The following is a 115,343-nucleotide window of genomic DNA, read 5'->3' on the forward strand; positions in this document are numbered from 1 at the left end:
CTATTAATTTTTCATTAAGAGCATGTAATATTACAACACCGTGATCATATTTACTATCGTTATTATAGTAATCTGCATGTGCGTCAAAGTGTATTATTGCTATTTTTTCAAAAAATTTTGCATACGCACGTAATATAGGCAATGTGATATAATGGTCCCCTCCAAATGATAACATTTTTTTTCCAGACATTAGTAAATTTTCAGCATGGTTTTGTAGAGAACTGGTGAAATCTTGTATGTCTCCAGATTTGTATATTAAATCTCCGCAGTCAACTACGTGTAAATTCTCGCGTATATTCACGCTCCAAGGCCAACGAAAATGTTCCCAGGCTAAATTAATAGATGCTTGTCTAATAGCGGTTGGTCCAAATCTACTGCCTGAGCGACCAGAAGTAGCCATATCAAAAGGAACCCCAGTAATTACCCAATCACTATTACTATTATAAGGATCAAATTCTAATGGAAATCGTAAAAATCCAAAGGAATTCGAAAATAAGGAGTTATCATTTTTATAATTCAAAGTATTCATGCATTTCCTTTGTTTAATTAATTTTATAAACAGTCTATTATATATAAAATATAGTTTGAGTACAATTAAATAGAATATTTGTATAAATTGATATTTCTAAAAATTTTTATATAGTCTGTCGACACAGTTGCAGTCAAACAAGTTTCTCAAATTTAAAAAATTTCTAGAAATATGTTCAAATAAACCTGTACTCAAATGTATGATGATGTCTATATAGTAAATAAATTACAAACAAGACTTATTTTTATTTATTTTTTAATTTAATTATTTTCTATAACACAAGACGCAAATATTTTATTATAAAAATGATTAAAATAAGATATTTGGTTTATATAAGTATTGAATATCGTCAGAATTTTTAAATTTATATACACAATGATATTGAATAAGATAACTTTACTTGTTAATAAATTAATTAAAAATATGATTCAATAATATAAATGAATAAGTGCATAAAAAATTTAATTAATAATGATACTTATATAAGTATCAGATGAACAGTATTAGAAACAGACATATTTTCAGAAAATTTTGATCACAATCTATTAATAGTTCATATAGCTACTTTATCAATATTTGATATGTAAATTTAATAATATTAAATTACTATTAAATACGAAAAGGAAGTATAATATGTTGGTAATTTATGTCAAATAATTTTATGCATATGATTAACTCAAATAAATTTACTATACCTATATTGGATCATACTCATATAAGTCGCGAAATTTATACTAAAAAGGATATAAAAAATGTCGCAATATTCGTTTACATCTGAGTCCGTATCAGAAGGACATCCAGATAAAATTGCAGATCAGATTTCTGATGCTATACTGGATTCTATCTTAGCGCAGGATCCAAGAGCTCGTGTTGCGTGTGAAACTTATGTTAAGACAGGTATAGTAATAATGGGTGGGGAAATTACTACCACTGCTTGGGTAAATATGGAAGAAATCGCTAGAAACACCATTCGCGATATTGGTTATGTTCATTCAGATATGGGGTTTGATGCAAATTCTTGCGTAATATTGAGTGTAATTAATAAACAATCTTCAGATATTCAATATAGTATTGATCAAGGCAATACAAGTACATTACAACGAGGAGCAGGTGATCAGGGATTAATGTTTGGATATGCTACTAATGAAACTAATGTTTTAATGCCTGCTCCGATAACATATGCGCATCGTTTGATTAGAAGAAAATCTCAAGTGAGAAAAAGTGGAGTGTTACCTTGGTTGGGATTAGATGCCAAAAGCCAAGTAACTGTTGCTTATGAGAATGGCAAGATCATTGGTATCACCGCTGTTGTCTTGTCTATTCAACATGCTTATGATATAAAGTTAACAGATTTGAAAGAAGCTGCTATGGAAGAAATTATTAAACCAGTGCTACCCAACAAATGGTTGTCTAATAGCACCACATTTCTTATCAATCCTGGTGGGCGTTTTGTTATCGGAGGTCCTATTAGTGATTGTGGTTTAACTGGAAGAAAAATCATCGTAGATACCTATGGAGGTGTAGCTCGGCATGGTGGCGGATCTTTTTCTGGAAAAGATCCATCAAAAGTAGATCGTTCGGCTGCTTACGGAGCGAGATATGTAGCTAAAAATATTGTAGCGGCTGGATTAGCGGATCGTTGTGAGCTTCAAGTGTCCTATGCAATTGGTGTTCCGCATCCAATTTCTATGAGCATTGAAACTTTTGGAACAGAAAAAATATCACATGACATTTTAATGAAATTAATAAAAAATTTTTTTGATTTTCGTCCTTATGGTTTAATTGCTATGTTAGATTTATTAAAACCAATTTACAAAAAAACAGCTGTTTATGGACATTTTGGTCGTGAATGTTTTCCTTGGGAAAAAATTGATAAGGCTGAACTTCTTCGGGATGCAGCTGGTTTGAAATGTACACCTTAATAATATTTACATATTTATTTTTAAGTTGATTTATAATGATTTTATTAATATAGAATATATAATGTGTTAAAACAATGATTATACAATAAGAAGATTGATATTGTTCGTGTATGTAATATGTATATGTTTATATAAAAATTAAAATTATAGCATGTGTTATTTGAGAATCTACATGTTGATATGTTGTGTAATTAATCGTTGATTTTTTAAATTTAAAATTTTTTTTAGTTTAATTAAAATTTTATTTAAATATTCTCATTATAAATATTGTGTTAACAAAGAACACAAAGTCATGTGTTAATAATAATTAAAAAATTTTAATACTTAAATTGAATTGTGGTTTGCATAAAAATAAATCAATTATAATTGATAACAAAGATGTGAATTATTTAAGAAAAAATAATTAATTTAAATTTTTAAACTTTGTATTTTTAACAAATAAATTTATAAGTAATTTATGTTAACACCACATAAGATAATAAATTTACAAAATCATTTTTTAATAGCTATGCCTGCACTGCAAGATCCATTATTTAAACAATCAGTGGTATATATTTGTGAACATAATGATACAGGTGCTATGGGCATTGTCATTAATAAACTAGTGACACGATGTACGGTAGAAACTATATTAAACAACCTAAAGATTGTATCCCCCACGCGCGATCCGTCTATTCGATTAGATAATCCAGTGTTTTCTGGAGGGCCCTTATTAGATGATCGAGGTTTCATTTTACATACTCCTATAAAGGGTTTTGGTTCTAGTGTTAACATTTCTTCAAAAGCTATGATTACTACTTCTAGAGATATTTTAGAAACTTTAGGAACCCCTAATCAGCCAAAGGATGTATTGGTGGCACTTGGGTATTCTGGATGGGATAAAGGTCAATTAGAACATGAATTAATGGAAAATACTTGGCTTACTGCTCCGGCTAATGAAACAATTTTATTTCATACTCCTATTATTGATCGTTGGCGCGCAGCTGCAAAAATATTAGGAATTAATATTTATAATATTGCTGATCAGACAGGTCATGCATGATGTCAAATGTTGGCATAGTTATGGGTTTCGATTTTGGTACTAAGCACATAGGAGTGGCTATTGGTCAAAAATTGACTTATACTGCACAACCTCTGACTGTATTACAGTCGCAATCTGGTGTTCCTAATTGGAAACGTATCAAAGATATTTATAATACGTGGAAACCCATTATTTTAGTAGTAGGATTACCTTTAAAAATAGATGGCAGTGAACAACCTATTACGATTTTAGCAAAGATATTTGCCATACAACTCAAAGAACTGTTTCCTGTTACGGTCAAAATGCACGATGAGCGTTTTAGTACAAGTGAAGCACGTTTAAACTATCTTGAATATTATCATGATGATTCACGTGCTAGACCGAATATTAAAATCAATGCAATTGCAGCTGGAGTAATTTTAAAAAGTTGGTTGAACAAATCTTAAGTACAAAAAATAATGTTTCCTATATAAATAGGATAAAAAAATAATAATTAAATATTAGAAATAATATTAATTATGGTAATAATGTTCAATTTTAATAATTGTTTTTTATTATTTGTTATTTTAAAAATTTTTTTAATAATGTAAAAAATGATAATGTGTTCAATGTTTAAATATATCATATTCATTTAAATATATAAATTTTATTTTATAGGTAAGAAGAGATATTAATTTTTTAATAAAAAATATTGACTGATTTTTTTAACATATTGATGTTTTTAGTTCACGCATCAACTATCATGATTGGAAATATATTTCCAGGTGGTACTAAAATATAGGTTTAAAAAATATATTGATTTGCAATGAAAATAATAATGAGAAATTTACTCAATTTTATTAGTTTTGTATAATTTGATTACAATTAAAAGGTAATTTTAAATTTTGATAGATGATTGTAGTTATAAATATTTTATAAATTTTAAATTTCAATTGAATAAGAGTATTTAAAATATTTTGTTTGTTTTTTATTTATATTTTTTGAGATAGGGTATCAGTATGAATGAAATAAATTAGAAATTGTAATAATGGATAAAAAATCGGTTGTATTAATTGAGACAAATCAGCAGCACAGTGTCACATCAAATAATGTTTGTGATATCATTTTTTATTTCTAATAAAAATTAGATGATAAAAATCTATAACTTTTAATAAAAATGTGCACATGCGTTTATTGCGAATAAATGCATGTGCGCTGACATATGAACACTGTTTTCTAATAATAATTAGAAATATGATTGTTAGATCACTTTCCTCAAAAAAGTTTATTGTATAGTGACATTACTGTGTTTAAAAATAAATAACTACAAATTATATCACTAATTATTGAAATTAAATTTTATATTTTATTAGTTAACTGAAATATCTATAATTACTTTAACAACACATTAATCAGGCATTGCTATTTAGCAAAATTGTTTTGAATTTTTAAAAGTACCTTTCAATAAAAATTGAAGTTGATTACGTAAGCATGCGATTACATTTGATTTTTATATAGTATAAAAAAATATGGCTCAAGATATTATTTTTTCAAAAAAAATATTACTTTGGTATCAAAAATATAGAACGCAGGATTTACCATGGCAATTGAATAAAACAATGTATAAGACTTGGTTATCTGAAATCATGCTGCAACAAACACAGGTGAAAACTGTAATTTTTTATTATGAACGATTTATTTCAAAATTTCCAACCATTAAACAATTGGCGATAGCAGAATTAGATGAAGTATTATTTTTATGGAGCGGATTGGGGTATTATGTGCGAGCTAGGAATTTACACAAAACAGCTAAAATTATTGTTAATCATTATCACGGTAATTTTCCAAAAGATTTCGACACGCTTGTTTCTTTTCCTGGTATCGGAAAATCTACCGCAGGGGCTATATTATCGTTAACATTAGATCAACATTATCCTATTCTTGATAGTAATGTAAAACGAATACTAATTAGATATTATGCTCTCGATTATTATTTATCAAGAAATAGCTCTGAAGTAAATAATAAACTATGGTTGTTAATCAAGCAATTACTTCCTAATATAGGGGTTTCAGCTTTTAATCAAGCTATGATGGATCTCGGAAGATTAATATGTACTAGTACGTATCCACTTTGCAATGATTGCCCTCTTCGAGAAGATTGTCGATCTTTTCTAAATCACTGTGTTGATCAATATCCCAGAAAGAAGCTTAAAAAAAAATTAATTAAGAAAACTATCTGGTTTTTATTGTTGTTGTCACAACAATATCAAATGAAAATGATATGGCTCGAAAAGCGATCATATCAAGGAATATGGGGAGGATTATTTTGTTTTCCTGAATTTTCCAACCTTAAAATATTAAATACGTGGTTGTTACACTATAATCTTCATAATAATCAACGTATAAATCTATCTATTTTAAAACACAAATTAAGCAATATTGATTTAGAAATTAAACCAATATTGCTTAATACACATAAAAAATTAAATTATAAAAAAGATGGGATTTGGTATGATTTGATGCATCCTCCAATCATTGGATTACCTAAACCAATTTCTATAATACTACAGAAATTATAATCATAACGTAGTAAAGATATTGAATTTCCAATTCTCATAAAAATGATTGTTGCAATGTGAGACTTCTAATAATGTCTAAAATAATTTATTGTGTTTTTTTAAAAAAATATGCTGCAGGACTAGACGCTCCGTGTTATCCGGGAGCATTAGGCAGATATATTTATGAACATATTTCTAAAATTGCATGGATGCAGTGGCAAAATAAACAAACTATTTTAATCAATGAAAATAAACTCAATATGATGAATATTTCAGATCGTACAATACTTGAAAAAGAAATGAAAATTTTCCTATTCGGAAAAAATTTTTCAATAAAAAACAATTAATTACTAGAGTTTTTCTCTTTCAATTATAATATACATTGTACGTAAATTTTTTCGAACTTTGTGTTTAAAATAGAGCGATGATTATATCATAATAAAAAAATTTTTTATTATCAATTTACGACAATATCACATGTAGCTATTATTCAACGAAAGTTCACTTACGTTTGGTTAGTTTTATGGTTACTGTAGATTAACAATGGTTTTGAGTGCCCAAATACTACTGATTCGTCAATTATTATTTTATCTATATTATTTTGTGAAGGTAATTCATACATTACATCTAGCAATATGTTCTCTAAAATAGCTCTAAGTCCACGAGCACCAATTTTTTTTTTCATAGCATTTTTAGCAATAGCAGTCAATGATGTTTCGGAAAATTCCAATTTTACTCCATCAATATGAAATAGTATTTCGTATTGTTTTATTAAAGCGTTCTTTGGTTCTTTTAAGATTTTAATTAATTCTTTTTCTTTCAGTTCATCTAAAGTAGAAACTATTGGAAGTCGACCAACAAATTCTGGAATCAATCCAAATTTAATTAAATCTTCTGGCTCAATTTGTGTTAATAATGAATGCTCAATGTTTTTTGTTGTATCGTTATTGTTTAAAACTCGAAATCCAATTGTACGTTTGTTAGTAGTGCGTTGCTGGATAATTTGATTCAAACCAAAAAAAGCACCACCGCAAATAAAAAGAATATTAGTAGTATCCACTTGTATAAATTCTTGCTGAGGATGTTTACGACCTCCTTGTGGTGGTACTGCAGCTGTAGTCCCTTCAATCAACTTTAATAAAGCCTGTTGTACTCCTTCTCCGGAAACATCTCGAGTAATAGAAGGATTTTCTGATTTTCTAGAAATTTTGTCTATTTCATCTATATAAATGATTCCTTGTTGCGCTTTATTCACATCATAATTACATCGTTGTAGCAATTTTTGTACAACGTTTTCTACATCCTCACCTACATACCCCGCTTCTGTCAAAGTAGTAGCATCTGATATAGAAAATGGTACATTAAGAAACCGAGCTAATGTTTCTGCTAATAATGTTTTACCACTTCCTGTGGGGCCGATTAATAAAATGTTACTTTTAGATAATTTTGTACTATTGCTGTTTATACATATCTTTTCATTACGTAAACGTTTGTAATGATTATATACTGCTACTGCAAGTACTTTTTTAGTGTATTCTTGTCCAATCACATAATCGTCCAAATGATTCTTAATTTCACAAGGGGTGGGATATTTGGTCAATTTTTCGTTAACTATTTTACCTTTATTTTCTTGGCTAATTATGTCTTTACATAAACCAACACATGTATCGCAAATATGCGCTGATAATCCAGTAATTAATTTTAATACTTGATTTTGATCTTTCCCACAAAACGAACAACACAATGTACTATTTTTTGAATGATTTTGATGATCATCGCTCACAGTCTGATATCCCTCCGTTTACGTTTAATTCATTTAAAATAATCTATAAATTACTTGAAACATAAATAACAACAAATTCAGACATAAATTTTATTACAGATCATAATGATAATGAAACGCAAATTAAGCAGCAATCTAAATTTATATTCGTTGAGATAACACACAATCTACCAATCCATACTTCATTGCTTCATCAGCAGATAAAAAACAATCTCGTTCTGTATCTCTATTGATGATATCAATAGATTGTCCGGTATGTTTTGCCATAAGCTCGTTGATATTATTTTTAATTTTCAATATTTCTCTGGTATGAATAGCAATATCAGTAGCTTGTCCTTGGAAAGATCCTAATGGTTGGTGAATCATTATTCGAGCATTCGGTAAACAAAATCGTTTACCTTTGGTACCAGAAGCTAATAGAAAAGCGCTCATGGATGCAGCTTGTCCCATGCAAAACGTACTAACATCAGGTTTTACAAATTGTATAGTATCGTATATCGACATTCCTGCAGTTATCACTCCTCCTGGAGAATTAATATACAAATGGATGTCTTTTTCTGAATTTTCTGATTCTAAGAACATCATCTGAGCAACAATCAAATTAGCTACACTATCTTCGATTGTTCCTGTCATAAAAATAATTCTTTCTTTTAGTAATAAAGAAAATATATCGTATACACGATCTCCTCGAATAGTATGCTCTATTACTGTTGGAACTACTACCATACGATGACAATAAGGCGTTTTAAAATTATGTGAGCATTGCATAGCATGTATTATAATCCTCTTGTATTGTATTATTATATAAAAGTTTTATGTAAACCTTGATATAATACAATTTATGAAAAATTTCAAACTAAATTTAATAATCATATTTTATTAAGAAGTAATTATTGAGCATATAGTTTTCTGTTAATTTATTATTAATCAAATGTTTAAGGATTATAATAGAAAATATTTATATATTCACATATATATTATTTGTTCTTATCGTATTTTATACGTAAGATTACGGTAGTATGTAATAAATAGTTAAAGAATATTTTACATTGATGAAAATTGATTGTTTCTGATCTAATCAACTAATTAAAATAAAAGCATTTATTATTTAAGGTAATATTTCTTATAGTCTAACGTTTCTAATGATCAAACAATTTGATTATAACTTATTAAATCGTTATATGTAATTTTTTGTAATAATTTTGTCTGATTAAGAATAAAATTAATTACTATTCTCTATAAAAGAGAGCGCGAATATATTGCTACCGTTGTCGTATTGTTGTTCCATGATCACATTTTTTGAAACATCGAATGTATCTAATACATTATTAATAATGTTGTGAATTAGAAGTATAGTCAACGTCAATTTTTTGGGTCACATCATTACCGGGCAATGCAATTTTATGCGACGTTTATATTGATCTTTGAAGTTAAATTTTCCTAACAATAAAATATGTAATTGTTTTATTTTTTAATTTGCATTGACATAAATATACTGACTTACTTTATTGCGTGAACTATTAGTACATATGCTATTGAGTATGGAAAGAAATTCAATATCATTATATATGAACATATATTTTTAATATTTAATTTTTTATTTTATTCTAATAACATAGTTTAAATAAAATTTAATATATTCCTGATTTTTTATATACATTTATTTTTGCGGTGTTTATTATGTGAAATAAGCCAGTTTATGTCATTTTGATTTGATTTTAAAAAAAATTTAGAATTTTTTTAAAAAATGACAATAAATTCATGCATCTTTCCTTGAAGATTATTTGAAATGATATCCATGTTGAATATTAATTTTTATATTGAAAACATCTTTTATATTATGATCAAACATCTTATCTTTATAAGTTAAACAAAATTAATTATTTTTATTAACTATCATAACAACATCTCCAATGTTGTCGTTTTTATATTTTACCATAAGATAGTATGATAATGTTAAAAGTAACTCGATCCCAATACTAATTTTCTTATCACTACATTTCTATGTACATGTATTTTTATATTTTTAAAACTCCAATCAATATCCATTTTTATAATTTCTGATAAAAATTGGTTTTTCATTTCAGTACTAATGAATCCTTTCCAGTTCTATATGTGGATATATTTCTACTGTGACAGTGCGCACAAAATTTTTACTATTATTACAAAAGTGTATAAATTATTGCATGTAGGTTCACCAATTAAATTGATTTTGTTTTGATGATAAGATCAATAAAATTTTTATTACATTAATAATATCACGATTTTATGAAAAATAATTATTCCATAATTTTTCTTAACAAGTAAATAGGTACTTTCCCAACACGAAATCTATGATATATATATTTTTAGAAAAATATGTCGATCTTTCATAATATTCTTTATTCGCAATATTTATAGAATAAATTAACAGTAATGTGTTTCCATAAATATTTAATATTTTCAATCATTACACATATCTAATTGATTCCTTTTGATTTTATGAATCAAAAACAACAATAAAAGTATACGATGCTACATAATATCATATAACATACAAATTATGAATGTAACAGATCTTTAATTTATATTTGTACCTAATAAATAATTACTATATAACTCATATTCTTAAAATTATCAATGCACTAAGTTTTTAATAATGTTATAAGTATTAATATTACGATGATATTAATAATTGAAGAGATATATAAAATATATAATTAAATTAGTTTACATTAAGTTATTTAGTCAAAAAAAATTAATTCAATTATACTTAGCAATACTTGTATTGCTGTAAATTATTAATTGATAATAGATTATTTGGTGTTATCTTTACATCATAAAATGAAGTTAATTTCAAATAAATATACTGACTATATTTAAATTTTTTTAATAAATGGTAATTACAAAAATTTTTAGATATATGTAATTATTTACATTAATGCAGGTTTGTGGTAAGTTGTTTAACTCAAAGACTTAAAATATATATTCGTATTAGAATTGTTGAATGAAATTCAGCGTATGCAAACATAGAAAGATATGTATTTCATTGTTACTGTATAGTTTGATAACGGTATTAAATGGATGCAGCAATTTGGTTTTATTACATCCTAAAGGCCAAATTGGGATAGAAGAACGTTCACTGATATTGACCGCATTCGGATTAATGCTTAGTATAGTTGTCCCGGTAATCGTGATGACAATTCTTTTCACTATAAAATATAGAGCATCTAATCTCAGAAATACGCAATATAGTCCTAATTGGGTAAATTCTAAAAAAATAGAATTTGTAATTTGGGCTGTGCCAATTTTAATTATTATTTTTTTAGGGGCTGTAACTTGGAAATCTACTCATAAATTAGATCCTAAAAACCCTATTGTATCATCTGTTGAGCAACCAATTATTATTAATGTTATATCATTAGATTGGAAGTGGCTTTTTATTTATCCAAAACAAAATATAGCAGTTGTTAATGAGCTTGTTTTTCCGGCACATATACCAATAAAATTCAATGTTACTTCTAATTCGGTTATGAATTCTTTTTTTATTCCTCAATTAGGAGGACAAATTTATGCAATGGCTGGAATGCGTACGGAACTATATTTAATAGCTAATACAGCGGGGCGATATAAAGGTATTTCATCAAATTTTAGTGGTCAAGGATTTTCTGGTATGAAATTTACTGTTATTGCTACACAAACTAAACAAGAATTTGAACAATGGATACAAAAAGCTCAAAAATCATCTCATCAAATTAATAATATGTCAATTTATGAAGAATTAGCTAAACCCAGTGAATATCATCCGATAATTTATTTCTCCAATGTACAACCCAACTTGTTTTATAATGTAATCAATAAATTTACACATCAAAAGAAAGAATATTTTTAGCTATAATTCATGTTTCCTTAATATAAGGCATGATTGTTTTGAGAAATGTTGTAAATATATAAGGATAATTAAAATAATGTTTGGAAAATTAACAACAGATTCTATTCCGTATGAAGATCCAGTTATTATGTCGACAGTCATTATCATTCTTTTCATTGGAGTAATGCTTTCCGGTATCATTACATATTACAATAAATGGCGATATCTTTGGAATGAATGGTTTACTTCTGTAGATCATAAAAAAATTGGGATTATGTATATTATAGTCTCATGTATTATGTTTTTACGTGGTTTTGCCGATGCCATCATGATGAGAGCGCAACAAGCTTTATCCTCTTCTGGATCGTATGAATTTCTTTCATCCCATCACTACAACCAAGTAATTACCGCTCATGGAGTAATCATGATCATATTTATGGCTACTCCTTTCGTAATAGGATTAATGAACTTGGTAGTTCCATTACAAATTGGAGCACGAGATGTTGCTTTTCCTTTTTTAAATTCTTTGAGTTTTTGGTTATTTATGGTAGGTGTAATTTTGATGAATCTTTCCTTAGGAATAGGAGAATTTGCTCAAACAGGATGGTCAGGTTACCCACCATTATCAAGTAAAGAATACAGTCCTGGTGTTGGTGTCGATTATTGGATATGGAGTATACAAATTTCTGGAATAGGAACTACTTTGACTGGTATAAATTTTTTTACTACAATTTTATATATGCGAGCTCCAGGATTGTCGATGATGAAAATGCCAGTTTTTACTTGGACTGCTTTATGTACAAATACATTAATCATTGCAGCTTTTCCAATTTTGACTATTACTATCGCTTTATTAACACTAGACCGTTATCTGGGAACCCATTTTTTTACTAACGATTTAGGCGGAAATATGATGATGTATATCAATTTATTTTGGGCTTGGGGTCATCCAGAAGTATATATTTTAGTGTTGCCCGTATTTGGTGTATTTTCGGAAATTGTTTCCACTTTTTCACAAAAGAAGTTGTTTGGATATACTTCATTAATATGGGCTACTATAGCTATTACTGTGTTATCTTTTTGTGTATGGTTACATCATTTTTTTACTATGGGTGCAGGTGCTAACGTTAATGCATTTTTCGGTATTATGACTATGATAATTGCCATTCCAACTGGAGTAAAGGTATTTAACTGGTTATTCACTATGTATCGAGGGAAAATTGTTTTTGCTTCCCCAATGATGTGGACTATTGGATTTATTATTACATTTTCCATAGGAGGAATGACTGGGGTATTATTATCTGTGCCAGGAGCTGATTTTGTATTGCATAACAGTTTATTTTTAATTGCACATTTTCATAATGTTATTATTGGAGGAGTATTGTTCGGTTGTTTTGCCGGAGCTACCTATTGGTTTCCTAAGGCTTTTGGTTATGTTTTAAATGAAAAATGGGGGAAACGAGCTTTTTGGTTTTGGATGATTGGATTTTATATGGCGTTTATGCCGTTATATATTTTAGGGTTTATGGGTATGACTCGTCGATTAAGCCAACACATTGATCCAATATTTTCATCGATGTTAATAACCGCATCAATGGGTACTATATTGATTGGATTGGGTATTATGTGCCAATGTATCCAAATAATAGTCAGTATTGTAAATCGTGATAAATATAAAGATATAAATGGAAATCCATGGAATGGATCTACTTTAGAATGGGCTGTTTCCTCTCCCCCGCCATTTTATAATTTTGCAATTATTCCTATAATAAATAGTGATCGTGATGTTTTTTGGTATGTACAAAATAATAGAAACGTATATTCTTGTCCTGATCAATTTAAATCCATACATATGCCTAAAAATACGTATTCTGGCATTGTTATATCTTTTTTCGGTTTAACATTTGGATTTGGTATGATTTGGTATATATGGTGGCTCGTTATTTTCAGTATGGTGGGAATCATAACAACTTGGATTCTTCATACATTTAATGATGATACAGAATATTACGTACCAGTAGAGAAAGTTAAAGAAATTGAATGTGTTAATAATGTATAAACATAATAATTTAAATATAAAGACAATATTTGGTTTCTGGTTATACATAATGAGTGATTGTATTCTATTTGCAAGTTTATTTGCAATATACTCTGTGTTATGTAATAACACAGTAGATTGTTCTTCAGGTAAAGATATATTTTCATTGCCTTTTGTGTTTGTAGAAACTTGTTGTTTATTATTGAGTAGCCTTACTCATGGCAAAGTTATGATATATGTAGAAAAATCATATACGAAACAAGTAAATATTTGGATGGGAATAACTTTTTTATTAGGACTATGTTTTATTAGTATGGAGATCTATGAATTTTATCATTTAATTAAATTAGGAAACAATCCATGTCGTAGTGCGTTTCTTTCTTCTTTTTTTACTTTAGTGGGGACTCATGGTCTACATGTGATAGCGGGTCTTATTTGGATCGCGGTAATGATTATGCATATTGTGCGTCAAGGATTAACATACACCAACTATATACGAATGCAATGTTTAAGTTTATTTTGGCATTTTCTTGATATTATATGGATATGTGTATTTACTGAGGTGTATTTACTGGGAGTACTATGATTAATGAAGAATGGTTATACACAGAAGTCATATTTAATTGGGTTTGCATTATCTGTTGTTTTGACAATCGTTCCATTTGTTATGGTTACACATGACGCAATAAATAAAAAAATATTAATAAATATTATTGTATTTTGCTCAATAATGCAGATTATTGTTCATTTAATTTTCTTTTTGCATTTGGGAAATGTATCTAATCAAGCATGGAATTTAATATCTTTAATATTCACAATATTTATTGTTTTTATCCTTGTGCTAGGAAGTGTATGGATTATGACACATTTGCATCATAATTTGATGATTTAAATAAGATAGTTTAATTGTTATGATTAAATATTATTTACACTTAACGAAACCAGGAATTGTTTTAGGTAATTTAATGTCGTCTACAGGGGGATTTTTAATAGCATCGCGAGATGCTATATCTTGTTCTTTATTTATCACAATGACTGTAGGAACGACCTTAGTGATAGCTGCTGGCTGTGTGTTAAATAACATTATTGATCGAGATATTGATGCAGTTATGGAACGAACTAAAAATAGAGTCTTGGTGCAACACAGTCAAATTTTTCTAAATCAAAGTATATTGTATGCAGTAATCTTAAGTATATTTGGATTTTTGTTTTTGAGTTTTACTAAAAATTTTTTGACAATATATTTATCGGCAATAGGTTTATTTATATACGTCGGTGTGTATAGTTTATGGATGAAACGTAGATCTATTTATAGTATAATGGTGGGTAGTATATCAGGAGCAATGCCGCCAGTCATTGGATATTGTACCGCTGCAAATCAATTTGATGTAGGAGCTTTGATATTATTAATAATTTTTAGTTTGTGGCAAATCCCACATTCTCATTCCATTGCTATTTTACGATTAAATGATTATAAAATAGCTTGTATTCCAACTTTCCCTATTAAAAAGGGAGTGGAGTCAACTAAGAATCATATGGTTGTTTATATAATTGGGTTTATTATAGCAACTATATTATTTACTGTTATGGGGTACACTAGTTATATATTTTTAATAATAATTAGCGTTATAAATTTATGGTGGTTATATATGGGATTTTATGGTTATAGAATAATTAATCATGATAGTTTGTGGGCAAAGCAAATGTTTGTATTATCTCTTATCATTATAGTATCATTAAATTTGCTTTTATCCTTAGATCATATTTTATTTTCTACAAAAAATATATTACTGTAAATATGACATACGCGAAATACTATTAGTTTAAATGAATAAATAATATGATATTTCTTAGTATTTATAAAATTTTTATTTTAAACATTTTATATATATCGATATTTTTAAAATATATAAATTTAAGATATTCCGATATCTATCTATTGTTAACACTATAATGACTAAAAAAGAATTTTACATTATATTAGGATTGAGCACGATATTTGCATTACGCATGGCAGGAGTATTTATGATTCTGCCCGTTTTAACTATTCATGCTGTTTCCTTGCAAGGAGCGAATGGAAGTTCGCTAGGTGTAGCTATTGGAGTATATGGTTTAATGCAAATAATCTTTCAATTACCTTTTGGATTAATGTCTGACAAAATTGGACGTAAGTCTGTTATTATCGGGGGATTAGTGTTATTTATTTTTGGTAGTGAAATAGCAGCAACTACTAATAATATTTGGGGGCTTATTATTGGACGAGCACTACAAGGATCAGGAGCTATTGGCAGCTCACTTATAGCGTTGTTATTAGACTCAGTACAAGAACAACATCGCATAAAAGCTATGGCGTCAGTTGGCATGAGTATTGGTATAGCTTTTGCTGCTTCTATGGTTTTTGGACCAATTATTACTAATAGGTTTGGATTGAATGGATTATTTCATAGTATTGCTATATTAATTATAGTAGCCATTGTTCTAATTTGTATTATAAAACCACCTATTTCTTCTCACCCCGTAAAAAATGATGAAAATTTATTTATTATGTTTAGTAAAATTAAACATATATTAACGCATTCACAATTAATGAAATTAAATGTCAGCATATTTTTTACACATACTATTTTAATGTTAAACTTTATTGTTTTACCCAAAACAATGATAAATTTAGGATTTCCTCTTAGTATACATTGGAAAATTTATAGTATTATTATGATAATATCTGCGATCGTAGTATTGACATGTATTTTCTATTTTGAAGGTAAAAATTGTACAAAAAAGATATTAATTGCTTGTATGAATATTTTATTTTTATCTGAACTAATTATGTCAATGAATACGTTATATAGTAAAATGTTTTTATTTGGAATGCAGCTATTTTTTATAGCATTTAGTTTAATAGAGACAATATTACCTGCTTTGATAAATAAAGAAGCACAAAAAAAATATAAAGTAACTACTATTAGTATTTATTCCATTGGTCAATTTTTAGGAATAGGATTCGGTGGGATTTTAGGTGGATTTTTATTAGAAATGAAAGGAGTATGGTTGGTATTGTTTTTTTCATTAATTATATCCTTATTATGCGTTATAGTAATTAACACACTACATTAATTATTTGTAATACGGTGAAATTTTACAGTTAATAGTGCAATGAAATATATAAATCCCATTACTTCATTAAAACGCAAAATATTTCAATAAACACTAAAAAAAAATTATGTTTTTTATAATCTATAAAACCGTAATTACAGGTAGTATGATTACTGTAATTTATCAATAAAAGTTAATTGTAATTCAGTAATACTTAAACCAACACAGTGACGTTTTCTATAAAACAATTTTTAATATACTTAATTACTAATTAAGTAAGGACCTCATTATTAATCAAAATTTTTAATTGAAGTATTTGTTCGTGCGTGACGTGTTTTCTAATACATTATCTAGGCGGTCTGTATATCTTTACATTGCGAAATCCCTGTCTATGCAAATACATTACTTGCAATTGACTCATTATACCATGATCACAATATAATAAATATACTTTATTGGGATCTAATTTAGAAAATTGATCAATTAGACTATAAAAAGGTATTTTTTTTATTTCTATATTATTTAAATAAAGAGGATTTTTTTCTTGTTCAATTTCTGTTCGTATATCCAATACTACATCAGTAGAATCCAATATTTTTTTAGTTTCTACTTGAAATACATGTTGATTAATGATTTTATCAGGAATATTTTGTACGTCTATTACATAAGATTGAGACACTGCACGATCTAATATGGTGAAATCAAAATTATTTTCTTCAAATTCGATCAGTTGTTTTGTTGTTTTTGCAGTTGATTTTTTTGATATTATTCCGCAATATTCTGGAACAGATTTTGAAAGTATCTCTGTGCCTATTTTTCGAGCTAAATTGATAATTTTTTCCTTGTCATAAGCAATTAAAGGACGAAATATTACATGATTAGAAACACTGTCAATAAGTGTTAGGTTACTTAAAGTTTGGCTTGATACTTGTCCTAACACTTCTCCTGTTATTAACGCGGTAATTTTAAAACGATTAGCTACCAACGATGCAGAACGTATCATCATGCGTTTTAACACTACTCCTATTTGGTTGTCTTTTATTTTAGCAACAATTTCCTTAATGACTTCTGAAAAATCAATAGAAATAAATTTTATTTTATGAGAACTACTAAATTTGTTCCATAAAAAATGTATTACCCTACATACTTCAACAGTATGCATAGCTCCGCCTAAATTAAAAAAACAATAATTCACTTTACATCCTCGCCGAATTAACATATAGCTAGCAACAGCTGAATCAAATCCTCCTGAAATTAATGATAACATTTCTTGTTGCGTACCTATCGGAAAACCTCCTAATCCTTCGTAACGCTTGATAATTATAAAAAGTTGATTATCTTTAATTTCCAAATATATAGTTTTTTCAGGTTTTGTTAAGTTAACTCTAATATTAGCTATGTTTTGACACAGTTTATTCCCTAAATAATGTTCAACTTCTTGAGAAGTGAAATTATGTTTGCCACAACGTTTCACTCGAACACAAAAACTTTTGCCTGATAATTTAATCTCATCATTCAGACTGAATATAATTTTTTCATAAATATCTTGTAAAGAATGAAACACATGTTTTTTAATTAATAATAAATGGTGAATTCCAGGAATATTCACTAAAATAGCGCATATTTTTTGGTACTTTTTATTATTACATATTACCTCAAGATAATCCCAATTACGTATAATTGATGCTGATTCATTATTTTTTTTTAAAATAGTTTTAATATTTGTAATGAGGATTTTTATAAAAAAAACTCGTATAGCACGGCTTTTTATTGTAATTTCTGGTGATAATTTAATAATTATTTTCATATAAATATTTTAAGCATTAAAATACATAAGCATAAGAATAATATATTAGATATAGTAATCTTATACTATATAAATTATTATTATTTATATAATAATGTGCTCTTCTTTTGGATTATCGCATCAAAAATGATAATAGGCTATTATCTATTATATACGTAATCAGTATATGAATTTATAAAAATAATTATACTAACATATAGATATTTTTATTATGTAATATTATTATATACCGTGTGTGTTATTTAAATACACATACTAATAGTGTTTATTTTATGGTGTTAGTACAAGACTATGCTTATGATTGATTTTGTTAATGAGTTACGTGACAGCCATCAACGAGTAGACGAAGCCATTAGTCGTTATTTACTTATGTTTCTTAAACAAGATGTATCTCTCCTTATGCAAGCAATACGTTATAGTGTTCTGTTGGGAGGAAAACGGCTACGTCCTTTTTTGGTTTATCAAACAGGGAAATTGTTTGGTATTAGATCGTCAAATCTCAATGCCCCAGCAGCAGCCATTGAATGCATACATGCTTATTCTTTAATTCATGATGATTTACCTATTATGGATAATGATAAACTGCGTAGAGGACATCCAACATGTCATGTCAAATTTGGAGAGTCCATTGCTGTTTTAGCAGGCGATGCTCTACATACATTGGCTTTTACCATTCTTTCAGAAGCACATATGCCAACTGTCACAGATCAAGATCGTTTAAAAATGATTGCTACATTAGCTTCTGCCAGCGGAGCTAATGGAATGTGCTTAGGTCAGTCTTTAGATTTAATTAGTAAAAATAATAAAAATATATCAGCCACACAGTTAGAAACCATATATCAGTACAAAACAGGATCATTAATTCGAGCTGCAGTTCGCATTGGAGCTTTAGCAGCAGGAAACAAAAGCAAAAGCTGCGACGACGTATTGTCATTTCTAGACCACTATGCTACAACTATAGGTTTAGCTTTTCAAATACAAGACGACATTATAGATATTTCACATGCATATGATCAGAAAAAAAAACACAGTATGCAATCGAAACATAATGATGTCAACAACACTTATCCAAAAATATTAGGATTAAACACGGCTCGCACTAAAGCTCAAGATTTATATTGTGAGTCATTAACATCTTTAAAATACATTGCGAAATTAGGCTACAACGTTAATATTTTATCTGCATTTTCGCGTTATATCATTAAACGTAACAACTAAAATTACGTAAATAAATAATATTAAATGAACTGTAATTCAAATAAATACCCCATATTAAGTTTAATCAATACTCCTAACGAATTGAGACAATTATCTGAAGATCATTTAACAAAGTTGTGTAATGAGTTACGTCAATTTCTTTTAACTAGTGTTAGTAGATCTAGCGGACATTTTGCATCTGGATTAGGGACTATTGAGCTTACCGTAGCACTACATTACGTATATAATACTCCATTTGATTATTTAATTTGGGATGTAGGGCATCAAGCATACCCGCATAAAATTCTTACGGGGCGACGCGAACGTATTTTTAGTATTAGAAGGAGGAACGGATTACATCCATTTCCTTGTCGTGACGAAAGCGAATATGATGTTTTATCAGTAGGACATTCTTCTACTTCAATTAGCGCGGGATTAGGTCTATCAATAGCGGCGGAACGAGAAATGCTAGGACGTCGTACAGTATGCGTGATAGGAGACGGAGCAATAACTGCTGGGATGGCCTTTGAAGCAATGAACCATGCTGGATCTACAAACTCTGATTTATTGATTATTTTAAATGATAATGAAATGTCTATTTCAGAAAACGTAGGAGCATTAAACAATCATCATACTCATATTTTATCAAAAAAAGTATATTCCAATTTAAAAGTAGACAACAATAAAATATTGTCTGACATGTTTTTAACTAATACATTGATTAAACATACTGGTAACCAAATCAAAAATTGTAATGGCACATCAAATTCATTATTTTCACAACTTGGTTTTAATTATATTGGCCCCATTAATGGACACGATGTATTAGAATTAGTATATATTTTGAGAAATATACGTGATATGAAAGGTCCACAATTCTTACATGTTATTACCAAAAAAGGTTGTGGATATGAACCTGCAGAAAAAGATCCTATTAAATGGCACGCAGTACCAAAATTTGATCCTAAAATTGGATCGTTACCTACTACTACAAAGCATTCTAAAAATATAACTTATTCTGCAATTTTTGGTGATTGGTTATGCCAAGTTGCGGCTCGAGATAATAAGATTATAGGAATTACGCCCGCGATGAGAGAAGGTTCTGGAATGAGTACCTTCTCTCAGAAATATCCAAAACAATATTTTGATGTTGCAATTGCTGAACAACATGCTGTGACATTTGCTGCTGGATTAGCTATAGCGGGTTATAAACCTATTGTCGCTATTTATTCAACATTTTTACAACGCGCATATGATCAAGTAATCCATGACGTAGCAATTCAGAATTTGCCTGTGTTATTTGCTGTCGATCGAGGAGGTATTGTCGGAGCAGATGGACAAACTCACCAAGGCGCTTTTGATTTATCGTATTTACGTTGTATTCCGAATATGATAATAATGACCCCTAGTGATGCGTGTGAATGTAAGTTGATGCTATATACAGGATATCGCTATCGATATGGACCTAGTGTTGTACGTTATCCTAAGGGATATGCTGTACCCGGTAATTTAGTAGATACAACAAAATTGTATACTTTACCATTAAGTAAAGGTGTAATACGTCGTCAAGGAAATTGCATTGCAATTCTTAATTTCGGAACTTTATTGCAATCAGCCTATAATGTTGCATCTGAATTAAATGCGACTCTAGTAGATATGAGATTTGTTAAACCATTAGATGGAAACTTAATAAAAAATCTTGCTAAAAATCACCAAGTTTTAATAACATTAGAGGAAAATACAATAATGGGTGGAGCCGGAAGCGGGGTGAATGAATTTATTATGCAGAATAAGTTATCAATTCCAGTTTTAAATATTGGTTTGCCTGATTTTTTTATTTCTCAAGGTTCACAATCAGAGATACTTTCTGAATTGGGATTAGATAGTATAGGTATTTATAAAAAAATTATAAAATGGATACATTAACAGGATTGTATTCAATGTAGTATGACGTTTAAATAATTTAACGCATATAAAGCTAACCTTCAATATTATCGATATATATACATTTTGTAAAAAATTTTAATGATATAAATTCATTAGTAATAAAATGATACAAACTGATATAATGCTCGCTAATATATCATCAATAATTATTCCAAATCCTCCTTTTATTTCACGATCACACCATGAAATTGGCCAAGGTTTTACTATATCAAATATTCTAAATAATAAAAATGCGATAATCGTCCACAACCAACTGTGTATTGGTACTATAATTAATGTCATCCACATACCAACAAATTCATCCCAAACGATTGATTTAGGGTCATGAACACCAATTATTTTAGTAGTATGATCGCAAAAATATATACCCACTCCTGTTCCAATAATCAAGAACAAAAAATAAAACTGAAACGGAAATAAATAATTCAAAACCCACCATATTGGTATTGCTAATAATGACGCCGCAGTTCCTACTGGTAGCCAAGAAATTGTACCTAAACCAAAACCAGTGGCAAATAAACACCATATTTTAGACAATTTCAAATCACTAATCATATTTAAAAAACATATCAGTAGCACACATCTATTCAGTTTAGGATTAATAAAAGCAATTATTGTTCTTTCAAATTTATTTTTCATTATAAAAACGATCATATCATTATTATTTAATAATATGATCGTTTTTACTAACACAAAGCTGATTGACTATTTTATCTAATACTCCATTAACAAATTTATGACTTTTTTCAGCTCCAAAATTTTTTACAAGCTCAATTGCTTCATTAATGGCAACTTTATATGGTATATCATTACATTTGGTAAGCTCAAACAATGCAATACGTAGCACTGAGTGTTCAATATAACCTAATTTCTCTAAATTGCGGGATAAATGCGGTATCATTAATTTATCCAATTCTTCAGCACAACTTATTACTCCAATATATAATTCATGAAAATAAGAGATATTACAATCTTGAATATCTTGCTCTTTTACAACATAATGCTCTATTTCTTTAACATCATTTTTAGATACTTGCCAGGAATACAACGCCTGCAATGTACATTCACGAGCACGCCTTCTGCTAATTGCTTTCACATAATTCCTTTTATATATTTTTATATGTATATTAAGAGCTATTTTTAATTATTTTTAGTATATTAATCATTTCTAAAACAGCCAAAGCAGCTTCTGATCCTTTGTTATTAGATTTAATGCCTGAACGTTCTATAGCTTGACTAATATTATCCGTAGTAAGTAATCCAAATCCAATAGGCAATGTGTTTTCCATGGAAATTCTGGATAATCCAGAGCTACATTCTTTTGCAACAAATTCAAAATGTACAGTAAATCCACGAATTACTGTGCCCAAAGCTATTATTCCATCATATTTGTGACTAATAGCCAATGCTTTTGCGATTAACGGTAATTCATAAGAACCTGGAACCCAAATTATGGTTATATTTTCATCTTTCACGTGCCCAATTCTTTTTAAAACATCTAAAGCTCCTTCGAGTAAATTATTATTAACGAAACGATTAAACCGAACAACCGCGATAGCAATCTTAGATTTATTTGCCATAGTATCGCTTTCAATAATATTCATAATAATCCTTATTATCAGACTACTAAAATCATTACTTGTTCTTATTTACAAATAAACACGTTACAGTATAGCATAATTGGTATAACTAAAAAAAATATATTACATCCCCTTTGGGATTAATCTTAAACGAAGATCTGGTCCTACATTTTTTATGTCAAGTAATTTAAAAGTTTTAATGTCATTGAGACATTTGATGTTTGGTAATAAACATAAAGGTCGCGCGTCAGATCCTAAAAATTTTGTAGCTTGATACAAAATAAGTTCGTCTACCAATCCAATATCTAATAATACCCCTGAAAAAGTAGCTCCTGCTTCTACCCAAATATTATTAATTTCACGATATCCAAGGTGTTGCATTAATTCTTTTAGGTTTATTCGATGATGGCCATGACAATTAATTGATGATAATAATAGTTGTTCTACTGATGAGGGCCAATTTCGATGATCTTTTTTTAAACGCACGAGTAGAATTTTTCCCTTATATCGTATAATACGATGTGTTGGAAGTACTCTATTTGTGCTATCAATAATGACTCTCAGTGGTTGCCTAATTTGATTGTTGGCATAAATACGTTTCATTTCATCTGAAAAGCATGCCCAACGTACATTTAATTTTGGATCATCTGCTAAAACAGTGCCAGCAGTAGAAAGAATGACATCACTTTCTGCGCGGAAACGTTGTACATCTTGGCGCGCCTGAATAGATGTAATCCATTTACTTTCTCCAGAAGACATAGCGGTCCTGCCATCTAGAGATGCAGCTAATTTTAATTTAACCCATGGAAATCCGGTACGTATACGTTTGAGAAATCCTCGATTTATTGATTCAGCTTCAGGTAACATCAGACTATGTTGTACTTCAATACCTGCTTGCTGTAACAAATTCAAACCACGTCCTCTTGCGTAAAAATGAGGATCTAACATAGCTACAACAACGCGTTTAATTCCTGCATTAATTAATGCAGTAGTACAAGGAGGAGTACGTCCGTAATGACTACATGGTTCCAGAGTGATATAAGCAGTTGCTCCTTGTGCTAAATTTCCAGCAATACGTAACGCATGTATTTCAGCATGTGCTTCTCCTGCTCGTATGTGATATCCCTCTCCTATAATTTTATTGTTGCGAACGATAACACACCCTACATTAGGATTAGGCATTGTAGTAAAGCGTCCTTTCCATGCCAATTGGAGCGCTCTTGTTAAAAATCTTTTGTCATGTAGTATAATATTATCTGTCATAGTATCATGAGATCGTGAAACTAAATATATTTTTATATGATCAATTTTTATTAATAAAAAAATAATTTAAATCCGATATTACGAGAGTGCTATTGTTTTGGATCTCTCGATCATGTCATGATATTAGTAAATTATTCAGTAAATGTTGAAGTCATAATCAGACATGCGATACAAGTATCACAGCTAATATTTTATTACATAATAATGTATTAGATTTCATTTGTTTATATATTAATTGTAGTAATGTTTATTGATGATTAAATACGTATGCGTTAATATATAACGCATACTGTAGTGTTGTTACAAATTTAATTTTGTTAAAATATAAATAAAATCATACATCATATATAGACTGTATTCCAAAACACTTATATCAACAGTAATATCAATCAGTGTTGCTATAGTAGTAAAAATACTATTATATTTTTGATGTTTGTTAAGCAAATATATAAAATCAAATAGTGAAAAATTTTATTCTTTATTAATTTTTATAAAATGATCACGTGCAGTACCAAATTTGAATGCTAACGCTGAAGCTATATATATAGATGATACTGTGCCAATAATAGTTCCAAGTAATAAAGTAACTGCAAATCCATGTAATATATCTCCCCCCCAAACTAGTAGTATCAGTAGTACCATAATAGTTGTAACTGAAGTTATAATAGTTCTACTTAATACTTGACTCAATGAGATATTAAATATGTCTATAGATTTTGATACAGGTGTATAATAAAAATTTTCTCTAATTCTATCAAAAATAACAATTTTATCATTAATAGAGTAACCAATTGCTGACATTAGGGCAGCAATAATGGTGGAATCTATTTTAATAGCAAATAAAGATAATATACCTAAAATAACTATCATATCATATGTTAAAGATATGACTACCCCAGTTGCCAGTCTCCATTCAAAACGAAAAGTTATATATACTAAGATACATATTAATGCGACTAATAAAGCTATTATTCCTGTATTTATCAGTTGACTATGAACACTGGGGCCAATCCAATTTACTTGTTTAACTGAAAAATTGTGAACAATACCTTGTCGTAAAGTATATAGTACTATACTTATAGTATGTTGATTAATCTTATTTTCATTAGGATCCAATGGTAATCGTATCATGATATCTTTCGGGGAACCAAAATGTTGCACGATAGGGTTTTTGAATCCTGATTCAATTAAAATATTTTGAATATTAATGAGATTTACATCTTTTTCTGAAGTAATTTCAACTGACATACCTCCAGTAAAATCTAGTCCCCAGTTAAAACCGCGCGTTATCATAGTACAGCATGAAATAAAGAATAAAAATATCGATAAAAAAAATATTAAACGTTTCCATGCAAGAAAATCGTAAATTTTATAATAACTTTCACTCATTTTAAAGAAATTCAATTAAAATGTATAAAATTGGTATATATGATTTAAAAACTTAAAAAGTTAAATGGATAGCTTATTAATACGTCGTTTCCCATAGATTAAATTAACAATAGCACGAGTACCGACAATAGATGTAAACATTGATGTGCCTACTCCAATAACAGTAGTAATAGCGAATCCTTTGATTGGTCCTGTACCAATTAAATATAGTATAATAGAAGTAATAATAGTTGTAATATTTGCATCTACAATACTAGTAAACGCTTTACGATATCCTGTGTATATAGCGTATTGTACTGGTTTACCTTGTTTTATTTCTTCTTTGATTCGTTCGTTAATTAATACATTTGCATCTACAGCTACGGATAAAGTCAATATTATTCCTACTATACTTGGCATAGTTAACACTATTCCTGGGATTATAGACATCGTACTTATCATAAGTATTAAATTAGCAATTAAAGCAACACTAGCGATTAATCCAAAGTAACGATACCATAAAATCATAAAGCATATAGAAATTAATAATCCTAAAGCACATGCGGTAAATCCCCGTACAATGTTTTGTTTACCAAGTGTAGGACCAATCATGCGTTCTTCTTCAATATGAATAGGTGCTGCTAAATTCCCCATACGTAATAATAACGAAAGATGACGTGCTTCATTTAAATTGTTGATTCCGGAGATACGGAAATTATCACTTAATTGAGATTGAATAGTAGCAATGTTAATAACTTTTTCATGTTTAATTAAAATAGCGTGATCTTTAGAATCTTTTTTTCCGTTATCTTTGTATTCTACGAATAAAGTAGCTATTGCTTTGCCAATATTATTTTTGGTAAAATTAGAAATTAAAATACTACCTGTTTTATCTAAAGAAATATTTACTTGAGGTCGATTATATTCATCTAAACTAACATTAGAATTAATAATATTGTCTCCAGATAACACTATTTTTTTATATAACGGTATTAAATAACCATTATTGCTTAATTTTATCTCAGAATCTTCTGGAATTAAATTATTATTTATTTCAAATTCACTTATTGCTGAATTAACCAGTCGAAACTCCAGGCTTGCTGTAGTGCCAAGCATCTCTCTGATCTTTTCAATATCTTGAAAACCGGGTAATTCTATAATAATATGATCACTTCCATGACGTTGTACTAATGGCTCAGTAATACCTAACTGATGGATACGATGATGTAAAATAGTACAATTTTTATGTATTATGTTCTCACGAATTGCATTTTTTTTTCTTTCAGAAAAAATCACATGTAATTTGTTGGTTCCCATTGCATGCAATATTAGGTCATTATCTACTTCAGATAAAGGTAAAATTGCTTGATTTCTATAATTAGAATTTTGAAAATTAATTTCAATATCATGATTTCTAATTTTGTATATTTTTAAATAGGGAATGTTTTTTTCAAATAAGATAGCTCTTAAAGAAGACATATATTGTTCTTGAAATTTATCTAGTACAGTTTTCGTATTTGCATGTATTACAAAATACATTCCACCACATAAATCTAATCCTAATTTTATAGGCTTAGCTTTTATTGCAGATAACCAATGTGGTATGTTTGGAGTACTACAAAGTAATATCTGATACTTCTTCGAAAAAATAGTTGATAGTTTTTGGTAAGCTTGCAGTTGATCCTGTTCATGAAAAAATTGTATTCGAATTTTATTTGCTTGCAATACAATAGATTTATTAATTATTTCTTCGTATGTTAGTATTTTTTTTATTTGACATAATAAAATATCATCTATTTCTTGATAGTTTTGTTCTAGAGCACACGGAACAATATATATTGTAGGATGATCCCTATATAAACTCGGTAATGTGTAGATTATGCTAGTAACAAATACTAAGATAACCGCAAGATACTTCCATAACGGATAATTATTTAACACAAAATCTTATCTCAATCTATATTGAAATTGTAAATTATAATGCTTTCATAGTGCCTTTAGGCAAAATAGCAGTAACACAGTCACGCTTAATCAATATTTCATTACCATCAGTGTTATTTTTGTCATTGAGAATAACAAAGATATAACCTGTTTCTGTAACTTTGACTACACGCCCGACTAACCCCCCATTAGTTAGGATTTCATCTCCTTTAGAGATGGAGCTTAATAATTCTTTATGAATTTTATTACGTTTTTGTTGGGGTCTAAAGATCATAAAATAAAAAATTCCAGCAAATACTGTTAACATGATCACTAAGGAATACGGATTACCCTGAGAATTAGCATTGACACTTGCCCAAGCAGAATGAGTAAATATGTTCATGTATATTTCCTGTTTTATAAATAGTTTGAATCATTGGGTCTAATTAAAAAAAATACTGAATGTAAATTCAGTATTAAATACGATTAACACGCTTATAAAAAATATCGATAAAGTTTTTCAATGATTTTGTTTTTATAGCTTGACGTAATTCCTCCATTAAACGCTGGTAATATCTTAAATTATGAATGGTATTTAAACGCACACCAAGAATTTCTTTACAACAATCTAAATGATGCAAATATGAACGACTGTAATGTTGACAAGTATAACAATCGCAGTTTCCATCTAAAGGAGAAGTATCCTTTTTGTATTGCGTATTACGAATTTTAATTGTTCCATCAGAAACAAATAGGCATCCATTACGAGCGTTACGTGTTGGTATAACGCAATCAAACATATCAATACCTTTTTGCACAGCCTCCAGCAAATCCTCTGGCTTACCAGCACCCATTAAATAGCGTGGTTTATTTGTAGGAATTAATTTGCATATATGAGATAAAATACGATACATTTCCTTTTTTGGCTCACCTACTGATAAACCTCCTATTGCATATCCATCAAAACCAATATTTATTAATTCTTTTGCTGACACATCTCTTAAATTTTTATACATACCCCCTTGAATAATAGCAAACAACATATTTGAGTTACGTAATGTATCGAAATGTAAACGGCTGCGTTCAGCCCAATTTAAAGATATGTTTACTGATTTTTTTACATAATCCCAAGTGTTGGGATAAGATATGCATTCATCAAATATCATAACTATATCGGATTGCAAATCATTCTGAATTTCTATAGATTTTTCTGGAGTTAAAAACACAAGATGACCGTCGATAGGGCTTTTAAAGCATACTCCTTCTTTTGTAATTGTACGCATTTTACTTAGACTAAATACTTGGAATCCTCCAGAATCTGTAATTATAGGGCCATTCCAACTCATGAATTTATGTAAGCTACCGTGTAGTTTTATAATGTCTAAACCAGGACGCAACCATAAATGAAAAGTATTGCTTAAAATAATTTGTGTTCCACTGGTTTCAATTTCCTTTGAAGTTAATGTTTTTATGGATCCATAGGTCCCTACTGGCATAAAGGCAGGCGTATCTACTATTCCGCGGTTACAAATAAGTCTACCAAGACGTGCGCAGCCATCTGTTTGTAATAATTGAAATGGCATAGATGTTATCCTAATTAAAGAAATGTTTATTAATCAATATATAAATATAGTCAGTACTGATTATAAACTGTATTTAATATATATTATGCACAATAAACGTAATATATTTATAACTTACAAAGTTATATGATATGCCATAATTTATAATCCTTAATAAATATGATAACAATTTTTTTATATTTTTTCTGACTTAATTAATATTGATTTTAAAAAAAATATAAATTAAATAATAATATCGTTTAAGATCTATCAAATAAAATTGATAGAACACAAGATTTGTTGCATATATAAAAATATTCAATAGTTATAGCTATATTTGACACATATTAATATGATGGTCAATAGTTTATGGTGATTATTATCATCAATTATTTAATAGCTATTTTTTGAATTTTAATATAGATTTTTATTTAGATAAGTTGTATTAATTAAAATTAATTGATTTCATACCTAAAATTACTAAAATCGTTACTATATATAGTATACAATTTTGTTAACAAAGTATTTTCAAAGAAATATTATGTCTACTGTTAAAAATAATTTATTATTGTAATATTAATTACTTGATATATTATTTGGATCGATTTTTTATTTACGAGTGAAAATATGGTGAAAAATTTTACAATTAATATTATCTAATATTATTCACACGATTATTTAATCGTTATCGATTACATTTTTATATCATCCTATATGTTCTTATTATTTACCAATTATTAAATTAAATATTAATTTTATTGAGTCAGAGATTACACATGAGTGTTTATGTAATAGCTAGAATATGTAGATATTGGTCATGAAAATCTCAATGACATCATTGAATTTGTATGTTGCAAATCATTATTATTAGTGATAATATCAAGTATCATAGATTTCCTGAATTTAATTTTTTTAAGAAGATCTCAAATAATCTGATTGAATTGATCAAGTTATTTTCAATTAAGTGGTCATGATTGACCCTAAATTTTTAAATTTAGATACAAGGATTTGGTTTTTAAGAAAAATAAATAAAAAATCTCCAAGTTTTTATAATTTTTTTATGAAATACTAGTTTTTAATTGACAAATACTACTATATATACAATATAGAGTAATTATTGTGGTTCTCTATATTTATTATCACGAAATATTAAATTTTAATTAATGGTTTAATTCTGAAAATAAGGATTTAAGATAAATTATACAGTAATAATCGATTATAATTATTGTTAATAATAAACAATAAATTTTTTCCGAATCATATTATTGTAAATATAGCATCTACATGAAATAATACTAAATAATCAGATTAGTAACTCATAAGAAAGAATGAGATTCTACAAAAAATATGTAAATAGATAAGGAATTTTTTTTATTTTTAACAATTTTTTATACAGTATTGTTTGTATAAAGATAGTTTAAACAGCAGACTGAGTATTGATTGTCAGTATCAATATTCGTTTATTTAATGTCGTCAACATTTTAAATAAATTACAACAAAGATTATAAGGAATCAAAATGGTATTAGTTAGTCATTGTGCTCCAGACTTTACTTCTTCCGCAGTATTAGGAAACGGTGAAATTGTAGATAATTTTAATTTATTAAATTATATTAATAAAAAAGAAGCAATAGTGTTTTTTTGGCCTATGGATTTCACTTTTGTGTGTCCATCGGAATTGATTGCTTGCAACAAACGTTATGTTGAGTTTCAGAAACGAAATGTGGAAGTTATTGGAGTTTCTATAGATTCAGTTTTTGTGCACAACGCTTGGAGACAAATTCCTGTAAGTCAGGGCGGAATTGGATTATTGAAATATGCTATGGTTTCTGATATAAAACGTGAAATTATTAAAAAATATGGTATTGAACACTCAAATAAAGGCGTGGCTTTACGCGCTTCTTTCTTAATAGACAAATCAGGAGTGATACGGCATCAAGTAGTTAATGATTTACCTTTTGGTAGAAATTTTGATGAAATGATTCGCATGGTAGATGCCTTGAAGTTTCATGAGGTTCATGGCTTGCTATGTCCCGCTCAATGGAACAAAAATAAAAAGGGACTAGAAGCATCACAGAAAGGGGTAGTTGATTATCTTTCTGAAAATTTCTCTCAGTTGTAAATATCTCTTGCATTGTATAGCGAATAAGATAATAGGTTGCTGTTGCTTGATAGATGCAGATGTATGATTATAAGTAAAAATTTATTTAAGTCAGTAAAATGTTAATATTATATTATGCCGATAATAGGATTTGAACCTATATCCTTCGCATTACGAATGCGCTGCTCTGCCTATCTGAGCTATATCGGCATTTGCTTACCAAAACTCTTTTAGCCGCACAATATAACATCTCCTACTTTTTTTCGTAGGCACAAACATCTAATTCTTCGAAACACATCCAGATCTGAGTGTATCAAGTTTGTACAAAAAAAACAAGTAAATACATTTTTGTGTTTCTATTTATATAGATATCCTTATGCATGGGTTGTAGTACATTGACATCAATTTTCATCATTTCTCATGAAATAAACACCATTTCTTTTTCTATAAGCAGGATAAGTAAATGGATTATTTTAATATGAATTTCTTGAATATAATCAAGATAACTTGCATATGGCGCACAAATTTCTATATCTATATAATTAGATAATTTGTTTTCTTTTTTTTCTCCGGTCAAGAAAATTATTTTCATACTTTGTTTGTACGCTGCTTCTATAGCATATAGAATATTGGTTGATTCTCCAGAAGTAGAGATAGCAAATAGTACGTCTTTCTCATTTCCAATAGATTCAATATAACGGGAAAAAACATATTTGTACCCAAAATCATTACTAACACACGATAAATATGAGGGATCAGAAATAGCTATTGCTGCATAACCTGCGCGATTGCTCCTATAACGTCCGGTCAGTTCTTCTGAAAAGTGCATAGCATTACAGTGTGAACCACCATTTCCACAGGACAATATTTTTCCTCCTTTTTTAAAAGTATTAGCAATAAGTTTTGCAGATGATTCTATTGCTTGAATGTTATGTTTTTTACCAGAAAATATCTGCATCATTTTTATAGTTTCATTAAATTCGTTATAAATTATATCATGATACATGATGACTCCTTTAAAAATAATAATATTATGATATTATGTATTATGCCTAACCAACAAATTAGAAACGTGAATTTTTTAATAAACATTCATAAAAAATATATTTATTTCAATTTAAAACTTATCTGTAAGATAGAGTATATTTATGCTACTTACAAACGTATCTATTGTTTTATTTTATTATAAAAAATAATCTGAAAATTATTATTTTGTTACATCATTATTATTGTCGCCATATACAATATTTATTTAACCGCTGTATGCTATTTAAATATTCTTCGTGAGCTAATTTTTCTTGTTCGTTAGCATAAATGATTTTTAATGATGTTTTATTTGTACATTTTGTATTGTTTGGTCCTATTATATTATTGATTTTATTATTCGATATATTTGTATTCGTTATTTCCATAAATTTCATTTTTATTTGACCTCCACTCATAGACAAAAATACATTAGCTAGAAGTCGCGCATCAAGTAATGCGCTATGTAAATTTCGTCGATTACCATTATTAATGAAATAACGCTCGCATAATGCATCTAAACTGTTACGTTGCCCTGGAAATTTTTTTCGAGCTAATTTTAAGCTATCAATTATAGTGCAGTAAGATTCTATTTTTTTTGAGTTTGACTTGCAAATTCGTAATTCTTGATTAAGAAATCCTAGATCAAAAGGAGCATTATGAATAATTAATTCACTCCCGCGAATGAATGTTAAAAATTCATTTATTATTTCTGAAAAAGTTGGTTTATTTTTTAAAAATTGATCGCTAATTCCATGTACCTGAATGGCCTCAATATCAATCATACGATTTGGTTGCAGATAAACATGGAATGTGTTATCAGTTAGATGACGGTTTATTATCTCTACTGCGCCTATTTCAATAATCCTATGTCCTTCATAATGTGGTCCAAACTTGTTCATGCCAGTGGTTTCGGTATCTAAAACAATTTGTCGTATAATATTAGTGCTCATAGCTTTTCATTTGTGTCACACTAGTTATTTGAATTGAAATGATAATATATCCTATAATATGTATAAAAAAATAGAAATTTTTACGGATGGGTCATGTCTTGGTAATCCGGGTCCAGGTGGTTGTGCTGCGATATTACGGTATAAACAACATAAGAAAGAATTTAGTGTTGGGTACCGCTTAACAACCAATAATCGTATGGAATTAATGGCAGCTATTATCGCATTAGAATCGCTTAAAAATCCCTGTCAAATTATTTTAAATACTGACAGCCAATATTTATTACATGGCATTACTCAATGGATTCATATATGGAAAAAACATCACTGGAAAACTTCTGAAGAAAAATTAGTAAAAAATATTGATTTATGGCAACGTCTAGATGTAGCGATACAAATTCATAGCATTATACATTGGAATTGGTTAAAAAGCCATACTGGACATCCAGATAATGAACGATGCGATCAATTAGCTCGATTAGCTGCTAAATGCCCTCTAAATGAAGATTTTTATTAATGATAATATAATAATATTATCGAAATCAGTATTATTATATAATTAATCATATAATTGTAATAATTATTATATATATGTGCATATATATTATTTTTATAGAATATATAATTTTAACATATAAAGTTCTTATGTATCGAAATTCTTATGAATTAAACTTATATATCTTCTGATTTAACGACGGCACAACACTATTTACTCGTAATTTACGAAATTTCTATTGCACTTATATTTTTTATATTTAAAACAATTAATCTAAGTACTAAAAATAATATTTTTACCCATTGAATATTTCTGAAAATATTTTAAAATATTTATTTTAAATTTGTATCACTCGCGATTAACGATGAATATCATTAGAGTCCCGGTATTAAGCACTAATTATATTTGGCTTTTATATAATTATAAAAATGAATGCATAATTATTGATCCTGGAGAAGCAATAAAGGTACTAGGTATTTTAAAAAAATTCCAATTCAGATTACGAGCAATTTTATTGACTCATAATCATGTTGATCATGTTAATGGGGTAGCCCCATTAATTCAACATTTTCCAAAAACAATTGTTTATGGTCCCACGGAAACTAAAAATAATGGTTCTCACTTCTTGGTATCAGAAGGAGACGATTTTGTATTATTACAGAAAAAATTTAAAGTTCTCAATTTACCTGGGCATACATTGGGGCATATTGGGTTTTATAGCGCACCCTGGTTATTTTGCGGAGATACTGTATTCTCTGTGGGTTGTGGTAAAATCTGCATAGGATTCGCTCAACATATGTATGAATCTTTTTTAAAAATTAAACACCTTCCTCGTAATACCTTAATTTTCAGCGGACACGAATATACTTTATCTAATGTTAACTTCGCTATTTCTATTTTACCTCAAGATCAATCCATTATTAACTATCGCAATAAGATTGTTAAATTGTATAAAAACAAACAACCTACCGTGCCAACAACGTTAAATTTAGAACTAAAGGTTAATCCTTTTTTTCGTTGCGGTAATTCAGATATAAAAAAATCATTAAATTTACCTTGTAACCTTAAAGAAGAATGGAAAGTTTTTTCTGAATTACGTAAGAAAAAAGATTCTTTTTAGTCTTTATTGTAATATAGTTACTGAATTTCAGTCATTGCTTCTTATTATAATTTTTATTTTAAAAATTAATTACATTTCCAATTAAAACTTTTTTTAAATTTTTATCTTTTTTATTTTACCACACATTAGTCCTAATTATGGTTTACAATTGCCTTTTAATCCTATAAATATATATGTAACACATAATAAAATATTTGAAAAATAAAATTTGTAATATTTATATTAATGTTTAATATGTTTTTTATTTTCTATAAACAGATAAAAACTCATTAATCATTATCATAATTTATTTATCAGATAAACATAAAAAAATTAATTCATCTGTATTGTTTTTAACTGTTTTATAGCTTCGATGATTAGATTTCCATTAAATTTTAACACTTACTTGGCAGCCCCCTACTCTCGCATGAGGATACCTCACACTACCATTGGTACTACGACATTTCACTTCTGAGTTCGAAATGGGATCAGGTGGTACTATCGCGCTAATGCCGCCAAGTATGATTTTTTAATAATAAAGACAATATCAGTAAATCAACTCAATATTTCATATTATATATGATTTTTTTTAAAATAAAAATAAATTCTAAAAATTATAGATTTTATCTGCACAATATACTTTTTAAGAATAGTAAATCTTTTATGAAAGAATCGTACCCTATATTTATTTCATTATCAAATTAATACGATTTTACATATAAAATACAGATCTTAAATGATTTATCACAGGATCAATAGTAGGAAATGTATTATGCCATAAAAAAAATGAATGAGCCGCTTGTCCTACTAACATACCTAATCCATCTGAACAATAATTTGACCCATTTTTTTTACACCATGTTATGAACAACGTATCTTGTTTTGTGTAAAATAAATCATAACATTTAGTGTCAGGAGTAATAAGAAAATATGGTATTTTTGGAATAGTATTGTGTATATTGCTGGTTGTAGCATTAATAATTAAACTATATTTATTGGTGTCATAACGTAATTTGTATAAAGGTAGGCATGATATATTTTTATATCCTATTTCCTGATAATAAGATGTCAATTCCTGTGCCCTAGAAAACGTTCTATTTACTATATTTATGTGACATGTTGTTATAGTCGTTAATAATATAGGCAGAATTCCTTTTGCAGCGCCCCCAGCGCCAATTAACAGAATATTCGTTATAGGTTCTTCTTCATGAGAAGTGATTTGATTATTATTATCTAACCAATTAATCCGTTTTAAATCGCTAATAAATCCTATACCATCAGTATTATCTCCTAGCAAAGTACCGTTTTTTAATTTTTTTATCGTATTAACTGAACGAGCTTTTTCAGCTCGTTCAGTTAATTGATTACACAAAAAATATGCATTTTCTTTAAATGGAGAAGTAATATTTGCTCCTAATCCACCTAAATTAAAAAAATTATGTAATAAATAATTGAAATTATCTTGTACTGCCAATTTAAGATTATATTTTTTTGATATTCCAATTTCATGTGCAAATAATGCGTAAATTTCTGCTGATTTGCTATGTTTAATCGGATTACCAAAAACAGAAAAAGAATCCATTTATTTATCTCCTTGAATAATAAAAATTATTCACGAATTAGTTTACCAGTCATAACATCTCTAATTGTTGAAGGATTGGGTCTTCCAAGTATATCTTCATGCATGATAGATATGTTATACCCGAGTTGATCGTGTACTTCTTCAATAGTACGTGCCGGAGGCTGTCCAGATAAATTCGCACTAGTGGATACCAAGGGTTTTCCAAAAGCTAAGCAAAGACGTTGAATTGGTTCAAAATGACTGACTCGTACTGCTAAAGAAGAAAATTGACCTGTTAACCAATATGATCTATTAAATTGCGCCGGAAATACCCACGTCATCGGTCCAGGCCAAGTAGAAAAAACTCGTGATCTTTGGGTTTCATTTAAGCAACTATCATCAATATACCTAAGTAATTGTGTATAATTAGCAGCAATTAAAATTAAACCTTTTTTCCAAGATCTATTTTTTATTTTTAGTAAAGTAGATATTGCGTTTTTATTATCAGGATCACATCCTAAACCAAACACTGATTCTGTTGGATAAATAATTACTTGCCCTTGACTTAGCTGTATAAGTAAATCTTTCATATTTGATGAAGAAAATATCCTTATTGTAGATTATGATTCCAATTAATTATTTGTTATAAATAGCATATAATATTCTTTTATTTAAGTCGATATTAAAAAAATAATAAATTTTCAAGTATTAATTGGGTAACTTTTAATTTATATGTAATATCTATAATAATTTAAGATTCTTATATATCAATGATTTTTTTATTAATAAAATATATAAGTATATTCTATTAAATATTTTGCGGTACAGCGTACTCTGTTTCTATATGTATTTAGTACACGTCGAATATTTATTTAATTATTTAATTAAATAATAAATTCTAGGTATCAAGAACGATTCCAAATGTCATTGACCGTTAATAAATTTTAATTCCATATATTATCATTATGAGTATAAAATACTTGTATCATATCTTGATTATATTCGTAAGTCACTAGATAATATATGGAATTAAAAATTTAATGTAATAATTTTTTATTTTATGTCGATATTAGAAATACTGTATTATCCGGATAAACGCCTTAGAACAATCGCTGATCCTGTTGTTGCGGTATCTGATGATACTAATCAAATTATAAATGATATGTTTGATACTATGTATTTTAAAAAAGGCATTGGGTTAGCTGCAACACAAGTTAATATTCACCAGCAAATTATTGTTATTGATCTTTATAAAAAAAATAAACAACGTTTAGTTTTTATTAATCCTGCTATTACAAAAAAAACAGGTGTTATTGGTATTCCTGAAAGTTGTTTATCTATTCCTCAAATACACGAAATTGTTCCGCGTTCAGAAAAAATAACCATTCAATCATTAGATCAATATGGTAATGAATTTGAGATGGAAGCTAATAATTTATTAGCAATTTGCATTCAACACGAAGTAGATCATTTGTTTGGAAAACTTTTTATCGATCATTTGTCTCCATTAAAAATTAAAAAAATTCATAAAAAAATAAAAAAATTATCTAAAACATTTAATAAAAAGAATCAGTTTCCTCTTTGATATATATTATGGTACACTTAAGACCTTTGCGTATTGCTTTTTTTGGAACTACAAGTTTTGCGGCATGGCATTTATATACACTGGCTCATCTGTCTATGCATCAGATAATAGCAGTGTTTACTCAAGAGACACAAGTATCTACATGTAAATCCTTTTTATCTTTATATAAAATAGCAAAAAAATATAATATATCGTTATTCCAGTCTCGTACTTTATCTATTGCTGATATTATTTATATTATTAAAAAAATTGATGTGGATTTGATAGTAGTTGTGTCTTATGGATTAATTTTACCGCAAGAAATATTAAATATACCACGACTAGGCTGTATTAATGTACATGGTTCATTATTACCTCGTTGGCGTGGACCAGCACCAATTCAACGTGCATTAGAATATGGCGATTCCATTACAGGAATAACCATTATGCAAATGGATTTGGGAATAGATACTGGAGATATTTTGCATATTATGCCTTGCAAAATTTTTCCAAAAGACACTAGTCATACTCTTTCTAATAGATTAATGAATATTGGATCTGCCATGTTATTCCAAGTACTGGATCAGTTTATATTAGGTACATCTACTTTGATGCCTCAAGACTCAACTTATGCTACATATGCGCATAAATTAAATAAACAAGAAGCACGCATCAATTGGAATTTATCAGCAATCCAATTGGAACGATGCATCCGAGCTTTTAATCCATGGCCAATTAGTTATTTTCAAATAAAAAATGATCGCATTAGAGTATGGGATGCCGAAGTAAGCAATCAAAACATCAATAACTACTCGTCGTCGGCATCTATATTACCTGGTACCATATTAGCAACTAATCCAAATGGTATTCATGTTGGTACTGGTTCTGGAGTATTAATACTTACTATGTTACAAATTTCAGGGAAAAAAATAACATCTGCGCGCGATATTCTCAATGCATACAAAGAATGGTTCAAACCTAACTCTGTATTAGAATAAAATGATCAAGATATGTTTACGTTCATTACTAGACTTAATTATATACCTCTATATTATTTTTTATATTTTTTGTCTTATTTTAGATCGTTCCACTAGTTCTATGTATGCCATTGGAGCATTATCTCCCTTACGTAATCCACATTTTAGTATACGAGTATACCCTCCAGGTCGATTATAAAAATGCGGACTAATTTGTGTGAACAATTTTGTAACAACATCATTATTTCTAGTTTTAGAAAAAACTAGACGACGATTTGCGATCGTATCCACTTTGCTACGCGTAATCAACGGTTCAATAATACGACGCAATGCCTTAGCTTTAGATAAAGTAGTTTTTATTATTTTATGCATTACCAATGAAACAACCATGTTTTTAAACATAGCTTTACGATGAGCACTAGTTCTGTTTAGCTTAGAACCGCTTTTTCGATGACGCATAATAAATTACCTTTTTTTAAATATTAAATTATCCATGATTAATTATCTAAAATATTCGTAGGAGGCCAATTTTCTAAACGTGTTCCTAAAGACAATCCACGAGATGCTAATACATCTTTTATCTCTGTCAATGATTTTTTTCCCAAATTAGGGGTTTTTAATAATTCTACTTCTGTTCGTTGTACTAAATCTCCAATATAGTGAATAGATTCTGCTTTTAGACAATTAGCAGAACGTACAGTCAGTTCTAAGTCATCAACAAGGCGTAATAAGACTGGATCAAATTCTGGTTTTTCTTCTTTATGTTCTGGTTGATGTATATCCCTTAAATCAATAAATGCTTCAAGTTGTTCAGATAAAATTGTTGCTGCACGCCTAATCGCTTCTTCCGGTTCTATAGTTCCATTCGTTTCCATATCAATAATGAGTTTATCTAAATCTGTACGTTGCTCAACGCGAGCAGCTTCTACATTATAAGAAATCCTTTCTACCGGGCTATAGCATGCATCTAATAATAATCGACCGATTGGTAAGATATCTGATTCAGAATTAAACCTGGAAGAAGCTGGAACGTAACCTCGTCCGCGTTGCACTTTAATACGCATGCTAATAGATGTATTCTTGTCAGTTATATGACATATAATATGATTAGGGGTAACAATTTTTACGCTATTGCTATCATATAAAATATCCTTTGCGATTACAGGTCCAATACCGGATTTTTTTAAAGTTAAAGTAACGCTATCTTTTCCTTCAATTCTAATAGCTAATTTCTTTAAGTTAAGTAAAATCTCTAAAACATCTTCTTGTATACCTTCTTTTGTACTATATTCATGTAATACCCCATCAATTTCAACCTCTGTTATAGCATATCCAGGCATTGAAGAAAGTAAGATACGACGTAGGGCGTTTCCTAAAGTATGACCAAATCCTCGTTCCAACGGCTCCAGAGTAACTTTAGAGCGTGTTTCAGTAATTTGTTCAATATCTACTAAACGTGGCTTTAAAAATTCTATTACAGAATTCTGCATGTTTCCTCTCTTTTTACTATTTCACAAATTTTACTTATTTTGAATATAATTCGATAATCAAATGTTCATCGATATTTGCAGATAATTCGCTACGCTCTGGATAACGTTTAAATAGACCTTGTAGTTTAATGGGATCTACTTCAATCCATGCTAATTTTTCTCTTTGCTGCTCAGAAAGTTCTAAAGAAGCACGAATCCTAGATTGCTTATGTGATTTTTCATGTATTTTAATAACAGTATTGGGAACAACTTGATATGAAGCTATATTAACAATACGGTTTTCAACCATAATGGATTTATGACTTACTAATTGACGGGCTTCAGCACGTGTTGCTCCAAATCCCATACGATACACAGTATTATCTAATCTGCTTTCTAATAATTTTAATAAATTTTCACCAGTGTTGCCTTTAATACGTGCAGCTCTCTTATAATAATTAGAGAACTGACGCTCTAAGATGCCATATATACGTCTAACTTTTTGTTTTTCTCTTAGCTGTATTCCATAATCTGAAAAACGAGATTTACGCATATTATGTTGCCCTGGAGGTTGCTCGAGTTTACATTTAGAATCAATAGTACGAATTCCAGATTTTAAAAAAAGATCTGTACCCTCACGACGACTTAACTTAAGTTTAGGTCCTAAATATTTAGCCATATTTTTTATTCCTTGAAAATAAACTAATGAATCTTCTTTAGACACGGCGTTTTTTAGAAGGACGGCAACCATTATGAGGAATTGGGGTGACATCAGTAATGCTGGTAATATGAAATCCTGCTGCATTTAACGCTCGTACCGCAGATTCACGTCCTGGTCCTGGCCCTTTAACCATAACTTCTAAATTTTTTACCCCATATTCTTGAACTATTTCAGCGCAACGCTCTGCTGCTATTTGCGCAGCAAAAGGTGTAGATTTTCGAGATCCTCTAAATCCAGAGCCCCCAGCTGTAGCCCATCCTAAAGTATTACCTTGCTTATCACTAATAGTGATAATAGTATTATTAAAAGATGCATGTATATGGGCTACGCCATCTAAAATTTGTTTTTTGATCCGCTTGCGCGCTCGAAGATTGGATGATTTAATCATTTTATATTTGTGCTTTTTTATTTATTAATTACTTATTTAAATTATTTGTTCATTAACTTACGAGGACCTTTACGAGTTCTAGCATTTGTTCTAGTTCTTTGTCCCCGTACTGGTAAATTACGACGATGACGTAATCCTCGGTAAGTACCAAGATCAATTAAACGTTTGATATTTAGAGTTACTTCTCGGCGTAAATCCCCTTCTACGATATATTCATCAACCGCATCACGTAATTTATCTATATGAATTTCAGACAATTTACAAAGTTGTACATGTTCATCTATACCTGTATTCAGACAAATTGAACGAGCACGGGATTTTCCGATTCCATAAATAGACATTAAAGCAACAACAGCATGTTTTCTATCAGGAATATTGACACCTGCTATACGTACCACTATTTTATACTCCTAAAAGTTAATTATTCTATACTGAATAACCATTATCCTTGTCGTTGTTTATGCTTTGGATCCACGCGACAAACTACACGAATAACGTTATGTCTCTTCACAATTTCACAATAACGACATAATTTTTTCACTGACGTACGTACTTTCATAATGTTTCCTATAATCATATGTATATGATTTATTGATCAATGATTAAAATGTTTCAGGTTTGCTTTTTTAAGCACAGATTCATATTGACTAGACATCATTAAAGTTTGTATTTGGGCCATAAAATCCATAATTACCACAACTACAATAAGTAAAGATGTTCCTCCAAAATAGAAAGGAACTTTCATAGCAATTCTCATAAACTCTGGTACTAAACAAATAAATGTAACATACATTGCACCAATGAAAGTCAAACGAATCATAATTTTATTAATATATTTTGCAGTTTGTTCTCCCGGTCTAATTCCAGGAACAAATGCTCCCGATTTTTTTAAATTTTCAGCTGTTTCACGGGGATTAAAAACTAAAGATGTGTAAAAAAAACAAAAAAACATAATAGCTGCCGCATAAAGTAAGATGTATAATGGTTGACCTGGTTGTAGATATAAAGAAATAATAGTTAACCATTGCCAATTAGTACTACTTCCGAACCAAGAAATTACAGTACCCGGGAACAAGATGACACTAGAAGCAAAAATAGCAGGAATGACACCAGCCATATTTACTTTAAGTGGTAAATGTGTACTTTGAGCAGCATAAACACGACGGCCTTGTTGACGTTGAGCATAATGTACTAAAATACGACGTTGTCCCCGTTCCATAAATACAACGAAAAAAGTAACACTCAATACCAAGCAAATAATTAAAATTAATATAAAAAAATGTAACTCATCTTGTCTCACTTGTTCTATGGTATGCCCTATAGCCAGTGGTAATCCAGCAATTATCCCTGAGAAAATAATAATTGAAACACCATTTCCTATACCTCTGCTAGTGATTTGATCACCTAGCCACATTAGAAAAACAGTACCACAAACAAGACTAATAATTGCTATACAATAAAAGGAAAATCCTGGATTAATCACTAATCCCGATACATTAGGCAAACTAGTGACAATGCCTACTGATTGTAGTATTCCAAGTATTAAAGTTCCATAACGAATATACTGGTTAATTACTCTCCTACCACTTTCTCCTTCTTTTTTAATTTCTATTAAAGTAGGGTGTACCGTAGTTAATAGCTGAACAATAATTGAAGCTGAAATATATGGCATAATCCCTAAACTAAAGATAGAAGCACGACTTAAAGAGCCTCCAGAAAACATATTAAACATTTCGATAATAGTACCGTGTTGTTGTTCAATAATTTGTGCCAAAACAATCAAATCTACTCCTGGAATTGGAATAAATGATCCCATGCGAAAAATGATTAAAGCGCCAATTACAAACATAATTCTACGTTTCAAGTCGCCTAACCCGCCTTTGATACTTTGAAAAGTAGATCTAGACTGTTGTTTATTAGTAACTGTCATCATTTTAGTTCAATTACTCCTCTATTTGACCGCCTATAGATTGAATTGCAGTACGCGCCCCTTTACTAACGCGTAATTTACGTATCGTAACAGGACGTTTAATTTCTCCAGACATTATAATTTTAACAAACTTAATTTTTCGTCTAATAATATTATAGGTTTTTAAAACATTTAAATCTATTACTTTGTCTGAAATACAAGATAAATCAGATAACCTAATTTCTTGGGTCACCGTAGCCTTGCGAGATGTAAACCCAAACTTTGGTAATCTACGATATAAAGGAGTCTGTCCTCCCTCAAATCCAAGACGCACCTTACCTCCAGAACGAGATTTTTGTCCTTTATGTCCACGACCCCCTGTTTTACCTAATCCAGATCCTATTCCTCTACCTACTCGTTTACTTAAATGTTTAGCTCCTCTGGACGGAGAAATAGTATTAAGATACATGATTTACTACTCCATTTTGATCGCATACTTAATTTAAGTTAATCATACCACGGATGGCAGGTGCATCAATTATTTCAACAGTATTTTTGATATGGCGCAATCCCTGCTCAACCCACCATACAAAGTTCTTATGTTTGGGGTATAAATTTTCTGATAAAGCTCTAATCTGAATAAGATTAATAATGTTTAACATAATTATAATAACCTAAAATTTCTCTAATAGATTTACCTCGTTTTTCTGCAATCATTTCAGGAGATTTCATGCTTTGTAACGCATTTATAGTCGCACGCACTATATTAATAGGATTTGTAGATCCATAAGCCTTTGCTAATACATTATGTATTCCAACCACTTCTAGTATAGCACGCATTGTAGTACCAGCAATAATTCCAGTTCCTTCAGCAGCAGGTTGCATATAAATACGAGAACCTGTGTATACTCCCTTAACTGCGTGTTGTAAAGTGCCTTTGTATAAGGAAATAATTACCATGTTACGACGAGCTTTTTCCATTGACTTTTGAATTGCTGACGGAACTTCACGAGCTTTACCGTAACCAAATCCTACCCGACCATTTACATCTCCTACCACAGTTAGAGCTGTAAAACTAAATACACGACCACCTTTAACCGTTTTGGATACTCGATTTACTGTAATTAATTTTTCTTGCAATTCACCAGGCTGTTTATCAGTATATTTCATATTATTTACCTTGTTTTAAAAAATTAACCCAGTTTTCCTAGCGCAATCAGCCAACATTTTCACTCTACCATGATATTTAAATCCAGAACGATCGAAAGATACATTTATAATACCTTTTTTTATTGCCCGTTCCGCAATAATTTTTCCTACTATAGCTGCAGCTTTTTTATTACTGGTTGTTGTTAATTGATTAGAAATTAATTTTTCCGCAGTAGAAGCTGCAACTAAGACGTTAGAATTATCTTTTGCAATTATTTGTGCATAAATATGCCGACAAGTTCGATGTATCACTAATCTTATAGCATCTAATTTATACAACTTTTTTCGTGTTCTCGTAGCTCTTTTGATACGAGCATCTTTTTTATTCATGTTACATGATTCTCTATATAATTGATAATAATTATTTTTTCTTAGTATCTTTGTTATGCACTATTTCATCGATATAACGAATACCTTTTCCTTTAAAAGGTTCAGGAGGACGAAGTGCTCTCAGGTCTGCAGCAACTTGACCGATAAGTTGCTTATTCATCCCTGTTAAAATAATTTCGGTTTGACTTGGACACGTTGCTGTGATTTCAGTAGGTAATATATAGTCAATGGAATGAGATAAACCTATGATTAGGTTGATGATATTATCTTGAATAGATACACGATAACCTATTCCTACTAGTTGCAGTGTCTTAGTGAACCCTGTTGTAACTCCAGTAATCATTCCATTAATTAATGCACAGGTTGTTCCTATCAAAGCTTTATTTTTGATATCAAAATTATTGCTATAGATCATCAGTTTTGATGTATCATGCAATTGTACATCAACCGATTTGTGTAATATACGAGTTAATGCACCAAGCGTACCTGTAATAGAAATGCTATGGTTTGCTACTATTATATCTATAGTTATTGTTTTAGGAATAGAAATTATCGTTTTACATATATGGTGCGGAAATATCTTGGTATTAAGACACATAACATATAATCTCCCCACCAACATTAAGCTGACGAGCTCTATTATCTGTGATTACACCTTTAGAAGTAGAAATTATAACAATACCCATACCAGACATTACCTGAGGTAGTTCCTTTCTCTTTTTATAGATACGTAATCCAGGTCGACTAATACGTTTTATGATATCTATGACGGGTTTTCTTTTTTGATAATATTTTAAAAATACTTCTAAAGTTGGTTTGATGCTGTCTTTAATATTATATTTCTGTATAAATCCTTCTTCTACTAATACATGAACAATTGCTACTTTCATTGCAGAAGATGGAGTGCAAACTTTATCTTTTTTAGAAATTTGCCCGTTACGTATAGTAGTTAACATATCCGCGATTGAATCTTGCATACTCATTATAGCTCCAAGCAGTAAAATATTGTTACAATTACCAACTAGCTTTCCTTAAACCAGGTATTTCGCCGCGCATAGCAGCTTCGCGTACCTTCATACGGCTCAATCCAAATTTTCTTAAAAACGCGTGAGGACGTCCAGTATGGCGGCAACGATTACGTCGTCTAGATGGGCTAGAATCACGTGGTAAAGTCTGTAATTTTAAAACCGCATTCCAACGTTCCTCATTAGGAATGCGTTGATCAATAATAATTTTTTTTAGAGAAATACGTTGTGTATAATATTTATTAACTAATTTTAAACGCTTTATTTCGCGTGCCTTTATAGATTCCTTGGTCATAATTAACGCTCCTTTTATTTGAAGTAATACGATTATTTTCTAAATGGAAATCGAAATGCAGTTAGTAAAGCATACGCTTCATTATCAGAAATGGAGCTAGTAGTAATAGTAATATCCATTCCTCGCATATCATCCACGGTATCATAATCAATTTCTGGAAAGATAATTTGCTCGCGGATTCCAATACTATAATTACCATGCCCATCAAAAGATTTAACAGATAACCCGCGAAAATCACGAATACGAGGCATGGCAATAAAAATAAATCTTTCCAGAAATTCCCACATACGCGAACCTCGTAAAGTTACCTTACAGCCAATTGGTTGACCTTGACGAATTTTGAAACTAGAGATAGATTTTCGTGCTGTAGTGATTACTGGTTTTTGTCCTGAAATTACCATTAAATCTTCTACTGCTTTTTCCAAAAGCTTTTTATTAGTAACAGATTTACCTACTCCCATATTAATAGTAATTTTTTTAATTTTAGGCACTTGCATAATAGATCGATAATTAAATTTATGCATTAAATTTTGTATTATATTATTTTTATAATAATCATATAATTTAGTCATATATTATTCCAATCATTTAACTATATCCCTATTAGACTTAAATATACGTATTTTTTTACCATTTTGTATTGTAAAACCTACACGATCTGCTTTATTTAAAGTAGGGTTAAATATCGCAATATTAGATAAATCAAGGGATGCTTCTTTTTCAATAATGCCTCCTGGTTGATTTTTATTAGGGATAGGCTTTTGATGTTTTTTTACTAAATTTATTCCTGTTACTATAGCCCTGCCTTTATCATAAAAAACACACTTTACTTTCCCCTTTTTTCCTTTATCCTTTCCACTTAATACAATAACTTCATCGTTACGTTTAATTTTAGCTGCTGCCATATATAATACTCTCCATCAAAGTACCTCGGGGGCTAAAGAAATAATCTTCATAAATTTTTCGTTGCGTAATTCGCGAGTTACTGGACCAAAAATACGAGTACCTATAGGTTGGATGTTGGTGTCATTTAATAATACACAAGCATTATTATCAAATCTAATAATAGATCCATCTAGACGACGTACACCTTTTTTCGTACGTACTACAACAGCTTTTAATACATCGCCCTTTTTCACTTTAGCGCGTGGTACTGCTTCTTTAATAGCAACTTTAATAACGTCCCCTATATTAGCATAACGACGACCAGAGCCACCTAGCACTTTAATGCACATTGCATATCGTGCGCCAGAATTATCGGCAACATTTAAAATAGTGCGTTCTTGAATCACACAATTACTCCATAGTAATGATTGAATTTAAATTTTTAAAAGATATACACGTTCATATATTTTGATTTACTAGTGCTAATTAAATAGTTTATCACTAATTCATATGATTATTATCTTTTTAAAAATTAGATTTTTTGATAATAGAAGTTAATATCCAAGATTTTTTTTTAGAAATAGGACGGCATTCTTGTACTTCAACAAGATCTCCAACATTAGTCTCGTTATTAGGATCATGTACATGCAGTTTAGTGGTACGTTTAATAAATTTTTCATATGTTGAATGCTTAATTAATCTCTCTATAGAAACAACAACAGATTTATTCATTTTTTTGTTACATACACGACCTAGTAGGATACGAATCCTATCACTCATGGAATATTCTCCTTTTATACTTTTTTATTATTAGATAAATAATTTTTAATAGATGCTATATTGCGACGTACTTTTTTTAATAAATGCAATTGTTTTAATTGACCTGATTTTGCTTGTATACGTAAATTAAAATACTCACGTAATACCTTTACTAACTCTGATTGAAGCGATACTGTAGTAATAGTGTCATTTTTTTTTTGATTTAATAATTTGATGATGTTATTCATTATCTTCCTATTAAAATGGTTTTAACGGGTAATTTTGATGCGCCTAATTTAAAAGCATTATACGCTAGTTCTTTTGGTACTCCATTTATTTCATATAATATTTTTCCTGGTTGTATTAATGCTACCCAATATTCTACATTACCTTTTCCTTTCCCCATGCGTACTTCGAGAGGTTTTTTAGTAATAGGTTTGTCTGGAAACACACGAATCCAGATTTTTCCTTGACGTTTTATAGCACGGCTTATGGCGCGTCGTGCTGCTTCAATTTGACAAGATTTTAATCGCCCGCGGCTAGTAGCTTTTAAAGCAAATTGCCCAAAACTGATATTGTCGTTTACTTTTGTTCCCCGGTTACGCCCTTTATGCATTTTACGAAATTTTGTGCGCTTTGGTTGCAGAAGCATCATATTATCCTTTATATGCGAGTTTTATGTTTTTTCTTGCTAGAATTACTAATCGTTTGATCTGATGAATATCCTGTATTCAGCAACACATCTCCTAAAATTTCCCCTTTAAAAACCCATACCTTAATCCCGATTATACCATACGTAGTACGTGCTTCTGAAAGACTATAATCAATATCGGCACGTAAAGTATGTAATGGAACTCGTCCCTCTCTGTACCATTCAGTACGAGCAATCTCAGCTCCGCTTAGTCTCCCACTTACTTCTACTTTAATCCCTTTAGCTCCTAAACGCATAGCGTTTTGTACCACACGTTTCATTGCCCTCCTAAATACTACTCTACGTTCTAATTGGGATGCGATATTATCAGCTAACAGCTTGGCATCTAATTCTGGTTTACGAACTTCAGCAATATTGAGTTGCGTTGGAACACCAGAAATGCGTGCTATGTTTTTACGTAATTTTTCAATATCCTCCCCCTTTTTTCCAATTATAAGACCAGGTCTAGCTGTATAAACAGTTACTCTTATGCTCTTAGCAGGACGCTCAATAATTATACGGGATACTAAAGCTTTTGAAAGTTTTTGCATCAAAAACTGACGTACTTTAAAATCATTCCCTAAATTGTCAGAAAAATCTTTGTTATTTGCGTACCAGGTAGAATGCCACGTCTTGGTAATACCCAAACGCACACCATTCGGATGTACCTTTTGACCCATTTTTAAATGCTCCGTCCGTTTAAATATAATTTTTTAATTAGACACTACTATAGTAAGATGACTTGTTCGTTTCATAATTTTATCTGATCGCCCTTTAGCACGCGGCATAATTCTTTTAATAATAGGACCGTTATCGACAAAAACTTTAATAATTTTTAAATTATTAATATCTGAACTGTCGTTATGTTCCGCATTAGCAATAGCAGATTCTAAGGTCTTTTTTACTAATTTGGCAGATTTTTTGTTGGTATACTTTAAGATATCAAGCGCCTGAGATACTTTTTTTCCTCGTACTGTATTAACTACTAAACGAAGTTTTTGAGCAGAAGAACGAATATAACGGCATCTAGCAATTGTTTCCATACCAAAATACCCTCTATAGCACATCTTATTTTAAGATCATAATCATACCTTTAATAATGTTTTTTTATTTTCTTATCAACTGAATGACCACGATACGTACGAGTTGGAGCAAATTCACCTAATTTATGCCCAACCATTTCATCTGATATGAATATGGGTATATGTTGACGTCCGTTATGCACTGCTACAGTTAAACCAATCATTCTTGGAAATATTGTTGATCGTCGTGACCAAGTCCTAATAGGTTTTTTATCACCTGTTTCTATTGCTTTTTCCACTTTTTTTAGAAGATGCAAGTCAATAAATGGCCCTTTCTTAATAGAACGCGACATATACTGTATTCCTAATCCTTCAAATTTTATTTATTACGATGAGACAATATAAACTTATTAGTACGTTTATTACTACGGGTTTTTTTTCCTTTGGTTTGTATTCCCCAAGGAGACACGGGATGTTTTCCAAAATTTTTTCCTTCTCCACCTCCGTGAGGATGATCAATCGGATTCATAGCTGTTCCACGTACAGTAGGACGATTTCCACGCCATCTATTGGCTCCAGCTTTACCTAACATACGTAACATATGTTCAGAATTACCAACTTCTCCTACGGTTGCTCGGCACTCACAGCGAATCTTTCGTATTTCACCAGACCGCAAACGAAGTATCATATACTCCCCATCACGAGCTACAATTTGTATATAAGATCCTGCAGACCGGGCTAATTGCCCACCTTTTCCTGGTTTCATTTCTACATTATGAATAGTAGATCCTATTGGAATATTACTCATAGGCAAAGCATTGCCTGGTTTTATTGGAACATTTACTCCAGAACTTATAAAATCTCCTATTTTTACATCTTTTGGAGCTAAAATATAACGATACTCCCCATCTCTATATGAAAGCAATGCTATATTTGCTGAACGATTTGGATCATATTCTAAGCGTTTGATTACAGCAGAAATCCCATCCTTATTACGCTTAAAATCAATGATTCTATAACGTTTTTTATGCCCCCCTCCTATATGTCGCACAGTAATACGACCATAATTATTACGTCCTCCTGATCTATTATTAATTTTATTGGATAATAATGAAGAAAAAGGATTCCCTTTATATAAATCATGGTTCACTAGCTTAGTTACATGTCGTCTACCCGGGGAGGTTGGATTGCACTTAATAATAGGCATCTCTTTTGATCTTCCGTATTTATTTATTCTACTGTATTGATAAAATCAATTTTTTGTCCTTTTTCTAAAACAACATATGCTTTTTTCCAGTTGCTACAGCGACCAATTTTGTTAGCCTTTCTTTTAGATTTTCCTGCTACTATTATAGTGTTTATAGTATTTACTTTCACAGAAAATAACATATTGATAGCATTTTTAATATCTGTTTTAGTTGCATATTTTGCTACTTTAAAAGAAAAAGCATTATGGCGTTCCAATGTAATGGACGTTTTTTCAGAAACGTGTACAGATCTCAGTATTTTTAATAAACGTTCTTGATAAATCATACTAATTGTTTCTCAATTTTCTTAATCGCGCTATCAGCAATTAAAGTAACGTTAAAATTTATTAAACTTACTGGATCTATATGCGTTGCGGTACGCACCTCTATTTTATGAACGTTACGTGATGCTAAAAGCAAATTTTTATCCAAAAAATCGGTAAAAATCAATATACTTTTTTTTGAAGTTATTGTTCTTAATTTTTCTAATAATAATTTAGTTTTTGGTTCTTTTATAAACAAATTTCTTACTAAAAATAAACGATTATCGCAAACTAATTTAGATAAAATGCTTCTTATTGCCCCTCTGTACATTTTTTTATTTATTTTTTGGGCATATAGTTTAGGTTTAGCCGCAAAGGTTACTCCGCCAGAACGCCAAATAGGACTTTTTACCGATCCAGAACGCGCGCGACCGGTACCTTTTTGACGCCACGGTTTTTTATTAGAACCCGAAACTTCTGATCGACTCTTTTGAGATCGAGTACCTTGACGAGAATTAGTTAAGTAAGTAGAAATTACTTGATGTATTAATGCCTGATTAAAAGGACATTTAAAAATTTCATCAGATACAAAAAATTTCTCTGAATCTAGAATACTGACTTCTGCTGTAAAATCCCTGACTTCTAATTCCATTTATATTTTCTCTCTAATATTTATTTTAACAGATTTTTTAATAGATAAATTACCACCAATTATTCCAGGAACAGCACCTTTAACTAACAATAAATTAAGTTTTACATCAACATTAACAACATCTAAATTTTGTACCGTAACTTTATAATTTCCTAATTGCCCTGCCATTTTTTTACCCTTAAATACTCTACCAGGAGTTTGATTTTGACCGATAGATCCAGGAGCTCTGTGTGACAGTGAATTACCATGACTTGCATCTTGCATATGAAAATTCCAACGTTTTATTGTACCTGCAAAACCTTTACCTTTCGAAATTCCTGTAATGTCAACTTTTTTAACATTTGTAAAAATCTGTATAGTGATAATATCTCCTAATGATAGCTGTGGCATCCCTTTTTCTTCACAACGAAACTCCCATACACCACGACCAGCATCAACGCCTGACTTTATCATATGCCCTGTTTCTGGTCTATTAATATGTTTAAAGTTTTTAATACCAGTAGTTACTTGAACTGCGCAATACCCATCGTTTTCAATATTTTTTATTTGCGTCACACGATGCGGTGTTATTCTGATCATAGTTACAGGGATAGATACTCCATCTTTATCAAACAAACGAGTCATACCCAATTTTTGACCAATTAGACCTTGCATGATTGTGGATATAACCCCTCTATTACTTTTAGTACAAAAGTATTATTTGTATTTTACACATAATACACCAATGAATGCTGAATGCCTATTACGATGCATCTTCTATACGCTAACCGAGACTAATTTGTACATCTACTCCTGCCGCTAAATCTAAACGCATTAAAGCATCTACCGTTTTATCAGTAGGTTCAACAATATCAATCAAACGTTTGTGAGTTCGTATTTCATACTGATCCCGCGCGTCTTTATTTACATGTGGAGAAATTAAAACAGTGAATCGTTCTTTTCTAGTAGGCAAGGGAATAGGGCCGCGTACTTGAGCGCCAGTACGTTTAGCAGTTTCTACAATTTCTACGGTCGACTTATCTATTAACCGGTGATCAAATGCTTTCAAACGAATGCGGATCCTTTGATTTTGCATAGCTAAATATAGATCCCAAAAATTAGTTATTCATAAACAACTCTACACAAACCCTTTTTCATGTTTCACCCGAAATCTTTAAACGAACATCTAAAACATCTTCGTATCACATATCCAAAATGTAAAACTGTCTTTATTCCTATCGAACATACCAATTAATTTTTTTATTATTTTCTGCAATAAAACATCACATCAACTTAGTGTACCAGTAAACAAATAAAAAACAAGGTTAATCAGAATAAAATTCAAAATATTACTAGAAAATTTTAATATTAAAAATATTATAAACAATTTATGTCATTTTGATAAGTATGAAATTATTTTTTCAACTGTGATTGTATATAATTATGCATACCAATTTTTATCATGAGATTTAGCTCTGTTTCTAAAAAATCAATGTGTTTTTCTTCATCTTTAAGAATTTGTATCATTATATCCCTAGATACATAATCTTGTATTGAACCAGCGTATTTGATGCCTTTGCGTAAATTTTCAATACTATGAAATTCTAAACTAAGATCAGCACGTAAAATATCTTCAATATTTTTTTTAATGTTTAATGGATCAAATTTCCTTAAGGTGGGCATACTTTCTAAAAATAAAATACGTTTTGCATAAAGATCCGCATGATCTAACTCATCTACGCATTCTTGATATTCTATCTTGTTAAGGCGTTCTAATCCCCAGTTTTTAAAAATTTTAGAATGTAAAAAGTATTGGTTTACAGCAACCAATTCATCGCTCAACAAATTATTAAGATGGGCAATAATGTGATCATCTCCTTTCATAATATCTCCTTAGATGTATATCCACATACATTGTATTGTTTAATTTTGAATTATGAATTAAATATTTAAAAAAAAAATCATAACTAGTATCGTTACTGACTATACCTATCTTCTTATTCTTAATAAAAAGAAGTTATATGATGGACGTTGGTGCTGATAAGCAGATTCGAACTGCTGACCTCACCCTTACCAAGGGTGTGCTCTACCTTCTGAGCTATATCAGCATAATTCAGTTATGTTATATAAGCGGACAGTGGGAATTGAACCCACATCATCAACTTGGAAGGTTGAGGTAATAACCATTATACGATGCCCACTATTACATAATAAAAAAATCTGTATTCTTGATATTACAAGAATATATTTGTATTTGTTGTTTATGTATAATCAAAATGATGGGGGAAGGATTTGAACCTTCGAAGTCTACGACGACAGATTTACAGTCTGCTCCCTTTAGCCACTCGGGAACCCCATCAAAATATTGTAGATGCCGGTAAAAGGATTCGAACCTTTGATCTACTGATTACAAATCAGTTGCTCTTCCTATTGAGCTACACCGGCATCATTTTTAATGTCATTAAAAATAAAATTTGATTCTGTTTTTAGAAACACACGTTTTGAACAAACTTCATTAAACTATTGTATTTGAGATAATAAAATTATTCAAAACATTTGTAAAAAATAAATCTATTTTAATAAAACTAAAATTATTAGTTATTTCGTGAGCTTTCATTATAATACATAATTATAATTAAATATTTTATTTTGATCAAGTATTTACATGAAATTTCATTCTATAAGATAAGCATTTATCTATGATAATAGAAATAATATGCTACATGTTTCGTCTGTTCCATTTTTAACTTTCAATCGCAAGGAATGGTCATCTCTTCGAGAGGAGATACCATCAACATTATCTCCAAGAGAAATCCTAAATGTAAGAGGAATCAATGATAATCTTTCTATGAATGAAGTAATAGAAATTTATTTACCATTATCTAGATTACTTAATCTATATATTTGTTCACATATAAAACGACAAAATATTTTAGAGCAATTTTTAAGTATTCAAAGCCAACATATACCATATATTATTGGTATCGTTGGTGGTGTTGCTGCGGGGAAAAGCACTACAGCTAGAGTTTTACAAGCACTGCTTAGTAGATGGACTGAACACCGTGTGGTGGAATTAGTAACAACCGATGGATTTTTGTATTCTAATAAAATATTAAAAAAACGACATTTAATGAAAAAAAAAGGTTTTCCGCAATCTTATGATATGACTAGTTTAATAAATTTTGTTTCCAAAGTTAAATCTGGAGTTCAATCAATAACAATTCCTGTATATTCTCACATAATATATGACATTATTCCTAATGCTCAACAGGTAATTTATAAACCAGATGTTCTTATTTTGGAAGGATTAAACGTTTTACAAACTAATCAGGATTATCATTATAATTTACCTTGTGTTTTTGTATCTGATTTTATTGACTTTTCTATTTATGTTGATGCTCCAGAATATTTACTGCAAGAATGGTATATCGATAGATTTTTGAAATTTTGTTACACTACTTTTTCCTATCCTAATTCTTATTTTTATCGTTATACTCAATTATCTAAAAAAAATATAATCTCTATTGCTTCGCAATTATGGACTAAAATAAATAGACTGAATTTGCAAGAAAATATTTTACCTACTCGGGAACGCGCAAATTTAATTTTAAGAAAAGACGTGAATCATATAATAAACAATGTTCAACTAAGAAAATAACAACGATTATAAAAATAATAATTTTTACTCTTTATAGTTATCATGAGTATCCATTTTTTATTACTGAAACATTTGGACTTAATCATATTGTATTACAATAACTATGGGATTTATATTAATCAAACGATTATTGTTATAGTTAATATTGTATAGATTCAAAAGTATTTTAATATTAAAATATTTTGAATAAAAATTATATTTTTAAGATGCATAAACAGAAATATTATTTCCCGAGTAATAACATACTGAACTTGTTTGATCCACTATTAAGGCTCCATGTATATTTATTCCAAGAGCTGTGCCGCATATTGTACGATCCCCAACTAATAATGTGACTGGTTTATTATATAAGCAATCAAAAACTTTCCAATATGTAATAAATGGAGTAAACCCAAAAAGCATAAAATCCTTTAATTTTTTACGTAATACATTAATAAGCGTGGCGACTAAAATATTGCGATCAATCATGATGCCAATATCCGTTAAATTAATCCAATTTTTACCAATTTTAGTATTTAATGTTGCATGCGTGCGTATAGACAAATTAATACCAATACCTATTATTATATGAGTAATATTATCAGTTCTTGTTATAATTTCGATTAAAATTCCCGCTAATTTTCGTCCATGAATGTACAAATCATTAGGCCATTTAATTTTAATCTGGGACACGCCTAAATTCTTTAATATTTTTGCCACAACAATACTTATCATTAAACTAAATTCAATCATCGTTGGAGGAATCTTATTCAATTTCCAATAAATAGATAAGCAAATACCTTCTCCAACAGGCGCCACCCAAATTTTATCGCGTCTTCCTCTTCCTTGTGTTTGGTGTTCTGTAACACAAGCATCACCCGATTTTATATATGGAATGTTGTCTATTATATATTGGTTGGTTGAATTAACTCTATTTAACACAATTACCCTGCCTTCGGGTAATTGTGTTAAAATCTTAGATTCGTTTAAGAAAGGATGAAATACGGGAAAACCACAATTTTCATTATACCTTAACAAGGTTTTCAAATCTCCAAAAAAAAAATAAATTGATATTTATAGTTAATTCCATTAAATTCTACTACGCGAATGCATTTTTAATTCTATTTAAAGACAAAAATTACTAGAAATATATCTAATTTCAAATTTTTTAAATAAAATACATATATCAATGATTTACTACATGAATAATTTTTTTGGATTTATTTCTCCATAATTACCAATTAATCTAACTTCAGGTTGTAAATAAATATTAAATTTATCTGCAACCTTATTATATATGTAAAGAGCTAATGCTGCAATTTCAGTACCAGTAGCTATTTTTTTTCTATTAATTAATACTAATGCCTGTTTAGGATATATTGCTGCTTCCCCAAAAACATAACCTTTTAGTTGACAATGTTCTATTAACCATCCTGCTGATAATTTTATTCTACCATCTTTTTGATAATAATAAGGCATATTTGGATAAATTTGAAATAAGCAGCGTGCTGTTTTAATATCTATTATTGGATTTTTGAAAAAACTACCAGCATTTCCTACTAAAACAGGATCTGGTAATTTTTTATGTCTAATTATGTAAATAAAGTTAAAAACTTGACGGGGTGTAATACGAAATTTGTCTAAATGAGCTAATTCATGATAATCTAATATAGGTTTCCACCTTTTACGTAATCTTAATCCTACAGACACAATAGCATATTTCTCCAAACAATTTCTAAAAATACTATCTCTATATTTGAAATTGCATTCAGAACAAGTGAAACGAATTTTTTTTCCACTACATAAGTCTATAGCATCTACGTACTCACATATTTGAGATAACTCAACTCCGTAAGCCCCAATATTTTGAATTGGAGCAGCCCCTACATACCCTGGAATACATGCTAAATTTTCTAGCCCCGGTATGTTTTTTTTGATAGTATGAACTACTAATTCGTCCCATTTTTCTCCAGCTCCAACATGTAGTTGCCATTCCGTTTTATTCTCTGTAATAAAAATGCCCTTTATCCTATTTAATAATATTGTTCCAGAATAGTTTTCTAAAAATAAAATATTACTACCGCCTCCTAAAATAAGAACAGGTTTTCCTTTGCTATAAGCTTTCCTCCAAAACTTTAACAATGTATGTTCATGATGTGCTGTTACTATACTTTTAGAAAATGCGTTAACTGAAAAGGTATTTAATGATTTTAATTGAAAACGACGCTCCATACATTTATTTATTTTAAACAAAGATATTAAATATATTATTTTTTATAATAATTATTGAATTTTATTCACACATCGATCCATAATTCCAATGATACATAGAATATAATTGTATTATTTTAATTTTTGAGTTGCTATATAATCTTAGTTCTTATCTTTTTATGATTATAAAATAATTATTTAATTTATAGTTTGCAACATAAATTATAAATAAAGATATATACTATCTTATACGAAAACATGAAAAAACATTATATATCAATAAATAATGTAGTTGCTTTATTAAAATTATTTAAAATTTCTTAAATAATTTCATGTTAGAAATTTTTAAAATTTCATTGGATAAAGATAATTGTATTATTTACGACATCTAAAGTAATTTTTTTACCTGGCAGCAATTGCCCAGATATTATCTTTTGAGATAATGAATTTTCAATGTGTTGTTGTATAGCGCGTTTTAATGGGCGTGCACCGTATACCGGATCAAATCCAATTTTTGATAAAAATACTAAGACTGCGTTAGTAATATTAGTATTCGGATATCCTTTTTCTTCTAAGCGATCACATAAGTGCTGTAGTTGAATACTAGCAATTTTCATAAGATGTTCAGTGCTAAGCGGATGAAACACTACTATTTCATCTACCCTATTAACAAATTCTGGACGAAAATGTTGATTAACTATGTTTAATACTGTAACTTTAACTTCTTGATAATCTACAATGCCAAAATTTTTTTGAATGAAATCTGACCCCAAATTGGATGTCATAATGATGACAGTGTTATTAAAATGTACCGTACGTCCATGCCCATCTGTTAAGCGTCCATCGTCTAAGACCTGTAATAATACATTAAAAATTTCTGAATGCGCTTTTTCTATTTCATCTAACAAAATAATAGAATATGGTCTACGACGTATTGATTCAGTCAAATATCCCCCTGATTCATACCCAATATAACCAGGAGGAGCTCCTAACAATTTTGATACAGAATGTTTTTCCATAAATTCAGACATATCAATACGCACCATTGCATTATTGGTATTGAAAAGAAAGATAGACAATGCCTTACACAATTCAGTTTTTCCTACTCCAGTAGGCCCCAAAAACATAAATGAACCAATTGGACGTTTAAGATCTGATAATCCAGAACGACTCCGACGAATAGCATGAGATATTGCCTTTACTGCTTCGTGTTGCCCAACAACTAATTGATGCAAAGCATGTTCCATATCTAATAATTTATCTTTTTCACTTGCTAACATGCGAGACACAGGAATACCAGTCCAACGAGATAATACTGCGGCAATTTCTATATCAGTAACACAATTTCGTAAAAGACGTATTTTTTTATTATTAGATTGCAAGATTGTAGATAATTTTTTTTCTAATTCTGGAATCTTCCCATATTGTAATTCAGACATACGAGCTAAATCACCAATACGGCGTGCTTGGTCAATAGCAATTTTTGCTTGTTCTAAATCAGATTTAATACTTTGAGTGTTAGATAAAGAAACTTTTTCTTTTTTCCATTCTTTTTCAAGATTAATATAATCTTGTTCTTTCTGAATTAATTCAGTAGTTAAGAGATTTAATCTTTTCATGCTAGCATCATCTGATTCTTTTTTTAATGCTTGTTGTTCTAATTTCAATTGTATAATACGCCGTTCTAATCTATCTAATTCTTCTGGTTTAGAATCTATTTGTATGCGAATGCTAGAAGCAGCTTCATCAATCAAATCAATGGCTTTATCAGGTAACTGACGATCAGAAATATATCGATGTGACAAAATTGCAGCAGCCACTATTGCTGGATCAGTAATATGAACATTGTGATGTAATTCATAACGTTCTTTTAACCCACGAAGAATAGCTATAGTATCTTCAACGCTAGGCTCAGAAACGAATATTTTTTGAAAACGTCTTTCTAAAGCTGCATCTTTTTCAATATATTTACTATATTCATCAAGTGTAGTTGCTCCTACGCAATGTAACTCACCTCTAGCTAGTCTTGGTTTCAGCATATTACTTGCATCCATTGCTCCATCAGTTTTACCCGCTCCAACCATAGTATGTAATTCATCAATGAATAAAATGATATTACTATCTTCTTTAGATACATCATTTAATACGCTTTTTAAACGCTCTTCAAACTCTCCTCTATACTTTGTTCCCGCTAATAGTCCTCCCATATCTAAAGCTAATATGCGACTATGTTTCAGCCCTTCCGGAACTTCACCATTAATAATACGTTGCGCTAATCCTTCCACAATAGCAGTCTTTCCTACTCCAGGTTGTCCGATAAGAACAGGATTATTTTTGGTACGTCTCTGTAACACCTGAATAGTACGACGAATTTCTTCATCTCGACCAATAACAGGATCAAGATTACCTTGTTCTGCAAATTTAGTTATATCTACAGTAAATTTTTGCAACGATTGACGTTGAGATTCTGCTTGTTGATTATCAACTGAGTGATTATCGCGTATATAGTTTGTTGATTTTTTTATATTTTCTGGAGATACCCCAGATTTTTTTAATAAATTATTTAATGTTCCATGAGATTCAATGGCTGCTAAAACGAACATTTCTGATGCAATAAAAGTATCATTGCGTTTTTGTGCTAATTTATCACATAAATTTAATATTCTAATTAAATCATGAGAACATTGAATATCTCCACCAATACCTTCTACCTTTGGCATACGATCGCATGTCTCTTCAACTAATATAGTGAACTGAGACATATTAAATCCAGCACGCTCCAGTATTTGATATACTGATCCATTTTTTTCTTTTAAGAAAGCGAGCATCACATGAATGGGTTCAACAAACTGATTATCTTTTCTAAGTGCTATAGATTGAGCATCAGAAATAGCTAATTGAAAGTCATGAGTAAAACGATCCAACCGCATAATATTCATTTTCCTCTTGTAATGATATAAAAACAACTAAATACCTGTAGTCGAATATATATCTATTGATATGGCGATTAAGTACTTAAAATTCAAGCATCTAAACTATTGGAATAAAAGTATATTTTTATTCGCCTAAAAATCAATACAACCATAAATTTGTAAATATATATATTTCATTACAGTGAGCTTATGATGTAATTTTCACGTGAAAAATTATAAGTTCGTGACTATATTCAGTAACGATTGTACACAAAAAATCCCCCATCATCAGCATAAATAATGCTATTTAACATGTCTTTCATTTTTTCTTAATATATTTATTAATTTTATAATATCCTTCGGTAAAGGTACATCCCATTTCATTTTTATTCTAGTAATAGGATGACATAATTGCAATGTAGTTGCGTGTAATGCTTGGCGATTTAAAACATGTAAACAGTCATTGACTGCATCAGATACACCTTTAATGAAATAAGTTGATTTTCCGTATTTATGATCTCCTAACAATGGATGATTAATGTAAGCCATATGTACACGAATTTGATGAGTTCTTCCAGTTTCAAGACGTACACGAATTCTAGTGTACATACTAAATGATTCTGTGATAGAATAATGGGTTATGGCCGGTTTTCCCATAGGATTAACTGTCATGCGAGTACGATGAACAGCATGTCTTCGAATGGGTTGATTGATTGTCCCTTCATTATGTAAAAAATTCCCGAGAACTACCGCGTCATATTCCCTAATAATTTTTCTTTTTTTGAACAATCGTAACAAACTATGATATGCAATCATGTTTTTAGCGACGACCATTAAACCAGTAGTATCCTTATCTAACCGTTGAACAATACCTGATTGAAATACTTCTGTAATAGCTGGATATTTATATAACAAAGCATTTAGTATAGTACCTGAATGGTTGCCGGCGCCAGGATGAACTACCATATTTTTTGCTTTATTTATTACTACAATATCATCGTCTTCATATACAATATCAAGAGGGATATCTTGAGGAACTATACTATTATTATCGATATTAACAATATCTTTTATTTCAACGAATTCACCGCCCATCATTTTTTTTTTAGGTATAATAACCGTTTGATTATTAACATTTACTTTTTTAGAAAGGATCCAACATTTTATTTTAGAACGTGAATAATTTGGCAATAATTCAGAAAGAACACAATCTAATCGTTTTCCAGATTGAGATGCCTGCACAATCATAGGTTTTATAATATAAGATTCAGGTGTTATCATATTGATATGCGGTTGAATACTAAATTCAACCAAACTGTTGTATGGGTACATTCATTTAAATAAACGTACATGCATATTGTTTTCTAATGTTTATGTACTACTAGGGAGTATTAATTAAAAAGTTTTATGAAACGTATTCAATACTATATAACGACAATATTAATTATTAGTATCATTATGATTTCTTATACCTCTGCTTCTGTTAACATTTTAAATGATGCTACTTATAATCTTTACAAATCCGCTCAAAACAAATTATATAACGCTGATTATAAAGAAGCTACACAGGATTTGATAAATTTACTAAATTTATATTTATTAGACCCTTGTCCGCAACAAATTTATTTAGACTTAATTTATGCTTATTACAAATTAAACGATTTAAAATCCGCAAATAATTATATAAAACATTTTTTTAAATTATACCCTAATCATAAACATTTTGATTATGTATTATACATGCATGGCGTAATCAACATGTGCTTAGATGAAGATAATAAAAAATTAATAAAACATTTAAATATAAATTGGTTTGATCGTAATCCCATGTATGCATGCATAGCATTCCATACCTTTGTAAAACTTATACGCCAATATCCAGATAGTCAATATTCTGTAGATGCTTACAAACGTTTAATTTTTTTAAAAAATAGAATAGCTGAATATGAACTTTCTATTGTGAAATTTTATTCTAAAAAACATGCTTATATATCAGTAATAGCTCGTGCAAAAAAAATGTTATATCACTTTCCAGATACTCAAGCAACCCGTAAAGCACTGTATTATATGCAGCAAGCATATCAAAATATACATTTGCCAGATCAAGCTAACAAAGTAGCAAAAATCATTGCTGCTAATCCAGTATATTAAATATATACTTTTATAAGTATAATATCTATATCTATATCTATTTTTGTAGATACCATATGATTGATACAATGTTTAAAATATGTATTAATTAAATTAATAATATAATATAAATAAGGAATATGATATTCATTTATATAAATAAATATCAATTTATAATGATACTGCTGATACTACGGCAACCGCAATTATCTAAAAATATTAGATTTGAATATTAAATATTACGGTAATAATTTTTGTTATGATTTACAAATCTATAGTGCATATAGCATTTTTGGGTCCTAAGGGATCATATTCTCACATTGCCGCTATGCAATATGCTAGTAGCCGTCATTTTAATCAAATAGTAGAGCATAGCTGTCGAAGATTTGATGATATTTTTAATTTAGTAGAATGTGATCATGCAGAATATGGTGTAGTTCCCATTGAAAATTCTAATTCTGGATTAATTGATGAAGTAGGTGATTTATTACTAAAAACCCGATTGTTGTTAGTAGATGAAATTACTATTCCTATAAAACATTGTATTTTAGTTAATAATCATACTAATATAAATCAAATTCAAATTATATACAGTCATCCTCAACCCGTTCAACAATGCAGTGAATTTTTAAAACATTTCTCGGCATGGAAAATTGTATTCTGTGAAAGTAGCGCAGTTGCCATGGAAACAGTATCTAAATTAAATCAATCTAATTTAGGAGCTTTAGGCAATAAGCAAGGAGGCCAATTTTATGGATTGCATTCACTATTAACATATAATCTTTCTAATTCTCATAAAAATACAACCAGATTTATTGTTTTAAAAAATACAAATATTGCAGTTTTTAATCATTCTATAGCCACAAAAACCATTCTTATTATCTCTATTAAAGGGCAATCAGAGAAATTATGCGAAATATTAAAAGTATTACAATTTTACAATACTAAAATAACTTATTTAAGACCACGTCTTTTATCATACGAAAGACTGAGAAACATAGTGATTATTGAAATGATGGCACACATAAATAATGTATACATACAACATATTCTTATAGAATTACAAAAAATTGCCTATTCATTAAAAATATTAGGTTGTTATCAAGTGACGCCGCCTACTGATGTAATTTTCCATTATCATGGAAAATTGTTATAATTATATGTTATATAACTATATTATTTGAAAGATAAATACAAAAAATAATAGATATGTAATCGTATAATGCCATTTCAAAAATATTAAAAAACAAATACACACATTAGTATACGAAATAAATATTCAAATTAAAAATTATCTTATATAGAAAACTTTTGGATCTAAATAAATATAATTTAATCAAAAAATTTATTAAATATTATTACAATAATTATTAAAATTATTATTTGCGTTATACATTATCTTTATAATTATTAATTTGACGTAATATTTTACGACTTTCTTCCAAAAAAAGATCAGTATATGAACCAAACCAATTTTGAATTTTTTTAAATTGATCAATAAATTCTTGTTTTTTATTCCGTTCTAATAATATCAAAATCCTACCTAATCTTCTATAATAACGTTTAATTAATATAAGATTGTTTTCTGAATTCATGATGATGTCCGCATATAACTGAGGATCTTGAGCAAATAATCTCCCTATTGTTATTAGTTTTAATCGAAATGTTGGCGAAGAAATAGACAGCATTTGTTTTAAATTAACGTTTTCTTTTGAAAAATAATATCCAGTTACAAAAGTAATAAAATGACATAATCCTTGCATAATACTCATATATTGATCATGTTCTGTTGTATTGCAGAAATGTAACCTTGCACCCCACAATTGTATTTGATCTAGTACCCATTGATACGATTCTGGATAACGTCCTTCGCAGTAAATTACTACTTGTTTTACCATACTTCCATGGTCTGGGTTGAACATAGGATGTAATCCTAATACTGGACCACTATGTATGGCTAATATAGCGTTTAAGGATATTTTTTTTACAGATGATAAATCTACTATAATACAGTTTGGAGATAAATATGATAATTTACTAACTACATCAATAACTGAATGAACAGGAACGCTGATTATCACCATACCGGCATCTGTCAGAATTGATTTTGCATGTACCCAATCATCTTTATCTAAAATTCTTACTTTATATCCAGATAAAGTCAACATTTTAGAAAAAAATTGCCCCATTCGCCCTTTTCCACCAATTATAACAACTGGGCCTAAATTTGGATGTAACGTTTTAAATCCTTTTTCATTCTCATTATAATAAGATTCACTTATAATACGACGCAATATATCTTCTACTAAATCTGGAGAAATACCTAATTTTAATGCTTCTCGCCTCCGACAGGCAACCAGCATTTCTTCTCTATCTGGTGAATAAATAAACAATCCGTAACGACTTTTTATTTCTCCTACTTCAGAGACTAAAGAAAGTCGTTTAGATAATAACTTTAATAAATTCTGATCTATTTTATCGATGCTGTTTCGCAAAATATTTAGTTCCTTTGTCATACCATTCCAGCTCCTGATATACGATTGATAAGAAATGGTTTTAATTCTTTATGCAAATCATACAGTAAGTGTTTGGTTGTTTTCCAATCTATACACGCATCGGTAACTGATACTCCGTATTGCGTTATAGAAGATGATAAATTTATAGATTGATTACCAGAATAAATATAACTTTCAATCATCAATCCAATAATAGAACGGTTTCCATATTTAATTTGATGTGAAACGGACCGTGCTACATCAATTTGGCGACGATAATCTTTGTTAGAATTACCATGACTGCAATCTACCATTAATGCTAAAGGCAATCCTGCTTCTGTTATTTTTGTTTCACAACCAATAATATCTTCCGGATAATAATTAGGATTTTCTCCTCCTCGTAAAATTATATGAGCATTAAGATTACCTTTAGTATGCAGTGAACATACCTGACCAGATTGATTGATGCTAATGTAACGATGAGGCATCATTGCAGCATGTATCGCGTTAACTGCATTATTAAAATTTCCGCTAGTGCTATTTTTAAATCCTACAGGCGTACACAATCCAGAAGCTATTTCTCGATGTATTTGAGACTCCGTAGTACGCGCTCCAATAGATGACCAACTGAAGAGCTCTCCAATGTATTGTGGAATATATGGATTTAATACTTCAGTAGCAAGTGGTAACCCAATTTTTATTAATTTCACCAACATATGTCGAGCAGTCTTTAAACCTAATTCAATATCGTTGGAGCCATTCATATTCGGATCGTTAATTAATCCTTTCCAACCAATACTAGTACGAGGTTTTTCTAAATATACACGCATAACGATATATAATTGATCCTGCAATTCTGTTGATAAAGTTTTTAATTTATCAGCGTAATCAAAAGTAGCATTGACATCATGAATAGAACAAGGACCACATATCACCAGTAGGCGCGGATCGCGTCTATGAATAATATTCATAATTATATTTTGAGAATCCGCAATGGTTTTCTGTTCCAAATCTGTTACAGGAAATTGAGTTTTTAATTGCTCAGGAGTAATTATTGAATATGTGTTATTGACATAAATACTATTACGTTCTTTTTTCTGCATATTATTATCCTTAATATAATTAAGTATTATATAATAAATTCATGAAACTAAAATGATCATTAAAAAAAATAATTATATATATATCATATTATGATATATATATAAAACTAATGTAAATATAGTTTTATATTATTATTGTCAATAAATTATTATAAGTTGATTAACTGAGTTACATTTAATTTTTGAATTTATATGAGATTCTGTTAACAATATAAACACACGTATCTGTGTAAATGTATTATTACTCATCCACTACATAGTATGGAATGTAGTTTTTAAAATTTTAATACATAATATTATACTATTTTAATGATGCATGACTTTTTAAAAATTTAAATATTAAAATATTTTAAATTAATTAATTATATTATGAAAAATAAATATATTAAATGATTATGAAAATCGCTTACAATCAACAAAATGATTATAAAATTCTAAAAGATTAATATATGTATTAAGCTTATATTAAATTACTTTTAACAAAAAATGTATCATGGATTCATACGTACTTTGATTCGCGCTGATTTTCCGCTAAGATTACGTAAATAATATAACTTAGCACGACGAACGATACCAAATCGTTTAATTTTAATCTCTTCAATCACAGGAGAATGTGATTGAAATACTCGTTCTACGCCCTCTCCACTAGAAATTTTCCTTACAGTAAACGCAGAATGTAATCCACGGTTTTTAATAGAAATAACTACGCCTTCAAAAATTTGTAGGCGTTTTTTGCTACCTTCAATGACCCATGTTTTCACTTCCACTGTATCACCTGGATGTAAGTGCGGTATGTTTTTTTTCATTTGTTTTTTTTCGAAATTATTTATTGATTCGTACATATATATTATTTCCTAGTTTTTTTATTTAATGATAACAAGTATTCATTTTTAAATTCAGAAAGTAAATTTTTTTCCTCATCAGTTAATTGTGTATCATTAAGTAAATCCGGTCTTTTAATCCAAGTGCAACCCAAAGCTTGTTTTTGTTTCCAACGATGAATTTCATCATGATTTCCTGATAATAATACCGACGGTACTTTCATACCATCAAAAGTTCCTGGTCGTGTATAATGTGGACAATCTAATCTTCCTTTGGAGAAAGAATCTGATTCTTTTGAATCTTGATTTCCTAATACGCCAGGCAGAACTCTAGATATCGTATCTATTAATACCATTGCGGCTAACTCTCCTCCGCTAAGTATATAATCTCCTATAGACCACTCTTCGTCAATTTCCGTTTGAATTAATCTTTCATCAATGCCTTGATATCTACCACAAACTAAAATTAATTTTTGATGATCATATGCTAACTTATATACATATTTCTGCTTTAGCTTTTTTCCTTGAGGAGAAAGATAAATTACTTTAATATTATTTCCTAATTCATCTTTTGCTTGATTGATTGCATTTCTCAATGGTTCAATCATCATTAACATGCCCGGTCCTCCTCCATAGGGACGGGCATCTACGCTGTGGTGTCGATCATATGTAAATACGCGTGGATTCCACAATTTTATGGAAAGAATACCCCTTCGAATTGATCGACCTACTATTCCATAACGAACAATAGACTGAAACATATCTGGGAATAAAGTAATCACACCTAATAACATATTTTTTTATACTTTATTTTAAAAAGTTAAAAATTAGGATCCCAATCTACGGTAACAATACGTGCAACAAGATTAATATTTTTAATGACTCTCTTGATAAGAAAAGGAATAAGGCAATTTTTGATTTTACAAAGATTATATTGACACATTTTTACTACCAAAACATCATTTGCTGTAGTTTCTATTATACTGATAATATCTCCTAAAAGAACGCCCTGTACAGTGATTACTACACATCCTATTAAATCTTTCCAATAATATTCATCATCATTGATACATGGAAATTGTGTTTCATCAATAATAATATTGCAACGACTTAATGACCGAGCAGAATCTCTATTTGAGATTCCTCGTATTTTAACAATATAATGTTTTCCAATTAGTTTCCATTTATCTAAAAAAATTTCTTTCCATGTAGACTGAACTATAGTAAAATACGGACTATAATAAAACATATTATCATTGTTTTCGGTAAATGATATCACCCGTACCCACCCTAATATGCCATATGCACCTATTATTCTTCCTATTACTACGGGAAGAAGGGGCGGGGTCATAACAGCTTCTTTATCTATTGAATACTCATCATGTTTCATAAATTCTTTATTAATTTTAAAACACGATCAGATGGACTCGCTCCTTTGTGCAACCAATATTTTACACGTTCTGTATTTACACGTAATCCTGTGCGATTCCCAAATGTAATTGGGTTGAAAAATCCAACACGTTCAATAAAACGACCATCGCGTGCATTTCTACTGTCAGTAATAACTATGTGATAAAAAGGAGTTTTTTTATGACCTCCCCGTGCTAATCTAATTCTTACCATAAGTATGTAACCTTAAATTAATAACCAAAAAACCAATAGACTCATAATCAAGACTATGTATATATCTACCGATTTCAACAATAAAATATTTTTTAATTAATTGTAAATTTAGATGATATTTTATTTTTTAATGTACGTATCATGCGAAATATTTCATTTTTATTTATTTTTTGTATTGTAATACGTATATGATTAAACGTATTCAGTAACTTTGTGACATCCTGTACATGTACTCCAGAGCCATTAGCAATACGCTTCTTTCTAGATCCAGTAATTATTTTTGGATTCACACGTTCTTTCACAGTCATAGAGTTAATTATGGCTTCCATACGTACGAATGTATTGTCATGAGTATATGATTGAATACTCTCTAAGTTCACTCCTAGATTAAGAGGTAATTTACTTATTATTTTATTAATTCCTCCCATGCTACGTATTTGTTTTATATAACCTAAAAAATCATATAAATTAAAGTCTACACTGTTTTTATTAATATATTTTTTTTCTTTAACCCATTTTGATTGGTTATCAATATCTTCGATTAATGAAAGTATATCTCCCATTCCAAGTATGCGTCCAGCTATTCTGTATGAATTGAAAGGTTCTAATGCATCAATTCTTTCTCCTGTTCCTATGAATTTTATGGGTTTTCCGGTAAGATATTTAATAGATAAAGCCACGCCTCCACGTGAATCCCCATCTAATTTAGTTAAAATAATCCCGGTTAATGGCAAAGTTTTACTGAACACATTTATACTATTAATAGCTACTTGTCCAATCATAGAATCTACAATGAATAAAGTTTCTATTGGATTAACCAAGCTATGCATTTCAGATAGTTCTGAAAGTAAATAATCATCTGTATCTAAGCAACCAGCAGTATCTATTAACAAAACATCATAAGATAATGATCTTGACATAATGGATGCTGCTTTCAGTATATCAATTGGTTTATTTTGAACATTACAATCTTCAAAAAAAATTATATCTTCAGATTTTATCAATGATTTTAATTGTTGCACGCCTGCCGGTCTGTACACATCAGTTGATGCCACTAATATTTTTTTATTTTTTTTTATTTTTAAAAATTTCGCAAGTTTTCCGGTAGTAGTAGTTTTTCCAGACCCTTGCGCACCTACCATTAATATTATTGATGGTATTTGAGTGTTTAAATTTAAATCATTTGATCCTTCTCCCATAATTTTTACTAAAGAGGCATGCATAATTTTAATAAATTCTTGACCTGGAGTTAAATGTTTGTTTATATTGCTTCCTATTATACCTTCTTTAACTGTATTAACAAAACCATGTACTACGGGTAATGCTACATCTCCTTCTAATAAGGCAATCTTAACCATATTTAAAGTTTCTTTAATATTGTTTTCTGTTAAACGCCCAGAACCAACAATATTACGTATTGATTGTGATATTTTATTGGATAAGTTTTTAAACATCTCTATGACTCAAAATCAAAGCAAACACACGAATAAATTTATTATATATTCACACTGAATCAGAATAAACACAATCTTTAATATTCCTATTTTTTCATTGCAATGAAAAAAATTGTTTTTACAATTAATTAATTAAATTTTTTACTATTCAATAATTTTAAATAACACACAATACACCCGAGAGGATTCGAACCTCCGATCGCTCGGTTCGTAGCCGAGTGCTCTGTCCAATTGAGCTACGGGTGCATCGTCAGCTACTAACATAACAGTGAGGGAGGGATTTGAACCCTCGACACAGTGTTAAGAACCATATACTCCCTTAGCAGGGGAGTGCCTTCAGCCACTCGGCCACCTCACTGAATTCCTATTCAGTCCAATTATTGGCTATTTTGTTCTTTCTTATGATCAAAAACTCTTTGTTACATTACGTTGTTTTTATGTAATTTACAACTAAATTTTTTAATCATAAAATTACTATGTTTAGAAATTTATTTCAAAAAAAATAATAAATTTAGCACAAATTCTGTTCTAATTTTTCAGCTTTGATACGTTGATAAATTTCTTCTCGGTGTATAGATATCTCCTTGGGAGCATTTACACCAATACGGACTTGGTTCCCTTTAATACCTAATACAGTTACTGTAACCTCATCTCCAATGACGAGAGTTTCACCAACTCGTCGAGTCAGAATAAGCATTCTTTACTCCTTGAAAAATTCAAATAACCGAACTTCTTAAATTTTACTGTTTTTAAAATTTCCTAACAACATGAAATAAACATCTGCATATGATATTTATGCTTTTGTAAAATTTTAGCGCACCACTTTAAGAACGCATTAATAACTTTTTATTTTAAAACAACTTTTAATATAATTGTGCAATTATTTACAATATATTATGTAATAAGGAATTTACTTCAATAGATATTTTGGATGCAGTTGCCATATTGTTAATACCGGCTTGAGCAAAATCAGGTCTACCTCCACCTTTTCCACCAAGGATATTGATGATACACTGAACTAAAGATAAAGCATTTATACGATTACGTTCTATTAAATCTTTAGTTACAGCTGCTACTAAATTAATTTTGTTGTTTGTATTGAGATTAATAAGAACAATCACTCCTGATTTTAACTGATGTTTAATACAATCTGTCATATTAAATAATGTTTTTGGCGACATGTTGACAACCTGCTTAATTAAGATTCGTACATCTTTAATATAATAGATATCCTTAATGAACGATAAACTTTGTTGTATAATTTGTTGATTTCTTAAAGAATCTATTTCTTTTTCTAATTTTTGATAACGACATTTAAATTCATATATTTTACTTAATATATTCTTATCATCACTTTGAGTCGATTGAAAAATATTTCTAAGTAACATTTTATATTGATGTATTACAGATAATGCTACGTTATTAGTTACTGCTTCAACACGTCTAATACCAGCAGCAATACTACATTCTTTGGTAATTACAAATATACCAATTTCTCCAGTATGCTCAGCATGAGTTCCTCCGCATAATTCAGTAGAAAAATTTCCTATTTTTAGAACACGAACTTCTTTATCATATTGTTTATTTATCAATATTACAGCTTCACTATTTCTAGCTGCTTCTATTGGCATAATGTCAACTGTAATAGGAGTATTCTTCCAAATTTGTTCATTTACAATATTTTCTACTGTATTCATTTGTGTTGTCGTCATCGTTGCATGATGATAAAAATCAAACCGTAAGTATCGATCGTTTACCAAGGATCCTTTTTGCGTAACGTGAGATCCGAGAACTTGAGACAACGCAGCATGTAGCAAATGCGTAGCGGAGTGATTTAAAGAAATACATTTCCTTTTATGTTGATCTACTTGAGCGACTATTTCCTCCCCCACGCTAATAGTCCCTCTATTAACTATCCCTAAATGACCTATTGTTTGTCCATATTTTTTTGTATTAATAACCTGAAAAAATCCGGACATAGTATTTAATTGACCACAATCTCCAATTTGGCCCCCAGATTCTCCATAAAAAGGAGTATTATTCAGAATCACTATTCCTTCTTCTTTTGTATAAATTTTATTTATTGATTTATTGTTTTGGAACAATGCTATTACTCGGGATTTACAAATCAGTTGATCGTATCCAACAAATATGCTTGATATATTACAAAATGATAATTTTTCATAATTTATATCACATTTATTTAATTCTTTCGTATATTTTTTTTGTGTCAACATAGCTTGATCAAATCCTGCTTGATCTACGTGTATGCCACGTTTTAAACAGACGTCTTGAGTTAATTCCAATGGAAATCCATAAGTATCATATAAATTAAATGCTATTTCACCATTTAGACAATTTCCTTTTAATCGTATTAATTGTTTTTCCAATAATTCTAAACCTCTTTTTAAAGTATCTTGAAATAATTTTTCTTCACTAAGTAAAATTTCTGCTATAAAATCTTTCTTTTCATGTAAAGTATCGGCTATATGCTGCATATATTTAATAAGAGGAGAAACTAATTTGTAAAAAAAAATATCATTTACACCTAATCTTTTTCCATGAAGAATAGCTCTACGAATAATACGGCGTAATACATAACCACGTCCTTCATTAGCAGGAAGGACTCCGTCTTGGATTAAAAATGAACATGTACGAATATGATCAGCAATCACATACACAGATCTATTTATATAGATATCATTAATTTTCATGATTCGAGATATAGAAGATATTAATTTCCTAAATACATCAATAGAAAAATTACTATTTACTCCCTGCAATATTGAAGTAATACGTTCCAAACCCATTCCAGTATCTACTGATAACATAGGGAGCGATAAAAGATGACCACTTTCTTGACGATCAAACTGCATAAATACTAAATTCCAAATTTCAACATATCTTTCCCCAAATTCTTCTAAACTGCCAGGAGGCCCCCCTTGAAATCGATCACCACGATCATAAAATATTTCTGAACAAGGTCCACAAGGCCCGATATTTCCCATTTGCCAAAAATTATCAGAATCACAAAAATCATTTGTATTGTTACCAATTCTAACAATATGTTCATTAGGAATATCTATTTTCTTTGACCAAATATTATAAGATTCACCATCGCAATTATGCACTGTTACCCATAATTTATTTTTAGATAAATTGAACCAATTAACGTCAGTCAATAACTCCCAAGCAAACTGAATAGCCTCATTTTTAAAATAATCTCCAAAACTAAAATTACCTAACATCTCAAAAAATGTTAAATGTCTCTCAGTATATCCAACATTATTTAAATCATTATGTTTACCTCCAGCACGTACACAACGTTGCGCAGTAGCAACACGTTTAAATAATGGCTTATCAATTCCTAAAAATATATTTTTAAACTGATTCATACCGGAGTTAGTAAATAATAATGTTCGATCACTATTAGGAATCAAAGTACTGCTTGAAACAATTTCATGTCCTTTTTTTTTAAAAAAATTAAGAAATTCTTGACGAATATCATCAATATTTTTGTACATATAGATTCCATCATGGAATAAAATTCCATATATATAACTTGTATGACTATGTATTATAAACAATTTTCGAAAAGATAGAAATCAAAATCACAGAATATTATGTATATTTAAAATATATAAAAATTCATTTTTTACATAAACATCACTAATTATTACTAATAATACAATAATTTACTATTTTACAAATAAATTTCAAAAAAGTACAAAATTTAAAATTTTTATAAATAATTTTTTATGTTTATCTATAATAATGATAAGTATTTAAGTAAGGTATCAAACTATTTCCATAGATAATTTTAAAAAATGGATGTAATTTTTTTGGTTAATAATGTACGTTTGTGTTTATTAAATATTGTTTCTAACAACATTTCATTAGCATATGTATAGATATGTATTCCAATGTTATTTTGAAATAAATCAGAAGTATCAAAGTACATTAACACTTTTAATACAATATTCTTCAAATATCATTATCATTTTAAACATATTTTTTTTGCAACAACATGAACAAAATATAATGCAATTTTTCACAGTTACCATAACTTTATTGCCGTACTCAAATTGCGATAAATTTTATTGTTTTGATTAATGTCGTAGTCGCATAAAAACATTATTATGTAGCTCAATACTATATTTCATAAAATCAAACAAAGATGATCTTTCTTGCATGATTAACGTATATCAATAGATTTACATGTAATGTAGATACCTGAAAAATAACATATAAAATCATGCACATGTATTTTTACGTTAATAACTGACCAAAATTATTTAAACTAAAATATTTCAAATAATTATTTGATCAATTCAATCATAAAAAGTAATATTTATTTGTACAAATATAATATTTTCGTATATCCGAAATAAAATATTAATTTTTAATCAATTTAAATTACCTATGTTGGAGATAAAATAAAGGATCTACAGATTTTCCTTTATATCTGATTTCAAAATGTAATTTTACTTCATTAGTCCCGCTGTTACCCATGGTTGCGATCTTGTCGCCCATCTTAACTGTTTGCTGTTCATTAACCAAAATCATATCGTTGTGCGCATAAGCGCTAAGATAGTTATTATCATGCTTGAGAATAATCAAGTTACCGTATCCTTTCAATGTATTCCCAATATATACTACTTTTCCATTAGCGGTAGCCAAGATAGGCTGACCTAAAGCGCCGGATATATCAATTCCTTTATTACCTCTTTCAGAATCAGAAAAAGTATTAATAATAATACCATTTGTTGGCCAATACCAGTCCTTGATTGTTACTAAGTCTGACGTTGTTGAACTAGAAATCGTATTATAAGACATGTCCATATTAGAATAAGTATTGTTATACGTCCTAGAACAAAACAATTGTTTTTTAACAAAAAATAACATTTTTTTAAAAGCATGATTGCCGCTATTAAAAGGAATAAAAATTTCTTTTAAGAATTTTTCAAAATACAACCACATTGTATTACGATGTACTATTAAAACTTGATCTACTTTCAATACATTTGCATCTTTAATATTATTGATTTTTGCTAAATTTAAACAATTATTTCCCGTAATCCAAGCAATATAAAACAAAGTATCGCCCGATTTTACTGTATATGTAGACTTGCGATAAGAACTATAATTTGTATGATTGTACTTATGAATGGTAGCAACAGAAGGTATTTTCTGTGGATACCGTATATTTGTTTTTTTATCTTGAGACATATAGATAGTAACGTCAGAATTCAGGGATTGTGACGCGCATTTACTGTGGTATCTATGGATCTTATCACTAGAACATCCCTCTATAAATACAAGAACTACTATTATATAAATTATCGATCTGCTATCTATTAGCATAATAGATGTGCTAAACTCCTCTGCTCCCTGCTTATTTTCTATTGATAATTTATTTTTTTAAGAATCATACAATATACGAATAACACATATGCACTCGACATTAATATTAAACACATTTTATATAATCAAATAAATAACTCATAAATTTAACATACATTCCAATACATCGTATTGGTAGCCAAGTATATAATACTTACTTAATACACACAACAATAGAATTATTTTTAGTAATTTTTTAAAATCATTATTATATATTTTTAATATCTACACATTTTTTGTCTTATAGAAAAAAATCACTAGTGTATAGTATATATAAAAAAATAAATAAGTATCTTATAAAACTGGAATAATTTCGTATTTTTTATAAATCATTAATGTTTATATTCAATATACATGTCAAATATAAATGCCATACGATAATATATATCCTCGTTTTTATATAAAATCTGATGATACTGGTTATAGTAATTTGCTAATAGATAGTAAATATCAGAATATCACATACATTTTGTGTATCAATTTAGATAGAGTTAGTCACACATCATGATAACCGTAATAATAATTAAAATAATTCTTAGATAAATCTATCGTATCGATAGATTTATATGTAAACTATGAAATAGAAATATACGTATTTTATTATTTTAATAAAATATTTAACGTGTTAATAACACGACTGCTATACACGCAATACCTTCAGATCGGCCGATATATCCCAGTGTGTCAGTCGTAGTGGCTTTTATATTAATACTAGTTACTGAACAATTTAAGTCTTGAGATAAATGATGTTTCATCTGATAAATATATGTGTTTATCCTTGGGATTTGTAGGATTACGGTAATATCTATATTTTCTAATAAGAATCCTTGCATGGTAATTTTTTTCCAAGCAATTCGTAACAATTTTCGACTATCTATATTATTATATTTAGCATCAGTATCCGGAAACATCGACCCAATATCACCATAACAAGCAGCTCCCAATAAAGCATCGATTAGCGAATGCATCATTACATCGCCATCAGAATGCGCTTTAATTCCTTTCATAAAGGGGATACTTACCCCCCCAATGGTAAGCGGCCGACATCCTCCAAATTGGTGCACATCAAACCCATAACCAATACGTAACATGCTTACAATCCTTGTTAAGTTTCTTTATATAATTTAGATAAATAAAAGTTAGCTAATTTTAAATCATTTTGATGGGTAACTTTTATATTGTCAGAACGACCGTGTATCACAATAGATTTATATCCACAATATTCTACAGCTGATGCTTCATCAGTAACAGTCACTCTATTTTTTAAAGCTTTTTCAAGACAATATTTTAAAAGATCATAATTAAACAACTGTGGAGTTAAAGCATGCCATAAATTTTCACGATCTACAGTATATCTTATAAAATTAGTCCCACAGTAAGTTCGTTTAATAGTATTACAAATTGGTATTGCCAAAATGCCACCTACTTGAGAAAATTTTGTGATCTCAAAAAGCCGTAACAAATCTTCATGATGTAAACAAGGACGCACCGCGTCATGTACAATAACCCAAACTGATTTTTTTACATGCTGCAATCCAGCCATAACTGAATCAGCTCGTGTGTGTCCTCCAACAACTACACTAACTCTAGGATCGTAAGAAATAGATAATTGACGAAACCAACGATCACGTGCATTAATTACTACGATGCAATGACGAATACATGATTGACATAACAAGGCGTTCATGGAATGTTCAAGCAAAGTTTTATCACCTATGGTGCAGTATTGTTTCGGCAATAAACTTTTCATGCGTTTTCCAGTTCCTGCTGCTGGCAGGATAGCAGTAATGTATGGAATTTTTTTTTTCAACAACATATTTAGTATAAACACTTACATATATCAAAATAATTAAACCATCGTTGAACTTTATTTAATTGATATTGCTATCACAATGTTATTAAATAAAAAGTTTCACCGAGTTTAATCATACCAAGATCATATCTTGATCGTTCTTCAATTGCTTCATATCCGTGAAGTAAATCATAAATTTCATACAATAATTGATTGTTACGAACCTTCAGTTGATCAATATTATTAATATTTTTATATAATGTAATTGCATTATGAATATTTATTAAATCACAAATACCATTTTTTCCTAACCAAAGTGAGTATTGTAACCAAGTCAACAATGCCACCAATATACAATTCAACTTGTTCATTTTTTCGCCAATTCATTATATTTTATGTTGATTTAATCGATTATATTCACCATATAGTCAACTCGCTGTTACCGATAATGAATAAATATCTATTAAATAGGTAATTATGGTCCATTAAATATATAATTGTAGTTATTGATATAAACTTATAATGCATGTTAGAATAACTGGTTTAAAAATCATCGTAAACTATTATGATTTTATTATAAAAGAGTATTTCTTTTTTAAAAGATTTATTTTAATTATAAAGTATAAAACTGTTGCTATTAAAACAAAATAGTCTTTATTAAAGATAAAATCTAATCACCATAGAATATGCTTAATCATACAAACTATTAAGTATATAAATTTATATTACTTATCTATTAGATAGATAAGTCTATTTTAAACAAATGTTCAATACACGATGATCGCAATATTTGATTAATTAACTCTATGATCGATTTTTGACCATCTAAATATATATCTGGTTTTTTTGGTCGTTCGTAAGGAGAACTTATACCAGTAAAATTTTCTATTTCACCTGCTCTAGCTCTTTTGTACAAACCTTTTGAATCGCGTTGTTCACACACACGAAAGGGTGTATCAACAAATATTTCAATAAAATGATTGATAGGAAACATGTTACGTACCATTTGACGCTCACGATAATAAGGAGAAATAAAAGTAGCCAATACCACTACACCAGCATCAACTAGCAATCGCGCTGTTTCTCCTACTCGACGTATATTTTCATGTCGATCATGATCACTAAATCCTAAATCCCGACACAATCCATGTCGGACATTGTCTCCATCTAACATATATGTGCTGATATTTCTATGATGTAATTTTGTTTCTAAAACATTAGCTAAAATTGACTTACCAGATCCTGATAGCCCTGTAAACCATAATAATATAGCCCGATGTTTATGTAAAAGCTCACGATCTTGTTGTGTTATATAACAGGTGTTCCAAAAAATATTCTTGTTGGATATACGATTGATATTTTTATGAATCATAATATAATTGTCATCATGATAAGTCTTGGATATTCCAATGAGGAAAATGAAAACGAATAAATTCATGTAATGCCAATTCAAATTCACTATAATTTTTATTATGCTTAAACTTATGACGTGCGATAGGGGTGCGAACCATTCCAGCTCCTACAGTTTCATTGGTTAATAAATCAATAAATATCATGCTACCAGTTGTTGGGTAACGAGAATATTGATCTAGTATCAGTGGCTCATCGAATAACAACCTTACTAGTCCAATTCCATTGAGTGAAATTGTGTTTGTCTTTTGAGATTGCAAGGTATTAACATCTATTTGGTATTCTATATTTTTTACCTGCGCTCTTATAACTTTAGTAGCAATCTTAACATTAAAATATTGGTTTTTTTTTAATGCTTCTTTTTTCATCCATACCACATCTACCAAGGCGCTCTGAACCGGTGTAATAGTGGCATGAGAATCAATTATCATATCTCCGCGACTAACGTCAAGATCATGTTCCAAAGTTATAGCGATTGCCTCTTTAGCCCCAGCATGTGTTTGATCCGCATTAAATTTAATAATACGTTTAATAGTAGAAGTAGTATTTGAAGGAAAAACATTAATACGTTGTCCAACATGCATACTACCAGAAGCAATAGTGCCAACATAGCCTCTGAAATCTAAATTATGACGAATTACATACTGTACTGGAAAACGTAATTCTTTCTGCTCGAAGTGCAAGGAATCATTAATCTGGATATCTTCTAACATTTCCAACAATGTGGGTCCGTTGTACCACTTCATATTCGTGGATAATGTTGTAACGTTATCTCCGTCTACAGCGGATATCGGAATAAATGTTGTATATATCTCAGTCGATAAATGTTTCTTAGTAAATTCTAAATATTCTTTACTAATTTTTTGAAATATTTTTTGATTATAATTTATTAAATCCATTTTATTGATTGCCACTATAATATACTGAATACCTAGAAGTACAGTGATAAACCAATGCCTTTTAGTTTGACTCTGTATTCCTTTACGAGCATCAACTAATAAAATAGCCAATTCGCTAGTAGAAGCACCAGTAACCATATTTTTTGTATATTCTATATGTCCTGGAGTATCAGCAATGATAAATTTACGTTTTTTAGTAAAAAAATAACGATAAGCAACATCTATAGTAATGCCTTGTGCACGTTCCGATTGTAATCCATCTACCAGCAATGCTAAGTCTAATTTATTTTTTTGAGTACCAATTTTTTTGCTATCCGTATGAAGAATAGATAACTGATCATCATAAATTTGATAAGAATCATGTAACAACCGTCCTATCAAGGTACTTTTACCATCGTCTACGCTACCACATGTAAGAAAGCGCAACAACATTTTATGTTGTTGCGCATATAGATAATTTTCAATTCCTCCATGATCGATAATTTCCTGCTCTATGGTGCTAATCATAATGATCCTTTAGAAATAACCTTGGCGTTTTTTATTTTCCATAGATCCGGATTGATCAAAATCAATGATTCGACCTTGACGCTCACTTTTCTTAGATATTAACATTTCTTCAATTATTGTAGGTAATGTCTCTGCTTGAGATTCAATCGCTCCGGTTAATGGCCAACATCCCAACGTACGAAATCGTACCATACGTGTTTCTACAGTTTCTTCAGATGTAAGATTGATGCGATCGTCATCCACCATAATCAAATTACCATTTCTGTAAATTACAGGTCGATTTTTGGCTAAGTATAATGATACTATATCAATTTTTTCAAAAAAAATATACTGCCAAATATCTAGTTCTGTCCAATTGGATAAAGGAAATACACGAATGCTTTCTCCTTTATTAATTTTTCCATTATAATTATGCCATAATTCCGGACGTTGTTTTCTAGGATTCCAACAATGAAATTTATCTCGAAACGAATAAATTCGTTCTTTAGACCTAACTTTTTCTTCATCACGGCGAGCACCTCCGAAAGCTGCATCGAAGTTATATTGATGTAATGCTTGCTTCAATCCTTCCGTTTTCATAATATCTGTATGTTTAGCGCTACCATGAATAAATGGGTTGATTCCCATAGATATTCCTTCTGGATTTTTATGCACTAATAACTCTAAATCATAAGATTTAGCGGTATTGTCTCGAAATACATACATTTCATGAAATTTCCAACCAGTATCTATATGTAATAAGGGAAAAGGTAATGTGCTAGGATAAAATGCTTTTCGAGCTAAATGTAACATTACTGAAGAATCCTTACCAATAGAATATAGCATGACTGGTTTTTGAAACTCAGCAACTACTTCACGAATAATATAGATACTCTCTGACTCTAATCTATGAAAATAAGTAACATGCTTTCTATTGTGGATCATATATTGTCCTTTTAACTTATATCAAATTAATAATTGAATCAATAGGATAGTAATTCAATGCTTTTTGACCAAACCAATTGATTTTACTATGCAATGACACGACATCGCCAATAACTAACAAAGCGGGATAATCAGCCATTTGTGCCAATTTTTCTAATTCAATTAAGGTCCCAATTAAAATTTTTTGATCTTGATATGTCCCTCGACTAATTACGGCTACGGGAGTATGCATATCTCGCCCATGAATGATGAGATTATTCCTAATACTTATGGCATTAATCTTACCCATGTAAATTACTAATGTCTGTTGATTGTTTGATAAACTGTTCCAATTAAATTGATTATTGCCACTTGTATTGTGTCCTGTAATAAAAATAACGCTATGAGCATATTTTCTATGAGTTAAAGGAATGCCAGAATAAGCCGCAACACCGATTCCTGCTGTAATACCAGGAACTACTTGAAAAGAAATACCTGCTTCTGATATTGCTTGTAATTCCTCTCCGCCCCGTCCAAAAATAAATGGATCTCCTCCTTTCAATCTAACGACTTTATTTCCTTGTCGTGCTAATTGTACTATAAATTGATTGAGTTTTTTTTGAGAAATTAGACGATTTCCAACACGTTTTCCAACACAAATTTTATCGGCATCGCGCCGGGCTAAATCTAAAATATCTGAATTTATTAAATAATCATATAGTATAATATCTGCTTGTTGTATTACTTGCAATCCTCTGATAGTTAACAATCCTATATCTCCGGGCCCCGCTCCTACTAACGTAACATGACCTTTTTTATTATTCTTATTATTTCCAGAATTGTTAAGCGCATAGTTAAAAACTTTATTGGCTTCTTTAGGGCGACCTCGTTCTATTAAGGTAGCAACGTGCCCATTATAAAATATTTTCTCCCAAAACTGACGCCTGAGTACTGTATCTATAATATGCTGTTTTACTTGATTACGCCATGCTCCTGCCAACTTTGCTACGAATCCAAGAGACTGTGGTAATAACAATTCAAGTTTTTCACGTAAAATACGCACTAAAATAGGTGCTTTTCCACAAGAAGAAATTCCTATTAAAATAGGATTACGATCGACAATAGCAGGAAAAATAAATGAACATTTATTCTTGTCATCCACAGTATTTATTAAAATATTATGTTTTTCAGCATTTTGGTATATTAAAGTATTTAATTTAGAATCATTGGTTGCTACAATTACTAAAATTACTTTATCTAACATAATAGGTTGAAAATTTTTACTAATCCAACTGATATTTTGCGTAATTAAAAACTTTTTTAATTCTGTACAAAGAGCGGGCGCTACTATTGTAATAGCAGCGCCCGCTCTTTGTAGCATTTGTATTTTGCGCGCAGCAACAGTACCTCCCCCAACTACTAACACTGGCCTATTTTTGAGATCAATAAATATTGGTAAATATTCCATAGTATTATGTGATGCTTAAGTAATAATAAATATTAAAAAATTTTTAATGTACATATAATATAATTATACAATCACAAAAATTATAATTATGAATAATAGTTCATATTTTTCATTTTTTTAAATTTCATGCTCTACAATTATAAACATATATACTAAGATATTTTAATAATGACTAAAATATGAGAACACATACTATTCAACAGTATACTGTTGACAACTACCCATATTGTCCTGGAGGATATTATCATATAGTAATACAAATAAAGTTTAATCACATAAATATTTCATATAAATAATAAATTCACTCAATAATATGTAAACCACATTCACGTTGTAGTCCAAAAAAACGTGTATCTTCTTCTTTCATACCAGGTTCCCATTTTCTGCTAGTATGTACATCTCCTATTGATACATAACCTTGTTGCCACAATGGATGATATTCCAAAGAATGTTTTTCAATGTATCTATGAATCTGAAGAGAATTCCAATCAATGATAGGTAGGAATTTAAAAATTCCATTTTGAATGGTTATTATTGGCAATTTTTTACGACTATTTGATTGATGTCTCCTTAAGCCTGCAATCCATGTTTCCGCTTTCAGCGTCCTTAGAGCACGATGCATAGGTTCAACTTTGTTAATAGAATTGTATTGTTGGATTCCTTTTATACCCTGTGTCCATAATTTACCATATCGTGCTTCTTGCCATGCTGCAGATTGATTCGGAGAAAATACATGTAAATTTAATCGCATTTTTTCTGTTAATCGATCGATAAATCGATATGTTTCTGGAAATAAATAACCAGTATCAATTAAAATAATCGGAATATTAGGATAATAATGAGTGGTTAAATGTAAACTGACTGACGATTGAATACCAAAACTCGAAGACAATATTGCTTGTTTAGGTAAATATTCTATAGCCCATGTGAACCTATCTACCGTATTTAAAGATTCTAAATATTGATTTATTTTAGCTAAAATCAATTTTTGTTCATTAATGTTTAGTGAATTGAGTTCTGCAAAAGTCCAGCAATGATTAATAACGTTTAATAGTTTATTCATAAAAATCTTTTTCAGAATTTATAACGGCATTAACTATCCCAGATCTTACTACATAATCTCCATAAGATTCTTGATTATTTCTCTCTTGTGCCCAACGACTAATAGTCATATCGAGAATATTTAAAATATCATTTTCCGTGATATTTTCTTTGTACAATCGAGGAATACGCGTACCGATATTATTACCTCCTAAATAAAGATTATAACGCCCAATTGATCTTCCTGTTAATCCAATTTCTGATAACATCGCTCGAGCACAACTGTTAGGACAACCTGTTACTCGTAAAATAATAGCATCTTTTTCTAATCTATATTTTGACATGATATTTTCTATCTTAGTAACAAATTTTGGTAAAAATCGTTCTGCTTCTGCCATCGCCAATGGACAAGTAGGAAACGCTACACACGCCATAGATGCTTTTCGTTGCGGCGTAATATCATCATTGATTACACCATATTTTCTCAATGTACTTTCAACCATTAATTTATTGTCCTTAGATACTCCAGAAATAATTAAATTTTGATTTGCAGTCAATCTAAAAGAACCTGAATGTATTTGTGCAACTTCTGCAATCCCACGTTTTAACAGCTTATGGGGATCATTATTTGATATTCTGCCGTTTTCTATAAATAGAGTAAGATGCCAATAATCATCAATACCCTGTACCCATCCAAATCGATCTCCTCTATCCGTGAATACATAAGGATGAATTGGATGAAATTTTACTCCAGAACGACGTTCAACTTCTGATTTAAATGTTGTCACTCCAACTCGAGTCAAAGTATACTTTGTTTTAGCATGTCTACGATCAGATCTATCTCCCCAGTCTCTTTGTATTGTAACTACTGCTTCTGCAATTTTTAAAACATCTTTTTTAGAAATATATCCAAATGCGCTAGCTTTACGAGGATATGTGGTAATATCTCCGTAAGTCATCGCTAATCCTCCGCCTACTAATACATTAAAACCAATTATTTGATCAGTGTTTTCGCTTCTGATAGCAATAAAACTAAGATCATTAGCATGAACATCTACATCATTTATAGGTGGTATCGCAATTGCTATTTTAAATTTACGGGGTAAATAAGTAGCGCTTAAAATTGGCTCAGAATCTGTAGATTCTGTTTTTTTTGAACCTAACCAAATTTCTGCATATGCATTGGATTTCGGCAGTAAATATGAAGAAATACTTTTCGCCAATTCCCATACCTGATAATGTAATGTTGATTCCATAGGATTAGCCGTGCATATTACATTACGATTTACATCTCCAGCAGTAGCTATAGAATCTAATCCCAATTGATTCAATAAACGATGCACATTTTTCAAGTTAGGTTTTAATAAACCATGTAGTTGAAAGGTTTGTCGAGTAGTAAGACGTATCGTGCCATATAAAGTATATTTTTCTGAAAAATCATCGATAGCCAACCATTGTGTCGGCATAATCACGCCACCCGGTAAACGACAACGTAACATCATATTGATTAGTGGTTCTAATTTTTGATTTGCTCGTTCTACACGTACATCGCGATCATCCTGTTGATACATTCCATGAAATCTGATTAATTGAGCATCTTCTGTATTAAATCCACCGGTTAAATTATTATCTAAATTTTGAGCAATAGTGCCTCTTAGAAAGTTACTTTCTTGTTTGATTCGCTCATTATCGGATAATAACGGTATACTTTGATCATTGTTATTATTATATTTTTTGTTCATTAGTAAATATCTCTCTGATAACGATGTTGTATCCGCATGTTATGCCAAAATTCATCCGCTTTATCTAAATCCATACTCCCGTGTTTAGATGCTAACATAACTAAAGCCTTATTTACATCTTGAGCCATATGTTTAGCATCGCCACATACATAAATATGAGCTCCTTCTTGAATCCATGACCAAAGCTCTACGCTATTCTTTAATAATTTGTTTTGTACATAAATCTTATCATTTTGATCTCTGGACCAAGCTGTATCAATTTTGGTTAATAAACCATCTCTGAAATAACGTTGCCATTCAATTTGATAAAGAAAATCATCTGTAAATCTTAAATTTCCAAAAAATAACCAGTTTTTTCCTGATGCACTGTCTGCAGATCTTTGTTGCATAAAAGCACGAAACGGAGCAATACCTGTTCCGGCTCCAATCATAATTACTGGAACATTAGAATTTTTTGGTAGTCTAAAATTATTATTAGGTTCAATAAAAATACGTATTTTTTCATTTTCTTTTATGCGATCTACTAAATAACCACTAGCACCACCTGTTCTAAAACGTTTATTTGTCTTATAACGTACTACACTTACAGTAATATGTACTTCATCTCCTACCTCTGATTGAGCGGAAGAAATAGAATAGAATCGGGGTTTCATAGGGCGTAATACTTGCAATAACTCTTGCGGAGTTATTGCAATTGATACACGATGCATCATTTCAATAATAGGCGTAGTTAAAATAAATTTATTTAATTTTTCTGAATTGCAGAATAAATCCAACAACATTTTATCTTGAGTAATAGTGGCTATATTTTTTACAACAAAGGAAGTATTATGAGTTAATTCGTAATGTTTCTGTAATGCTTCACTAAGAGACATTGGTGCTTCTTGAACCCGTACTTGTTCTGTTCCTTTAAATCTTAATAATTCTAGTAACTCATTAATAAGATTAGGATCATTTTCATACCACACTCCTAACGCATCTCCTGGTTGATAATGTAAATCAGAATCAGCAAGATCTATCTCTAAATGATGCACATCTTTAAGTGAATCACGACTAGTAATTTTGTATCGGGTTGATAAACAAGCAATTAATGGATATTCTTTATTATATACAGTGTGATTTACTTGTTTAAGATTACAACTTTTATTATTTTGATTAAATATGGAAGTAGATATTCTTTTATTTTTTAATAAAAAAACTATTTTTTTTCTCCATACATTAGCTTCTTCTGTAAAATCGATATCGACGTCGACTCGATCGCATAATCGATGCGCTCCAAGCTCTTCTAATCGGTGATCAAAATCTTTGCCAGCTTTAGCAAAATATTCATATGACCGATCTCCAAAACTAAATACCGCAAAATGAGTATTTGGCATTTTAACTGCTTTATTGGAAAATAAATACCTGTATAACGCAATTGCTTCTTCTGGAGGTTCTCCCTCTCCATAAGTAGAAGTAATAATAATTAATAATGTTTCTTTAGAAATCTTCTTAAATTTGTAATCTCCAGCATTGAACAACATGACATCCATATTAATTGCATGAATATCATCGCGTAATTTCTCAGCTAATTGACGTGCATTTCCAGTTTGAGAAGCAGATATTAAGGTAATTGTTTTATTAAGACAAACACCTTCTATTTTAGTGTTTTCAGAAAAATCAGTTATTTTATTAGTTTCTGCAACACTTGCCAATCCCCATAAATATCCAGATATCCAAATCAGTTGAGAACTGGACAAAGTAACTAAAAATGATCGAATATAATCTAACTGTTCCGAAGTTAACGGTGTTATTTCGTTATGTGCTGTTTTTTTTATCATTAAATTAAACTACTTAATTTGTTGCACAAATAACAAATCTTACAATTTGATAAGGATGTGCATCTTTTTAAAATATTGATATGCCTATATAACCCAATTTATCTGGGTATTAAACAATACGAATTACTAATGTATATAAACAAACTTAATTTTAAAAATTTTTTAGATCTTATTAAAAAAAATACTTTTTGAAAATTATTTCTTGTTATATTAAAACAATATAAACTGCAATAAAACATAAAACGCACATACTTCAAAAAATCTGTTATTATAGTAGCAATGTAAAATATATGCAGTATAATCAATTATTCATTTTTTGAAATTAATAAGAAACAGTTTACAACACAATACACAAAAGACACATTAAGAATTAACTATATTACTCGTATATATATTTATATAAATTATTGTTTAGATCACATCAAAAACACGTAAATTAATTACTTTTTAACTAATGCTCTATGTTCATATAGAATATACAAATTGTTTCATCTTTTAATTTTTCTATAAAAAATATTCTTTTGTCTATTTTTTTTATATATATAATATACTGAATTACAGCATCAACTATGACATAAGTTTACTTTTGAATCTATACAATACTCCCTTTTTTCCTAACATTTCTTCTATACGAATTAGTTGATTGTATTTAGCTACTCGTTCAGAACAACGTACAGGTCCAGTTTTTATTTGACCTGAAGAGGTACCTACGGCTATGTCAGCAATGCTTGTATCTTCAGTTTCTCCGGAACGATGTGAAATAATTGTACCGTAACCTGCATTTTTAGCTACTCTAATCGTATCTAGTGTTTCAGTTAAAGACCCTATCTGATTGCATTTAATTAAAATAGAATTTGCAATATTTCGATTAATACCGATTTGTAATAAATTGATATTAGTTACAAACAAGTCATCTCCTATTAGTTGAATTTTATTACCCAGAACTTTGGTTTGGTAAGCAAATCCATCCCAATCGTATTCGCTCTGTCCATCTTCAATAGAAACTATCGAGTATTTTTGTGCTAATGACGATAAATAATAAGTAAATTCTTCAGAAGTAAAAAACTTTTTTTCACTTTTTATGTTATACTTGTTGGTGGATGTATCAAATAATTCAGATGCAGCACAATCTATTGCTAGGACAATATCTTCTTTTAAAATATAACCGGACTGTTCTATAGATTCTTTTATTAATTCTAATGCAGTGGCATGAGAATTAAGATTAGGAGCATATCCACCTTCGTCGCCTAATTGCGTGGATATTCCTTTATTATTTAATATTACTTTTAAATTATGTGATATTTCAGATCCCATCTGAATTGCTTCTTTGATGGTTTTTGCTCCAATCGGGATAATCATAAATTCCTGAATATCTAAATTATTATCAGCATGCTTACCACCATTAATAATATTCATCATAGGGAGCGGTATAACAAATGTATTTTTTGGCGCATCATACAAATCAGAAATATGCTGATATAATGGAACATTTTTAAATGCCGAAGCTGCTTTTGCAACTGCTAAAGAAACACTCAAGATAGCATTAGCACCAAATTTTGATTTATTACTGGTTCCATCCAAATCAATCATAATAGTATCAATAACACGTTGTTGCGTTACATCCATACCTATTAATGCTTTATGAATGGGTCCATTTACAGCGTTGACCGCTTTTGTTACTCCTTTTCCAAAAAACCGATTGATATTATTATCTCTTAACTCTAAAGCTTCTTGAGAACCAACAGATGCTCCAGACGGAACAGATGCTAATCTAGAACCACTTTTAATATATACTTCGGTCTCTACTGTTGGATTACCACGAGAATCAATAACTTCACGTCCAACAATATTCAAAATCTTAGGCATTTTTATTTCCTTTATGAATTAATCTTGATTTTCATACGAACCCAAAAATAATATCATAAACATTGACTCGTATGTACTAAATTAATTTATTATGACGAAGTTGATATTCTATTGCAGCTTTTATAAAACCTATAAATAAAGGATGACCTTCACGAGGTGTGGAATTAAATTCAGGGTGGAACTGACTACCTATAAACCATGGATGATTTGGATATTCAATTACTTCTACTAAATTATTTTTTTCAGAAAAACCAACACAACTTAATCCAGCATGTGTTATATGTTTTAATAACATGTTGTTTACTTCATAACGGTGTCGATGACGTTCTAATATAGTACTTTTGCCATATATTTGATGCGTTAAACTTCCCTTAATTAAATAACACGCTTGATTACCTAAGCGCATAGTACCACCCAAATTAGCATTATTATTGTGTGTTATAAACATACCATTCTCATCTTTACACTCAGTTATTAAAGCTATTACTGGGCATTTACAATTAGTGACAAATTCTGTAGAATTGGCCTCAGGCATTCCAGCAACATGGCGAGCAAATTCGATCAATGCTACTTGCATGCCCAAACAAATTCCAAAATACGGTATATTGTTTTCTCGAGCATATTGTGCGGATAAAATTTTTCCTTCCACTCCACGATAACCAAATCCTCCAGGCACTAAAATAGCATCTAAATCCTTCAGTGTTTTTTCTATACCTAATTTTTCCACATCTTGGGAGTTAATAAGACGAATATTAACAATAAAACGATTTTTTATTCCAGCATGCTTTAATGCTTCTGTCACTGATTTGTAAGCATCTACCAATTCAATATATTTACCTACCATACCAACAGTCACTTCTCCTATCGGATGTTCTTGATAATAAATTACTTCCTCCCAATCTGATAGATTTGCCTCAGGACAATTTAAATTAAAACGTTTACAAATATAATTATCTAATCCTTGATCTTTAAGTAAAGCAGGTATTTTATAAATTGAATCTACATCTTGCAGAGCAATTATCGCTTGTTTAGGTACATTGCAAAACAAAGAAATTTTTTTTCGTTCACTATTACTGATTACTCGATCAGATCTACAAATTAAAATGTCAGGTTGAATACCAATAGAAAGCAATTCTTTTACTGAATGTTGTGTTGGTTTAGTTTTTAGTTCTCCAGATACTGCAATAAAAGGCACTAATGTCAGATGTATGTATAAAGTTTGTTCTCTATTTACTTCCATTACCATTTGCCTAATAGCTTCTAAAAAGGGTAATGATTCAATATCACCTACTGTGCCACCTATTTCCACTAATAGTACATTGTGGCCAGAAGCACCTGCTATAAGCCATTTCTTTATAGTGTCAGTGACATGAGGAATAATCTGTATCGTAGCGCCTAAATAATCTCCACGACGCTCTTTTCGCAAAACATCAGCATAAATTTTACCAGCAGTAAAGTTATTATGATGTCTCATTTTAGTGCGAATAAAACGTTCATAATGCCCTAAGTCTAAATCGGTCTCTGCTCCATCTTCAGTAATAAACACTTCTCCATGTTGCACGGGACTAATTGTACCAGGGTCCATATTGATGTAAGGATCTAATTTTATTATAGTTACACTGAGACCACGAGCTTCTAAAACTGCAGCCAAAGATGCTGTAGCAACGCCCTTACCCAAAGATGATACTACTCCACCAGTTACAAAAATATAATTCACTCTCACATATCAATCCAAATTATACATTTAATTTTTCACGGTTTAAAATTTTTCTATGATCATGGCGAATTATTAGTTAAATAAGTAATTATTTATATGCTTATTTTTATTTTTAGAATAAAATTCTTATCATTCCTAGATGTTCTGCAAATTTTATAATTAATAAATGAATTATTCGTTTGCAAATAAGACATTTAAAAATTACACAACTTGGCCATAAAAAATCGATAACAGTACCAGCATTGAGTATCATGACATTACACAATCTTTTGCAACAAAACGCAATATTCACTCACTATATAGAGTAGTCGCAGTAACAACTTTCAATACTTGAAGTGTATACTATACAAAACACGATGTATATATATGATACAAACTTTAATATAATAATATTTGATGAACATAATTATAGTAAAATATAACATTTTTGACTATTTATACACTGAAAGAAGAACCGCAACTACAAGTATTTTTGGCATTTGGATTTATTACAACAAATCGAGACCCTTCTAATCCTTCATAATAATCTATAATACCTCCAAACAAATATTGCAGGCTCATAGGATCTATTACTAAAGTAGCACCGTTATTTTCTATAATACAATCATCGCTAGAAATTTTATCATCTAAAATAAAACCATATTGAAACCCACTACAACCTCCTCCTATAATATATACGCGCAATTTTAAATGTGAATTATTATTAAGTATTTCACTTTCAGTGAAATACTTTACTTTGCTGGCTGCAAAATCAGTCAATTGTATAGGAAATTTTGCATCATTATTCATAATTACTAACCTTTTATATCAAAGAAAAACATTATAATTCGTTTTGTAATAATTAATTAATCAATTTATAATTTGAGCATATTTAATTTTATAAAAAATTAATCCATTAAAAAATTTATATAATTACCAAATATATGTTATATACAACGACATTATTTACAATTTATAAATATTTACTATATAAATAAATTGTATTTTATTAGGAAATATTTAAATATAATGTTATCAATCAACAATATTAAAATAGAATAAAAGTGACGTAAAGTATCATTGAATGTTATTGCATAAATCGTACTTCTATTTTTCCAAACAATTAACAATTATTTATAGTAAAAATTATTTATCTACTCATTTGTATTGCGAGTACCTTGTTCTTCTACGATATTTATCGATTGCTGATTATATGAGATTATTTTTGATTCTTTTAATGACTGAAATAATAATTGCCAATCATTCACCCACACTGGCAAAACCTGACAATCAGTATTTTTGCTATCATGTAATGTAAAGTTACCACAATTATCTATAGGTATATTCTTAATACCACTAGGTAGTTCTAAATGTAAAGGAGTAGGATTTTTATGATCTAAATACAAATTATATAGAGTTAATGCGCCATTAGTACCTGTTAATTTAGTTCTTCCATTATTGTCACGTCCTATCCAAATCACAGTTACTTCTGTGTCATCAATTCCAACAAACCAACTATCGCGAAGATCATTAGTAGTTCCGGTCTTTGCGGCTAACTGAGAACAAGGAAATTTTAAAGATAAAATACGAGAAGTTCCTCGTGTTGCTACTTGTTGCATTGCATATAACGTTAAATAAGCTGCTTGAGGGAAAATAACACGCTCTGTCTTAATAAAATGTTGATATGATACTGTATCTTCTTCGTTCATAATATAACAAACAGATGATAAGGCAGAATATTGCCCGCCGCTAGCAATAGTTTGAAATTCTTGCGCGACTTCTATAGGTGTTAAACTAATGGATCCTAAAAGGATAGATGGAAAGGAAGAAATAAAATCAGGAGAAATGCCCAATTTTTTTAAAACATCAGAAATAGTGTCTAGTCCTATTGTCATGCCTAAATTAACAGTAGGTACATTGAGAGATTTAATAAAAGCATCAATAAGAGTGACCTTGCCTCGAAATTTTCGGTCATAATTTTTAGGGGACCAAATTACTCCATTTGGTTGTTGTAAATGAATAGGCTCATCAGCAATCCATGTATTGAGGTGATATTTATCAGGATGACTTAAAGCTGCTAAATAAATTGCCGGTTTTGCTAATGAACCTATAGAACGACGAGCATGCATAGCACGATTAAATCCAGAAAAATGGGGAGCAGATCCTCCTACCATAGCTCGTATTTTTCCATTAAATCGATCTACTACAACTATGGCTCCTTCTAAATCTTTTACATTATAACAATGCCTTAATTTATGAATACCTAATTTCATTGCCTGTTCTGCTGCTTTTTGAGAAATAGGATCTAACGTAGTAAATATTTTTATTCCAGAAAAATCATTGATTCCATCAATATTTTGTATTTCTTCATTTACCATTTGTGTAAAAGCAGGTTGTAAAATTAATATCTCATCCTTTGGCTGTGTTCCTAAAGGTCGCGCGCTAAGAATAGCACATATTTTTTTATCAATAATATTTCTATGTTCTAACAATTTGAGTATTAAATTGCGACGTTCCAGTGTTATGTGTGGATTTTTCCAGGGATTATATAAAGACGCGCCTTTTATCATCCCCACTAACATTGCTTGTTGATCTATACTTAATTCATTTATCGGTCGACCAAAATAATAAAAACTAGCTAAAGGAAATCCATGAATCTGATCATTTCCGTTTTGACCAAAATATATTTCATTCAAATATAATTCAAGAATGCGATCCTTACTATATCGATGATCAAAAATTAAAGCCATATAGGCTTCATTAAATTTACGCCACAATGATCGTGTATTATTTAAAAATAAATTTTTTACCAATTGTTGCGTTAAAGTACTTCCGCCTTGTACAGTACGACCAGAAAAAACATTTGCTAAAAAAGCGCGACCAATAGAAGATATTTGAATACCATCATGCTGATAAAAATAACGATCTTCAACAGCTAATAACATATCTATTAATATATCTGGAAACTTTGATCTTGGCATAAATAATCTTTGCTGCTTATTGGGAGCATATAAAATAGATATGATCTTGGGATCAAATCGAAATAAACCAAAATTATTCTTTGTGTCTTGATTGTAAATGCGGAGTAATTTTTTTTGATTAAAAAAAAAGGATACATGCATTGCTCCTTCTTCTCCACTTGGAAAATTAAAAGACCTACGAAACAACTCAATGTCATTATTATGTACAACAAATTCTCCTGAATGAGTAATTTTAGAGACTTGACGATACTGTAACGTCTCCAATAAATGAATTATATCATTTTTATTATACGACATATTAGGTTCTACATTAATCATACGGCTATAAATAATCGTAGGTAGTTTCCAAACCTTCCCATCAATACGACTTTGAACCTTCTTATCTAAAAATATTCCATACACTACAATTAAAATGATAATAAAGAAAAAAAAGCATATTACAGTATATAAAAAAAATAAAGCTCGTTGCACAATGACAGAATGATACTTATATGGTAATTGATTCATAAAAATTATATTATTGATATACGTTACAATACTCAGGTAGATTGACAATCAATTATAATTTATTCTCCTTTGATTATACGTGATAGTAGGTCACATAATAAATCACGCAAATCTACAACAATTTATGTCTATTTTAAATAAACAATTCTACCTTTTTAGATAAAATATTATGATTAGTGTTAAATAATTAATTAAAAACAAATAAATACGTGAACTACATATATGTTTCCTACGAACACGTTATATTAACTAATAATTAATTATTGAATAAATAAAATGAAATCACACTATAAGATATTATTAATGTTTTAAATATTTTAAATATTAATCAATACCAATACCAGTATTATCACAATTATAAATTGCTAAGGCTATACCGATATTATTCATACTTATGTTTCTATAAATGTAGATATCTCTCTTTATACAATACGACTAGGTTTTTATTAAATCAGCTCTAGTACAGTATTAAACTGCGTCACTTATTTAAATTTAATATCAATTAGATTTTTTTTATAATTTTTAATTATAAATACAATTTAACAACATTCTGATATCTAAATAGCATTTTGATTAAAAATATCAAACAATTTTCTAATAATATGTGGCTGTTCTTTATGGAGAAGATTTGTAAGAAATATTTTATATATACTAAAATATCCATAATATGCAGTTAAAAAATTCAGTTTATATTAATGTGATTATTGCTATTAGCATTTAGAATTTTGAGTATGTTTTGATATTTAATCTACTTAAATAAATATATTTTTGAAAAATTTATAAAACATCGTTAATGGTATACTGAAAGTATAGATTACGTTGGTGTTTTATTTTTAAAAATTTTCGAATTTTTCTTATTCTATAAAAATAGACACAAAATAAAATTAAAATAACTCGATCATACATAAAATTTCTAAAATTGAATTTGATGATCAAATAATTTCAATATCTGAAATTTTCAATTTTTATAATTATAACCGAATAAGAATATGATATAAAAATTTCTATATTGTATCTATATAACATAGATGTTGTTATTGTAGATTATTTCTGATGTGAAGAAGCAATTCGTGTAATGTTGTGATAAGCTATTATCATTAATTCCAGAAAGAATTGTTAATATAATATTTCTCTGCATGCAGAAATGTTTAAAATTATATAATAAACTGAACATATCCATAATTATATTTTATTATATATAAATTCTCGAATGTACTTGGCATTCATACTAGTATGTAGATTGTAACTAAAGTTAAAAATCCATCATATGTACAACTAACAAGCTTGGATGCGGTACAACATTGAATATAATACATTTCATTGCATGTATATAATAGACATCATTCAATACAATTACCATTGTATCCTATTATTACCCGTGATAATACTATCTGAAAATTAGTTAATAATATATACACCATGAATCTTAACACCATCTCACTTATTATTATCAAATATTCAGGTATTATTTTTTTGTTTGTCATATTTGAAAATATAATCAAAATATTGATACTGTATATAAAATATACATCACGATTAAACACAATAAAAAATTAAAATGTATTTTGAATGTCTTATTATAAAAGATCTGAAATATAATTCAATTTTATGATGATATGTATGAAACTATCTTACGATGATATAATATTATTAATTTAAATTATATAATATACACAAGTGAGTATTGGTATAAAAATAAGTCTCTTATACATTTTAGTGCGATCATTTAAATCAATGATATCTTATAAAGAATTGGTACAAAAAATTTATAAATAATATTTTTTTAAATATTATTTTTTAATTCTTCATTTCATTATTAATTTCTCTTAGAGAAAAGATCATAGAATGTCATAGAGCCATCATACATTCATTGAATTGCTGAATATTGTTTTTCCATAGCAAATATTTTAATTTGTTAAAAACAATTTTTAAAAATTATTTTTTTCATTATACATTCAAACACACGTAAATATTTTATTACAATACTTATAATATTAACATAAATACGAACATACTTTAAATACATTAAGGAAATACTACAATGTTAGAACGTTCATCTGATGATGTGGATCCCATAGAAACACAGGATTGGTTAAAATCTATTTCTTCAGTTATTCAAAGAGAAGGTATTGAACGAGCTCAATTTTTAATGAATCAAATCATACATGAAGCCTGTAATAATGGCGTTATTATTTCTAATAATAAAATAACAAATGATTATATAAATACTATTCCAGTTGAAGATGAACCAGAATATCCCGGAAATTTAGAAATAGAAGAACGTATATGTGCTGTTGTGCGTTGGAATGCCATTATGATGGTATTGCATGCATCAAAAAAAAACTTGGATTTAGGAGGTCATATTGCCTCATTCCAATCTTCTGCTACATTATATGAAGTATGTTTTAATCATTTTTTTCGTGCGCGTAATAAGCACGATGGCGGTGACTTAGTATATTTTCAAGGTCATATTTCACCTGGTATATATGCTCGTGCTTTTCTTGAAGGACGATTACATGAGGACCAAATAAATCATTTTCGCCAAGAAGTAAAAAATTTAGGACTTCCTTCATATCCTCATCCAAAATTAATGCCAGATTTTTGGCAATTTCCTACAGTTTCCATGGGTCTTGCTGCAATTAGTGCAATTTATCAAGCAAAATTTTTAAAATACTTGAATAATAGAAATCTAAAAGACACCACTTTGCAAACAGTATACACTTTTTTAGGAGACGGAGAGATGGATGAACCTGAATCTAAAGGAGCGATTAATATTGCTGCTAGAGAAAAATTGGATAATTTAATTTTTATTATTAATTGTAATTTACAACGATTAGATGGTCCAGTAATAGGAAATGGAAAAATTATTAATGACTTAGAAAACATATTTAAAGGATCAGGGTGGGAGGTAATTAAAGTTATTTGGGGAAGTAAATGGGATGCATTGTTACGCAAAGATACTAGCGGCAAGCTAATTCAACTTATGAATGAAACTGTTGATGGAGACTATCAAACGTTTAAATCTAAAAATGGTGCTTATGTACGTGAACACTTTTTTGGTAAATACCCAGAAACTAGCGCGTTGGTAGACGATATGAGTGACTCTGAAATTTGGGCATTAGATCGCGGTGGACATGATCCTAAAAAAGTATTTGCTGCTTTAGAAAAAGCTAAAAATAGTTCTGGAAAACCTGTTGTAATACTGGCGCATACTGTTAAAGGTTATGGTATGGGTTCTAGTGCAGAAGGAATGAACGTTGCGCATCAAATAAAAAAAATTAACATAAAAGGGATACGTTATTTTAGGGATAGATTTAACTTAAATCTCGTCAAAGATGACCAAATTGAATCTTTACCTTATTTAAAATTTAAAGAAGGTTCTCAGGAACACATATACTTACATGAGCGACGTAAAACATTGTTTGGATATATTCCAAATAGGTTGCAACATGCTACTAATTCTCTAGAACTACCAACATTAGAACATTTTTATCCTTTGCTAATACAACAAAATAAAGATATTTCTACTACTCTTGCATTTATACGTGTTCTAAATATATTACTAAAATACACCCCAATTAAAAATAGACTAGTACCCATAATTGCTGATGAGGGCCGAACCTTTGGGATGGAAGGGCTATTTCGTCAAATCGGTATTTATAGCTCTATGGGACAACAATACACTCCTCAAGATCATGATTTACTTGCATATTATCGTGAAGATAAACAAGGTCAGATTTTACAGGAAGGTATCAGCGAATTGGGCGCAGCAGCATCGTGGTTGGCAGCCGCTACCTCATACAGTACTAACGACTTCCCCATGATACCATTTTATGTATATTATTCAATATTTGGTTTTCAAAGAATCGGAGATTTTTTTTGGGCTGCTGCTGATCAACAAGCTCGAGGATTTTTGATCGGAGGGACATCTGGTCGAACTACTTTAAATGGAGAAGGATTGCAACATGCTGATGGTCACAGTCATATTCAGTCATTAACAATTCCTAATTGCATTTCGTATGACCCAGCATATGCATATGAAATTGCTGTTATTATACAAGATGGCCTCATGCGTATGTACGGAAGTAATCCAGAAAATGTATATTATTATATAACTACATTAAATGAAAAATATCATATGCCAGCCATGCCGATAGGAGTTGAAGAAGGTATTAGAAAAGGAATTTATAAGTTAGAATCTTTATCGGGAAAACATGGAAAAATTCAATTGATGGGATCTGGTGCTATTTTACGTCTTGTTCGTGAAGCAGCTAAAATCTTATCTCAAGAATATAACGTAAGTTCTGATGTATATAGTGTTACCTCTTTTACTGAATTAGCAAGGAATGGGCAAGACTGCGAACGCTGGAATATGTTACATCCTATGGATATACCAAAAATACCGTACATTACTACCATATTGAATGATTTTCCCACTATAGCTGCTACTGATTATATGAAATTGTTTGCAGAACAAATTAGATGTTTTATTCCAGGCCATCATTTTTTTGTATTAGGCACAGATGGATTTGGTCGTTCCGATAGTCGAAAAAATTTACGACATCATTTTGAAGTAAATACAGGTTATGTGGTGACTGCCGCATTAGCCCAATTAGTAAAAAAAGGCCATATTCGCGCTGATGTTGTTCTAAACGCTATCAAAATATTTGATATTGACCCTGATAAAATTAATCCACGTCTAATATAAGAGGTAACATGATGACAATTGAAATTAATATACCAAATATTGGAGAGGATGAATTAGAAGTTACAGAAATAATGGTAAAAATAGGAGATAATATTAATACTAATCAGCCACTTATTATAATTGAAGGCGACAAATCATCTATGGAAATACCATCTTCCTGTTCTGGTATTGTTACTAAAATTTATGTCCATGTTGGAGATAAAGTACATACAGGATCTTTGATTTTACTACTTGATGTGCAAAATCATACTAATTCTTTTACTATTAATGATAAAAAAAATGTTGTTCCTTCTCCTTATATTGTAACAAACAACGATAAAAGAAAAGGAGTGATATGTAATGATGATGTACATCATGATGTTATGATACATGCTCATGCTACACCGTTAGTGCGTCATATGGCTCGTACACTCGGAATAGATTTGTCAAAAGTAAAAGGTAGTGGTCGTAAGGGACGTATCTTAAAAGAAGATATTCAAAGTTATATAAACGATATCTCAATGTGTTATACAAACCGTATGTCATCTATTCAATCTAATCAATTACTACCCATATTATCTTGGCCGAAGATAGACTTCAGTAAATTTGGCGATATTACAACCGTAATGCTAAGCAAAATACAAAAAACTTCTGGTGCAAATTTACAAAGAAATTGGATTATGCTTCCACATGTAACACAATTTGATGAAGCTGATATTACCGATTTAGAGAGTTTTAGAAAACAACAAAACATTGACATTGAAAAGAAAAAAATAAATTGCAAAATTACACTTTTAGTTTTTGTTATGAAAGCAGTTGCAAAAGCATTAGAAGAGTTACCACGATTCAATAGTTCTTTATCTCAAGACGGTGAAACACTAATTTTGAAAAAATATATTAATATTGGCATAGCGGTGGATACTCCTAAAGGTTTATTAGTACCCGTTCTCCATGATGTAAATAGGAAAGGTATTATTTTATTATCACAAGAGTTGGAAGAGCTTTCAAGGAAAGCTCGTACTGGGAATCAATTGACTCCTGCTAATATGCAAGGAGGAAGTTTTACTATATCCAATTTGGGGGGTATAGGAGGGGGTACGGCTTTTACTCCAATTGTTAATGTTCCAGAAGTAGCTATTTTAGGCATGTCTAAATCTTTTATAAAACCAGTGTGGACCGGAAAAAAGTTTACTCCGCGTTTAATGCTGCCTTTGTCATTATCATATGATCATCGTGTTATTGATGGAGCTGATGGTGCTCGATTTATGACACTTATTAATAAAATAATTGCTGATACAAGACTATTATCTATGTAAATTAACTAATCACATAAAAATAGATTTAAAGATTTCACTTTTTTAAAAATTGTCTTTTCGTGCCTTTATAGTTAAAGATAATCTCGCTTAAATTGAGATATGATATGATAATATCCGTACCATATATAAATTCTATACTATAGAAATGCATATTTCTATCAAATTAGATACTATAATAAATAGTTTTAATCAAAAACTGAGGGCATTATATTATGCATATAAAAATAAAAACTCAAACTCTTGTTTTGGGTGCTGGACCAGGAGGATATTCTGCGGCTTTTCGCTGCGCTGATTTAGGTATGGATACTACAATAGTAGAACGTTATCCTGATTTAGGTGGAGTGTGTCTCAACGTTGGTTGTATTCCTTCTAAAACACTGTTATATATTGCCAAACTAATTGAAACAAAAAAGAAATTCAATAAATATGGTATTCTGTCTGGAGAAACACATATTGATCTTGATAAGGCGCGCTCTTGGAAAGATAAAATTATTGATCAATTGTCAAATAGTTTAAGTGCTATGGCAAAAAATCGGAACGTTAAAGTAATTGATGGAGTTGGTAAATTTATTGATAGTCATACTATTCAAGTTGAAAACAATGAAATGACCTTAGAAATAGCATTCAATTACGCTATTATAGCAGCAGGATCACATACTGTGTCACTACCATGTATTCCTAATGATCATCGAATTTGGAATTCAACTGATGCTTTATCTTTACAATCAATACCCGAACGTTTACTAATTATAGGTTCAGGAGCTATAGGTTTAGAAATGGCAACAATATATCATGCTTTTGGATCAAAAATAGATATAGTAGAAATGTGTAATCGAATTATGCCAATTTTAGATGAAGATATTACTAATATTTTTACTAAAATAATTAATAAAAATATTAATTTAATTTTAAACACTAAAATTAACATAGTAGATGCGAAGCAAGATGGTATTTATGTAACTATGGAAAATAAACAAACTTTATTAAAAAATACTCAACGTTATGATGCATTATTAGTAGCAATTGGGCGTGCTCCAAATGGTAACATGTTGAATATCGAACGTGCGGGAGTAAATGTAAATGAATATGGCTTCATTTCTGTAGATAAGCAGATGCGTACTAATGTGCAACACATTTTTGCTATTGGAGATATTATTGGATATCCAATGCTAGCTCACAAAAGTATTCATGAAGGACATGTAGCTGCAGAAGTTATTTCTGGTAAAAAACGTTGTTTTGATCCAATAATAATTCCATCCATTATATATACTGACCCAGAAATAGCGTGGGTTGGATATACTGAAAAAGATGCTCAAGAGAAAAATATAGATTATGAAGTTGCACTTTTCCCGTGGATGGCTTCAGGTCGAGCAATTACTGAAGATTGCAAAGAAGGCATAACCAAATTAATTTTTAATAAAAAAACGAACAGAATTATTGGGGGATCAATATTAGGCACGAATGCTAGTGAAATATTAGGAGAAATCGCATTAGCCATTGAAATGGGATGCGATGTAGAAGATATTACTCTCACCATTCATGCTCATCCAACCTTATATGAATCAATAGGATTAGCAGCATCTATTCATAATGGCTCAATTACTGATTTGCCTAATATAAAAAAACAAATACAATAAATTTCACATGATTTTTTAAGATTTTAAATAAATAAATTAGCTTACAAATATACTTTATGGTTGTATAGTCTATTACAATTTATAAGGTATATAATGAAGTTAATTTCTATTAAAAACCATACAATGAATAAATAAATATATTACTTATAACTATATATTTATACGCTCAGAATACGAGTATTTATCTACAAAATATATACACGATCATAAAATTTTTTTTACTATTATTAATACATAACACAGTTAAAAAACAAAAAGTATTCATAATTTAAAAAATATCGTCGAGTGTTGACATATAAAATTAAAAAATATTTTTATGATTTAATTAAACATAATGAAAATATACATGGGGTTTCAATTAATAAAACTCTATTTTTTGATAAACAGTAAACATACTAACAGAAAAAGTAACGTATACGACTTTAGATTTTTACGGATGAAATATACATATCTAATCAATGTATTTTAAATGTATTCATTTGAGATGTAGAATACATGATCTTATAATTATAAGACACAATATTTTCTCTTTAATGTTAAAGAGAAAATATTGTAGGTGCTGCATGAACTAATCTATAATTCTTATCTCCATATCCCTTATAGTATACAAGTTTCTTTTATTACAACTCAAAAAAAGACATTGCTGACATTTTTTGCTCTTACTTAATAAGATCTTATCAACGGAAAAACTTATATAAAATCACTAAATTTATATAAATTAAATAGTGATACTTTGATTACTACGTATCATATGATCATGCTATATTCATGGTATAATTAAAATAGATTTTTATAAATGTTTAAAATTAAACTTTTCTCTATTAGCAATAGATATAGAAAAATTATCAAATTTGAAAATATAATAAACATTTAAACTACCGAATATAATCAGAATAACTTTCAAGTTCGATAGCAATATTATGTAATTAATGCAATTAAATAAATTTTAATTTTTAATTAATAATATCAAAAAATCTATGAGGATAAACGTTCTTTTTGACTCATTACTAATGCCCGATATATTTCAACGCAACTGTTGATAGACTATATATCAACAGCTATTCGTATTCATCAAAAAATAATAAAAAACATCACATTTATTAGAATAATAAATATTAATTAATTTTAAAAATCATAAATTATCTATATGCCAAATGATATCGAATAAGTGTATATTTTTATTATCAATAAATTTATGTATCGTAATATTCACAATATGTATGTACGTAAATATACGATAACTAAACATCAAATATTTTTTGTAATCGTAAAATTTTTATTAAATATATTCTAATTCAACAATAAAATATTTTAATACGTTTTCTAAATACAACACTTATGTATAAGCACGAAGTGTACTCGTTATATACGATATAACAAATTAGGTATACTATACAGTATATCAAAAAAAATATTATATGTATTAATTATAAAATTTTTATTAATTATTCTAAGTAATAGTGACAAAATTTTTCTAAAGCTACATAAATTTCTACAAATTACAGTAAAAACAATAATAAAAAATGTGTTATTTGATAAAATTTTTAACAATTATATCAATATATCTACCACATTAAACGAACAACACACATATATCAATACTATTGATATCATTAGATCTTTAATTAAATATATATTATCTAATTTATTTTAAAAAAAACAATACATACAGCAGTCTACGTATAGTTAATATATATTTTCAATTTTTTATATTATTCCTTCCAAAAATCTAAACCATTTTTAGGTACAGTTTTAACGATATCTGTTATAATTCTCCCATCAGGAAAAATTAAATTATTATCTAACGCCATCAATGGATAAAGTACGAACTCTCGGTTCAACATACCATGATGCGGTATTATCAATTCAGGACTACATATAAAATATTTTCCAAATAATAAAATATCCAAATCTAACGTACGTGGCTGCCATATAAGAGAATCACGTGATCGTCGTCGCCCTTGTTTTCGTTCGATATATTGCATATGACTTAATAATTCTTTTGGAGATAAATTAGTATCTAGAATTATTATTGCATTTAGAAAATCGGGCTGATTTTTATCTCCTAATGGTAGACTACGATAATAGGAAGAAAAATCTATAAGTCTAGTCATTGGAAGCTTAGAAAGAGACCATATAGCGCGATCCACTTGTTGCTTTGGATTTAACATATTACTACCAATGCTCACCCAAACTCGTTCCATTTTATTACATATCTCAGTCAATCAATTATCAAATTACCGATCCTTTCATTTTCATGAAAAAAATCTTAGATAATATCAAAAATTTAAAATATCACATAAATATTTAGATAAATAATGTCTATTCTGTAAAACAGATCAGAAGAAATAGAAACTAAATCAATAGCCATAATAAAATTACATCTACAGTATTCAAAAACTAATTTTCTAAAATTATATCATATAATGCATATATGAATTTTTTTTATTAACAATCTATCCATCTATCCGGTCATTTGTTTTTCTTTAATTTCTTCTAAAGTTTTACAATCAATACATAAATCAGCTGTTGGACGAGCCTCTAATCTTCTAATGCCGATTTCTACATCACATGAAGCACAAAATCCAAATTCATTTGTATCTATTTTTTTTAAGGTTCTTTCAATTTTTTCAATAAGTTTATATTCTCTATCCCGATTACGTAATTTAATATTGAATTCTTCTTCTTGCACCGCTCTATCTACTGGATCTGGAAAATTGATAGATGCCTGGTCTTGCGCACATAACGCAGAATATCCTAAATCTTTTTTGAGTTGATTTTTCCATGTTTTAAGGATACGTTTAAAATGTAAAAGTTGATTAGAACTCATATATTCTTCATTAGGTTTTCGTTGATACGGTGTAACTCCAGCAATTATTAATACATTCAAAGAAGAATGTCTACGACTGCTCGGTGATTTTGTTGACATATATTTGCTCCTGTTTATATATATTCAAAGCAATTCATATCAATATTTTCTTTAAAATTTCATTATTTTTATATAATTCCTCCAATATCGTCAAACACACGATGAATTTCAATTATATATTGAAATTATAATGATTATATTATATTTAAATATAATATAATAGACATATATATCATAATGTTTATGATCATAAACATTATGATATATATGTAAGCTTACAAATAAACTCGGATCGATTATATAATTATTTATGTGTAATAATTATTATATATATATTATGTACAGATTTATAAACAACTTTTACGTTATTAAAATTATTTTAATAACGAATTATCATTAATTATAGAAAATTTTTTAATTACGTAATAAGATCGTTAATAAATTTTATTGAGGCTTGAAATATTGAAAAAATGAACAGTATTATTCGGATATTTATAAAAAAATACTATTTTTTTTACTATAAAAATAAAGTGTCGTTATACAAGTTTGTCAGATATCGTTCTAAATATTTTTTAATATTAATTTAATTTTATAATTTTTAGAAAAACATTTCATAAAAACATTTTTTATTTAATAACACACATCAAATTATGTCTTATATTGTTGCGCTTACCGGTGGTATTTGTTCTGGAAAAAGTGTTGTTGCTAAAAAATTTTCTAATTTATCAAAAAAAGTATCTGTCATAGATGCTGATGTGATTTCTAAAAACATCACACAACCTGGCAGTATTGCTTTACGTATGATAACTAAACATTTTGGACCCCATATTTTATTTTCTAATGGATCATTAAATAGATCCATGTTAAAAAAAATTATTTTTTTCAATCCTAAAGACAAGGAATGGCTTGAACAATTGTTGCATCCGCTTATTAGACAAGAAACTCAGAAAACAATAAATATATTATCCAGTCGATCATCTTATATTTTATGGGTTGTTCCATTGTTAATAGAAAATAATTTACAAAAATATGCAGATCACATACTAATGATAGATGTACCCATTGATATTCAGTTAAATCGAATTATCAGTAGAGATAAAATACACAAACAATATGCTGAAAATATTTTATTATCGCAAGTATCCCGTCAGCATAGGTTAAACTATGCTGATAACGTTATTGAAAATAACAAAAGTATTGATGGAATGACACAATGTATTCTTGATCTCCATCAAGATTATCTGAAGGCAGAAAAAATAATTACTAAAAAACACTATTTTTAGTAAATAAAACAACACTCGAAATTATACTGTATTTATATTGTAGCAAACAACATACGAAATTGTTTCGTCATAAATAACACAACAATATTCACATAAATTATGGTTATAAACATCATAATCATGCGTATATATACGTTTATATTTTACAAGCATTTATTACTTATAGATTTGAGTTAAATGTGATGATTAAAAAAATAATATCAACTTATATTTACTATATAACTGACTAAAATAATGTTAAATCAAAACACTTTGTATGTATTAATGACGTTTATTTACAATTTTACCATGACATTCTTTAAATTTCTTATTAGATCCACAAGGACAAGCATCGTTGCGACTCACTATTTTATTCTTAGTTAATGTATGTTGACTTAAACGATCTATCGATAACAATTTAGTATTCATTACTTGCGTGTTTATGGATTGAAAATCATTATATTTATTAGTTGAATTTAAAATAGATTCTTTTTTATTGAATAATTCTATTACTAATTTACTCACTTCGCTTATTACTTCATATTTTAAATGATCTAACATTTTAGTAAACATAGAAAATGATTCTCTTTTGTATTCCTGCTTCGGATCTTTTTGTGCATATCCTCTCAAATGAATTCCTTGACGTAAGTAATCCATTGACGCTAAATGCTCTTTCCACAGTACATCAAACGTTCTCAACATAATTTCTTTTTCAAAAGAACACATAATATCTATTCCAATTATTTTTCTAGTATGTTCATATTTCTGTGTCATATTTTCTAATATACGTTGACGTAATATTTCTTTTTCCTCATATAATCTAGGCTCTACTTCTATCCATTTTAGAAGAGGTAACTCTAAACAAAAATCTTTCTTCAAACATTCTGCTAATTTTATTACATCCCTTTTATCCTCTATAATTTCCAGAGGAATATAAATATTAAATAATTTTTCAACAACATCACAACGAATATTTTTAATAATGTCACTGATATCTGATATATTTAATAATTTATCACGTTGTTCATAAATAACGCGACGCTGATCATTAGCTACATCATCATATTCTAATAATTGTTTTCTAATATCAAAATTACGATTTTCTACTTTTTTTTGAGCATGAGCAATAGCTTTAGTAATCCATGGATGTTCAATGGATTCTCCTGATTTCATTCCTAATTTTTTCATCATGTTCACTAATCTGTTGGAAGCAAAAATACGTATTAATGAATCTTCCATTGATAAATAAAATCTAGACGAACCTATATCTCCTTGTCGTCCAGATCGTCCACGCAATTGATTATCGATACGGCGAGATTCATGCCGTTCAGTACCAATGACATGTAACCCTCCAGATTTTAATACTGCATGATGACGTTTTTCCCAATCAGATTTAATGTTTAAAATTTTACATGTATTTGATTTATGCAACGCAGTAATTTCTGCTCGCCAATTTCCTCCTAATATAATGTCAGTGCCACGCCCAGCCATATTCGTAGCAATAGTCACCGCACCAGGATATCCTGCTTGTGCTATAATATCTGCTTCTGCAGCATGAAATTTCGCATTTAAAACTTTATGCATAATTCCGATCTGACTTAAAGCATGAGAAATAATCTCAGATTTGTCAATTGATATAGTTCCTACTAACACTGGCTGGTTTCTCTTAACACAATCTTTGATATCATTAATAATAGCTTCAATTTTTTCATGTTCCGTCATATAAATTATATCTGGAAAATCATTACGAATCATAGGACGATTAGTCGGTATAACGATAGTATCTAATTTATAGATAGATTGAAATTCAAATGCTTCAGTATTAGCGGTACCGGTCATACCAGATAATTTTTCATATAAACGAAAATAATTTTGAAATGTAATTGAAGCTAATGTTTGATTTTCATTTTGAATAGTTACATGTTCTTTAGCTTCTATTGCTTGGTGCAATCCATCTGACCATCGACGACCAGGCATAACTCGACCTGTGTGTTCATCAATAATAAGTATTTCTCCATTTTTAACAAGATAATCCACTTCACAAGCAAATAAAATATGAGCACGAAATGCTGCATTAACATGATGCATCAATATAATATTATCTGATGAATACAATGATTCTCCTTGGTTCATGATTCCAGATTTAATTAATAATTGCTCTATTAATACTAATCCATTCTCAGTAAGTATAACTTGTCTGGATTTTTCATCAACTGCGAAATATTCTTCTTTTTGTAAATTATCTATGTTGCTTTTATTTTTTTGAATTATTCTAAAGACTAATTCGTTGATTTTTAAATATAATAAAGAAGTATCATCTGATGGCCCAGAAATAACTAATGGGGTACGAGCTTCATCAATCAAAATAGAATCTACTTCATCTATTAACGCATAATGTAATCCTCGTTGTACCCGTTCTTCTGGGACGAAAACCATATTATCACGTAAATAATCGAAACCGTATTCATTGTTTGTGCCATAGGTGATATCTGCTGTATACGCTGCACGTTTCATAGATGCTGATAGTCCCGGTAAATTAATTCCAACAGTCAATCCTAAAAATTCAAATAACGGTTTATTATTTACTGCATCTCTATGTGCTAAATAATTATTAACTGTAACGATATGTACTCCTTGACCACTTAATGCGTTCAAATAAGCAGGTAAAGTAGCAGTTAAAGTTTTTCCTTCTCCAGTTTTCATTTCCGCAATACATCTACTGTTAAGAACTATTCCTCCCAACAATTGGACATCAAAAAGACGGATGTTAAATATTCTCTTAATAGCTTCTCGTACTACAGCAAATGCTTGTGGTAATAAATTCTCGAGGTTTACACCTGATTCAATAGATGCACGAAACTCATTCGTTTTAGAAGCAAGTTGACTATCGTTTAACTTTTGTATATCTTTTTCTATATAATTTATCATATCCACCACTTTCTTCATGCGAAGTAACACGCGATCATTTCTATTTTTAAAAATTTTAGTAAATAATTTAAATGGTGTTAACATGACAATTTATATCTCATTACAATGACAGCACGTTATTTGAATAAAATGCAACAATTACATATTTTCCGTTCATAATACATGCGACTACAAAGAAAATTTTAATAAAAATTGTAAAACAATACTAATTTACAACTTATCAAAATAGATGTTAATAAATTGTGATAAAATGCATGATAAATATAAATTTTTTATTTATGTAAAATCCATGTGCATATCTTTCCTTAAACATATTACAAACATGATACTATCATTAATTGTTGATTAGAATAGCTCCAATATTCTAAGACTAAAATATATTATACAAATTTAAAAAACTTTAAAACAATTACTAATTAATTATTACAATTCATACAGATATATAAAGATATATAATGGGTATCAAAAAATATCTTAATCTGACGATATCAAAAATTTTTATAAATACAAATAAAGGAAATTACAATATCAAAGATATTAGTTTTCTGATTTTTATAATAAGTGTTATATACATGTAACACTTATTATAATCATAACAATATATGATGTATTAAATATTAATGAACTCAATAACATTGAAAATACATTATAATCTAAATTCTTTACTACAGTATTCATTGCATATATATTTAAGTAGTCTTCAATATTTCAATCTAAAAAACTATAGATAAAATATGCGAATAAACATACAGTTGCATATATTTATTTAAAAAAGAATCTCGATCAAAATACATAATATCTATAAATAAATCTAGGTAAATTTGTATACTAAAATGTAGAATGATTATTATTATATTCTATATTCAAAGATACGATTAGATCTTAAAATACTAAGGGTAAGTCAGATGCGTTAGAAAAAGTAGCAAGTTCCCATGCTTCTTGGCATGACAAAACAGTTTTTAATAATTTATTATTTAGAGTGTGTCCCGATTTAAAAGCAATAAAAGAACCAATAAGATTATGTCCACACATAAATAAATCTCCAATAGCATCAAGCATTTTATGACGGACAAATTCATCATCAAAACGTAAACCATCTTCATTAAGTACACGATAATCATCAATTATTATAGCAGAATTAAAACTTCCTCCTAAAGCAAATCCACGAGATTGTAAATCTTTAATATCACGCATAAAACCAAAAGTGCGCGCTCGACTAATATTATGAACAAAAGATGCTGAAGAAAAATTAAAAAAACAATGTTGTGTATCCACATTGATAGCTGGATGATTGAAATCAATAGTAAAATCAAGAGTAAAACCGTTAAACGGCCTTAATTCAGCCCATTTTTCTCCATCTTCAACACGTACTGTTTGTTTTAATCGAAGAAATTTTTTTGCACTATTAAGTTCTTCTATACCAGCATCTAATAATAAACATACAAAAGGACTAGCGCTACCATCCATTATTGGAACTTCAGGAGCATTGAGTTCTATAATAATGTTGTCAATGCCTAATCCTGCTTGAGCAGCACTTAAATGTTCAACAGTAAAAATCTGAACACCATATTCATTAATCAAACATGTACATAATACGGTGTTTCCTACTGATTTAACATTAACTTGAAGATCTACAGGAGGATGTAAGTCAGTACGACGATAAATAATTCCAGTATTTGCTGAAGTAGGACGTAAAGTTAACGTAACTTTTTTACCGGTGTGTAAACCTACACCAGTAGTTTGCACAACGCGTTTCAATGTTCGTTGCTTTATCATTATATCATCTCATGCAATTATTATATTATTTACTTTATTAGCAAATTATTATATGTATATTGCATTTTTTATACAAATTACTCATTTACACTATTATTTTTAATTAGTCTGCTTGTTTTCTTAGAAAAGCAGGAATATCTAAATAATCTACATCTTTATCAAGAGTTGTGCTTTGATGATCTACCGTATTAGATGATGTATGTCTTGATTCTTTAAAAAATGTAGATGTTCTTTGGGGAGCATGATTATGATAATGATTATCTCGTACTACCTTTTTTTCTTCTTTAGCATTAGATAACATAACATCTGAACGTTTATCAATACCAATTCCTGTTGCTACTACAGTAACACGTAGTTCATTATTGATATCTGGATCTAAAGCAGTCCCGATTACTACTGTAGCATTATCAGAAGCAAAAGAACGTATAGTATTGCCTACAGTTTCAAATTCATCTAACCGTAAATCTAAACCAGAAGTGATATTCACCAAAACCCCTCGAGCTCCAGATAAATCAATGTCTTCTAATAAAGGGCTCGCGATAGCTAGCTCTGATGCTTCCTCTGCTCTATCATCACCACATCCTACTCCAGCTCCCATCATAGCATATCCCATTTCTGACATTACTGTGCGTACGTCCGCAAAATCTACATTCATTAAACCCGGTCGAGTAATTAATTCCGCAATACCTTGAACGGCGCCTTTTAACACGTCATTAGCAGCGCTAAAAGCATCTAATAATGATACGCCACGCCCTAAAACTTTTAATAACTTATCATTTGGAATAGTTATTAATGAATCTACATATTTAGATAATTCAGAAATTCCTTGTTCAGCAAATGTCATACGTTTTTTTCCTTCAAAATTAAAAGGTTTAGTAACTACAGCTACAGTCAAAATACCTAAATCTTTGGCCACCTCTGCTATTATCGGGGCAGCACCCGTTCCAGTGCCTCCACCCATACCTGCAGCAATAAATACCATATCTGCGCCTTCTATAGTAGCCCTTAATACATCACGATCTTCTTCTGCAGAATTACGCCCAATTTCTGGATTAGCACCCGCTCCTAATCCTTTAGTAATAGAACTACCAATTTGAATAGTTTGGCCTACTGTCATTTTTCTTAAAGCTTGGGCATCAGTATTAACAGCAAAAAAATCTACACCTTCGATACGCTCACGTAACATATGTTCAACTGCATTACTACCGCCTCCGCCAATACCAACAACTTTAATTACTGCATCACTCGTTAATTCCATTGGTTCAAACATAGTTTTCTCCATATTACTTAAGTTATTTTAAAAAAATTAATTTTAACGGATTCAGCATATTTGATACTCATAACAACTAAAATTCTTTTTTTAACCAATTGTTTACTTTTCTTATCCAACCTTTAATTGTTATTCTTTTTTCTATATCTACCTCATTATTCAAATGAGATTCTTTCCCATAATGTAATAATCCAATAACAGTAGAATAATGAGGCCTTTTTATATCATCTGTTATCCCGTTTGTATTTATAGAAGATGCGATACGAACTTGTGTATGAAACACTTTTTGAGCACAAGCTGATAATCCATCTATAAGAGATGCCCCTCCTGTTAACACAATCCCTGCTGCAAGATGATGTTTAATATTAAGTTGACGAAGTTGTGACTGTAACTGTAATATTTCTTTATTAACCAACATCATTAATTCAATATATCGAGGTTCAATGATTTCTGCCAACATATGACGTTGCAAAATACGAGGTGGTCTACCTCCGACGCTTGGAACTTCAATATTTTCTCCTTTACTAATTAATGATTCTAAAGCACAACCATAACGAACTTTAATTATTTCTGCATCCGATAATGGTGTTCCAAAAGCATAGGCAATATCACTAGTGACTACATTTCCAGCATATGGAATAACTTTGGTGTGACGTAAAGCTCCAGCAGTATATATTGCTATATCCATGGTACCGCCACCAAGATCTACCACACAGACACCCAATTCACGTTCATCTTCTGTTAACACAGCATGACTTGAAGCTAATCCAGAAAATATCAATTGATCTACTTGTAATCCACATCGCTCTACTGCTTTGACGATATTTTTAGCCATATCATTATGGCAAGTAATTAAATGGACTTTGGCTTGCATTCTAACTCCAGATAACCCAACTGGATTTTTAATGCCTTCTTGATAATCAATAGCATAATCCTGTGGAATTACATGTAATATTCGATGTTCATCGCGTACTCTAACTGATTTAGCTATGTGTACTACATTATCCACATCTGATTGTGTCACTTCTTCTTCTGAAATAGGTACCATACCTATTTCATTTTTACAACTAATATGTTTTCCAGATAAAGAAAGGTAAACAGATGAAATTTGACAACCTGCCATTAACTCTGCTTGATTAATAGAATATTGTACACATTTTATTACTGATTCTAAATTGTTCACTCCTCCCTTATCCATTCCTCGTGACGGGCAATATCCTAACCCAATAACATTTACTATTCCATCAGGCAAAATTTCACCTACCATCGTAGCAACTTTAGCTGTTCCAATTTCTAATCCTACTAATAATTTTTTATCTGAAGCTTTGATCATATTTGTGATTGCCTTTATTTATTTTTTCTTCTATTTGCCACAAAATACAGGAGTGATCGAGTTTGAGCCCCATCTTACAGCAAATCCTGAACGATAACGTAAATCTATATAATCAATACATGTATTATTGTCGTTAATTTTCTGAATAAGAATAGGATAAATTTTAATGAAATAATATAATCGTTCGATTATATTATTTCTACCTAATTTTAGATGGATATTATCTTGTAAAATCAGTTGCCATGAGCAGCGTGCATCCATTTGTACTGATTTTATTTGAAATTTGATAGATTTTAATATCTCATTAAACGCATAATAATTAGACAATACAGCCCGTTCGCTGCCTTCTGGTCCATACAAAGATGGCATTACTTTTTTGTAGTTATCTCGATATTCTTTAGGTACTTTAAATATAATTCCTGTTGTACTAATTATTTGAAAATCATTCCAGTATGTTAAAGGAATATATTCTATTATATGAATTTTTAATGTGTCTGGCCATTGTTTCCTAACACTAACTTGCTGAATCCATGGCAAACTTTCAATTCGTTTTTGAATAATGTTAACATCCTGTGTTATAAATGTACCTAATACTCCTAGTTTTACTAGGAGTTGATCGATATCAGTGTCAGTAGTATAATGCCGTTTTCCAGTGACTATCATGTAAGATACAGGGCTACAACAAGCATTATGAATCCATTCTCTTATTTTATAAGCACTCCAAACAATACTAATTGTAACAACAAATATTAGCATCCAATCTAATAATTGATGCTGCAATTTATATCTTTGTTTTAAAACATATTTAATTATCACTCGGTTATGCGTGCTCAATCCTAATTGAGGTGTATTAGTAAACCCGCTCTTTGCGTATTCTTATTTTCATAAAAATTTATTATTGTGTTTTCATTTTCACATTTTATCATTTCGTACCATTAAGAATCATAATTATCATATATTTATTATGATTAATCGTTTTTAACAATTAATCTACGCACAACCTCTCCTATCGTACCAGCTCCTTGAATTAAGAGCAAATCGTTATTTCTTAATAATCGGAATAATGCTCCTGATAACATTTGTGTATTTGATATAAATGTTGGATTAATCTTACCAAATTCACGAATTGCATGACATAAGGATTGACTATCTGCCCCTAAAATAGGTGGTTCTCCAGCGGAATAAACATGTAATATTAAAAGAATATCTACATTGGAAAGTACATCAACAAAATCATAATATAATTCTTGTATACGCGTATATCGATGAGGTTGAAATACCATAATCAACCGTCTATCAGGCCATCCGGTCCGGATCGTTACAATAGTAGCATGTAACTCAGCCGGATGATGCCCATAATCATCTATCAACAGAATTTCTCCTTTTTGACCATTTATTTTATTTAAAGAATAATAACCTAAATTTTCAAAACGACGATGTGTTCCTTGAAAATCCAACATAGTTTTGAGAATAATTTTATCACTGATTCCTTCTTCGGCTGCTACTGCAATAGCAGCCGTAGCATTCAGTGCATTATGACAACCAGGGGCATTTAAAGTAACTTGTAGTTTTGTTTGATTTGGACGCAATATGGTAAAACTACTTTTTTCTATATGTTGATGGTAGTTAAAAATATGCAAATTAGCATTTTTATTAAAGCCATAAGTGATTATCTTCCTGTTAATTTTAGGTAAAATCTCACAAATTACTGGATCATCAATACACACTATAGCATACCCATAAAATGGTAGATTGTGTAAGAAATTAATAAATGCTTTTTTAAGATATTCAAAATTTCCTTGATACTTATGTAT

General features: G+C 29.5%; 105 protein-coding genes, 7 tRNA genes, 1 rRNA gene and 1 pseudogene (2 of these 114 cut by a window edge). 25 read left to right on the forward strand and 89 right to left on the reverse strand.

Going from position 1 to position 115,343, the window contains the following annotated elements; all coding sequences use genetic code 11:
- On the reverse strand, positions 1–529 hold the 5' portion of the coding sequence (gene speB, locus M9396_RS01165; RefSeq protein WP_250242231.1) for an agmatinase. Its footprint begins 392 nt before the window's first position; only the first 529 of its 921 coding nucleotides appear in the window; the start codon lies at positions 527–529; its stop codon lies off the left edge, out of view.
- A gap of 752 nt (positions 530–1,281) precedes the next feature.
- Between speB and metK the strand changes: the two genes are divergently transcribed.
- From metK to M9396_RS01190, 5 genes are all read left to right on the forward strand, one after another.
- Positions 1,282–2,451: a methionine adenosyltransferase gene (gene metK, locus M9396_RS01170; RefSeq protein WP_250256792.1), complete on the forward strand. Its 1,170-nt coding sequence runs from the start codon at positions 1,282–1,284 to the stop codon at positions 2,449–2,451.
- A gap of 478 nt (positions 2,452–2,929) precedes the next feature.
- Complete coding sequence (locus tag M9396_RS01175; protein ID WP_250256874.1) at positions 2,930–3,493, forward strand: YqgE/AlgH family protein; 564 nt, start codon at positions 2,930–2,932, stop codon at positions 3,491–3,493.
- A complete protein-coding gene (gene ruvX, locus M9396_RS01180) occupies positions 3,490–3,918 on the forward strand; it encodes a Holliday junction resolvase RuvX (protein WP_250256794.1) in 429 nt (142 codons plus the stop codon). The genes M9396_RS01175 and ruvX overlap by 4 nt, the downstream gene beginning before the upstream one ends.
- A gap of 1,062 nt (positions 3,919–4,980) precedes the next feature.
- On the forward strand, positions 4,981–6,030 hold the full coding sequence (mutY, locus tag M9396_RS01185) for an A/G-specific adenine glycosylase (RefSeq protein WP_250256796.1): 1,050 nt from the start codon (positions 4,981–4,983) through the stop codon (positions 6,028–6,030).
- A 71-nt stretch (positions 6,031–6,101) separates the two neighbouring features.
- The gene (locus M9396_RS01190) at positions 6,102–6,356 is read left to right on the forward strand and encodes an oxidative damage protection protein (protein WP_250242223.1); all 255 of its coding nucleotides are present in this window, start codon (positions 6,102–6,104) and stop codon (positions 6,354–6,356) included.
- 158 nt (positions 6,357–6,514) lie between these two features.
- Here the strand turns inward: M9396_RS01190 and clpX are convergent, their stop codons facing one another.
- A complete protein-coding gene (gene clpX, locus M9396_RS01195) occupies positions 6,515–7,792 on the reverse strand; it encodes an ATP-dependent Clp protease ATP-binding subunit ClpX (RefSeq protein ID WP_250256798.1) in 1,278 nt (425 codons plus the stop codon).
- A gap of 141 nt (positions 7,793–7,933) precedes the next feature.
- Entirely contained in the window at positions 7,934–8,560 is a 627-nt protein-coding gene (clpP, locus tag M9396_RS01200; RefSeq protein WP_250256800.1) for an ATP-dependent Clp endopeptidase proteolytic subunit ClpP, read from the reverse strand.
- A gap of 2,218 nt (positions 8,561–10,778) precedes the next feature.
- Between clpP and cyoA the strand changes: the two genes are divergently transcribed.
- From cyoA to M9396_RS01230, 6 genes are all read left to right on the forward strand, one after another.
- Positions 10,779–11,663 carry a ubiquinol oxidase subunit II gene (gene cyoA, locus M9396_RS01205; protein WP_250256802.1) on the forward strand — a complete coding sequence of 295 codons (885 nt, stop codon included), beginning with the start codon at positions 10,779–10,781 and terminating at the stop codon, positions 11,661–11,663.
- 76 nt (positions 11,664–11,739) lie between these two features.
- Entirely contained in the window at positions 11,740–13,701 is a 1,962-nt protein-coding gene (cyoB, locus tag M9396_RS01210; RefSeq protein WP_250242213.1) for a cytochrome o ubiquinol oxidase subunit I, read from the forward strand.
- Positions 13,694–14,266, forward strand: coding sequence for a cytochrome o ubiquinol oxidase subunit III (cyoC, locus tag M9396_RS01215; RefSeq protein ID WP_250255971.1), 573 nt, complete (start codon positions 13,694–13,696; stop codon positions 14,264–14,266). Before cyoB ends, cyoC begins: the two co-directional genes overlap by 8 nt.
- Positions 14,267–14,269: 3 nt before the next feature.
- The gene (cyoD, locus tag M9396_RS01220) at positions 14,270–14,572 is read left to right on the forward strand and encodes a cytochrome o ubiquinol oxidase subunit IV (RefSeq protein ID WP_250242207.1); all 303 of its coding nucleotides are present in this window, start codon (positions 14,270–14,272) and stop codon (positions 14,570–14,572) included.
- A gap of 19 nt (positions 14,573–14,591) precedes the next feature.
- Complete coding sequence (cyoE, locus tag M9396_RS01225; RefSeq protein WP_250256804.1) at positions 14,592–15,476, forward strand: heme o synthase; 885 nt, start codon at positions 14,592–14,594, stop codon at positions 15,474–15,476.
- 157 nt (positions 15,477–15,633) lie between these two features.
- Entirely contained in the window at positions 15,634–16,794 is a 1,161-nt protein-coding gene (locus tag M9396_RS01230) for an MFS transporter (protein ID WP_250256805.1), read from the forward strand.
- A gap of 325 nt (positions 16,795–17,119) precedes the next feature.
- Here the strand turns inward: M9396_RS01230 and thiI are convergent, their stop codons facing one another.
- Positions 17,120–18,580 carry a tRNA uracil 4-sulfurtransferase ThiI gene (thiI, locus tag M9396_RS01235; protein ID WP_250256807.1) on the reverse strand — a complete coding sequence of 487 codons (1,461 nt, stop codon included), beginning with the start codon at positions 18,578–18,580 and terminating at the stop codon, positions 17,120–17,122.
- Positions 18,581–18,871: 291 nt separating this feature from the next.
- Here thiI and ispA point away from each other — a divergent pair, with 291 nt between their 5' ends.
- Positions 18,872–19,798, forward strand: a complete 927-nt coding sequence (ispA, locus tag M9396_RS01240; RefSeq protein WP_250255976.1) for a (2E,6E)-farnesyl diphosphate synthase — start codon at positions 18,872–18,874, stop codon at positions 19,796–19,798.
- Positions 19,799–19,822: 24 nt separating this feature from the next.
- Complete coding sequence (dxs, locus tag M9396_RS01245; RefSeq protein WP_250256809.1) at positions 19,823–21,703, forward strand: 1-deoxy-D-xylulose-5-phosphate synthase; 1,881 nt, start codon at positions 19,823–19,825, stop codon at positions 21,701–21,703.
- Positions 21,704–21,799: 96 nt separating this feature from the next.
- Here the strand turns inward: dxs and M9396_RS01250 are convergent, their stop codons facing one another.
- The 8 genes from M9396_RS01250 to tgt form a co-directional block, all read right to left on the reverse strand.
- Positions 21,800–22,279, reverse strand: coding sequence for a phosphatidylglycerophosphatase A family protein (locus M9396_RS01250; protein WP_250256876.1), 480 nt, complete (start codon positions 22,277–22,279; stop codon positions 21,800–21,802).
- 106 nt (positions 22,280–22,385) lie between these two features.
- Complete coding sequence (nusB, locus tag M9396_RS01255; protein ID WP_250256811.1) at positions 22,386–22,820, reverse strand: transcription antitermination factor NusB; 435 nt, start codon at positions 22,818–22,820, stop codon at positions 22,386–22,388.
- 31 nt (positions 22,821–22,851) lie between these two features.
- On the reverse strand, positions 22,852–23,328 hold the full coding sequence (gene ribH, locus M9396_RS01260; RefSeq protein WP_250242188.1) for a 6,7-dimethyl-8-ribityllumazine synthase: 477 nt from the start codon (positions 23,326–23,328) through the stop codon (positions 22,852–22,854).
- Between the two features lie 99 nt (positions 23,329–23,427).
- Positions 23,428–24,567 carry a bifunctional diaminohydroxyphosphoribosylaminopyrimidine deaminase/5-amino-6-(5-phosphoribosylamino)uracil reductase RibD gene (gene ribD / locus M9396_RS01265; protein ID WP_250256813.1) on the reverse strand — a complete coding sequence of 380 codons (1,140 nt, stop codon included), beginning with the start codon at positions 24,565–24,567 and terminating at the stop codon, positions 23,428–23,430.
- A gap of 471 nt (positions 24,568–25,038) precedes the next feature.
- A complete protein-coding gene (secF, locus tag M9396_RS01270) occupies positions 25,039–25,956 on the reverse strand; it encodes a protein translocase subunit SecF (protein WP_250256814.1) in 918 nt (305 codons plus the stop codon).
- Positions 25,957–26,016: 60 nt separating this feature from the next.
- Positions 26,017–27,876 carry a protein translocase subunit SecD gene (gene secD / locus M9396_RS01275; RefSeq protein ID WP_250256815.1) on the reverse strand — a complete coding sequence of 620 codons (1,860 nt, stop codon included), beginning with the start codon at positions 27,874–27,876 and terminating at the stop codon, positions 26,017–26,019.
- A 34-nt stretch (positions 27,877–27,910) separates the two neighbouring features.
- A complete protein-coding gene (yajC, locus tag M9396_RS01280) occupies positions 27,911–28,258 on the reverse strand; it encodes a preprotein translocase subunit YajC (protein ID WP_250242177.1) in 348 nt (115 codons plus the stop codon).
- A gap of 73 nt (positions 28,259–28,331) precedes the next feature.
- Positions 28,332–29,438 (reverse strand): tRNA guanosine(34) transglycosylase Tgt, encoded by a 1,107-nt coding sequence (gene tgt / locus M9396_RS01285; RefSeq protein WP_250256816.1) that lies wholly within the window; start codon positions 29,436–29,438, stop codon positions 28,332–28,334.
- Between the two features lie 1,496 nt (positions 29,439–30,934).
- Between tgt and M9396_RS01290 the strand changes: the two genes are divergently transcribed.
- A complete protein-coding gene (locus tag M9396_RS01290; protein ID WP_250242172.1) occupies positions 30,935–31,537 on the forward strand; it encodes a peroxiredoxin C in 603 nt (200 codons plus the stop codon).
- Positions 31,538–31,652: 115 nt separating this feature from the next.
- On the opposite strand, the gene M9396_RS01295 is transcribed toward M9396_RS01290, so the two are convergent.
- From M9396_RS01295 to dnaQ, 3 genes are all read right to left on the reverse strand, one after another.
- A tRNA-Thr gene (locus M9396_RS01295) sits at positions 31,653–31,726 on the reverse strand.
- Positions 31,727–31,934: 208 nt separating this feature from the next.
- Positions 31,935–32,522: a D-sedoheptulose 7-phosphate isomerase gene (lpcA, locus tag M9396_RS01300; RefSeq protein ID WP_250256817.1), complete on the reverse strand. Its 588-nt coding sequence runs from the start codon at positions 32,520–32,522 to the stop codon at positions 31,935–31,937.
- A 220-nt stretch (positions 32,523–32,742) separates the two neighbouring features.
- Positions 32,743–33,492 carry a DNA polymerase III subunit epsilon gene (gene dnaQ / locus M9396_RS01305; protein WP_250256818.1) on the reverse strand — a complete coding sequence of 250 codons (750 nt, stop codon included), beginning with the start codon at positions 33,490–33,492 and terminating at the stop codon, positions 32,743–32,745.
- A gap of 58 nt (positions 33,493–33,550) precedes the next feature.
- Here dnaQ and rnhA point away from each other — a divergent pair, with 58 nt between their 5' ends.
- Both rnhA and gloB read left to right on the forward strand, forming a co-directional pair.
- Positions 33,551–34,006 (forward strand): ribonuclease HI, encoded by a 456-nt coding sequence (gene rnhA / locus M9396_RS01310; RefSeq protein ID WP_250242166.1) that lies wholly within the window; start codon positions 33,551–33,553, stop codon positions 34,004–34,006.
- A gap of 343 nt (positions 34,007–34,349) precedes the next feature.
- Entirely contained in the window at positions 34,350–35,105 is a 756-nt protein-coding gene (gene gloB / locus M9396_RS01315; RefSeq protein ID WP_250256819.1) for a hydroxyacylglutathione hydrolase, read from the forward strand.
- Positions 35,106–35,488: 383 nt separating this feature from the next.
- On the opposite strand, the gene rrf is transcribed toward gloB, so the two are convergent.
- The 3 genes from rrf to tsaC form a co-directional block, all read right to left on the reverse strand.
- A 5S ribosomal RNA gene (gene rrf / locus M9396_RS01320) occupies positions 35,489–35,604 on the reverse strand.
- A 192-nt stretch (positions 35,605–35,796) separates the two neighbouring features.
- On the reverse strand, positions 35,797–36,666 hold the full coding sequence (gene aroE / locus M9396_RS01325; RefSeq protein ID WP_250256821.1) for a shikimate dehydrogenase: 870 nt from the start codon (positions 36,664–36,666) through the stop codon (positions 35,797–35,799).
- Between the two features lie 26 nt (positions 36,667–36,692).
- Positions 36,693–37,235, reverse strand: coding sequence for an L-threonylcarbamoyladenylate synthase type 1 TsaC (gene tsaC, locus M9396_RS01330; RefSeq protein WP_250242160.1), 543 nt, complete (start codon positions 37,233–37,235; stop codon positions 36,693–36,695).
- A 470-nt stretch (positions 37,236–37,705) separates the two neighbouring features.
- Between tsaC and def the strand changes: the two genes are divergently transcribed.
- The gene (def, locus tag M9396_RS01335; protein ID WP_250256823.1) at positions 37,706–38,230 is read left to right on the forward strand and encodes a peptide deformylase; all 525 of its coding nucleotides are present in this window, start codon (positions 37,706–37,708) and stop codon (positions 38,228–38,230) included.
- Positions 38,231–38,238: 8 nt separating this feature from the next.
- The gene (gene fmt, locus M9396_RS01340) at positions 38,239–39,207 is read left to right on the forward strand and encodes a methionyl-tRNA formyltransferase (RefSeq protein WP_250256824.1); all 969 of its coding nucleotides are present in this window, start codon (positions 38,239–38,241) and stop codon (positions 39,205–39,207) included.
- Between the two features lie 60 nt (positions 39,208–39,267).
- Here the strand turns inward: fmt and rplQ are convergent, their stop codons facing one another.
- From rplQ to M9396_RS01505, 33 genes are all read right to left on the reverse strand, one after another.
- Complete coding sequence (gene rplQ, locus M9396_RS01345) at positions 39,268–39,645, reverse strand: 50S ribosomal protein L17 (RefSeq protein ID WP_250256826.1); 378 nt, start codon at positions 39,643–39,645, stop codon at positions 39,268–39,270.
- A 38-nt stretch (positions 39,646–39,683) separates the two neighbouring features.
- Positions 39,684–40,676, reverse strand: a complete 993-nt coding sequence (locus M9396_RS01350) for a DNA-directed RNA polymerase subunit alpha (protein ID WP_250242149.1) — start codon at positions 40,674–40,676, stop codon at positions 39,684–39,686.
- 34 nt (positions 40,677–40,710) lie between these two features.
- Complete coding sequence (gene rpsD / locus M9396_RS01355; RefSeq protein WP_250242417.1) at positions 40,711–41,334, reverse strand: 30S ribosomal protein S4; 624 nt, start codon at positions 41,332–41,334, stop codon at positions 40,711–40,713.
- Between the two features lie 37 nt (positions 41,335–41,371).
- Positions 41,372–41,764: a 30S ribosomal protein S11 gene (rpsK, locus tag M9396_RS01360; protein ID WP_420022215.1), complete on the reverse strand. Its 393-nt coding sequence runs from the start codon at positions 41,762–41,764 to the stop codon at positions 41,372–41,374.
- A gap of 41 nt (positions 41,765–41,805) precedes the next feature.
- Complete coding sequence (gene rpsM / locus M9396_RS01365) at positions 41,806–42,162, reverse strand: 30S ribosomal protein S13 (protein ID WP_250242147.1); 357 nt, start codon at positions 42,160–42,162, stop codon at positions 41,806–41,808.
- A gap of 44 nt (positions 42,163–42,206) precedes the next feature.
- Complete coding sequence (gene rpmJ, locus M9396_RS01370; protein ID WP_250242145.1) at positions 42,207–42,323, reverse strand: 50S ribosomal protein L36; 117 nt, start codon at positions 42,321–42,323, stop codon at positions 42,207–42,209.
- Between the two features lie 36 nt (positions 42,324–42,359).
- Positions 42,360–43,694 carry a preprotein translocase subunit SecY gene (secY, locus tag M9396_RS01375; protein WP_250242413.1) on the reverse strand — a complete coding sequence of 445 codons (1,335 nt, stop codon included), beginning with the start codon at positions 43,692–43,694 and terminating at the stop codon, positions 42,360–42,362.
- Between the two features lie 13 nt (positions 43,695–43,707).
- Positions 43,708–44,142: a 50S ribosomal protein L15 gene (gene rplO / locus M9396_RS01380; protein ID WP_250242143.1), complete on the reverse strand. Its 435-nt coding sequence runs from the start codon at positions 44,140–44,142 to the stop codon at positions 43,708–43,710.
- Positions 44,143–44,170: 28 nt separating this feature from the next.
- Positions 44,171–44,335: an uL30 family ribosomal protein gene (locus M9396_RS01385; RefSeq protein WP_250256828.1), complete on the reverse strand. Its 165-nt coding sequence runs from the start codon at positions 44,333–44,335 to the stop codon at positions 44,171–44,173.
- The gene (gene rpsE / locus M9396_RS01390; protein WP_250242141.1) at positions 44,319–44,843 is read right to left on the reverse strand and encodes a 30S ribosomal protein S5; all 525 of its coding nucleotides are present in this window, start codon (positions 44,841–44,843) and stop codon (positions 44,319–44,321) included. Before rpsE ends, M9396_RS01385 begins: the two co-directional genes overlap by 17 nt.
- Before the next feature lie 15 nt (positions 44,844–44,858).
- A complete protein-coding gene (rplR, locus tag M9396_RS01395) occupies positions 44,859–45,212 on the reverse strand; it encodes a 50S ribosomal protein L18 (RefSeq protein ID WP_250242139.1) in 354 nt (117 codons plus the stop codon).
- A gap of 31 nt (positions 45,213–45,243) precedes the next feature.
- Positions 45,244–45,810: a 50S ribosomal protein L6 gene (gene rplF, locus M9396_RS01400; RefSeq protein ID WP_250256829.1), complete on the reverse strand. Its 567-nt coding sequence runs from the start codon at positions 45,808–45,810 to the stop codon at positions 45,244–45,246.
- Entirely contained in the window at positions 45,800–46,195 is a 396-nt protein-coding gene (gene rpsH / locus M9396_RS01405) for a 30S ribosomal protein S8 (RefSeq protein WP_250242135.1), read from the reverse strand. Before rpsH ends, rplF begins: the two co-directional genes overlap by 11 nt.
- A gap of 31 nt (positions 46,196–46,226) precedes the next feature.
- Complete coding sequence (rpsN, locus tag M9396_RS01410) at positions 46,227–46,532, reverse strand: 30S ribosomal protein S14 (RefSeq protein WP_011282752.1); 306 nt, start codon at positions 46,530–46,532, stop codon at positions 46,227–46,229.
- Between the two features lie 32 nt (positions 46,533–46,564).
- On the reverse strand, positions 46,565–47,104 hold the full coding sequence (rplE, locus tag M9396_RS01415; RefSeq protein ID WP_250256830.1) for a 50S ribosomal protein L5: 540 nt from the start codon (positions 47,102–47,104) through the stop codon (positions 46,565–46,567).
- A 12-nt stretch (positions 47,105–47,116) separates the two neighbouring features.
- Complete coding sequence (rplX, locus tag M9396_RS01420) at positions 47,117–47,437, reverse strand: 50S ribosomal protein L24 (protein WP_250242129.1); 321 nt, start codon at positions 47,435–47,437, stop codon at positions 47,117–47,119.
- A gap of 15 nt (positions 47,438–47,452) precedes the next feature.
- Positions 47,453–47,824, reverse strand: coding sequence for a 50S ribosomal protein L14 (gene rplN / locus M9396_RS01425; protein ID WP_250242126.1), 372 nt, complete (start codon positions 47,822–47,824; stop codon positions 47,453–47,455).
- Between the two features lie 118 nt (positions 47,825–47,942).
- Positions 47,943–48,197 (reverse strand): 30S ribosomal protein S17, encoded by a 255-nt coding sequence (rpsQ, locus tag M9396_RS01430; protein WP_250242123.1) that lies wholly within the window; start codon positions 48,195–48,197, stop codon positions 47,943–47,945.
- 14 nt (positions 48,198–48,211) lie between these two features.
- A complete protein-coding gene (gene rpmC, locus M9396_RS01435; RefSeq protein ID WP_250256831.1) occupies positions 48,212–48,424 on the reverse strand; it encodes a 50S ribosomal protein L29 in 213 nt (70 codons plus the stop codon).
- Positions 48,424–48,828, reverse strand: coding sequence for a 50S ribosomal protein L16 (gene rplP, locus M9396_RS01440; RefSeq protein WP_250242411.1), 405 nt, complete (start codon positions 48,826–48,828; stop codon positions 48,424–48,426). The genes rpmC and rplP overlap by 1 nt, the downstream gene beginning before the upstream one ends.
- A gap of 11 nt (positions 48,829–48,839) precedes the next feature.
- Positions 48,840–49,547, reverse strand: a complete 708-nt coding sequence (rpsC, locus tag M9396_RS01445) for a 30S ribosomal protein S3 (protein WP_250242116.1) — start codon at positions 49,545–49,547, stop codon at positions 48,840–48,842.
- Positions 49,548–49,580: 33 nt separating this feature from the next.
- Positions 49,581–49,910 carry a 50S ribosomal protein L22 gene (gene rplV / locus M9396_RS01450; RefSeq protein ID WP_250242114.1) on the reverse strand — a complete coding sequence of 110 codons (330 nt, stop codon included), beginning with the start codon at positions 49,908–49,910 and terminating at the stop codon, positions 49,581–49,583.
- A 50-nt stretch (positions 49,911–49,960) separates the two neighbouring features.
- On the reverse strand, positions 49,961–50,242 hold the full coding sequence (rpsS, locus tag M9396_RS01455; protein ID WP_011282743.1) for a 30S ribosomal protein S19: 282 nt from the start codon (positions 50,240–50,242) through the stop codon (positions 49,961–49,963).
- 26 nt (positions 50,243–50,268) lie between these two features.
- The gene (gene rplB, locus M9396_RS01460; RefSeq protein WP_250242112.1) at positions 50,269–51,096 is read right to left on the reverse strand and encodes a 50S ribosomal protein L2; all 828 of its coding nucleotides are present in this window, start codon (positions 51,094–51,096) and stop codon (positions 50,269–50,271) included.
- A 23-nt stretch (positions 51,097–51,119) separates the two neighbouring features.
- On the reverse strand, positions 51,120–51,422 hold the full coding sequence (gene rplW / locus M9396_RS01465; protein ID WP_250256833.1) for a 50S ribosomal protein L23: 303 nt from the start codon (positions 51,420–51,422) through the stop codon (positions 51,120–51,122).
- Positions 51,419–52,051, reverse strand: a complete 633-nt coding sequence (rplD, locus tag M9396_RS01470) for a 50S ribosomal protein L4 (protein ID WP_250242108.1) — start codon at positions 52,049–52,051, stop codon at positions 51,419–51,421. The genes rplW and rplD overlap by 4 nt, the downstream gene beginning before the upstream one ends.
- Positions 52,052–52,705, reverse strand: coding sequence for a 50S ribosomal protein L3 (gene rplC, locus M9396_RS01475; protein ID WP_250242106.1), 654 nt, complete (start codon positions 52,703–52,705; stop codon positions 52,052–52,054).
- A gap of 109 nt (positions 52,706–52,814) precedes the next feature.
- On the reverse strand, positions 52,815–53,126 hold the full coding sequence (rpsJ, locus tag M9396_RS01480; protein WP_011282738.1) for a 30S ribosomal protein S10: 312 nt from the start codon (positions 53,124–53,126) through the stop codon (positions 52,815–52,817).
- Between the two features lie 317 nt (positions 53,127–53,443).
- Positions 53,444–53,914, reverse strand: coding sequence for a bacterioferritin (gene bfr, locus M9396_RS01485; protein WP_250256835.1), 471 nt, complete (start codon positions 53,912–53,914; stop codon positions 53,444–53,446).
- Positions 53,915–54,062: 148 nt separating this feature from the next.
- A tRNA-Thr gene (locus M9396_RS01490) sits at positions 54,063–54,138 on the reverse strand.
- A 21-nt stretch (positions 54,139–54,159) separates the two neighbouring features.
- Positions 54,160–54,231, reverse strand: a tRNA-Gly gene (locus tag M9396_RS01495).
- Positions 54,232–54,307: 76 nt separating this feature from the next.
- A tRNA-Tyr gene (locus M9396_RS01500) sits at positions 54,308–54,389 on the reverse strand.
- Between the two features lie 13 nt (positions 54,390–54,402).
- Positions 54,403–54,475, reverse strand: a tRNA-Thr gene (locus M9396_RS01505).
- Positions 54,476–54,746: 271 nt separating this feature from the next.
- Between M9396_RS01505 and coaA the strand changes: the two genes are divergently transcribed.
- Positions 54,747–55,688: a type I pantothenate kinase gene (gene coaA / locus M9396_RS01510; protein ID WP_250256836.1), complete on the forward strand. Its 942-nt coding sequence runs from the start codon at positions 54,747–54,749 to the stop codon at positions 55,686–55,688.
- A gap of 201 nt (positions 55,689–55,889) precedes the next feature.
- Here the strand turns inward: coaA and M9396_RS01515 are convergent, their stop codons facing one another.
- The 4 genes from M9396_RS01515 to rluD all read right to left on the reverse strand — a co-directional run bounded on the left by M9396_RS01515 (position 55,890) and on the right by rluD (position 62,071).
- Positions 55,890–56,705 (reverse strand): biotin--[acetyl-CoA-carboxylase] ligase, encoded by an 816-nt coding sequence (locus tag M9396_RS01515; protein ID WP_250242097.1) that lies wholly within the window; start codon positions 56,703–56,705, stop codon positions 55,890–55,892.
- A gap of 159 nt (positions 56,706–56,864) precedes the next feature.
- Complete coding sequence (murB, locus tag M9396_RS01520; protein ID WP_250256838.1) at positions 56,865–57,899, reverse strand: UDP-N-acetylmuramate dehydrogenase; 1,035 nt, start codon at positions 57,897–57,899, stop codon at positions 56,865–56,867.
- A 332-nt stretch (positions 57,900–58,231) separates the two neighbouring features.
- Positions 58,232–60,808 (reverse strand): ATP-dependent chaperone ClpB, encoded by a 2,577-nt coding sequence (gene clpB / locus M9396_RS01525; RefSeq protein ID WP_250256879.1) that lies wholly within the window; start codon positions 60,806–60,808, stop codon positions 58,232–58,234.
- A 285-nt stretch (positions 60,809–61,093) separates the two neighbouring features.
- Entirely contained in the window at positions 61,094–62,071 is a 978-nt protein-coding gene (gene rluD, locus M9396_RS01530; protein WP_250256839.1) for a 23S rRNA pseudouridine(1911/1915/1917) synthase RluD, read from the reverse strand.
- 177 nt (positions 62,072–62,248) lie between these two features.
- Here rluD and bamD point away from each other — a divergent pair, with 177 nt between their 5' ends.
- Both bamD and M9396_RS01540 read left to right on the forward strand, forming a co-directional pair.
- Entirely contained in the window at positions 62,249–62,941 is a 693-nt protein-coding gene (gene bamD / locus M9396_RS01535) for an outer membrane protein assembly factor BamD (RefSeq protein WP_250242088.1), read from the forward strand.
- 238 nt (positions 62,942–63,179) lie between these two features.
- Positions 63,180–64,076 (forward strand): prephenate dehydratase domain-containing protein, encoded by an 897-nt coding sequence (locus tag M9396_RS01540; protein ID WP_250256841.1) that lies wholly within the window; start codon positions 63,180–63,182, stop codon positions 64,074–64,076.
- A 232-nt stretch (positions 64,077–64,308) separates the two neighbouring features.
- Here the strand turns inward: M9396_RS01540 and tyrA are convergent, their stop codons facing one another.
- From tyrA to mrcB, 26 genes and pseudogenes are all read right to left on the reverse strand, one after another.
- Positions 64,309–65,436, reverse strand: a complete 1,128-nt coding sequence (gene tyrA, locus M9396_RS01545) for a bifunctional chorismate mutase/prephenate dehydrogenase (RefSeq protein ID WP_250256843.1) — start codon at positions 65,434–65,436, stop codon at positions 64,309–64,311.
- Positions 65,433–66,518, reverse strand: coding sequence for a 3-deoxy-7-phosphoheptulonate synthase (locus M9396_RS01550; RefSeq protein ID WP_250256844.1), 1,086 nt, complete (start codon positions 66,516–66,518; stop codon positions 65,433–65,435). Before M9396_RS01550 ends, tyrA begins: the two co-directional genes overlap by 4 nt.
- 491 nt (positions 66,519–67,009) lie before the next feature.
- Positions 67,010–67,360, reverse strand: coding sequence for a 50S ribosomal protein L19 (gene rplS, locus M9396_RS01555; RefSeq protein ID WP_250242076.1), 351 nt, complete (start codon positions 67,358–67,360; stop codon positions 67,010–67,012).
- Between the two features lie 5 nt (positions 67,361–67,365).
- The gene (trmD, locus tag M9396_RS01560; protein ID WP_250242073.1) at positions 67,366–68,133 is read right to left on the reverse strand and encodes a tRNA (guanosine(37)-N1)-methyltransferase TrmD; all 768 of its coding nucleotides are present in this window, start codon (positions 68,131–68,133) and stop codon (positions 67,366–67,368) included.
- 26 nt (positions 68,134–68,159) lie between these two features.
- A complete protein-coding gene (rimM, locus tag M9396_RS01565; RefSeq protein WP_250242070.1) occupies positions 68,160–68,729 on the reverse strand; it encodes a ribosome maturation factor RimM in 570 nt (189 codons plus the stop codon).
- Complete coding sequence (rpsP, locus tag M9396_RS01570) at positions 68,726–68,962, reverse strand: 30S ribosomal protein S16 (protein ID WP_250242068.1); 237 nt, start codon at positions 68,960–68,962, stop codon at positions 68,726–68,728. The genes rimM and rpsP overlap by 4 nt, the downstream gene beginning before the upstream one ends.
- A 92-nt stretch (positions 68,963–69,054) precedes the next feature.
- The gene (gene ffh, locus M9396_RS01575) at positions 69,055–70,416 is read right to left on the reverse strand and encodes a signal recognition particle protein (protein WP_250256845.1); all 1,362 of its coding nucleotides are present in this window, start codon (positions 70,414–70,416) and stop codon (positions 69,055–69,057) included.
- A gap of 172 nt (positions 70,417–70,588) precedes the next feature.
- Positions 70,589–70,662 (reverse strand) — tRNA-Arg (locus M9396_RS01580).
- 20 nt (positions 70,663–70,682) lie between these two features.
- Positions 70,683–70,774: transfer RNA gene (locus M9396_RS01585), tRNA-Ser, on the reverse strand.
- Between the two features lie 153 nt (positions 70,775–70,927).
- On the reverse strand, positions 70,928–71,113 hold the full coding sequence (gene csrA / locus M9396_RS01590; protein ID WP_250242062.1) for a carbon storage regulator CsrA: 186 nt from the start codon (positions 71,111–71,113) through the stop codon (positions 70,928–70,930).
- A 187-nt stretch (positions 71,114–71,300) separates the two neighbouring features.
- Positions 71,301–73,940, reverse strand: a complete 2,640-nt coding sequence (gene alaS / locus M9396_RS01595; RefSeq protein WP_250256846.1) for an alanine--tRNA ligase — start codon at positions 73,938–73,940, stop codon at positions 71,301–71,303.
- 892 nt (positions 73,941–74,832) lie between these two features.
- Positions 74,833–75,546 (reverse strand): annotated as a pseudogene (locus tag M9396_RS01600) (peptidoglycan DD-metalloendopeptidase family protein); the annotation flags it as partial.
- Between the two features lie 890 nt (positions 75,547–76,436).
- Positions 76,437–76,910, reverse strand: coding sequence for a 2-C-methyl-D-erythritol 2,4-cyclodiphosphate synthase (gene ispF, locus M9396_RS01605; protein WP_250242051.1), 474 nt, complete (start codon positions 76,908–76,910; stop codon positions 76,437–76,439).
- Between the two features lie 14 nt (positions 76,911–76,924).
- Positions 76,925–77,632 (reverse strand): 2-C-methyl-D-erythritol 4-phosphate cytidylyltransferase, encoded by a 708-nt coding sequence (gene ispD / locus M9396_RS01610; protein ID WP_250256880.1) that lies wholly within the window; start codon positions 77,630–77,632, stop codon positions 76,925–76,927.
- Between the two features lie 74 nt (positions 77,633–77,706).
- Positions 77,707–77,982 carry a septum formation initiator family protein gene (locus M9396_RS01615; protein ID WP_250256026.1) on the reverse strand — a complete coding sequence of 92 codons (276 nt, stop codon included), beginning with the start codon at positions 77,980–77,982 and terminating at the stop codon, positions 77,707–77,709.
- A 365-nt stretch (positions 77,983–78,347) separates the two neighbouring features.
- On the reverse strand, positions 78,348–78,983 hold the full coding sequence (gene cysC / locus M9396_RS01620; RefSeq protein WP_250256849.1) for an adenylyl-sulfate kinase: 636 nt from the start codon (positions 78,981–78,983) through the stop codon (positions 78,348–78,350).
- A 13-nt stretch (positions 78,984–78,996) separates the two neighbouring features.
- A complete protein-coding gene (cysN, locus tag M9396_RS01625; protein ID WP_250256851.1) occupies positions 78,997–80,427 on the reverse strand; it encodes a sulfate adenylyltransferase subunit CysN in 1,431 nt (476 codons plus the stop codon).
- 9 nt (positions 80,428–80,436) lie between these two features.
- Positions 80,437–81,351 carry a sulfate adenylyltransferase subunit CysD gene (gene cysD, locus M9396_RS01630; RefSeq protein WP_250242043.1) on the reverse strand — a complete coding sequence of 305 codons (915 nt, stop codon included), beginning with the start codon at positions 81,349–81,351 and terminating at the stop codon, positions 80,437–80,439.
- A 16-nt stretch (positions 81,352–81,367) separates the two neighbouring features.
- Positions 81,368–82,798: a siroheme synthase CysG gene (cysG, locus tag M9396_RS01635; protein ID WP_250256853.1), complete on the reverse strand. Its 1,431-nt coding sequence runs from the start codon at positions 82,796–82,798 to the stop codon at positions 81,368–81,370.
- A gap of 301 nt (positions 82,799–83,099) precedes the next feature.
- Positions 83,100–83,861, reverse strand: a complete 762-nt coding sequence (locus tag M9396_RS01640) for a phosphoadenylyl-sulfate reductase (RefSeq protein ID WP_250256855.1) — start codon at positions 83,859–83,861, stop codon at positions 83,100–83,102.
- Positions 83,854–85,581 carry an assimilatory sulfite reductase (NADPH) hemoprotein subunit gene (gene cysI, locus M9396_RS01645; RefSeq protein WP_250256857.1) on the reverse strand — a complete coding sequence of 576 codons (1,728 nt, stop codon included), beginning with the start codon at positions 85,579–85,581 and terminating at the stop codon, positions 83,854–83,856. The genes M9396_RS01640 and cysI overlap by 8 nt, the downstream gene beginning before the upstream one ends.
- Positions 85,581–87,401: an NADPH-dependent assimilatory sulfite reductase flavoprotein subunit gene (gene cysJ, locus M9396_RS01650; protein WP_250256859.1), complete on the reverse strand. Its 1,821-nt coding sequence runs from the start codon at positions 87,399–87,401 to the stop codon at positions 85,581–85,583. Before cysJ ends, cysI begins: the two co-directional genes overlap by 1 nt.
- 567 nt (positions 87,402–87,968) lie before the next feature.
- Complete coding sequence (gene eno / locus M9396_RS01655; RefSeq protein ID WP_250256861.1) at positions 87,969–89,267, reverse strand: phosphopyruvate hydratase; 1,299 nt, start codon at positions 89,265–89,267, stop codon at positions 87,969–87,971.
- Between the two features lie 76 nt (positions 89,268–89,343).
- Positions 89,344–90,990, reverse strand: coding sequence for a CTP synthase (locus tag M9396_RS01660; RefSeq protein WP_250256862.1), 1,647 nt, complete (start codon positions 90,988–90,990; stop codon positions 89,344–89,346).
- A 429-nt stretch (positions 90,991–91,419) separates the two neighbouring features.
- Positions 91,420–91,773 (reverse strand): iron-sulfur cluster insertion protein ErpA, encoded by a 354-nt coding sequence (erpA, locus tag M9396_RS01665; RefSeq protein ID WP_250242024.1) that lies wholly within the window; start codon positions 91,771–91,773, stop codon positions 91,420–91,422.
- Between the two features lie 344 nt (positions 91,774–92,117).
- Positions 92,118–94,451, reverse strand: a complete 2,334-nt coding sequence (mrcB, locus tag M9396_RS01670; RefSeq protein ID WP_250256864.1) for a bifunctional glycosyl transferase/transpeptidase — start codon at positions 94,449–94,451, stop codon at positions 92,118–92,120.
- 2,041 nt (positions 94,452–96,492) lie between these two features.
- On the opposite strand from mrcB, the gene aceE reads away from it, so the two are divergent.
- The 3 genes from aceE to lpdA all read left to right on the forward strand — a co-directional run bounded on the left by aceE (position 96,493) and on the right by lpdA (position 102,091).
- Positions 96,493–99,159 (forward strand): pyruvate dehydrogenase (acetyl-transferring), homodimeric type, encoded by a 2,667-nt coding sequence (gene aceE, locus M9396_RS01675; RefSeq protein ID WP_250256866.1) that lies wholly within the window; start codon positions 96,493–96,495, stop codon positions 99,157–99,159.
- Between the two features lie 11 nt (positions 99,160–99,170).
- Positions 99,171–100,454: a dihydrolipoyllysine-residue acetyltransferase gene (gene aceF, locus M9396_RS01680; protein ID WP_420022216.1), complete on the forward strand. Its 1,284-nt coding sequence runs from the start codon at positions 99,171–99,173 to the stop codon at positions 100,452–100,454.
- 212 nt (positions 100,455–100,666) lie between these two features.
- Positions 100,667–102,091, forward strand: a complete 1,425-nt coding sequence (gene lpdA, locus M9396_RS01685; protein WP_250256870.1) for a dihydrolipoyl dehydrogenase — start codon at positions 100,667–100,669, stop codon at positions 102,089–102,091.
- Between the two features lie 1,712 nt (positions 102,092–103,803).
- Here the strand turns inward: lpdA and folK are convergent.
- Both folK and dksA read right to left on the reverse strand, forming a co-directional pair.
- Positions 103,804–104,295, reverse strand: a complete 492-nt coding sequence (folK, locus tag M9396_RS01690; RefSeq protein WP_250242009.1) for a 2-amino-4-hydroxy-6-hydroxymethyldihydropteridine diphosphokinase — start codon at positions 104,293–104,295, stop codon at positions 103,804–103,806.
- A 260-nt stretch (positions 104,296–104,555) separates the two neighbouring features.
- Positions 104,556–105,020: an RNA polymerase-binding protein DksA gene (gene dksA, locus M9396_RS01695; protein ID WP_250256871.1), complete on the reverse strand. Its 465-nt coding sequence runs from the start codon at positions 105,018–105,020 to the stop codon at positions 104,556–104,558.
- A 590-nt stretch (positions 105,021–105,610) separates the two neighbouring features.
- Between dksA and coaE the strand changes: the two genes are divergently transcribed.
- Positions 105,611–106,243, forward strand: coding sequence for a dephospho-CoA kinase (coaE, locus tag M9396_RS01700; protein ID WP_250256872.1), 633 nt, complete (start codon positions 105,611–105,613; stop codon positions 106,241–106,243).
- Between the two features lie 261 nt (positions 106,244–106,504).
- Here coaE and secA read toward each other — a convergent pair whose 3' ends face one another.
- The 6 genes from secA to murC all read right to left on the reverse strand — a co-directional run.
- Complete coding sequence (secA, locus tag M9396_RS01705; protein ID WP_250256873.1) at positions 106,505–109,234, reverse strand: preprotein translocase subunit SecA; 2,730 nt, start codon at positions 109,232–109,234, stop codon at positions 106,505–106,507.
- Between the two features lie 798 nt (positions 109,235–110,032).
- Positions 110,033–110,926 carry a UDP-3-O-acyl-N-acetylglucosamine deacetylase gene (gene lpxC / locus M9396_RS01710; protein WP_250241997.1) on the reverse strand — a complete coding sequence of 298 codons (894 nt, stop codon included), beginning with the start codon at positions 110,924–110,926 and terminating at the stop codon, positions 110,033–110,035.
- Positions 110,927–111,029: 103 nt separating this feature from the next.
- Positions 111,030–112,196 (reverse strand): cell division protein FtsZ, encoded by a 1,167-nt coding sequence (gene ftsZ / locus M9396_RS01715; protein WP_250241994.1) that lies wholly within the window; start codon positions 112,194–112,196, stop codon positions 111,030–111,032.
- Positions 112,197–112,272: 76 nt separating this feature from the next.
- Positions 112,273–113,529: a cell division protein FtsA gene (ftsA, locus tag M9396_RS01720; RefSeq protein WP_250241992.1), complete on the reverse strand. Its 1,257-nt coding sequence runs from the start codon at positions 113,527–113,529 to the stop codon at positions 112,273–112,275.
- 30 nt (positions 113,530–113,559) lie between these two features.
- Positions 113,560–114,345 carry a cell division protein FtsQ/DivIB gene (locus M9396_RS01725; protein WP_250241990.1) on the reverse strand — a complete coding sequence of 262 codons (786 nt, stop codon included), beginning with the start codon at positions 114,343–114,345 and terminating at the stop codon, positions 113,560–113,562.
- 152 nt (positions 114,346–114,497) lie between these two features.
- Positions 114,498–115,343 carry the 3' portion of a UDP-N-acetylmuramate--L-alanine ligase gene (gene murC / locus M9396_RS01730; protein ID WP_250256498.1) on the reverse strand. 597 nt of this gene lie beyond the right edge of the window, so 846 of the gene's 1,443 nt are visible here — the last part of the coding sequence; its start codon lies off the right edge, out of view — the gene reads right to left on this strand; it ends in the stop codon at positions 114,498–114,500.

Origin of the sequence: Blochmannia endosymbiont of Camponotus modoc, from assembly GCF_023585785.1 — a bacterium.
Taxonomy (GTDB): domain Bacteria; phylum Pseudomonadota; class Gammaproteobacteria; order Enterobacterales; family Enterobacteriaceae; genus Blochmanniella.

Bases quoted from the DNA above. Each gene is read 5' to 3' on its own strand.
- rpsQ (WP_250242123.1), bottom strand. From the start codon at position 48,197: ATGAGTGATAGGATTCGTATCCTACTAGGTCGTGTATGTAACAAAAAA.
- murB (WP_250256838.1), bottom strand. From the start codon at position 57,899: ATGGAGCGTCGTTTTCAATTAAAATCATTAAATACCTTTTCAGTTAAC.
- M9396_RS01190 (WP_250242223.1), top strand. From the start codon at position 6,102: ATGTCTAAAATAATTTATTGTGTTTTTTTAAAAAAATATGCTGCAGGA.
- M9396_RS01230 (WP_250256805.1), top strand. From the start codon at position 15,634: ATGACTAAAAAAGAATTTTACATTATATTAGGATTGAGCACGATATTT.
- fmt (WP_250256824.1), top strand. From the start codon at position 38,239: ATGGTACACTTAAGACCTTTGCGTATTGCTTTTTTTGGAACTACAAGT.
- coaA (WP_250256836.1), top strand. From the start codon at position 54,747: ATGCTACATGTTTCGTCTGTTCCATTTTTAACTTTCAATCGCAAGGAA.
- aceE (WP_250256866.1), top strand. From the start codon at position 96,493: ATGTTAGAACGTTCATCTGATGATGTGGATCCCATAGAAACACAGGAT.
- rplD (WP_250242108.1), bottom strand. From the start codon at position 52,051: ATGGAATTAGAAGTCAGGGATTTTACAGCAGAAGTCAGTATTCTAGAT.
- yajC (WP_250242177.1), bottom strand. From the start codon at position 28,258: ATGAACATATTTACTCATTCTGCTTGGGCAAGTGTCAATGCTAATTCT.
- secA (WP_250256873.1), bottom strand. From the start codon at position 109,234: ATGTTAACACCATTTAAATTATTTACTAAAATTTTTAAAAATAGAAAT.
- cysG (WP_250256853.1), bottom strand. From the start codon at position 82,798: ATGGAATATTTACCAATATTTATTGATCTCAAAAATAGGCCAGTGTTA.
- ruvX (WP_250256794.1), top strand. From the start codon at position 3,490: ATGATGTCAAATGTTGGCATAGTTATGGGTTTCGATTTTGGTACTAAG.
- erpA (WP_250242024.1), bottom strand. From the start codon at position 91,773: ATGAATAATGATGCAAAATTTCCTATACAATTGACTGATTTTGCAGCC.
- rplR (WP_250242139.1), bottom strand. From the start codon at position 45,212: ATGAATAAAAAAGATGCTCGTATCAAAAGAGCTACGAGAACACGAAAA.
- ftsZ (WP_250241994.1), bottom strand. From the start codon at position 112,196: ATGTTTGAACCAATGGAATTAACGAGTGATGCAGTAATTAAAGTTGTT.
- cysC (WP_250256849.1), bottom strand. From the start codon at position 78,983: ATGATTCATAAAAATATCAATCGTATATCCAACAAGAATATTTTTTGG.
- ffh (WP_250256845.1), bottom strand. From the start codon at position 70,416: ATGTTTAAAAACTTATCCAATAAAATATCACAATCAATACGTAATATT.
- bamD (WP_250242088.1), top strand. From the start codon at position 62,249: ATGATTTCTTATACCTCTGCTTCTGTTAACATTTTAAATGATGCTACT.
- rpsC (WP_250242116.1), bottom strand. From the start codon at position 49,547: ATGGGTCAAAAGGTACATCCGAATGGTGTGCGTTTGGGTATTACCAAG.
- rpsP (WP_250242068.1), bottom strand. From the start codon at position 68,962: ATGGTAAGAATTAGATTAGCACGGGGAGGTCATAAAAAAACTCCTTTT.
- rpsJ (WP_011282738.1), bottom strand. From the start codon at position 53,126: ATGCAAAATCAAAGGATCCGCATTCGTTTGAAAGCATTTGATCACCGG.
- secF (WP_250256814.1), bottom strand. From the start codon at position 25,956: ATGAGTGAAAGTTATTATAAAATTTACGATTTTCTTGCATGGAAACGT.
- csrA (WP_250242062.1), bottom strand. From the start codon at position 71,113: ATGCTTATTCTGACTCGACGAGTTGGTGAAACTCTCGTCATTGGAGAT.
- bfr (WP_250256835.1), bottom strand. From the start codon at position 53,914: ATGAAAGGAGATGATCACATTATTGCCCATCTTAATAATTTGTTGAGC.
- rplE (WP_250256830.1), bottom strand. From the start codon at position 47,104: ATGACTAAATTATATGATTATTATAAAAATAATATAATACAAAATTTA.
- rpmC (WP_250256831.1), bottom strand. From the start codon at position 48,424: ATGAATAACATCATCAAATTATTAAATCAAAAAAAAAATGACACTATT.
- mutY (WP_250256796.1), top strand. From the start codon at position 4,981: ATGGCTCAAGATATTATTTTTTCAAAAAAAATATTACTTTGGTATCAA.
- cysJ (WP_250256859.1), bottom strand. From the start codon at position 87,401: ATGATAAAAAAAACAGCACATAACGAAATAACACCGTTAACTTCGGAA.
- tgt (WP_250256816.1), bottom strand. From the start codon at position 29,438: ATGCCATTTCAATTATTACAAACAGATGGCTGCGCACGTCTTGGTAGA.
- lpxC (WP_250241997.1), bottom strand. From the start codon at position 110,926: ATGATAAAGCAACGAACATTGAAACGCGTTGTGCAAACTACTGGTGTA.
- rpsD (WP_250242417.1), bottom strand. From the start codon at position 41,334: ATGGCTAAATATTTAGGACCTAAACTTAAGTTAAGTCGTCGTGAGGGT.
- ribH (WP_250242188.1), bottom strand. From the start codon at position 23,328: ATGAATATTATTGAAAGCGATACTATGGCAAATAAATCTAAGATTGCT.
- M9396_RS01250 (WP_250256876.1), bottom strand. From the start codon at position 22,279: ATGATTAGTGATTTGAAATTGTCTAAAATATGGTGTTTATTTGCCACT.
- cyoE (WP_250256804.1), top strand. From the start codon at position 14,592: ATGATTAAATATTATTTACACTTAACGAAACCAGGAATTGTTTTAGGT.
- def (WP_250256823.1), top strand. From the start codon at position 37,706: ATGTCGATATTAGAAATACTGTATTATCCGGATAAACGCCTTAGAACA.
- rplW (WP_250256833.1), bottom strand. From the start codon at position 51,422: ATGATTTATCAAGAACGTTTATTAAAAATACTGAGATCTGTACACGTT.
- aroE (WP_250256821.1), bottom strand. From the start codon at position 36,666: ATGGATTCTTTTTCTGTTTTTGGTAATCCGATTAAACATAGCAAATCA.
- metK (WP_250256792.1), top strand. From the start codon at position 1,282: ATGTCGCAATATTCGTTTACATCTGAGTCCGTATCAGAAGGACATCCA.
- thiI (WP_250256807.1), bottom strand. From the start codon at position 18,580: ATGAAAATAATTATTAAATTATCACCAGAAATTACAATAAAAAGCCGT.
- M9396_RS01640 (WP_250256855.1), bottom strand. From the start codon at position 83,861: ATGAATAAACTATTAAACGTTATTAATCATTGCTGGACTTTTGCAGAA.
- clpB (WP_250256879.1), bottom strand. From the start codon at position 60,808: ATGCGGTTGGATCGTTTTACTCATGACTTTCAATTAGCTATTTCTGAT.
- mrcB (WP_250256864.1), bottom strand. From the start codon at position 94,451: ATGAATCAATTACCATATAAGTATCATTCTGTCATTGTGCAACGAGCT.
- M9396_RS01385 (WP_250256828.1), bottom strand. From the start codon at position 44,335: ATGTTAAACATTATTAATCTTATTCAGATTAGAGCTTTATCAGAAAAT.
- M9396_RS01615 (WP_250256026.1), bottom strand. From the start codon at position 77,982: ATGAACAAGTTGAATTGTATATTGGTGGCATTGTTGACTTGGTTACAA.
- rplO (WP_250242143.1), bottom strand. From the start codon at position 44,142: ATGTATCTTAATACTATTTCTCCGTCCAGAGGAGCTAAACATTTAAGT.
- tyrA (WP_250256843.1), bottom strand. From the start codon at position 65,436: ATGACAAAGGAACTAAATATTTTGCGAAACAGCATCGATAAAATAGAT.
- ribD (WP_250256813.1), bottom strand. From the start codon at position 24,567: ATGACAGATAATATTATACTACATGACAAAAGATTTTTAACAAGAGCG.
- rplS (WP_250242076.1), bottom strand. From the start codon at position 67,360: ATGTACGAATCAATAAATAATTTCGAAAAAAAACAAATGAAAAAAAAC.
- rnhA (WP_250242166.1), top strand. From the start codon at position 33,551: ATGTATAAAAAAATAGAAATTTTTACGGATGGGTCATGTCTTGGTAAT.
- aceF (WP_420022216.1), top strand. From the start codon at position 99,171: ATGACAATTGAAATTAATATACCAAATATTGGAGAGGATGAATTAGAA.
- cyoB (WP_250242213.1), top strand. From the start codon at position 11,740: ATGTTTGGAAAATTAACAACAGATTCTATTCCGTATGAAGATCCAGTT.
- alaS (WP_250256846.1), bottom strand. From the start codon at position 73,940: ATGTACAAAAATATTGATGATATTCGTCAAGAATTTCTTAATTTTTTT.
- cyoA (WP_250256802.1), top strand. From the start codon at position 10,779: ATGAAATTCAGCGTATGCAAACATAGAAAGATATGTATTTCATTGTTA.
- rplB (WP_250242112.1), bottom strand. From the start codon at position 51,096: ATGCCTATTATTAAGTGCAATCCAACCTCCCCGGGTAGACGACATGTA.
- M9396_RS01540 (WP_250256841.1), top strand. From the start codon at position 63,180: ATGATTTACAAATCTATAGTGCATATAGCATTTTTGGGTCCTAAGGGA.
- rpsH (WP_250242135.1), bottom strand. From the start codon at position 46,195: ATGAGTATGCAAGATTCAATCGCGGATATGTTAACTACTATACGTAAC.
- secY (WP_250242413.1), bottom strand. From the start codon at position 43,694: ATGACAGTTACTAATAAACAACAGTCTAGATCTACTTTTCAAAGTATC.
- ispF (WP_250242051.1), bottom strand. From the start codon at position 76,910: ATGTTACGTATTGGTTATGGGTTTGATGTGCACCAATTTGGAGGATGT.
- clpP (WP_250256800.1), bottom strand. From the start codon at position 8,560: ATGCAATGCTCACATAATTTTAAAACGCCTTATTGTCATCGTATGGTA.
- trmD (WP_250242073.1), bottom strand. From the start codon at position 68,133: ATGTTATTAGGTGTGATTACTTTATTCCCAGATATGTTTCAGTCTATT.
- gloB (WP_250256819.1), top strand. From the start codon at position 34,350: ATGAATATCATTAGAGTCCCGGTATTAAGCACTAATTATATTTGGCTT.
- lpdA (WP_250256870.1), top strand. From the start codon at position 100,667: ATGCATATAAAAATAAAAACTCAAACTCTTGTTTTGGGTGCTGGACCA.
- M9396_RS01350 (WP_250242149.1), bottom strand. From the start codon at position 40,676: ATGCAGAATTCTGTAATAGAATTTTTAAAGCCACGTTTAGTAGATATT.
- rplX (WP_250242129.1), bottom strand. From the start codon at position 47,437: ATGGCAGCAGCTAAAATTAAACGTAACGATGAAGTTATTGTATTAAGT.
- rpsK (WP_420022215.1), bottom strand. From the start codon at position 41,764: ATGATTAAATCATCCAATCTTCGAGCGCGCAAGCGGATCAAAAAACAA.
- rplP (WP_250242411.1), bottom strand. From the start codon at position 48,828: ATGCTTCTGCAACCAAAGCGCACAAAATTTCGTAAAATGCATAAAGGG.
- rplV (WP_250242114.1), bottom strand. From the start codon at position 49,910: ATGGAAACAATTGCTAGATGCCGTTATATTCGTTCTTCTGCTCAAAAA.
- rplQ (WP_250256826.1), bottom strand. From the start codon at position 39,645: ATGCGTCATCGAAAAAGCGGTTCTAAGCTAAACAGAACTAGTGCTCAT.
- rpmJ (WP_250242145.1), bottom strand. From the start codon at position 42,323: ATGAAAGTACGTACGTCAGTGAAAAAATTATGTCGTTATTGTGAAATT.
- rluD (WP_250256839.1), bottom strand. From the start codon at position 62,071: ATGATAACACCTGAATCTTATATTATAAAACCTATGATTGTGCAGGCA.
- tsaC (WP_250242160.1), bottom strand. From the start codon at position 37,235: ATGAAAGATTTACTTATACAGCTAAGTCAAGGGCAAGTAATTATTTAT.
- dksA (WP_250256871.1), bottom strand. From the start codon at position 105,020: ATGTCAACAAAATCACCGAGCAGTCGTAGACATTCTTCTTTGAATGTA.
- M9396_RS01290 (WP_250242172.1), top strand. From the start codon at position 30,935: ATGGTATTAGTTAGTCATTGTGCTCCAGACTTTACTTCTTCCGCAGTA.
- cyoD (WP_250242207.1), top strand. From the start codon at position 14,270: ATGAAGAATGGTTATACACAGAAGTCATATTTAATTGGGTTTGCATTA.
- cyoC (WP_250255971.1), top strand. From the start codon at position 13,694: ATGTATAAACATAATAATTTAAATATAAAGACAATATTTGGTTTCTGG.
- ftsA (WP_250241992.1), bottom strand. From the start codon at position 113,529: ATGATCAAAGCTTCAGATAAAAAATTATTAGTAGGATTAGAAATTGGA.
- folK (WP_250242009.1), bottom strand. From the start codon at position 104,295: ATGGAACGAGTTTGGGTGAGCATTGGTAGTAATATGTTAAATCCAAAG.
- cysI (WP_250256857.1), bottom strand. From the start codon at position 85,581: ATGAACAAAAAATATAATAATAACAATGATCAAAGTATACCGTTATTA.
- rpsS (WP_011282743.1), bottom strand. From the start codon at position 50,242: ATGTCGCGTTCTATTAAGAAAGGGCCATTTATTGACTTGCATCTTCTA.
- rpsN (WP_011282752.1), bottom strand. From the start codon at position 46,532: ATGACCAAGGAATCTATAAAGGCACGCGAAATAAAGCGTTTAAAATTA.
- dxs (WP_250256809.1), top strand. From the start codon at position 19,823: ATGAACTGTAATTCAAATAAATACCCCATATTAAGTTTAATCAATACT.
- ispA (WP_250255976.1), top strand. From the start codon at position 18,872: ATGCTTATGATTGATTTTGTTAATGAGTTACGTGACAGCCATCAACGA.
- eno (WP_250256861.1), bottom strand. From the start codon at position 89,267: ATGCCTAAGATTTTGAATATTGTTGGACGTGAAGTTATTGATTCTCGT.
- rplC (WP_250242106.1), bottom strand. From the start codon at position 52,705: ATGCAAGGTCTAATTGGTCAAAAATTGGGTATGACTCGTTTGTTTGAT.
- cysD (WP_250242043.1), bottom strand. From the start codon at position 81,351: ATGATCCACAATAGAAAGCATGTTACTTATTTTCATAGATTAGAGTCA.
- rpsE (WP_250242141.1), bottom strand. From the start codon at position 44,843: ATGAAATATACTGATAAACAGCCTGGTGAATTGCAAGAAAAATTAATT.
- cysN (WP_250256851.1), bottom strand. From the start codon at position 80,427: ATGATTAGCACCATAGAGCAGGAAATTATCGATCATGGAGGAATTGAA.
- lpcA (WP_250256817.1), bottom strand. From the start codon at position 32,522: ATGTATCATGATATAATTTATAACGAATTTAATGAAACTATAAAAATG.
- dnaQ (WP_250256818.1), bottom strand. From the start codon at position 33,492: ATGAGCACTAATATTATACGACAAATTGTTTTAGATACCGAAACCACT.
- rplF (WP_250256829.1), bottom strand. From the start codon at position 45,810: ATGTGTCTTAATACCAAGATATTTCCGCACCATATATGTAAAACGATA.
- coaE (WP_250256872.1), top strand. From the start codon at position 105,611: ATGTCTTATATTGTTGCGCTTACCGGTGGTATTTGTTCTGGAAAAAGT.
- M9396_RS01550 (WP_250256844.1), bottom strand. From the start codon at position 66,518: ATGCAGAAAAAAGAACGTAATAGTATTTATGTCAATAACACATATTCA.
- rimM (WP_250242070.1), bottom strand. From the start codon at position 68,729: ATGAAACATGATGAGTATTCAATAGATAAAGAAGCTGTTATGACCCCG.